The sequence below is a fragment of the Actinoplanes sp. L3-i22 genome (assembly GCF_019704555.1).
GTDB lineage: Bacteria > Actinomycetota > Actinomycetes > Mycobacteriales > Micromonosporaceae > Actinoplanes.
Map to the genome: position 1 here is coordinate 7,937,980 of NZ_AP024745.1, position 114,826 is coordinate 8,052,805.

The following is a 114,826-nucleotide window of genomic DNA, read 5'->3' on the forward strand; positions in this document are numbered from 1 at the left end:
GTTCCGCGCCGCCTACGCCGACCTGCTCGGCGTGCCCGCGGCCGGCATCGTGCACGGGCGCAGCGCGACCCAGCTCACCTACGACTTCTCCCGGCACCTCGCCAAGACGTGGCGGCCCGGGGACGAGATCATCGTCAGCCGCCTGGACCACGACAGCAACGTCCGGCCGTGGATCCAGGCCGCCGAGCGGGCCGGCGTCACGGTCCGCTGGATCGAGCTGGACCCGTCGACCGCCGATCTGGACCTGGACACCTTCCGGCCGACCGACCGGACCCGGCTGGTCGCGGTGACCGCCGCGTCGAACATCCTCGGCACCAAGCCGCCGCTGCGCCGGATCGCCGACCTGGCGCACGAGGCGGGCGCGCTGGTCTACGTCGACGGCGTGCACTACGCGGCCCATCACCTGGTGGACGTGGCGGCGCTCGGGGCGGACTTCTTCGTCTGCTCGCCGTACAAGTTCCTCGGCCCGCACTGCGGGGTCCTCGCCGCCTCCCCCGCGCTGCTGGCGACGCTCTCGCCGGACAAGCTGGTGCCGTCGTCGAACGCGGTGCCGGAGCGCTTCGAGTTCGGCACGCTCCCCTACGAGATGCTGGCCGGCGCGACCGCCGCGGTCGACTTCCTCGCGGCCGTCGCGCCGGGCTCCGCCGAGTCCCGGCGGGCGCGGCTGACCAGCTCGTTCGCCGCGATTCACGAGTACGAGCTGGTGCTGCGGGCGCGTCTCGAGGAGGGGCTGCGCGGGTTCGGCGACGCGCTCACGATCCACTCGACGGCGGCCGACCGGACGCCGACGACGTTGCTGACCATCGAGGGCCGGGACGCGCGCGAGGCCCAGATCCACCTCGCCGGGCTCGGGGTCCTGGCGCCGGCCGGCTCGTTCTACGCCTACGAGCCGTTCACCGCGCTGAAGCTGGTCGACCCCGCGCTCCGCGTCGGCCTCGCCCCCTACAACACCGCCGACGAGATCGACCGCCTGCTGGCCGGCCTCGCGGCCTTGCTCGAGCTTTAGACCATTTGCGGGTACGGCGGGTGCCCGGTCACCACGGCTCGGCGGCGGCGCGGATGATCTCGGTGGCCCGGGCGGCGATCTCGTCGTCCGAGCCGGTCCACAGCGTGTCCTGCCAGGGGCCGGCGAACAGTCCGACCAGGGTGGGGGTGCCGTCGGCGGCGGTCGCGTCGAGCCACTCGCTGATGCAGTTCTCGGCCGGCCCGTGCACGCGGTAGTAGCCGTGCTCGGGCCAGAACCGCCGGTCGAACCGGAGGATCACCTTCTCGACCCGGCCCGCGCCGAGGTGCGACAGCGCGGTCCGGTGGGACTCCGGCAGCGGCGGGTCGAACGTGATCGCGCCGGCCGCGAGGACCGGCAGCGGCACGGTCACGATCACCGCGTCGGCCGCCTCCCGGACCTCGCCGCCGGACACGACCACCGTGCCGGGCTGGACGTCGATCCGGTCGACCGGCCGGCCGAGGCGGATGTCGAGGCCGGCGGCGAGGTGGGCGGTGAGCAGGCGGTAGCCGCCGACGATCCAGCGGTCGCCCTCGCCCACGCCCGGCTCGAAGCCGTGCCGGGCGCTGAGCCAGGTCAACGGCACGCCCGCGTCCATCACGATCTCGGCGTCGGCGAGCCGGTGGATCTGATCCGGGGTCCACGGCGCCGGAGCGCGCAACCAGTCGCCGAGGACGTCGGCGACGCTCGCCTGCGGTCCGGCGGCGGCGAGGCGGTCGCGCAGGTCGTCCTCGATGCCGTGCGGGATCGGGTGGGCGTTGAGCACGAGCGGGTCGGTGAAGTCGGTGACGACCGTGGTCAGGCCCAGTCGCTCGGCGAGGCGGGCGAGCACGTTGTCGTCGTACTGCTGGAGCCAGTTGGCGCCCAGGTCGAACGCGCCGCCGGCCACGTCGACGCCGGCGGTCCGGCCGCCGATCCGGTCCCGGGCCTCCCGGATCCGCACCTGGACGCCCCGCTCGGCGAGTGCGCGGGCGGCGGCGAGCCCGGCCATCCCGGCGCCGACCACCAGGACGCCGGGGTGACCGCGTTCGATCGCCCAGGCCGCGGCGGCGAGGCCCTGCTCGTACGCGCCGTGGGTCATCCCGGCGCGGGTCGGGTGGGTGGCCTCACCGGCGATCCGCAGCCGGTCGCCGACCGGGGTGCCCAGCGCGATCCGGTCCTGCGGGGTGCCGTGCCGGCCGATCAGGCTCCACGAGCCGCGCGCCCACGGGTCCGCACCCCAGTGCGACACCGCGGAACCGAGCAGCCTGGCCTTGATCGACATGGCCCGCACGGTAACAGCCCCGCCGGGCGGGCGCGGGCTACGTCCGTACCCTCAAATCGGGTCTTGGGTCTTAGTCGATTTTGATCAAAGACCGGGCGATGTCGCGGGCGACCGTGCTGATCTCGGCCTCGGAGGCGTTCAGCCCGCGCGAGGCCATCAGCACGATGTTGACGCTGAGCAGCGCGGCGCGGACCCGCAGCGCCTCCTCGACCGGGGCGTCCGGGCCGGTCAGGTGGTCGAACAGCTCGGTCATCTTGCCGAACGCGTTCTCCCGGCCCTTGCTCTGGTGCAGCTCGCGGACCACGTGCTGGTTGGCCATCGCGAACTTCATCGCGGCGGCGCCGCTGCCGACGCTGAGGTCGATCATGCGCTCGACGGCCTGGGCGCGCAGCTCCGGGCTGGGCGGCTGCGCGACGGCCCAGGCGACCAGCTCCTCGATCGCGTCCAGGTGGGCCTGGAAGATCGACAGGACGATCTCGTCCTTGCTGTTGTAGTGGTAGTAGAGCGCGGCCTTGGTGATCCCGAGCCGCTCGGCGATCTCGCGCAGCGAGGTGCCCTCGTAGCCCCGCTCGGTGAACAGCTCGATGGCCACCCTGCGGATCTCCGCCTTCGTGTCGGCGCCTCGCCGCTGACCTGCCGTCGCCATCGCTGTCCGTCCTCCCGATGCATCACGCCGTTTGCTAACTTACCGTGCGGCAAGTAGGCTACTAACCGGCCGGTAAGTAAGAATACCGAAAGAAGTCCGCCGTGACACAACCTGAACCCATCCGCTTCACTCACCGCGAAATCATGGTGACCATGAGCGGCCTCGTGATCGCGATGCTGCTCGCCATGCTCGACAACATGATCGTGGCACCCGCGCTGCCCACGATCGTCGGCGACCTGCACGGCCTGAACCATCTGGCCTGGGTGACCACCGGCTACGTGCTCGCCTCCACGGTCGCCACCCCGATCTGGGGCAAGCTCGGCGACCTGCTCGGCCGGCGCGTCACGTTCCTCACCTCGATCGCGATCTTCCTGGTCGGCTCGGCACTCTGCGGCATGTCGCAGAACATGGGCGAGCTGATCGCGTTCCGCGCGGTCCAGGGCCTCGGCGCCGGCGGCCTGATGGTCGGCGTCATGTCCGTCCTGGCCGACATCGTGCCGCCCCGCGAGCGCGGCAAGTACCAGGGCGTGATGATGGCCGTCATGCCGGTCGCGATGATCGGCGGCCCGCTGGTCGGCGGCTTCATCACCGACAACCTGAACTGGCGCTGGGCGTTCTACGTCAACCTGCCGCTCGGCCTGGTCGCGCTCGGCGTCTGCTGGTTCGTGCTGGCCAAGCTGCCCCGCGGGGCCGGCAAGGCGCGCATCGACTGGCTCGGCGCCGCCCTGCTCAGCGTCTGGATCACCGCGTTCGTGCTGATCACCACGTGGGGCGGCAGCCAGTACGACTGGTCCTCCCCGCAGATCCTCGGCCTGCTCGCGCTGACCGTCGGCGCGTTCGTGGCGTTCATCATGGTCGAGCGCCGCTCCGCCGAGCCGATCATGCCGCTGTCGGTCTTCCGGAACCGCAACTTCGCACTGGCCGGCGCGCTCAGCCTGATCGTCGGGTTCGCGATGTTCGGCGGCATCACCCTGCTGCCCCAGTTCCAGCAGTACGTGCAGGGCGCCTCGGCCACCAACAGCGGCCTGCTGCTGATGCCGATGATGATCGCCGCGATGACGGTCTCGCTGATCGGCGGCCAGCTGATCACCCGCACCGGGCACTACCGGGCGCTGCCGATCGTCGGGACCGTCCTGATGACGGCCGGCCTGGGCCTGTTCGCCACCATGGACACCGGCACGTCGCGGTTCATGACCAGCGTGTTCATGGTCGTGCTCGGCGCCGGCATGGGCTGCCTGATGCAGACCACCATGCTGATCGCGCAGAACAGCTCGCCGATCAACGCGATCGGCGCGGCGACCGGGGCGGCCACCTTCCTGCGCAACATGGGTGGCTCGCTGGGCGTCTCGCTGCTCAGCACGATCTACACCAACCACCTGCTCGACTCGCTCGCCGACAGCGGCGGCTCGGCGGCGACCAGCACCGGCTCGGCGGCCGGGATGACGCCGGCGATGCTGCGGGCACTGCCCGAGCCGGTCCAGCACGCGTTCGCGGTGGCGGTCAGCAACGGGATCGGCGCGGCGTTCGTCTGGGGCGCGGCGGCGGCCGCGGCCGGGATCGTGGTGGCGCTGTTCATCAAGCACGTGCCGCTGCGCGGCTTCGCGGACGCGCCGAAGCCGGCGCCGGTGGTGGCTCTGCAGGACGCCTGACCGGCCACGAGTCACGGCAGGCAAGCACGGCAGCGGGCGGCGATCATCGATCGCCGCCCGTTTCCCTGCCGGCCGCGGCCCCGGCCCTGATGCCGGCCGCGTTTCATGCCCCGATGCCGGCCACGGCTCATGCCTCGATGTCGGTCACGGCTCATGCCTCGATGTCGGTCACGGTTCGCGCCTCGGTGTCGTAGCTGCGGGCCGCAACGAAAGAGCACTCTCGGGAATCGGGGCGGCCGATCTCTGCCGGGAGCCGGTCGAGCATGTCGCCCGGGGCCCTGAGGGCCAGGCTGACGTGCGGGAACCACTCCCCCGGCGGCGGCCACGCGCCGGGCAGCGCCGACCAGACCCGCGAGTGCAGATCCCGCAGCTCGGCGGTCGGCGTCACCGGCCGGACCAGCGCCCGCCCGAGCCTGCGCACCGGCCCCAGCTCGGCGACCAGCGGCAACGTCAGCTCCGGCAGCCCGTCGAGCGACGCGGCCCGGACCACGGTCAGGTGCGGGCGATTCGTCGGGTGCCCGTGATCGGCCAGGCTCGGCAGGCCGGCATCACGAAGAAGAGCCCATTCCCGCCGTACGGCGAAATCCTGCTCTTGATCTAAAAGCAGCTCGACGGTGCGCATCCGGCGATCGGTCAGCCGCAGCCGTCCGCGCCGGCGACCTTGCTCAGCAGGTGCTCGAGCTGATCGCGCTCGGCGCTGGAGAGCGCGGCGAACAGGTCGTCGTCGGCCCGCTTGAGAACCTTGTCGACCACCTCCAGCGCGGTCGCGCCCCGAGTGGTGATCCGGACGATGTGGCGGCGGCGGTCGGCCGGGTCGCGCTCGCGCGACGCGTAGCCCAGGCCTTCGAGCTCGTTGAGGACCGCGACCAGGGCGCTCGGGTCGACGCCGAGCAGGTCGATCAGGGACTGCTGGTTCACCGGGCCGCGGGCGAGATGGCTCAGCGTGAACATGGACCGCATGTTGAGGCGCTGAGTAGCCAGAGTCTGGCGGACGCGGGCGTCGGCCAGTGCGCCGCGGCCGGCGAGCAGCATGCCCAGTTGGACAGGTATCGCGGTCTCGGCCATGCCGCCATCATAGCCAGCCTCACAATTGTTGCCCTCCATAAATCGTTGTAGGCTTCCAACGATTTACACAGAGCCATGGTTTCTTTGATGCCATCGTTGGAGGCTGTCATGTTTCTCGCCTACGCCATCGTCGGCGGCCTGTTCGGGCTGGCCAACATCAACTCCGCCGTCGCGAAGATCCGCGGCGTGGAACGGGTCACCGGCGTGCTGTCGGCCGCAGGGGTGCCGAGATCCTGGTTCGTGCCACTGGCGCTGCTGAACATCGCCGGTGGGCTCGGCCTGCTGATCGGGATCCTGTGGCGGCCACTGGGTGTCGCCGCGGCGGTCGGGCTGGTTCTCTACTACGCCGGCGCGGTGATCACGCACGCGCGGGTCCGCGACGTCAAGGGCATGCCGCTGCCGGCCGTGCTGCTCGCGTTCGCGGCGGTCACGCTCGCGCTCGCCGTCGCCTCGGCCTGAGCACGCGGCTTTGCCGCGCAGCGGTCAGAAGGCGTAGCGGTCAGAAGGCGTAGCGGACGTGCAGGTAGGGCGTCCGCGCCGCGATCAGGTCCAGCAGCGCGGCGACGTACCGGCCCTTCTCGCCGGTGCGGTAGCGGACGTTCCAGGAACCGTTCTGGGAGAGTTTCGGCTGCTGGAGGGCGGGGCGCCAGATCAACTCCTCGGCCTTCGGGTGCCAGCCGAGGTTGACCTCGTGCAGCTCGCGGTTGTGGGTCAGGAAGATGACCTCGGCCGCGAGCTGCTTCTTCGCCGCCGGCCCGATTCCGGCGTCCAGCTGGTCGAGCAGCGCGGCCCAGTCGGCCAGCCAGCCGTCCCGGACGACGACCGGGCTGAAGTTGACGTGCACCTCGTACCCGGCGGCGACGAAATCGTCGATCGCGGCGATCCGCTGGTCGATCGGCGAGGTCCGGATGTCGAGGATCTTGGCGTCCGCCTGCGGCATCAACGAAAACCTGATTCGGGTACGGCCCCGCGGGTCCCAGTCCAGCAGTTCGCGGTTCACGTGCTTGGTGGCGAAGGACGCCTTCGCGCCCGGCATCCAGCGGAACAGTTCGACCAGGTCGCGGACGTTGTCGCTGATCCGGGCGTCGACGCTGCAGTCCGAGTTCTCGCCGATGTCGTAGACCCAGGCGAGCGGATCGCACTCGTTCGGGGCGGGTTTCGGGCCCTGGCGGCTGGCGTGGCCGGACACGTACGCCGCAATCTTTTCGATGTTGGCGAAGACCGTGATCGGGTTGCTGTAGCCCTTGTGGCGCGGCACGTAGCAGTAGGCGCAGGCCATCGCGCAGCCGTTGGCGGTGGACGGCGCGATGAAGTCGGCGGAGCGCCCGTTCGGCCGCGCGGTCAGTGTCTTCTTGACGCCGAGGACGAGCGCCTCGCGCTTGATCCGCACCCACCGGTTGACGTTCGTCTCGTCGCCGTGGAGTTCCGGGATCCGCTGGTGACTCGCCACCTCGACCCGTTGGGCCGCGGGGAACCGGGCCAGGATCTCCCTGCCGCGCGGGAGCTGGGCGGCGGCCGGCTCGAAGTAGATGCGGCGAACATCCAGCAGGTCACCAGTCATGACCGGGGAAGGATACGTCGCCGGCGGCGCCCGGCCGGTCCGGCCGGTTGACAGTCACCTGGACGGCGTAGTGCACTATTCGATAGAGCTCCACTCTATCGAAGAGACAGGACCGGCACACCATGACCGTTCGCCGGCGCCTCGCGGCGTTGCTCGCACTGACCGTTGCGCTGTCCGGCTGCTCGCCGGCCGGCGCCGAATCGCCATCCGCCGGATCGACGGCGACCGCCCCGACAGCGGATGACTGCGGCGACGCCGCAGCCACCGTCCAGAAGCACCTGAACAGCTCCGACGTCACCACCGTCACGGTGAACGGCCAGTGCACCAACGTCACGATCGACACCGGCCTGACCGACGCGGACACCGCCCGCGGGCGGAAGCTCTGCGAGAGCGCCGCCGAGGTCGCCTACGTCGGCGACGTCAACTCGGTCACCGTCCGGAGCAAGTCGAAGGCCGAGCTCTCGATCGGCATCCCCGGCGCGGCCTGCCTGTCCGCTGCCGGCGACGGCGCCGGCGCTCCGGCCGGCGATGCACCTCAGGCCGGCGATGAACCCGCCAGCACGCCGTCGCCGAGCCATCAGCCGACGCCGGCCGCCACGAAGAAGCGCACCCTGCCGCCCGGCTCGGTGGTGACCGTGCAGCCGATCGTGCCGACCATCGAGTACTTCCGGGTCAAGCGGAAACCGGAGTGCCGGTCCGTCAAGGACGGTGTCGTCCACGAGGGCGCGCCGGCGATCCTCGAGTGGCAGGTCACCGGCACCGGCAAGGTCCAGCTCAGCGTCGACGGGCCGGGCCTCTACGCGGAGTACGGCCCGAGCGGGTCGGACTCGCTGCCGTTCCCCTGCGATGTCGCTCCGGGCGCCACTCAGTCGCACAGCTTCACGCTGACGGCGATCGGCCTCGGCCGGAACAGGTCCCGGACCCTGGTGGTCAAGGCCCAGGCCGGATGACGCACGACGCGCCCGGCCGGCCGGCCGGGCGCGTCACCGCGATCCGCTACGAGCGGTAGACCCCGAACTCGTAGAGCGAGTAGCCGTAGGCGGTCGCTCGCCCGGTGTTGTTCACCCGGACGTATCGCCCGGATCCGCTGATCGAGAGCGTGTCGAAGCCGCCGTCACCCGCGGTTGTCGAGTAGACGTTGGTCCAGGTGTTGCCGTCGTTGGACGTCTGGATCTGGTACGAGGTGGCATACGCCGCCTCCCAGGCCAGCGCGACCTTGTCGAACGACTGCACCGAGCCCAGGTCGACCTGGAGCCACGACGTGTCCACCCATTCGCTGGCCCATCGGGTGCCGTAGTCGCCGTCGACCGCGTAGGACGGCAGCTGCGGCCCGTTCGTCCCGGTCGGCTGGTACGTGGACGCGGTCGCCGTCTTGCCCTTGGCCAGGTTGGTCCCGGCGATGACCGGCGGGACCACCTTGAACGAGCGCTGCTCGATCCCGACGTTGCCCTGGCCGTCGTAGGCGTAGACGTAGACCTTCCAGACCCCCAGGGTCTCCGGCGCGGTCACCGTGAACCGGCCGTCGGCGGTCTGGGTGTAGTTCAGGTGTCGCAGACCCTTGTTGCCGTTGATGTGCTTGTCGCTGGCCAGCAGGTTGTAGCGGATAGCGTCGCCCTGCGGGTCGGACGTGGTCGTGCTGACCGTGAACGTCCCGCCGGCCGGCACCGCGGTCGGCGTGCTGACCGTCATGGCGGAGATCTCCGGCGCGGTGTTCGGCACCGGCTGACCGGTGTACGCCTCGCGCAGCGCCGCGTAGCCGAGCCGCCGCCAGCCACCGGTCGTGGTGTTCAGCCACACCCCGCCGAAGTCGTTCTCCAGGCCGTAGTGGAACTCGGTGGCCCCGAGCGCGACCCCGGCATGCCCCTTGATCGCGTTCCAGCTGTACGCGTAGCCGGCCTTCTTCTGCAGGTCGGTGGGTTCGGTCGGCACCCCGTTGGCGTCGTTGGGCACCTCCCACTCCCCGGCCGGCCCGCCCTCGGTGAGGATGTACGGCTTGGTGTAGCCGCCGGCGATCCAGTCCCGCTTGACGGTGTCGATCGCGCCGTACGAGTTGACCGCGAGCAGATCGAGCGCCGGCGCGTACTGCTTGTAGTACGTCCAGGCGTACGTGTACGCGTCGGTCGAGGTCACCGGGTGGTTCGGGTCGGCCCCGTGGATGGTGTCGGCGAGCTCGTTGACGAACTTCGCGTACCCCACCCGCCGCGCCTCGACCTCGGCCGCGGACAGCCCGTAGTTCTGCATCTCCAGGATGACCTCGTTGCCGACGTCCCAGAGCAGCACGCCCTGCCGCCCCTTGAGCTGGTTCACCCAGTTCAGCACGTCGGCCTTGGCGGCGGTCTTGTACGCGGTGTCGTTCACGTAGTCCGCGCCGTGGTTGAGCCACAGCCCGACGATCACCTTGATGCCGAAGCGGGCCGCGGTGTCGAGCAGGAGCGGCGTGTTCGCGTCCGGTCCCCAGATCCGGATCGTGTTGACGCCCATGTTCTTCAGGTCGCGCATGTAGCCGTCCGCGGCGGCCTGCGGCGGGCCGTACGTCATGCCCTTGACCAGCCACGGCGTGCCGTTCACGGTCAGCGTCCAGTTGCCCTGGCTACCGGTGACCTTGACGACGCTGGGCCCGGCCGGAACGGCCGGATCGGTCATCGCCGCCGCGGTCGTCCCGGACGCCTTGGACACCGTCACCGAGTCGACGCTGAGCACGCCGCCGGAGGTGGTGTCCGCGGTCGGGGTGGTGAGCCCGGCGATCGCGTTCGGCAGGGAGCCGCCGACCGCGAGGTCGAGGCGCAGGTAGAAGCCGTGGTGCACGGCCGCATCCCAGGCGGCGACGCCGACCTGCGACTCCCGGACCACCCAGGACTGCCGGCCGTCGAGGTAGAACCGGATCTCCTCGTCGGTCTTGGTCCGGTCGATGACCTGCGAGTACTCGTGGTAGCCGGCTTGGCAGCCGACGCAGGACGCGAGGCCCGAGGACCGTCCGGTGTACTCCGCGCACGGCCCGTCCGGGGCGGTGCCGCAGTGCAGCGTCTGGGCGAGCTGGTCGCGGCCGTTGACGTCGGTCATGATGTCGGTCTCGCCGACCGACGGCCAGTTGGTGAAGTTTCCGCGGTAGGCGGCGCCGGTCGCCCGGAAGCCGGGCCAGTAGCCGAGGCCGTTGGCGACGCCCGGCTGCTTGAGCACCGCGCTGAACTTGAGCAGTTCGCCCGGCTGCGGGGCGAAGTCGGTGCGCTGCGTCTCGATCCGGCCCGAGGTCCACTTGCCGGCGCCGTCGCGGATCGCCTTGATGCTCAGCTTGCCGGCGCCGTCCAGCGCGAGGTTGGCGGTGGCGTTGCTGGCGGTCTCGACCGAGCCGGTGCCCCAGTTGGCGGCGCCGCCCGGGTACTGCGTGCCGGTGCGGGTCAGCCAGTTCGCGGCGGACGGCGAGGTGTTGGCCGAGCCGTCGAAGTTCTCCTGCCAGACCGTCGTGTAGGTGGTGGGATCCTGGGTCGGCGGCGGGGTGGTGGTCGTTCCGCCGCTGGTCAGGACCTTGAACTCCCAGAGGGAGTAGCCGTAGCCGTTCGCTCGCGCGGTGCCGTACATCCGGACATATCGCGCATTTGCCGAAATATTCAGGTTTTCGGTGCCGCCGGCGCCGGTGGTGGTGCCGTAGGCCTTGGTCCAGGTGGTGCCATCCGGACTTGTCTGAATTTCATAGGCTTTTCCGTACGCGCTCTCCCACTGCAGGACCACGCCGCAGATCGCCTTGGTGGCGCCCAGGTCGACGCGGATCCACTGCGGGTCGGCGAACAGGCTGGACCAGCGGGTGCCGTCGTTGCCGTCGACGGCCTTGTCCGCGCTGACGTCCGCGCCCTCCGACGACGAGGCGGTTGCGGGCTGGCCCTGGGCCGCGTTGGTCGTGCAGTCACCGGTCGGGGGCGTGGTGCCGATCGAGCCGTAGACCTTGAACTCGTAGAGCGAGTAGCCGTAGCCGGAGGCGCGGGCGGTGCCGTAGAGCCGGACGTATCGTCCGCTGCCGCTCACGGTCAGCGTCTCGGTGCCACCGGCACCGGCCGTGGTGCCATAGATCTTGGTCCAGGTGGTCCCATCCGGGCTTGTCTGGATTTCGTACGACTTTCCGAAAGCGCCCTCCCACTGCAGGACGACCTTCGTGACCGTGGCGGTGGCGCCCAGGTCGACGCGGATCCACTGCGGGTCGGCGAACACGCTGGACCAGCGCGTCCCGTCGTTCCCGTCGAAGGCGTTGGCCGGGCCGACGTCCGCGCCCTCCTGGGACGAGGCGGTGGCCGGCTTGCCCTGCGAGAGCAGGGTGTCGGCGGCGCTGGCGGCGGTGGTGACGGCGACGGCGGCGAGGCCGAGCAGCAGCACCACGAAGGCGGCGAGGACGGACGGTCTGCGGCGACGCAGATCCGGCCCGGACATCTGACTCATGATCACACCCCAACGGGGACTCTTGCGGGACGGGACCTGTTCGGAATCAACAGGGAAAGCGCTCTCCAAGCGAATGCGATTGTTTCGCTCATGTTGCCGGAGGTCAATACTTCCCATTGACATCCCCGGTTCCGGAACTGCAAGCTCCGCAACGTGAAAGCGAATCCCCGCCCCGTTGTCCTGGCCATCGCCGTGGGGTTGCTCACGGTCACCGGCTGCGGCGCCGCCTCCCCCGCCGGCCCCTCCCCCGCTCCTGGCGCCACCTCGCCCGCCGCCCCCGCCGCCGCCGGGGCCGCCGCCCGATCCGCCTCCGGGGCCGCCCTCGGCCCCGCATTCGGTGGCACCGACCTCGCCTGGATCGAGATCAACATCGCGATGGACGAGGAGCTGCTGCCACTGCTCGAGCTGACCCCCGCGAACAGCTCGTCGGCCGCGATGAAGAAGGTGTCCGCGCAGGTCAAGACGTTCACCACGGAGGAGCTGGGCACGCTGCGGCAACTTCACGACGAGGCCGGGCTGCCGGCCGAGAACCCGCACAAGGGCATGCCGATGCCCGGCATGGTCACGCCGGCCCTGCTCGCCTCGGCGGGCGCGCAACGCGGGGCGGCCTTCGACACCGTGCTGGCCAAGAGCCTGCGGGAACACCTGAACCAGAGCCACCAGCTCGCCACGAGCGAACAGTCGGCCGGCGCCGAATCACGCACGAAAGCCCTGGCCGCGCGCATTTTGGAAACGCGGGCGGCGGCGCTCGAGGCCCTCCAGAAAGATTTCTGAGATATTTCGCTGAAAAGCGTTATCGAGGGTTCCCGGCCTCGTCCCCCGCAGAAAACAGCCCCCACCCTCACCAAGGGGGGCTGCCCCGTTCCATTGTGACGCCCGGGAGCGATCTTGGTCGGGTGGCCTGTGGACAGACCCGCAGTGTGGATAACTCGCGCGGAAACTCTTGAGCGGTCGCGCCGGCGACACGATCGCGTTGCTGGACGACCGGCACGCCAGGGCTGTCGGCGGCTGGTCACGGCTGTTCGACCGAGCGGCGTCCGCCGCGGGTCTCTGCCGCGGGCGCCACCTCCGGTCCGCAGCCGGTTCCGCAGCTGGTTCCGCAGCTGGTTCCGCAGCTGGTTCCGCAGCTGGTTCCGCAGCTGGTTCCGCAGCTGGTTCCGCAGCTTGCCAGACGACATCCGCCGCTGGTCACCGCTGCGGCCGCCGCGTCCGGATTGCGGTTTCTTGCGTTTTTTGCACACCACCCGGGGGTACGGCGGCAGCCCCGTCGACCGGCCCGGCTGGCATTGACGGTCGAGATCCGGGCCGGAAGCAGCCGTGGCCGCCAGCTGAGCAGGCCCGGCTGGCGCTGGCGGCCGGGATCGAGCCGGGGAACAACCGTAGCGACCAGCCGAACCGGCCCGGCTGGTGCTGGCGATCAGGACCCGGGCCGAGACGACCGCGGCGACCGGCCGGACGCGCTTGGCCGGTGCTGGTGGTCGAGGCCGGAGCCGGGCTGCGGCTGGGCTGCGGCTGGGCTGGGCTGGGCTGCGGCTGCGGCTGCGGCTGGGCTGGGCTGGGCTGGGCTGCGGCTGGGCTGGGCTGGGCTCTGCGGGTGCGGGTGCGGGTGCGGGTGCGGCTGGGCTGGGCTCTGCGGGTGCGGGTGCGGGTGCGGGTGCGGGTGCGGGTGCGGGTGCGGGTGCGGGTGCGGGTGCGGGTGCGGGTGGGCTCTGCGGGTGTGGGTGCGGGTGCGGGTGCGGCTGGCGTGCGGGGGTGACTGGTGGAGGCACCCCGGCCGGGGGCAGTCTGTGCTGGTCCCCGGCCGGGGGCGGTCAGGCGGTGACGCTCACGGCGTACCGGGAAAGGGGTTTGGGGTTAGCAGGGGTTTTGGGGGTCAGGGGAGTTCGTAGTTCTCGTTGAGGGCGGCGCCGCGGTCCGGCTTGTACTGGTCGAAGCCGCGCGGGTTGCACTGCAGGCCGCCGTTGATGCAGTGGGTGGTCAGGGCGGCGAGCACGGCCGGGTCCCAGGCGTTGTAGACGTCGTAGTGGAACGAGTAGCCGCGGCCGCTGGCGAAGTGGACGTTGGCCATGTTGCCGCTGACCGGCCAGGCCATCTTGAACTCGATCATCGGGACGGCGACCGGGTGGGAGGCCGGGCAGACGCCGACGATCGGGTACGCCATGTGGCTCTTGTGGTCGGGGGTGTCCAGGTGCAGGCCGTCCCAGCAGCTCGGGGCCTGGAGCCGGACGTTGAGCTGGGAGCCGGCGACGCAGTTCGCCGGGATGTCCCAGTTGCGGGTGAGGTCGCCGCACTCGAAGCCCTCGACCGCGCCCGGGTGGTTGCGGAACTCGTCGAGGGTGGAGGTGGGGCTGCCGACGACGTAGCGCAGGCCCGCCGGGAACGGCCGGACGCTGGTGTAGTCGAGCACGCCGCTCTTGTAGTAGATGACCTGCGGGCCGTCCGGCTGGACCGCCGTGTCGCCGTTGAGCAGGGTCGGCATCCAGTAGCCGGTGCGGTCCCCGGGGGTGATGCAGGACGTGGTGCCGGCCTGCAGCGAGGCGAGGGTGGTGTTGGCGTTCGTGGTGCGGTTGCCCATGAACGTGTGCGAGTGCGAGGCGCCGGGCAGGCCGGGGAAGACGATCGGGTCGTCGTTCAGGTTCGTCCGGCTGACCGAGCAGTTCGCCTGGAACTCGCGGTGCGTGACCGGCGGGTTCTGGGCCGGCGGGATCTTGGTGGACGGGACGACGCCGGTGACCGGCGGGTTCGCCATCACGTAGCCCGGGCCGTCGGAGGCCGGCGGCGTGACCGACGACGTTCCGTAGACCTGGAACTCGTAGAGCGAGTAGCCGTAGCCGGTGCCGCGCTGGGTGCCGTACACCCGGACGTAACGGCCGGAGCCGTTGACCGCCAGGGTCTGGTTGCCGCCGGCCGCCGTGGTGGTGCTGTAGATCGTGGTCCAGGCGTTGCCGTCGGGCGAGGTCTGGATCTGGAAGGCCTTCGCGTACGCGGCCTCCCACTGCAGTTTGACCTGCGTGATCGTGGCGGTGGAGCCGAGATCGACGCGGAGCCACTGCGGGTCGGCCCACAGGCTGCCCCAACGGGTGTCGGAGCGGCCGTCGACCGCGGCGATCGCGGGGGACTCGCCGTTCTCGGTCGAGGAGGCGAGCGCCGGACGGCCCTGCGAGAGCAGGGTGTCGGCGGCGTAGGCCGACGGGTTGGCGGCGACCAGCATGGCGCCGGCCAGGGCGAACGCGCTCAGCGGCGCGATCAGCCATCGCAAGGTTCTTCTGTTCACGGGGGGATCTCCCAAGGCTTGGAGGACGGAACGCTTGGAGAGCGCTTTCCATACTTCGAGCTGTTCACGACGTACGTCAATGGTTTGGGGTTCCGGAACATCGCCGGCCGCCCAGCCGCCGCCCGTGCCGCGGCCTGGAGCCCAGCGGGCGGAAAGCGCTCTCCATCCCGTGCTATAAACACGGCATGCAGAGCCACCGGCTACCGACGCTCGAGGACGTAGCCCGCGTGGCCGGCGTCTCCCGGGCCACCGTCTCCCGGGTCGTCAACGGCGTCCGCAACGTCGACCCGCAGCTGCACGAGGTGGTCTGGAGCGCGGTCGAGCAGACCGGGTACGTGCCGAACCGGCTGGCCCGATCGCTGGTCACCCGCCGCACCGGCACGGTGACCCTGGTCGTCTCCGACTCGGAGCCGCACGACGACGACCCGTTCATGGGCCGGTTCTTCGCGGACCCCTACTTCGGGCGCGTGGTCGGCGGGCTGATGAGCGTGCTGCGGCCGGCCGGCGTCCGGCTGGCACTGCAGATGGTCGGCCCCGAGGGGCAGAAACGCCTGGTCGGCGACCTGCGCAACGGGCAGGCCGACGGCGCCGTGGTGCTGTCGCTGCCGGCCCGGGACCCGCTGCCCGGCCTGCTCGCCGACGCCCGGATCCCGGCCGTGCTGATCGGGCGGCCGCCCGAGCCGGTGCCGATCAGCTACGTCGACCTGGCCAACGAGACCGGCGCCTCGCTCGCCGCGGAGCGCCTGGTGGCGCGCGGCTGCCAGCGGATCGGGATGATCTCCGGGCCGGCCGACGTGCCGGCCAGTCAGGACCGGATCACCGGTTTCCAGCGGGCGCTGGCCCGGCACGGGCACGCCTGGGTGCCGACCGCGACCGGCAACTTCACCCAGGAGAGCGGCGAGCGGGCGATGCGGACGCTGATGCCCGAGCAGCTCGACGGGGTCTTCGTGGCGAACGACCTGATGGCGGTCGGCGCGCTGCTGGTGCTGCGGGACGCCGGCAAGCGGGTGCCGGAGGACGTCGCGGTGGTCGGGTTCGACGACAGCAGCGCGGCGCTGGCGGCCCGCCCGGCACTCACGACGGTGCGGCACCCACTGGAGGACATGGCCGCCGAGGCCGCCACACTGTTGCTGGCCCGGATCGAGGAGCCGGAGGGGCGGGTAAGTTCGGTGATCTACGAGCCGACGCTGGTGAGTCGCCAGTCGGCATGATCGATGCGGACTGTGACGTCTCCAATACTTCCGAAAACCTATAGGCCCGATATAGATTGGGGTCGGTCGTCGGAAAGGACACCCTCACATGACCATCTCGCAGACCCCCGCGGCCTTCGTGACCAACCAGGATCTCGACCCGGTCCGCCTCCGGAGGGCGTTCGGTGACTTCCCCAGCGGGGTCGTCGCCGTCGCGGCCGCGGTCGACGGCGTCCTCGTCGGGCTCGCCGCCAGCTCGTTCACCTCGGTCAGCCTGGAACCGCCACTGATCTCCTTCTCCATCGCCAACACCTCGAAGACGTGGCCCGACCTGCGCCGCGCCGACCACCTCGGGGTGACCGTGCTGGCCGCCCACCACAGCGCGATCTGCCGCCAGCTCGCCGGGCCGGTCGCGCACCGCTTCGAGGGCATCCAGGCGTCGGTCAGCGACGAGGGCGCGGTGACCATCGACGACGGGCTGGCCCGCTTCGACACCACCATCTACCGCGAGGTGGAGGCCGGCGATCACACCATCGTCCTGCTGAAGCTGCACGGGCTGGATCACCCGGTCGGCGAGCTGGGCCCGCTGGTGTTCCACCGGTCGGCGTTCGGGCGGCTCACCGCCGAGTGAGGCCGGGCCGGGTCCGGGCCATCGACGTCCTGGAACCGCGGCTCAGAGGGATTTCTCCGCGGCCATGATCCGGGCCGGTTTCGGGGCCGGGCGCCGCAGCAGGCCCTCGACACCCGAGGCGCCGGCGTCCTCGGTCCACGGCACCAGCGGGCGGGACCGGAACAGCGCCCGCAGATCCATCGGCACCAGGTGCGCCAGCTCGGCCGGCGACACCCCGCGCTCCCCCGCGTTCAGCTCGGACAGCACCACCCGGGCCAGGAACGCCGCGTCGCTGCCGTCGGCGAAGAGGCGCTCACCGATCCGGGCCAGGAAACGCCGGCAGTCCATGATCTCCACGATCCGGCCGGTCTCCGGCGCCGGCAGCTGCCCACGGAGCTCTTCCGGCAGGGTTGCGGTCAGGCGACGGTACGCCGAAGCCGGCAGCAGTTCGCTCAGCACGCCGAGCACCGTGGCGGTGACCCGGCGGCTCTCGTTGCGGCCGTGCAGACGGCCGTTCTTCTGAATCCGGCTCAGCAGATCGTGCTGGTCCATGGTGGCGCCTCCCTGCGCGCCCCGGTCACGGCGCACCCGTACCGGGGCGCACCGGGGTACCCGGGCATATGCCCTCCAAACCGGAGTGTCAGGTACTTCACCGAATCGGTGTTTCGGGGACAGCGCCGCAGCGTTTCGCGTTCGTCAAACAGCGCTTCCGGCCGTACCCGGGCGATCGTTCTTGATCGTCGATCTTCAACCGGGGACGCGGCGGCGATGGCGGCCTGGGACGCTCGCGTATGTAACCGGGAGTTCCGGCCATGGTTCGTCCACGCCCGAGCGGGTGGACTTGCGTCATGACACTTGCTCCTGACGTCCGGGACCCCGCGTGAAGGCCCTGTCCATCGCGGCGGTGGTGTGCCTGGGGCTGATCGCCGGGATCTTCTTCGCGTTCACCACCTCGGTGCTGCCCGGCCTGCACGCCACCGACGACGCCACCTTCGTGACCGCGATGCGGCACCTCAACGCCGCCATCGAGAACGGCCTGTTCCTGCTGGTCTTCGCCGGGGCGCTGCTGTTCCCGGCGGTCCTCGCGGGGCTGCTCGCCCGGGCCGGCCGGCCGTTCGCCTGGGTCGCCGCGGCGGCCGGCCTCTACCTGGTGGTGCTGGTCCTGACGATGGTCGTCGAGGTGCCGCTCAACGACCGGCTCGCCGACGCCGCCGTGTCCCGGGCGGACTTCGAGAGCGTGTGGGTCCCGGTCAACGACCTTCGCACGGTGCTGAGCACGCTGGCGCTGGCCTGCCTCGGCCGTGGCATGGTTGCCGGGTGGACACGCTGACCGGGCTGCTCGACGGGCCGCGCGCACGTGGCGCCTTCCTGCTGCGGTCGGTGCTGGAGCCGCCGTTCGCGCTGCGGATCCAGGACGAGGCGCCGCTGACCCTGGTCACGCTGGTGCGGGGCACCGCCCTGATCATCCAGGACACGGCGGTGGAGCTCCGGCCCGGCGACGTCGCGGTGATCCGGGGGCCGCGGCCCTACACCGTCGCCGACGACCCGGCCACGCCCTGGCAGACGATCGTCCATCCCGGGCAGCGGTGCGTCACCGTGGACGGCGTGCCCCGGGCACAGCTCGGCGTGCGCAGCTGGGGCGACACCGCCGACGGCGGCACCGAGATGATCACCGGGACGTACCGGCTGGAGAGCGAGGTCAGCCGCCGGCTCCTCGGCGCGCTGCCGGCGATGCTGGTGCAGCCGGCCGCCGCCACCGACCGCACCCTGGTCGGGCTGCTCGCCGCCGAGATGACCGGCGGCGAGCCCGGCCAGGAACTGGTCCTGGACCGGCTGCTCGACCTGCTGCTCATCTCGGTGCTGCGGGCCTGGCTGGCGGGCCCGGAAGCCGGGGTGCCGGCCTGGCACGACCCGGTCGTCGGGCCGGCGCTGCGGCTGTTGCACGACCGGCCGGCCGGGCCGTGGACGGTCGCCGGGCTGGCCGCCCGGGCCGGGGTGTCCCGGTCGCTGCTGGCGCGCCGGTTCACCGAGCTGGTCGGGGAGCCGCCGATGGCGTACCTGACCGGCTGGCGCCTGGCCCTCGCCGCCGACCTGCTCCGGACCCCGGACGCGACCCTCGATGCGGTGGCGCGGCAGGTGGGGTACGGGAGCGCTTTCGCGCTCAGCGCGGCGTTCAAGCGCGAGCGCGGCGTCAGCCCGCGGGAATTCCGCCGGCAAGACCCCGACCAGCACTTCACCGCGTACGACCCGGGGCCGTCGCCCGTGGTGGTGCTGGCGTAGATTCGCGCCGCACAAGATCTACGGGGGATCGGGAATCATGAAGGTCATCGTCGCTGTCATCGCCGCGGCCGTCCTGCTGGGCGGCTGCACCGCCGGGTCCGGGCACCCGGCGTCGGTCGCGGCCCCGGCGCCGTCCGCGTCCGTCGCGCCGGTCACCAACGGGATCGCCGACCTGCCCGCCGCGGATATCCTGAAGCGCGCCCGGGTCACGCTCACCGCCGCGAAGTCGTTCCGGATCCGTGGCGGCCTGATCGCCAGCTCCGACGGTGTCCGCCCGCTGCTGTGGATGATGGACATCCAGCTCGCCGGGGACGACGCCGCGGGGTGGACCGCCATGGGGAGCACGAAGCAGGACACGCTCACCGTGCGCGGCGGACACTATCTGCGCCCCACCGCGCCGTTCATCAGCTCGGAGCTGGGTCCGGACGACGGGCGCAAGTTCACCACGGCGCAGGCCGGCCGGTGGATCTCCATCCCGCCGCGGCATGAGATGTTCGGCGACTTCGTCACCCGGAAGTGGGCGCTGAGCCTGCTCGGCCCGACCGGCCCGGTCACCAAGGGCGCGATCAAGAACTTCAGCGGGGTGCCGGCCATCGCGGTGACCTACGGCGGCAAGGCGAAGACCGTCGTGTACGTGTCCACCACCGGGGTCCCCTGCCCGATCCACCTGGACCGCACCGACCTCGAGGGCGTGTCCTTCAGCGAGTTCGGCGCCGCCCCGGCGATCCAGCCGCCCGCGCCCGCGGATGTCGTCGACCTCGCCGCCGTGGTGAAAGGCCTCTGACCGGCCGGGCGGCTCAGCCGCGGACGGCGGTCAGGCGCTGATCGATCTCGGCCAGCGCGGCGTGGAAGTCGGCCGGTTTCAGGACCGTGGTCATGGTCCGGAAGAAGGACGGCGGGCCGGACGACTCGACCGGGGCGATCACGCGGGTGCCGTCGCGGAGCGTGAGCCGGATGGACATCCGGTCGGCGGGCCGGCCCAGGAAGTTCTCGTGGACCGGGTCGACCGAGGCGATCTCCGCCCAGGGGATCGTCCGGGTGCGGAGCAACGTGCGCAGCCGGATGCCGTCGTCCCCGAGGAACAGACCGGACCAGGCCGTGCGGCCGATGACGGTCAGCCACGCGGCCACGAAGGCGTAGGCCTTCAGCGCCTCCAGGACGGGCGGCGCGGCGAGCACCGACGTGACGACCACGACCAGGGCGAACATGGCGCCCACGATGGTCAGCGAGGTAGTGAAGTACTGCAATGATGTCCACGGATACGGGCGTCGCCACCGGCTCATATCGACGATGATCGCACCCCGCCGCTCGGGAGGGCAGCCTGATGTCACCGGCCGGATCCATTGTGGGCCTGAGCGCCGCCGAGCTGTCCGCGGCCATCGGGAAACAGCAGGTCAGCTGCGTCGAGGTGATGACCGCCCACCTGGATCACATCGACCGGGTGAACCCGGCGGTCAACGCGATCGTGGCGTTGCGGCCGCGGGACGAGCTGCTCGCCGAGGCGGCCGGGAAGGATCGGCTGCTGCGCGACGGCGGGCGCCAGGGCTGGATGCACGGGTTTCCGCACGCGGTCAAGGATCTCGCCGACGTCGCGGGCCTGACCAGCAGTTACGGTCTGATGCCGATGGTCGCCGACGCGGACTCGCTGTTCGTCGAACGGATCCGGGCGGCCGGGGCGATCTTCATCGGGAAGACGAACGTCCCGCAGCTCGGGCTCGGATCACAAACCTACAACCACGTTTACGGTACGACCGGAAACGCCTACGACCCGGCGAAGACCGCCGGTGGGAGCAGCGGCGGGGCGGCCGCGGCGGTGGCGCTGCGGATGCTCCCGGTCGCGGACGGCAGCGACTTCATGGGGTCGTTGCGGAACCCGCCCGGCTGGAACAACGTGTACGGCCTGCGCCCGTCGTTCGGCCGGGTCCCGTCGGCCGGCGGCGACCAGTTCGTCGCGCAGGGCGGGGTCGAGGGGCCGATCGCGCGCACCGCGACCGACCTGGAGCTGCTGCTGCGGACCATGGCCGGCTACGACGACCGGGCGCCGCTGTCGCTGGACGGCTTCACCGGGCGCGCCGCCGGGCCCACCGGGAAGGTCGCGTGGCTCGGCGATCTCGGCGGGTACCTGCCGATGGAGCCGGAGGTCCTCGCCGTCACCCGCGCCGCGCTCGGGCACTTCACCGCGCTCGGGATGACCGTCGACACCGTCGACGAGCTGCCCGGGCTGGGCACCGACCGGCTCTGGCCGACCTGGCTGACCTACCGGCACTGGCTGGCCGGGAACGGGGTCCGGCAGGTGCACGCCGATCCGCGGCTGCGGGCGCTGCTCAAACCCGAGGCGCTCTTCGAGTACGAGGGACTCCAGCGCCTGTCCGCGATCGACGTGTTCGAGAACGCCGAGCTCCGCAGCCGCCTCTACGAGGGCTTCCGGGAGCTGTTCGCGACGTACGACTACGCCGTCCTGCCGACCGCCCAGGTCATGCCGTTCGACGCGAGCGTGCACTGGCCGGAGTCGATCAACGGGACCGCGATGCCGACCTACCACCGGTGGATGGAGGTCACCACGATCGGGACGATGATCAACGCGCCGGTGCTGGCCGTCCCGGCCGGGTTCGGGGCGAGCGGGCTGCCGATCGGACTGCAGGTCATCGGGCGCAACCACGACGACTTCGGGCTGCTGGCGCTGGCGAAGGCGTGGGAGTCGCAGACCGGCGCGTGGCAGGCCCGGCTGCCGTCGCTGCTGGGCTAACGATCCTTGACCTGGAGGCCCAGGGTCTGGGCGAGGGCGGCGGCCGCCTCGGCCAGCTGGCCGGAGTCGATGATCGCGCCGCGCAGGAAGTCCCAGCCCTCGGCGACGTCCAGGCTGCGCGCCTTGCGGAAGTCCAGCTTCTTGACCGTGGTGCGGGTGAACCGGGCCCGGGAGATCGTCGAGCCCGGGAACGTGACGCCGGTCAGGGTGGCCGAGCCGAAGTCGACCTCGGTCAGGTCGCAGTCCCGGAACTCGACGTCGTGCAGGCGGGTGGCGCGCAGGTTGAGGCTGTCCAGCTTGCAGCCGCGCAGGACGACCCGCCGCCAGGTGCCGCCGTGCGCCTGGACGCCGGCCAGCACGCTGTCCTCGATCACGACGTCCAGCAGGTCGGTCTCCGACCAGGAGGTGCCGATCCAGCGGGTGCGGCCCATGCCGACGTCGCTGAACCGGGCGCCGCCCAGGTCGCCGCCGGTGAACGTGGTCGCGGTGAACGCGCACTCGTCGAACCGGGTGCCGCCGGCCTTCACGTCGTCGAACTCACCGCCGTCCAGGTGGCGGCCGGTGTAGTCCTCGTCCTGCGCCGGCTCGCTGTCGAACGGGCGCAGGTGCCTGGCGAACGGAAGATCCTCGGGGACACCCATGCCCGGCACGGTACCGGGCGCCGGCGGGACGTCGCGGGGCCGGGCCGATGGCCGTACCGGAAATCGGGTCTGCTCTCAATCCGGCTGATAGCCGGCCGCCTGCAGGGTGAAGAGCTGGGCGTACGTGCCGGCCGCCGCCATCAGCTCGCGGTGGGTACCGGATTCGATCAGCGCGCCGCGGTCCATCACGAAGATCCGGTTGGCGTGCGTGACGTTCGCGAGCCGGTGCGTGATCAGGATCGTGGTGTGCGTGCCCTGCCGGTCGCGCAACGCCTGGAACAGGGCGTCCTCGGCGCGCGGGTCGAGCGCCGAGGACGGCTCGTCCATGATCAGCAGGGGTGCGTCGCGGAGGAACGCGCGGGCCGCGGTGATCCGCTGCCACTGGCCGCCGCTGAGGTCCTGTCCCTCTTTGAACGTGCGGTCGAGCAGCGTGTCGTAGCCGTGCGGCAGCTCCTGGATCATCTCGTGGGCGGCGGCGCGCAGGGCGGCGGCCTCGATCCGCACCGGATCCGCGGCGGCGTCCACGTCACCCATCGCGATGTTGGTGGCCGCGCTGAACGGCCACTTGTGGTGCTCCTGCAGCGCGACGCCGATCTGGCCGCGCAGGCCGGCGACGTCCCACTCCGGGTACGGCCGGCCGTTCCAGCTGATCGTCCCGCCGGACGGCTCGCGCAGCCCGGCGATCATCGCGGCCAGGGTCGACTTGCCGGAGCCGTTCTCGCCGACCAGCGCGATCGTCTCGCCGGCCCGGATCGTCAGGGTCACCGCGTCGACGGCCGGGCGGTCGCGATCCGGATAGCGCAGCGTCACGTCGCTGACCTGCAATTCCTTCAGGATTTCCGGTACGGGGCGGTCCGCGACCGTGGCCGGCAGGTGATCCCGGGCGGCGGCGAGAAAGCGTACGTACTCGTTGAAGAACTGTCCGCTGGCGTAGACCCGGTCCACCTGGAACGTCACCAGCGACAGCGCGCGCTGGGCGGCCTGCACCGCGATCACGCAGGTCGCGGCGGCCGCCAGCGGGATCTGGCCGTCCAGCAGCAGGAGGCCGAGCAGCCCGTAGACGCCGGCCAGGGCGACCCCGCCGGCCGACGCGCCGACGCTGGTCGTGGTGGTGACCCGCCGCGCGACGCCGAGCTCGACCGTGACCTGGGCGCCCATCACCCGGTCGTAGAGGCCGAGCAGGAACCCGCGCAGGCCGTACGAGCGCAGCTCGGCCGCCGACACCCGCTCGGCCATCAACTGCTGCAGCACCCACTGCCGGCGCCGGCGCGTCGAGCTGGCCAGGTAGCTCTGGAACCGGACGTGCCCGGCGCGCAGCGCGGCGTACCCGGTCGGGACCGTCGCCACCAGCAGCGCCAGCAGCAGCAGCGGGTGCACGGCGACCACCGCGATCAGCACGGCGAGCAGGCTGACCACGCCGGCGAACAGGTTCATGGTGTTCTGCACCAGCTCGATCGCGGCCTCGGTGCCGCGGGTGGCCCGCTCCATGCCCTCGGCGAACGTGTCGTCGTCGAACGCCTTCAGGTCCACGGCGGTGGTGTGCTCGAACAGCTCCCGCTCGACGACCAGGCGCACCCGGGGCGTCAGGCCGTTGAGCGCGTAGCCGACGGCCATGCCCAGCGCGCCGCGGATCGCGGTCGCCGCGGCCAGCCAGATCAGTGCCGGCAGCGCCGCGCGGACCCGGTCCGGGGTGGGGCCGCCGGCGAACAGCTGGATCAGCACCTGCTGGGTGGCGAGCAGGCCGAACGCGGCCAGCGCGCCGCTGGTCACGGTCGAGATCGCGACCAGGACCGTGCGCATCCGGTCGGCGTGCCAGGCGACCCGGACGGCCTTCCGGATCAGGCTCGGGAGCTCGGCGAAGACGCCCAGGATGCCGGCGTCGGCGCGAGCCCGCACCCCCGTCTCCCACCAGCTCGGGCGTAGTTCCGGGAGTACGGCTTCGCTCATACCTCTAGCGGTAGCCGACCGTGGGCGGTCCGGGCCATCGGGCGGGCTCCCGGTTACCCCCATCGGGCCTCGATCGGCACATTCCGGGAGAATCCCGGGCTGCCAGCTCGCGGTTTCCGACCGGGCGACGCCGCTGGGTTCTTATAAACCGCAACCACCCGCGGACGTCGCCCTTTCGGGCCTCGCGTTTTTGGGCGCCCCGCGCCCTGCGAGGACCGGAAGGGTCCCCGCGGGAGCGACGATCAGCTATTGGCCGCAGCCGGGGCAATGCTGAAGTTGATCGTGATTTTCGGTCAGGCTTCGGCGGGCTGCTCCGCGGCGGGGAGGCTGTCCATGAAGGAGCTGACCGAGAAGACGGCGTTGCCGGCGCCGGCCGGGCCGTAGCCGGGCGGGCTGGTCAGGCCGTTGGACTCCATCGTGGCGCGGTACGCCTCGAGCAGCCGGATGTGGTACTCCAGCGGGGCGCCGTTCGGGTTGGTCTTGCCCAGCGGGGTGGTCGGTTCCGGACACCAGGTGGTGAAGCGCGGGGTGATGCCGCGGGACATGAAGTACTGCAGGCCCTCGGTGGTGGACTCGATCGCCTCGTCGACCGTGCGGAACCCGAACGGCTCGGCCATCTCGATGCCGGCCACGAAGTTCGGGATGACGTTGCGCGGGCCGAAGACCTCCGCGGACTCCAGGATGCGGCGGTGCCACTCGGCGCGGCCCACGTAGCGCTCCTTGCCCGGGCAGTGCAGCTCGAACAGGCGCTTGTCCCACACCTCGTAGTTCGGGTGGTAGATCTGGATGCCGTAGTCCTTGAAGCGCTGCACGTCGGCCCGGGGCAGCGCCTGGGCGACGACCTTGCCGATCCAGCGGCCGGGGAAACGCTCCTCGATCGCCTCCGCGTACTGCCCGTAGAAGTCGGCCTCGGCCTTGCCGCCGACCTGCGAGGTGATGCTGCCGCCGGTCAGGGTGTACGCCGTGGACGTCTTCAGCGTGTCGTACTTGTCGATGATCGCGAGCGCCTCGAGGACCTCCTCGATCGGCTTGACCCCGGTGTACGGCCGGCCGGCGGCCTTGTGCTGGCGCCAGTTGTGGTTGATGTCGCAGTACTGGCACTCCTCCTTGGCGCCGAAGTACTGACAGACGCGGAAGACCGTGAGGTAGACGAGGTAGCCCCACTGGATGGTGGGTGCGACCTCCATCACCTGCTTGCCGTTGGCCAGGGTGTGCCGGTAGTACTCCGGCATCGGCGGGAGGCCGACCTCGGCGATCGGACGGTCCTCGAGGAAGAGCGTGAGGCGGCCGTCGGCGTCCGGTTTCACCCGGTACGGCGAAGCCGGGTTGATCCGCACCGACACGACCGTGCGGCGCAGGTCGTAGGGCCCGCCGGTGAGGACGATCTCCTCCGGCGGGCGCTGCAGCGCGGCCTGGCCCAGCTCGGGGAGGGTGCGCAGGTCGAACGAGAAGATGAAGTAGGACTTGGGCTTGACGTCGCCGTTCTCGTTGTCGGTCAGCGCCGAGTCGTCGAACGCCAGACCGCCACGCAGCAGATCCTCCTTGATCACCGCTTCCCGTGGAACGTTCGGGAACCGGCTCATCAAGTCCTCGATGAGGTCGGTGCGTGACTCCATGTCGCCTCCTGTGCTTGTCTCAGCAACAGGCTATGCCGCCCTGATCAGGCTGACGAATGACCCTCAGCACGTTCGGCAGGTCGATATGTGCTTGACAAACGCTGAGCGCCCGCATTGCTGAACGGTTTCCGTCGGGATACAGTCTGCTTAACTGAACGCTGCACGTTCACTTATTGGGTGGCGGCTATGGGTAGGGACGGACCGGGCGCGATCCTGGTGGGCATCGACGGGTCGGCGTCATCGATGAACGCGGCGGCCTATGCGGCCGGCATGGCGCGCCGCCAGCACTGCCGGCTGATCGCCGTGTACGTCCGGGCCAATCCGCCGGCGCTGCTGCCGCTGGCCGACGCCGGCGGGCACGCCGCGGTCACCGCGATCGACGCGCAGAACGAGGTCGAGCGGGAGCTGCGGACCGCGTTCGAGCAGTACCTGCCGCAGCTCGGGGTCGATGCCGAGCTGGTCGTGCGCACCGGTGAGCCGTTCGCCGAGCTGACCGCCGCGGCCCGGGAGGCGCGGGCCGACGCGGTCATCGTGGGCCGTTCGGCCGGGATGCTGCACCGGATCGCCGGGTCGCTCGCCATCAAGCTGGTCCGCTGTGGGAAATGGCCGGTCACGGTCGTACCGTAGGCGGATTTTGATCTTGATCTGAGCTACTTCACCGCAACCCAGTTGCCCTCATCCAAGGCCTGCAACCCCGGTGATACCCGCCGATCGAAAGGGGCGCCCCCGAAAAGCAACCCGACGAGTGAGGCCCCCTGATGAGCAACCGGCTCCGTGCAACCCTCCTGGCGTCCGCGCTCATGGCATCCTCACTCCTGATGGCGACTCCCGCGCACGCCGCGACCACCGCCGTCGCGCCGACCCTGGCCGGCCGGCTGGCCGCGGTGAAGGTCGCGAAGACGATCAACTACTACCCGTCGAACGCCGGCTGGTCGGCGATGTGGACGAACTTCGACCCGGTCGCGATCGACGCGGACCTGGCCAAGGCCGCGGCCCTGGGCGCCAACAACGTGCGGGTGATCCTCTTCCCGGACGCGTTCGGCTACCCGACCCCGAAGGCCGAGTACGCCGAGAAGCTGCGCAAGTTCATCAGCATCGCGGACTCCTACGGGATGACCGTCAAGCTCACCCTGTTCGACTGGTGGGAGGGGTACAGCGAGGTGGCCCGGAGCGTGACCTGGGCGAAGGCGCTGATCGACCCGTACAAGGACGACCCGCGGGTGGTCACGGTCGAGCTGAAGAACGAGTTCCAGCCGGACGACGCGGCCGCGGTCACCTGGGTCAGGCAGATCATCCCGGCGGTCCGGGCGATCGCCCCGAACCTGCCGCTGACCCTCTCGGTCGACGGCGGCACCGGCGCGGCCGGCATGGCGAAGATCAAGACCGCGCTGGCCGGCACGCCGCTGGACTACTACGACTTCCACTTCTACGGCAACTCGGAGCGCTCGCTCGCCGAGATCCGCAAGGCGCAGGCCGCCGTCTCGCCGGCCCCGATCGTGATCGGCGAGACCGGGGTCAGCAGCGGCGCGACCAGCGACGGGGAGCAGGCCGCCTACCTGGCCCGGGTGTTCCGGGCGGCGGCCGAGGCCGGCGTCGGGTCGGTGGCGCCGTGGACACTGAACGACTTCTCCGCCGGGGCGATCCCGGCGCAGTCGAACGTGTCGACGATCGCCGGGCAGTACACGTTCGGCCTGTACCGCTCGGACGGCACCGCCAAGCTCGCCGCGTCCGTGGTGCGGACCGCGTGGACCGGCACGGCGATGCCGAACACCTATCTCAACCTGGGCTTCGAGGCGCCGGCGAACGAGCTGACCTGGAAGGCGAACCAGCCCGAGGCGGGGGTCGGCACGGTCGTCACCGGGATGGCGCGGACCGGCTCCTACTCGCTGCGGTTCGCCGGCACCACCCGGACCGCGTCCGGCCTGCCGTCGATGCGGACCGCGCCGATCACGCCGGTGCAGCCGAACTACAAGTGGCGGGCCGAGGCGTACGCCCGCGGCTTCAGCGCGACCGGGGTCACCGAGATCTCGCTGAGCTGGTTCGACGCGGCCGGCAAGTGGATCAGCGAGAGCACCTCGAACCGGCTGCCGACCGGCAACACCACCTGGACGAAGCTGGTGGTGGAGACGACCGCCCCGGCCGGCGCCGCCAGCGTGCAGCTGCACCTGAAGTCCGCCGACAACACCGGCACGGTCTACTTCGACGACGTCGCGATGTCCTGACCTTCAGCTCAGCTCGGGGACACCCGATAGATGGCGCCGGCCAGGTCGTCGCTCACGTAGATGGCCTGGTCGGGGCCTTGCACTGCCATGACCGGCCGGCCCCAGCGGTTGCCCTCGGCGTCCTGGAAACCGCCGAGCAGCGTGCGCTGCGGGCCGAGATCCCCCTTGCTCCAGGCGAAGAACGACACCTCGGGCGCGCGCGGCGGCTTCCGGTTCCACGAGCCGTGGATGCCGACCAGCGCGCCCGCCCCGAACGGCGCCGGCAGCGTCGCGAAGCTCAGCCCGAGCGGCGCGGAGTGCGCGCCCATCCCCTGCTCGATCTCCGGAAGCGCCGCGCAGTCCAGCTTCTGCCCGTCGCGATTGAGCTGGTCATCGCGGTCCCAGGACCGATCAAGAGCAGGATTACAGTACGGCCAGCCGAGGTCCCGCCCCTGGGTCAGCTTGGCCAGCGGCTCCAGCGGATGATCGTTCACATAGCTCTGCTTGACTTTGTGATCGGCGGGGTCGGCGATGTTGTCCCGGTTGTTGACCGCGGTCCAGACCGCGCCGTCCGGTGCGATCGCCAGGCCGGTGCCGTTGCGCACGCCGCGGGCGAAGACCGTGGGGGTCCCGCCGCCGGGCGGCGCCTTCAGGATGGTGGCCCGCTCCGGCGTGGCCGCCCGGTCCTCGGTGGAGATGTTGCCGGTGGAGCCGACCGAGACGTAGATCGTGCCGTCCCCACCGATCGCGACGCTCTTCAACGCGTGCGCGTAGGCGCCGCCCAGCTCGGGACTCTTCGCGTCGGGCAGGCCGTCGATCACCACCTTCTTCCCGGTGACCGCGCCGGCCGAGTAGGCGAAGGTGTCGACCTGATCGCTTTCGGCCACGTAGAGCGTGTCGCCCCGGAACGCCAGGCCGTGCGGCTGGTTCAGCCCACTGACCAGGGTGTGCTGTTGCGGGGCCGCGTCGGCGGCGCCGGGGATCAACTCGACGACGTCGCCGAGCTTGGGCCGGGAGACGAGCAGCCGCTGATCCGGCGTCCAGGCGAGCAGGCGGGCGCCGGGCACCCGGGCCCAGACCGTCACCGACCAGCCGGCCGGGGCCCGCATCGACCGGGCCCGGTCGAACGGCGCCGCGTCGGTGCCGGCCAGCGGGCGCACGGCGATGTCGGCCATCGCCGCCGCGGCCTCCGGGACCGGGGAGGCCGGGGTCGCGGCCATCGACTCGTCGCCCGAGGCCGTGCACCCGATCAGGGTCAGGCCGAGGCTGCCGGCCATCAGAGCTCGCATCACCGCTTTCACGCGACCGACCGTACCTGCTCGGCACGGCCGACCGCGGAACGAATTCCGGTCCTGTGGATAACTCAAGCACCGAGGTTCAGCACCCGGTTCGGTGTGCCCTCGCGCAGGTTGTGCAGGACGCCCTTGGTGGCATTGGCGATCAGCCAGGCCTTGACCGCGGCCGGCCGCGCGCCCGGATGCGACTCCAGGTAGAGCGCCGCCGCGGCGGCCACCACCGGCGGGCCGGCGAACAGGGTCACGCACGGTCCGAAGTCGCGCCACGGGTTCGCGCCGACCGTGATCACCGCCGAGGAGCGGCCCGGGGACCAGCCGCACGCGTCCCGGTCGCGGTTGCCGGCGGTCACGGCGTAGACCAGGCCCGCCGCGACCGAGCCGGCGACCGCCTCGTCGAGCGCCCGGTTCGGCTCGCCGCTCAGGCCCAGACTCACCACCGTCGGGCCGCGCCGCTCCGCGGTGACCCGGTCGATCGCGGCGATCACCGCGGACGCGGTGCCGCACGCGGTGACCGGGTGGACGCGGGCGCCCGGCGCCCAGTACCGCAGGAGGCCGGCGGCCTCGGTCCCGTGCGCGCCGCAGTCGATCGGGTACGCCGTGACCCCGGCCCCGGTCGCCGACCCGCTCGTCCCGACGTCACCGCGGTACGGGCCGCCGGCGTCCGGGGTCACCGTCCCGTCCGCCACGACGTACTCGACCGCGGGGTCGGCCCGCAACGCGGTCAGCTGGGCCGCGGACAACACCGCGGCGAAGCCGTCGAGCGCGTGGTGGTACTCCCGGTCGACGTGGACACCGATCGCGCGGGCGTGCCGGAGCGCCGCTGCCGCGGCCGGCGCCCGGCGCAGCACGACGAGGTAGTGCTCGTCGGGCCGCTGATCGGCGGGTGGGGCGCCCACGGCCCGAGCCGCTACGGCGAGTGACGAGATGGCTAGAACGGCGACGGCCGCCGCGAGGGTTCTTCTCATGGATCCACGGTGCTGACCAGGGTGGAGTCGGGGCATCGGCACCGATACCCAGGAAAACTATTGGCAGGGTGGCCGATATGGGCGTGACGGGACGTGACGTACCGGGATTCATCGTGTCGAGACCTGTCACCCGCCCGTCACAGCGCGCCCTCCAGGCAGCCAAAGCCCTGGTCAAGGTGGCTTTTGGACGCCGTACGGCCGATGCCCCGGGTTCACGGTGATCCGTTAAGCTTCCGGCCCGGTGATCCACTCCTGAGTGGATCAAACCGTCCATGTGGCTGCACCTAGGCATCAAGCGGAGGAAAAGTGGCGATCACCGCCGATCTGGAGAAGGTCCTCGACAAGGCCTGGCAGGACAAGTCCCTGGAAGAGATCCTCGACGCTCCGGTCGAGGCGCTGGCCGGCGTCAGCGCCAGTGGCGGCAAGCTGATCCGTGACGCGCTCGGCGTCAAGACCATCGGTGAGCTGGGCCGCAACAAGTACTTCCGGGCGGCTCAGGCCCTCGCCGCCCTGGCCGACGCCAGCTGATTCCGCGCGGTGGGGCATCCCTCCGGGTGCCCCACCGGGTTGTCGCCCCCGGCCTCGGGAGCCACCCCGTAATGTTGCCGGTCGCGCCCGCGGGCAGTCGTGGCGCAGGCGGCAGCGGGAGGAACAGCGATGACCATCTACGGCAGTGGCGGCACCGGCACCCAGGCCGGCCGCCGTCTTCACCCCGGCGTCCTCGCCCTGGTGATCGCCTCCGGTCTGATCGTCGCCGCCGCCGTCGGCTACCTCGTCCTGCGCTCCCCCGCCGCGCCGGTGCCGCAGGCCGCGGCCTCCCCGTCGGTCCGCCCCACGACCGCGTCGGCGGCCCCGGCGCCGACCGCCCCGGACGGGCTGGCCACCGGCTCCTGGCAGGTCTCCCCCGCCGACGACAAGTCCACCTTCCTCGCCGTCAAGGGCGAGTTCGCCACCCTCACCGACGTGGAGTCCCCGCCGGTGACCGTGGTGAAGGGCCTCGCCGACGAGGACTGCTTCACGTTCCGCGACGAGGACGGCAAGTACCTCCGGCACTTCGACTACCGCCTGCGCTTCGCCGCGAAGGAGGACTCCGACCTGTTCCGCCAGGACGCGACGTTCTGCGCCGAGGACGATCAGCCGGCCGGCTCGTTCCGGGTCCGGTCGAAGAACTACCCCGACTACTTCCTGCACCGGCGGGGCGCCGACCTCTACATCGACAAGCCCTCCGGCGACTCGTTCGAGGCGGACAGCACGTTCACGCTCCAGCCGCTCGCCTAGGGCGTGTTTCATAAGCAGGTCAGAGCCACTCGCAGATGATGGTGATGGTCAGGACTGCCTGGTAGCGGACGGCAAGTTTGTCGTAGCGGGTCGCGACGCCGCGGTGGCGTTTGAGGCGGTTGATGCCGCATTCGACGGCGTGGCGTTGCCGGTAGACGAGCCGGTCGAAAGCGGGTGGCCGGCCGCCTTTGCGGCCTTTGGCTTTGCGGTGGGCGTCCTGGTCACTCTTGCTGGGAATGCACGCCCGGATTCCGCGTTTACGCAGGTAGGAACGGTTTTCTTTCGAGGTGTAGGCCTTGTCGGCGAGGACCGTGTCGGGGCGGGTCCGGGGCCGGCCACCGCCGGGCCGGCCGACCCGGATCCTGGACAGGACCGGGATGAACTGCGGACTGTCCCCGCACTGCCCGGCGGTCACGATGAACGCCATGACCTTCTGCCCCTGCTCACAGGCCAGATGCGTCTTGGTGGTCAACCCGCCCCGCGACCGCCCCAGGCCGTGATCATCAGGTTCGGTGTGCACGCCGCCGGGCGGCTCCTTCTGCAGCTGCCCGTCGCGGCGAGCACCGGCCGCGTGCTGATGGGCGCGGCTGGTCATCGAGTCGAGGCTGATGTCCCAGCGGATCCGGCCGGCCGCATCGGCATGGGCCTGCAGAGCGGCCAGGATGCTGTCCCAGGTGCCGTCGCGTTGCCAGCGGCGAAACAGTCCATAGACGGTAGGCCAGGGCGGATAGACGGCGGCGACGTCCCGCCACGGAACCCCGTTCCGGATCCGCCAGCGGATCCCGTTGATGAGCTGCCGTTTCGTCCACTTCGGCGGCCGCCCGTTCCCCGACACAGCCGGCAGCAACGGAGCAAGCCGCTGCCACTGAGCGTCGGTGAGGTCATGCCGCGTCGTCACCGCTAAGGTGGCCACGAGGTCTCCGGTATGAAGTTCTAGCTTGGTCGCTGAACCACTTACCGGAGACCTCTTCAGTTATCGATGACCGCCACGCCGTGGCCCTCACCGGCAAAACCAACTTCTAAAACACGCCCTAGGCCCGGTCGGTCCTAGACGAGGCGGCGGACCTCGCCGTACGCCCGGTAGAAGCCGCCGCGCGCGGCCTCGCGCACCCCGGTGACGACGAAGCGGCTGCCCACCTCGCGGATCCCCTTCGGGAACTGGACCTGCCAGTCCTGGTGGTACCCGGAGGACAGCACCCGGATCCGCAGCCGGCCGCCGACCTCGATGCACTCGACCAGCACGCCGTCGGTGGCCTCGTGGATGATCTCGACCGTGGTGGACGGCACGACCGCCTGGATCCGCGGCGGGGCCTTCACGTCGACGGGCTGCGGGACGGTGCCGCTCACCGCCGCCTGGATCGCGGCCTCACTGGCGTCGATGCAGGACAGCGAGCCGTCGGTGGTGACGATGTAGAGGCGCTCGTCCCGGTACTGCATCGAGTAGGCCGAGCCGCAGCCGGTGCTGAGCTTCCACAGGCGGGTGCCGTTGGTGTCGAAGCAGTAGATCGAGGACGCGCTGTCGCCGGCGAACACGTACCGCCCGTCCTCGGCGGTGGCGCAGGAGTAGACCGCGGCGTCGCACCGGTACACCTGGCGCTCCTTGCCGTCCTTGCCCAGCTCGACGACCTGGCGGGTGGCGGTGCCCGCGTAGAGGGTCTCGCGCTCCTGCCAGCCGAACAGCACCGGGCCGGTCTTGGTGTGCCACAGCTCCCGGCCGGTGCGCCAGTCGTAGCTGGTCACGCCGCCGGAGTGGCCGTGGTGCACGGCGTCGGTGTCGCACCGGACCATCCACGCCGAGCTGCCCCGGCCGGGGCGCTGCCAGAGGAACTCGTCCTCGTGGTCGATCGCGGAGATCCCGCCGTTGGCGTCCGAGACGCCGAGCACGCCGTCGTGGATGTCCAGCCAGTAGATGTCGATCTCCGGAGCGATCCGGTACGCCAGCCGCGGGATCTTGCCGGACAGGTCGTAGACGTTGCCGTCGTCGCAGCCCGCGTAGATCCAGCCGTCGTCGGCGACGATGCACTTCACCCCGTCCGGCAGCCGGAACTGCTGCCGCACGGTGGCGTCGTGGCCGAGCGTGGTGATCAGGCCGCTCTCGTTGCCGACCATGCAGACGTCGTCGTCGACGAAGATGCCGAACGCCGGGCTGCCCGAGGCGTAGCGCCAGAGGATCGGCGCGCGGGTCGCGGTGGAGCGGGTGCTGACGATCTGCCGGCGGGAGATCGAGCGCGGCGCCCGGCCCCCGGCGACGGCCGGCGCGTACCCCTTGCGGACCTTCTCGCCGATCTTCTTCGAGGCGGCGGCCATGGCCTTCGCCGGCGTGGGGAACGAGGACTGCTGGAGCTGACCGCGGTCACCGATCCGCCCATAGCGGACGGTCAGGTCGGTGCCGTCGACGGTCACCTCGTAGAACTTGTGCGCGCTCCCGCTGTCTTCGGAGAGTTCGAGGTACGTCGTGTCGGCAGGCATCACAGCCACCCTTCGCCAAGTGGTCGTCGAGAAGATGCGCGAACCGTAGCGACCGGGTCTGACAAAAACTCAGGCCGGCGGCGTGAGCTGCGCGGATCTCTCCTCGGCGACGCCGGCGAGCCGGACCAGATCGGCCAGCCCGACGGCCGGATCGGTGCTGGACATCCAGATCACCGATCGCGCGGTCATGTAGACGATCTCGGTCGTCGCGCCCCGGCTGCGCTCCAGCGTGGCCGGATCCCCGTTCACCACGGTGAGCGTGGTGAATCCGCAGCCCTGCGCGGCCCGCACGTAGGTCTCGGCGAAAGAACTGCCAACCGCGAAAATCACGACCTGCTCCCGTACGGCGGAGCCGAGCCCCACGTCGAGCCACCCCCGCCCGCCCAGCGCGTAGAGGTTCATCTCGGTCGCCCACGGAAAGCGCTCGCACCGGTCCGGCTCCCGCGCGACCCCGCCCGCGCAGGTCGACCGGGCGAGCACCGTCCAGCGGCTGCTCGTCGCGCCGCGCACGCCCGCGAGGTCGCCGGCGGTCAGCGTCGAGCCGTCCGGGACGAGCCCCTCGACGCCGCAGGACCCGGGTGGCGGCAGGGCGGCCGTGGCGTCCGGTTGCGCCGGTTGATCCGCACAGCCGGCGAGCAGGAGAGCGACGGTCGCGATCCCGGCCGCACGGTTGCCTGACATCTGAATTCCCTGATCGCCGAGTTCTTCTGCCCATCCGCCCGATGGACGAGCAGAGCGTAGCGATGGGTGTCCCGGTTCCCGAAGACATGTCCGAAAGTCGATACCTCTACTTAAGATCGTCCTGCGCCTCCTCTAATCTGCTCGGCGATGACCTCGCTCTGGCGCAACCGCGACTTCAACCTGCTCTGGGGCGGGCAGGTGCTCTCCGAGCTGGGCGACGCGGTGGCCGGGTTCGCGGTCCCGCTGCTGGTGCTGATCCTGACCGGCTCGGTGGTGCAGGCCGGCGTCGTCGCCACGATCAGCAAGATCACCACGCTGGTCTGCCACCTGCCGGTGGGGGTGCTGGCCGACCGGGTGGACCGCCGCCGGGCGATGCTCGCCGCCGACGGCGTGCGGCTGCTCGCCGGCGGGGCGCTGGCGGTCCTGATCGTCATCGGTCAGGTGCGCCTGTGGGTGATCATCCTGGTCGCGGTGGTGAACGCGGCCGCGAGCGCGCTGTTCAGCACCACCGAGCACGCCGCCCTGCGCAGCATCGTCCCGGCCGCCGAGCTGCCGACCGCGGTGGCGCGCAACGAGGCCCGGGGCTACGGGGTCGCGCTGGCCGGGCCACCGCTCGGCGGCGTGCTGTTCGGGATCGGTCACGCGCTGCCGTTCATCGGCAACGTGGTGTCCTATCTGGCCTCGATGGCCGGCGTCCTGCTGATCCGCGGCCGGCTCCAGCAGCAGCGGGCGGCGGAGCCGGACCGCTACCGGGCGGCGCTGGCCGAGGGCGTGTCGTTCGTCGTGCGGGACCCGTTCCTGCGCGCGGTCCTGTTCATCGCGGCCCCGCTGAACTTCGCGATCACCGGCGCGGTCTTCACGATCATCGTGTCGCTGCAGCGGAACGGCACCGCGCCCGCCGTGATCGGCCTGATCGAGACCGTGCTCGGGGTCGGCGGCCTGGTCGGCGCGGTGCTGGCGCCGCTGCTGCAGCGCCGGCTCGGCCTGGCCCCGCTCGCCCGGATCCTCTGCCTGGCCGCCACCGGGTCGCTGCTGATCAGCGCGCTGCTGATGACCAGCGTCGCGGCCGTCGTCCCGGTCGCGGTGGCGCTGGTGATCGCGCCGGCCGGCAACGCCGCGCTCTTCGGCCACGTCGCCGCGATCACGCCGGACCGGATGCAGGGCCGGGTGTTCAGCGTCATCCTGCTCGGCGCCAGCTCGGGCGCGGCGGTCGCGCCGGCCCTCGCCGGAACGCTGGTGGCCATCGGGACCAGCACCGCCACGGTGCTGGTGTTCGCCGCCGCGATGGCCAGCGCGGCGATCATCGCGCTGGTCAGCCGGGGAATCCGGCGGGCGACCCCGATCACTCCGGATCGGCCAGCAGAGCCCGGATCCGGTCGAGCGAACGCTGAAAGTAGCGGTGACCCGGCGGACGCCTGAGGAAGTCGTGAGCACGCTGGTGCCACCCCGCCACGGGAGGAGGAGCGGCACGCTTCCGGGCGAGATCGGCGGGGCGGGCTGTGGCAGGATCGGGGCGAGAGGTGGGGGTATGCGAACTCGGCTACGGCATCTGCGGCACGGCTCGCGGGTCTTCACCTGGCGCGCCGAGATTCATCACGTGCGGGGTGACAAGGACTGGCACCGGTGCATCCGGGTGCGGGTCTGGGGCACCGGCAAGACCGGCCGCGCGCTGCAGGCGGATCTGCTGTCGCTGTTCGTCGGGCCGTGGGGCTGCGCGTCCGACGGGGCCTATCCGACGCCCGGCGACGTCCGCGCGGTGGTGCTGTTCGCGCTGGCCAGTGGCTGGGAGCCGGCCCAGCGCGGCGGGACGTTCGTGCTCTCCGAGATGCAGCACGGCGACCGGTTCACCCTGCCGGACTTCGTGCTCACCGATCGTTTGCGGACACCGCACGGCGCGGACCCGACGGACCGGGTGCTCGCCGCCCACGACGCGCGGCAGCGGAGCTGAGGCCGCGGTGGCGCTGACCACCGGGTTCACCCGGCTGCTCGGGGTGCGGCATCCGATCGTCCAGGCCCCGATGGGCGGCTCGGCCGGGGGCACCCTGGCCGCGGCGGTCTCGGCGGGCGGCGGCCTCGGGATGCTCGGTGTCGGCGATGACGCCTGGCTGGACCGGGAGCTGCCGATCGTCGCGGACAGCCGAATCTGGGGCGCGGGATTCCGCACCTGGGCGATCGAGCCGGGGGCGGTGGAGCGGGTTCTCGAGGCGGGGCCGCGGGCGGTGATGTTCTCGTTCGGCGACCCGTCGGCGTGGACCGGGCTGGTCCGGGACGCCGGGGTGTTGGTGATCATGCAGGTCACCGACTTCGACGAGGCGCGGCAGGCGGTTGATCTGGGCGCGGACGTGATCGTGGCGCAGGGCACCGAGGCCGGCGGGCACGGGGCGCGGCGGGGGCGGTCGGCGCTCGCGTTCGTACCGTCAGTCGTTGATCTTGCCGGGACCACGCCGGTGCTCGCCGCCGGGGGGATCGCCGATGGGCGCGGCATCGCCGCCGCCCTGGCCCTGGGCGCGGCCGGGGTGCTGCTCGGGACCAGGTTCCAGGCCACGCCGGAGGCCCTGGTCGATCCGGTGATCACGAAGGCGATCCTGGACGGGCACGGCGCCGACACCGAGCGCAGCGCCATCCTGGACGTGGCCCGCGGCTCGGCGTGGCCGTCCCGGTACACCGCCCGCACGCTGGCGCATCCGCACCTGGACCGCTGGCGCGGCCGGGAGGACGAGCTCGCCGCCGACCCGCGGGCGAAGCAGGACTATCAGGACGATGTGGACCGGGGCGTGATCCCGCCGCTGCCGGTCTGGGCCGGCGAGGCGGTCGACCTGATCACCGCGCTGATCCCGGCCGCCGAGCTGGTCACCACGCTGGCCGCGCGCGCCGAGGAGGCTCTGGCCGCCACCCGGGAGCTGCTCGGATGAGGGTGCCGCCGCTGCCGCCCGAGGTGCGGGAGCGGGTCGCGGCCGAGTTCCGGCTCGGCCGGGTGCTCGACTGCCGGGCGGTGCAGACCGGCGTGATGAACCTGAACTGGCAGTTCACCACGGACCGCGGCACCTTCGCGGTGAAGCGCCTGACCGACCGGCCACCGGAGGCGGTCCGTGCCGCTCAGGACCTGCTGCCGCGCCTGGCCGCGGCGGGCTTCCCGGTGGCGGCGCCGCGGAAGACCATCGAGGGCGATGCCCTCTTGAGGATCAACGACTTCCGGTACGCCGTGAACGACTGGATCCTCGGCACCCACCCCACCGGAGCGGATCTGGATCTCGCCGCCTGCACCGCCCTCGGTGACCTGGTCGGCCGCCTCCATCGCACGCTGGCCGAGCTGTGCCCGCCGGCGCCGGCGCACCTGCCCGACTCCCCCGCGACGGTCGCCGGCGCCCGCGCCGAGTTGGAGCGGTTCGCCCGGCTGGCCGAGGAGCCCGCCGAGATCACCCGGCGCCTCGCCTTGCTGGACGCCGTCGCCGGTGAGCGCCCGCCCGACGCCGAGGTGGGCCCGTGCGGCTGGACCCACGGCGACCTGAACCCACTGAACCTGCTGGTGACCGGCGGCCGGGTCACCGGGCTGCTCGACTGGGACCGGCTGGCCGTCCGCCCGTACGGCCTGGAGGTGGTCCGTACCGCCACGATCCTGTTCAGCGACGGCGGCCGGGCCGCGCTGGACCTGGACCGGACGGCCGCGTTCGTCCGCGGCTACCGCGCCCGGGTGCCGATCACGAACGGTCAGCTGATCGACGCCGCCGACCGTCGCCGGTGGACCCTGGCCACCGAGACGTGGCTGCTGGCGCGGCGCTACGACGCCGGTGACACCTCGCTCGACCGGCTGGTCACCGCCCGCGGCGAGTTCCTGTCCTGGTGGACCGGCCACCGCGCGCGGGTCAGCGCAGCGCTTTGCGCAGAATGTAGTTGAGCCCGAAGTCCTCCGTCTCGCTGACGCGTACGTCGGCGTAGCCGAGCCGGTGGTAGAAGCCGTGGCCGGTGATGCTCGCGCCGGTCTCCATGTGGTCGAACCCGTCCGCCGCCGCGAGCCCCTCGATGTGGCCCATCAGCAGCCGGCCCAGCCCGCGACCGTGGGCCGCCGGATCGACGAACATGGTGTAGACCTTGTTGCCGTCCCGCGACACGGTGGCCAGCACGCCGTCGTCCACGGCCACGAACATCTCCCGCTGCCCGGCGAGCTCGCGGATCCGGGGTGGATCGAAGTGCGCACACATCCGCTCGATCAGCTCGGCCGGGTAGTCCCGGCTGTTCACCTCCCGCAGGCAGCGCCCGATCAGCTCGGCGACAGTGGGAGCGTCCTCGTCCTGGAACAGCCGGATCGTCGTCACCGGCTCATGATGCCGAACTTTCGCCGCGCGACGGGATCGAAGTCCTCCGGGGTGGCGTGGTAGCGGTCCTCGAACGCGGCCGGCAGCATCAGGCCCTCCGGGTCCATGTCCTGGAACGCCAGGTCGAGGCGCCGCTCGTCGTACTCGGAGACGGCCGCCCCGGGCAGGTCCCGGAAGACGTTCGCCAGCCCGTTGAGGCCGAAGTACTCGCTGGCCTCGACCGCCGCCCGCAGGTCCTCGGGCTCGAAGCCGACCACGGCCGCGGCCGCGCCCCCGTTCAGCATCGTGCCGTGGACCAGCAGCAGCGCGCTGAGGTGCCGGTCGCCGACCCCGCCGCCCTGATGGGCACAGGCCCGCTTCCACACCGCGTCGATCACGTTCATGATCCGATCATGCGGGACGGGAAATCCGGTTGACCCGGATTCGGGCGGATCGGTAGACCGAACGGCATGGCCCTCATCACGGTTCGGGAACTGACCAAGGAATACGTCCGGACCAGACCGGTGGAGGGCCGGTTCGCCGCGGTACGCACGCTGTTCACCCGGGAGCGGGAGCGCACCCTCGCGGTCGACCGGATCAGCTTCAGCATCGACGAGGGCGAGGTGGTCGGCTATCTCGGGCCGAACGGCGCCGGCAAGTCGACCACGATCAAGCTGCTCACCGGCGTGCTCTGGCCGACCAGCGGGACCGTCGAGGTGGCCGGGCCGGACGGGCCGGTGGTGCCGTGGCGGGACCGGCAGCGGCTGGCGTACCGGATCGGCGTGGTGTTCGGGCAGCGCAGCCAGCTGTGGTGGGACCTGCCGCTGATCGAGTCGCTGAAGCTGGTGGGGGCGCTCTACGACGTACCGGACGCCCGTTATCGCAGCAATCTGGCGCGTTTGCGGAAACTGCTGGACCTCGATCCGTTCCTGAAGACCCCGGTGCGGCAGCTGAGCCTGGGTCAGCGGATGCGCGGGGACCTGGCCGCCGCGCTGCTCTACGACCCGCCGCTGCTCTACCTGGACGAGCCGACGGTCGGGCTGGACGTGCTCGCCAAGGAGACCGTGCGCGGCTTCGTCGACGAGGCGAACCGCAGCGGCCGGACGACCGTGCTGCTGACCACGCACGACCTGGCCGACGTGGAGCGGCTGTGTCGCCGGATCCTGCTGATCGATCACGGACAGGTGCTCTACGACGGGCCGGTGGACGGGCTGATCGCGCGGTACGCGCCGTACCAGGACGTGCTGGTCCGGCTGGACGGGGACCACGTCGACGGGGACCGGCTGGACCTGGGCGGGTTCGTCGGCGAGCGGGAGCACGACGGGCGCTGGCGGTTCCGGGTGGGCCGCGACGAGCCGGTGCACCGGCTGCTGACCGCGGCCGGCGACGGGCGGCAGATCCGCGACCTGTCGGTGGTCGAGTCGAACCTGGAGAGCGTCGTCCGGGAGCTGTACCGCGAGCGGCGGGACGGGTGAGGACCCGGGGCTACCTCGCGTACGTACGGACCGCGATCGCCATCCGCCTGCAGTACCGCAGCACGATCTTCGCGTCGATGACCGTCACGCTGCTCTGGATCCTGCTCGTCACCCGGGTCTGGTCGGCCGCCTACCAGGGCCGGGACACGGTCGCCGGGCTCACCCTGGAGAGCACGATCGTCTACCTGACCCTGGCCAACCTGCAGGCCGTCGTGATCAACACGCCGATCACCTGGATCATGGCGAGCCGGGTGCGGTCCGGCGAGGTGCTGTTCGACGTGAGCCGGCCGATGGGCTATCCCGGGCAGATGCTGGCCATGCAGGCCGGCCAGTCGATGCTGCAGATCGCGGTGATGCTGGTGGTCACGCCGGTCGCCGCGCTGCTCGGCGGCCTGTCCGGGCCGGCCGGGCTCGCCGCCGGCCTGCTCTACCCGGTGGCGCTGCTGCTCGGCTGGGTGCTGAACGCGCTGCTCACCCTGCTGATCGGGCTGACCGCGTTCTGGACCGTGGACAACCTCGGGATCTCGGTGCTGTACCGGTTCGTCGCGGCGTTCCTGGCCGGGGCGAGCGTGCCGCTGGTGTTCTTCCCGGGGCCGCTGCGCGCGGTCGCCGAGGCGCTGCCGTTCCGGTTCATCGTGGCCGAGCCGGCGGCGATCTACATCGGTCAGATCCACGGCACGCGGGTGCTCACCGGGTTCGCCCTCGCGCTCGTCTGGATCGGGCTCCTGTCCGGTCTGCTGGCCCTGGCCTGGCAGCGCGCCCATCGGAAGATCGTGGTGCACGGTGGTTGATCTCAAGCGCGAGCTGCGGCTCTACCTGCTGCTGCGCGGCGCCTCGCTGCGCGGCGTGCTGCAGTACCGCGGCAACCTGCTGATGATGGTGCTGGCCGGCGCCGCCTACCAGGGCAGTGGCTTCGCGTTCGTCTGGGCGCTGCTGCACACGTTCGGCACCGTCGCCGGCTGGGGCTTAGGACAAATTGCCTTTTTGTACGGCATGCGACTGCTCTCGCACGCGCTCTGGCTCGTCACGATGGACGGCATCGGCCAGTCCGACTTCCTGATCCGCGAGGGTCAGCTCGACCGGATGCTGCTGCGCCCGGCGAACGTGCTGTCCCAGATGGCCAGCCACACCCGCTCGATCCTGCCGTTCGGTGACCTGTCGATGGCGATCCTGGTCTTCGGCGTCGCGCTGGTCGTCGCCGACGTGGACTGGTCGGCCGGCTCGGTCGGGTTCCTGGTGCTCGCCGTCCTGGGCGGGGCGTTCCTGGAGGCGTCCGTGGTGGTCGCGCTGGCCGGCCTGTCGGTCCGGGTCCTGGACACCTGGGCGTACCGGATGATGACGCTGGACGCGATCGACACGCTCGGGTCGTACCCGCTGAGCGTCTTCGGGACCGGGGTGCAGCGGGTGCTGACCTACGTGCTGCCGGTCGCGTTCATCGCCTTCCTCCCGGCCAGCGTGATCCTGGGCCGCACCGGTCAGCTCGCCGTCCCGGCCTGGCTCGGCCTGCTGTCACCGCTGGTCGGCGTCGCGCTGTTCACGCTGGCCTACCGCTTCTGGCGCCATCAGCTGCGCGGTTACCAGGGCGTCGGGCACTGACCGCCGGGCGACCCCGGCGAGCAGGTCGGCGACCTGGACCCGTGGATCGGCCCGGGAGTCGGCCATCACCAGCCCGGCCAGCGGGGACGGGCCGGGCCCGGTGGCCAGCGCGCGCTGCAGGCGGGTCAGGCGGTCGGCGGTCAGGGCGCTCTGCTCGTCGTGCGTGACCAGCACCCGGCGTGTCCCGGCGGCCCAGAACAGGACCGTCTCGGCCAGCGCCGGGAGCAGCGGCTCCAGCGGGGGCGGGAGCGCGCGGTCCTCGGCGTCGAGCCGGGTCACCACGGCGCGGACGTGGGTGGGGTCGAGGGCGTCGAGGACCGGGTCGGCGGGCGTCCCCCGTACCAGCGAATCTCTGGTCTGAAAGAAATTGTCGACGCGGTGACCGATCGGACGGGCGCGCTTGGTCCGGGCCAGATCGACGAAGGCGGCCAGGAACGCGTCCCGCTCCGGCCCGGCCGGGCAGGTCGCGAGCGCCGCCGCACGCGGGTCGCGGGCCAGGCTGGTGCCGGCCGCGTAGGACGGCTCGGCGAGCAGCAGGTCGACCACCCGGCCGATCAGGAAGCGCTCCTTGTCGATCACGTGCACGTGGGCGCGTCCGCGCAGCGCGGCGAGGAAGAAGTCCAGCGCCGCGCCGGGCTTGCGCAGCAGCTGGCCGGACTTGAGCTCGCGGGGCGAGAAGCGGAACCCGTCGCGCAGCCCGGCGATCAGGGCGGTCGCCTCGGCCCGGGTCAGGTCGACCCCGGCGTGCGTGATCAGCGGGGCGCCGGAGTGCAGCAGGTTCGTCCCGGAGAACCCGGACTCGTCGCAGGCGATCTCCACCACCGCGCCGGCCACCACCCCGGCGGGCGGCAGCCCACCCTGCAACGGTGTGCGCACGCCGCCCATGCTCTCCGGTGGCCCTGATCGAGACAATCGAATTGCGCGGTGGCTATCCTGGCCCTGCCATGGGAGTCACCGACCATCAGAGCAGCCGGCGGCACGAGCAGGTGGAGCACACCCGCCTGCGGATCATCGTGGCGGCGGAACGGCTCTTCGCCGAGCACGGGGTGTTCTCCGTGTCGAACCGGCAGGTCAGCGAGGCGGCCGGGCAGGGCAACAACGCCGCGGTGAACTATCACTTCGGGACCAAGGCGGATCTGGTGCGGGCGATCATCCGCCGGCACGCCGAGCCGATGGAGCAGATCCGGGGCGAGCTGCTGGCCGCGCACCGGGACAGCACCCGGCTGCGCGACTGGGTGACCTGCGTGGTGCGGCCGTACACGGATCACCTGCGATCGCTGGGGACGCCGTGCCGCTACGCCCGGCTGGCCGCGCAGCTGATCACCGAGCCGCAGCTGCGGGAGCTGGCCGCGCTGGAGTTCGCCGGCGCCACGCACCTGATCGCGGTGACCGAGGGCCTGCACGGCTGCCTGCCCGGGCTGCCGGTGGCGGTGCGCAACGAGCGCGACGACATGGCGCACACGCTGATCACGCACCTGTGCGCGCAGCGCGAGCGGGGCCTGCCGGAGAACCCCGCCAAGGCGGCCGCGGTGTGGTCCGCGACGACAGTGGGGCTGATCGATGCGATCGAGGGGTTGTACCAGGCGCCGGCCAGCATCCGGTGATCGAAGGATCGCACTGCGTGGACGTGAGTCCACAATGATCAACATTCATTTGGCAATCACTTGACTTAAAAACCTTGCGCGGCTTAGCTGGTCCGGCCCCACCGGTTCCGCCCCAGAAGGACGCTCATGTCCCCCACCTTCCAGCCGCGCCGCTACTCCGCCGAGCTTCTCGGCAAGCTGCGCGCGAAGTACCAGGCGGAACGCGACCGCCGGATCCGCCCGGAGGGCACCGCGCAGTACCGGCGGGCGGCCGGCGATCTGAGCTCGTACGCCAAGGACCCCTACACCGCGTGGGCGGAGCGTGACACCGCGCACGACCGGGTCGACGCGGTCGTGATCGGCGGCGGTTTCGGCGGTCTGGTCACCGGCGCGCGGCTGCGGCAGGCCGGCGTCGAGCACATCCGGATGATCGACGAGGGCGGCGACTTCGGCGGCACCTGGTACTGGAACCGGTACCCCGGCGTGCACTGCGACATCGAGGCGACGGTCTACATGCCGCTGCTGGAAGAGGTCGGCTACGTCCCGAAGTGGCGCTACGCCCCGGGCGAGGAGATCCGCCAGCACGCGGTCGCGATCGCCAAGCAGTTCGACCTGTACGCCGACACCATGTTCCACACCCGGGTCGTCGAGCTGCGCTGGGACGACGAGGCCGCCGAGTGGAACGTCAAGACCGACCGCGGTGACGACTTCCGCAGCCGGTACGTGGTGATCTCCTCCGGCACGCTCTCCCAGCCGAAGCTCCCCGGCATCCCGGGCCTGGACGGGTTCACCGGGCACACGTTCCACAGCAGCCGCTGGGACCACGACTACGACCTGACCGGCAAGCGGGTCGCGGTGGTCGGCACCGGCGCCAGCGCGATCCAGATCGTCCCGTCGATCGCCCCGGACGTCGAGCACCTGTACGTCTTCCAGCGCACCCCGTCCACTGTCGACGTGCGTGGCAACCGGCCGTTCGAGCCGTCCTTCGCCGCCTCGCTGCAGCCCGGCTGGCAGCAGGAGCGGATGCAGAACTTCCTGACCCTGGTCACCGGCGGGCACGTCGACGAGGACCTGATCGACGACGGCTGGACGGCGACCGCCAAGCTGCAGCGGCAGATGCTGACCGGCACGCTCGACGACACCATCTCGGCCGAGGACCGCGCGCACTTCGACGAGCTGGCCGACGCGCGCAAGATGGACGAGATCCGGGCCCGGGTCGACGAGGTGGTCACCGACCCGGCGACCGCCGAGCTCCTCAAGCCGTGGTACCGGTACATGTGCAAGCGGCCCACGTTCAGCGACTTCTACCTGGAGACGTTCAACCGGGACAACGTGACCCTGGTGGACACCGCGGACCACGGCGGCATCACCGCGATGACCGCGACCGGCATCAAGGTCGGCGACCGGGAGTTCGAGGTCGACGTGGTGATCTTCGCGACCGGCTTCGAGGTCGGCATCTCCGGCGTCGTCTCCGGCACCCTGCCGGTCTTCGGCCGCGGCGGCCTGCCGCTGCTCGGGCACTGGTCGAAGGGCCCGCGCTCGCTGCACGGCTTCTACAGCCACGGCTTCCCGAACCTGTTCCACCTCGGCTCGCTGCAGAACGCCGCGGCGGTCAACTTCACCCACGTGCTGCAGGAGCAGGCCACCCACATCGGCGCGCTGATCGGCGCGGCCGCCGAGCGCGGCGCGCACCGGATCGAGCCGACCGCCGAGGCCGAGGAGGGCTGGATCGCGGTGATCCGGGAGACCGCCCCGGTCACCGTGAACTTCCAGGCCGAGTGCACGCCGGGGTACTACAACGGCGAGGGCAAGCCGCGGCCGGTGAACAACTCGTTCGGCCCCGGCCCGGTGGTCTTCCACGCGCTGCTGCGCGACTGGCGGGCCAACGGCGGGATGGACGAGGTGCTGCGCGAGGCCTGATCCACTCGTAGGGTCGGAGCATGAGGGCGATCGTTTTCGACAACTCCACGCTCCGGCTCACCGAACGGACCGTTCCCGAGCCGGGCGACGGCGAGATCCGGGTCCGGGTGATCCGCTCCGGCGTCAACCCGACCGACTGGAAACGCGTGGCCACCAGCGCGCCGGGCAGCATCCCGAACATGGACGGGGCCGGGATCGTGGACGCGGTCGGCCCGGGCGTGCTGTCACACCACCCCGGCGACCGGGTGTGGGTGATGCTCGCCGCGCACACCGGGCCGTTCGGCACCGCCGCCGAGTTCTGCGTCGTGCCGGCCGCGCACGCGTTCCCGCTGCCCGAGCCGTTCTCGTTCGACGAGGGCGCCGCGCTCGGCGTCCCGGCGATCACCGCGCACCGCGCGCTGACCGTCGCCGAGGCCGGGCCGGGCCGGCTCGCGCCGGGCGCGCTGACCGGCCGGACCGTGCTGGTCGCCGGCGGCGCGGGCGCGGTCGGGCACGCCGCGATCCAGCTGGCCCGCTGGGCCGGCGCCACCGTGGTGACCACGGTCAGCAGCCCGGAGAAGGCCGAGCTGGCGACCGCGGCGGGCGCGCACCACGTCGTCGACTACCGCGCCACCGACGCGGCGACGGCGATCCGCGCGGTCGCCCCGGACGGCGTCGACGTGATCGCCGAGGTCGCCGTCGCGCAGAACGCCCAGCTCAACCAGGCCGTCGCGGCGAACCACGCGACCATCGCGATCTACGCCAACAACGGCGGCGACACCGCGGCGTTCGACATCCGCCCGCACATGATGATCAACGCCCGGATCCAGTTCCTGATCCTCTACACGGTCGGCGAGCCGGCGCTGCAGGCCGCCGCGGAGGACGTCGGCGCCGCCCTGCGCGACGGCGTGCTCGGCATCGGCACGGAACACGGGCTGCCGCTGCACCACTTCCCGCTGGACCGGACCGCCGACGCGCACGCCGCGGTCGAGAAGGGCGCGATCGGCAAGGTGCTGCTCACCCTCGACTGACCGGCGCCGGCTCCGCTCGACTCGCGGTCACCCCGTTCGCGGTACGGCGGTGAGCCCGGTCCCGAGCCGATCGGGCGGGCGTGGGCTGCCGCCGTACCGGAAACGCGGTGTTGATCGTGGGGGTTGCGGGGTCCAAGGGGTGGTCGGGGTTGTGACTGAGGGGTTGATCTACGGTTATATTCCGGTTGTTCTCAGGACCGCGGGGTTCGGGCCGATGGACGCCCCAACGCGCCGGAGGGGGAATGGGTATGACCGTCGGTCAGGTCGATCTGTCGCAGGCGGAGACCGTGGCGCACCTCCTCGCCCGCGCCGAGGAGCTGCGCCGGGCCGGCGACTACCGGGCCGGGTGCGAGACCGCGCAGCGCGCCGCCGACCTGGCCGCCTCGATCGGCGACCGGCACGGGCAGGCCGAGGCGCTGCGCTCGCTCGCCAACCAGCTGCTGCGCATCGGCCGCCAGGAAGAGGCGGTCACCGCGTGCCGGCAGGCGGTCGCCGAGCTGGAGACGCTCAACGACGGCGCCGGCCTCTGCCAGGTGCTCACCCTGCAGGCCATGCCGCTGCGCGACCTCGGCATGCACGAGGAGGCGCTGGACGTGCTCGCCCGGGCCCGCGACATCGCGCAGGGGCTCGGCAACCGGGACCTGCTCTACTGGGTGCACAACCGGACCGGCGTGGTGCACGGCAGCATGGGCGACCACGAGCTGAGCAACACGTACCTGTCGCAGGCGCTGACCATGTCGGCCGACATGGACGACGAGGCCCGGTTCTGCATCCTCAACAACATCGGCGACAACGCCGTCTACGAGGTGCCCCGGCTGCGGCAGCTCGGTTCGGCCGACCGCGCCGAGCAGATGCTGGCGAACGCGCTCGGCTGGGTGGCCGAGGCGCTGCGGCTGGCGCGGGCCGCAAACAACCCGTTCCGGGAGTCGCTGAGCCTGGACAACTACGGGATGCTGCTGGCCCTGGCCGGGGATCTGGACGGCGCCGCCGGGCACATCGAGCAGTCCCGGCTGATCGCGGTGGACGCCGGGTACTGGTCGCTCGAGTCGTCCGCGCTGCAGCACCAGGCGCAGGTGCGGCTGCTGCGCGGCGAGCACGCGGCGGCGGTCGACGGGCTGCGGCTGGCGCTCGACCGGGCGCGGCGGGCCGGCGAGAAACCGATGGCGATGGAGATCCTGCGGGAGCTGTCCGACGCGCACGAGCGGGTCGGCGACTTCCAGGAGGCGCTGCGCTGCTACCGGGGCTTCCACGACCTCGAACGGGAGCTGCACAACCAGGTCGCGGCGGCCCGGGCGCGGATGGCGGCGCACCACTTCGAGCTGGACAACGCGCGGCTGGAGACCGAGAACGCCCGCCTGGAGGCGGAGCTGCACCGGGCGTACAACGCCGAGCTCACCGCCGCGAGCGCGGTCTGGCAGCGGCAGGCGACCGAGGACGCGCTGACCGGCCTGCCGAACCGCCGCTCGATCGACGAGCGGCTGCCGGTGCTCGCCGCCGGCTCCGCGCCGCTCTACGTCGGGCTCGCCGACGTCGACCTGTTCAAGCAGGTCAACGACCGGTACGGACACCCGGTCGGGGACGAGGTGCTGCGCCGGCTCGCCGGGATCTTCCTGGCCGGCGTGCGGGACACGGACCTGGTCGCGCGGCTCGGCGGCGAAGAGTTCCTGATCGCGCTGAGCGGCTCGACCCTGGAGGACGCGCGCGCGGCGTGCGACCTGCTCCGGGCGCGGGTGGCCGCCCACCCGTGGGAGCAGATCGCCGAGGGGCTGCGGGTGACGATCAGCTTCGGGGTCGCCGAGATCGCCTCGCCGGCCGCCGTCGACTCCGCGCTGGAAACGGCGGACCAACGGCTCTACGCGGCCAAGCGGGCCGGGCGCAACCGGGTGCACGCCTCGTAGTGACCGTCGGGGCGCACCACGCCCGCCGGCGTCTCCACCGGCTCGCCGGCGCGACTGCCGGCCGGCCCGCCCCGCGCGGGTGACGGGCCGGCCGGCAGTCAGCAGGAGACCTTGGTGCGCCCGGCCTGCTGCTTCCAGGTGCACGTGTCGTGCACCTGGCCGGCGGCGGTCCGCAACGTCGCGGTGTCGCCGGTGTTGTTCCAGACGTAGTTCCCGGAGTTCCAGTACCGGACGGTCGCCGTGTCCGTGCCCTTGCCGGTGTGCAGGGTGACCGTGCCGCCCCGACCGGCGATGGTGACCGCGCCGAACGTGTAGGTCCGGGACGTGTCGACGATCCGCCAACCCGTCAGGCTGACCGCCGTGCTGCCGGTGTTGACCAGCTGGATCCACTCGGCGTTCAGCGACGCGTTCGAGCGGGTGTCCGTGCCGGGAGAGTCGTACTGGGCGGCGAGGAACCGCAGGGCGGGCGTCGCGGCCGGGGCCGGGGCGGCGGCGACGAGGACGCCGCCCGCGACGGCGAGCACGCTCAGGGTGGCCAGGGAGGTGCGCATCATGCGATTCTCCCGGCCGGCCGCCGGAGCGCGGCGTTCCTCGATGCGCGCGTCCGGGTGGTTCTGTCCGAAGAGGATCAGGCGAGCAGGCGGCTCAGGAGGATCGGGCCGGCCGGTTCGGCGAGCGAGAGGATCACCCGGACCAACCCCGAACCCGATTCGACGGTACGGCCATTGCCCGCCACCCCGATCGTCAGCAGCGGAGCCTCCCCCGGCACCACGTCCCCGAGCATGATCGCGGCGGCGAGCGGGTCGTGCAGTGGAATCTCCCGCACGCCGAGCCGCCGCTCGTAACTGTCGAAGTAGACCGGCACCATGTCCGAGAGTGCCCGCTGCAGCGGGGTCCCGCCGGCGCGCAGGGCGTCGACGTCGGCGACGGTCCACCGGTGCCGCATCGTCACGTCGAGCGGCACCAGCGTGATCGGCCACGGCGCGGCCAGGACGGTCGCGGCGGCGCCCGGGTCGTGGGCGATGTTCGCCTCGGCGTCCGGCAGGCGGTTGCCGGGGACGCGGACCGCCCCGCCCATCACGGTGACCGACGCGACCAGTTCGGGCAGGCGGGGCTCGGCGGCGAGCGCGGCGGCCAGGTTGCCGCACGGGCCGGTCGCGAGGACGTGCAGCTCACCGGGGTTTTCCCGGGCCAGATCCAAGAGCAGTTCCACCGCCGTACGGGAAACCGGTTTTGCTCCTGAGGGGAGGCGGACCTCGCCGATGCCGTTGCCACCGTGCACCGAGACAGGCGAGTGCGGGTGTGCGCCGGAGCCGACCGCGACCGGAATGCCGGTGACGCCGGCCAGGGCGAGCACGCCGAGGGTGTTGGCCGCCGCCTGCGGGGCGGTGGTGTTGCCGTTGACCGTGCCGATCCCGGCGAGCGTGACGTCCGGATGGGCGAGCAGGTAGGCGATCGCGATCGCGTCGTCGATGCCGGTGTCGCAGTCGAGATAGATCAGCATGTCCCCAGTTCTACAGATGCTGCACGCCGGGGGCGAGCGTTGCCGGGGAACGAACTCGCAGGTCAGCGTGAACCGGTTAAGAGCGGGCCGGAAACAAACCGGAAATCAGTCATTGACAGACCTGGATGCCGGGCCTAGCTTCAGCCCGAGGAAAGCGCTTACCTGCACGTGGGGCCCCACACGTAACCGCACACCCCGTCCCCCAACGGAGGAAATCCCCATGTCACCGTCCCGTCGTACCGTCCTCGCCGCGGCCACCGCCGGCGTCCTGGCCTCTGCCGGCGGCCTGGTCGTGGCCCAGTCCGGCCCGGCTTTCGCCGCGGAGTCCAGCCCGGTCGGATTCGCCAGCCTCAACGGCGGCACCTCCGGCGGCTCGTCGAGCACCGTCGTCACCGTGACCTCGGCATCCGCGCTCAAGTCGGCGCTGAGCTCGAGCACGTCGCAGACCGTCCGGGTCTCCGGCCTGATCACGATCTCCGGTATGTACAGCGTCGCGTCGAACAAGACGATCATCGGGGTGGGCTCCAGCTCCGGCGTCACCGGCGGCGGCTTCAACCTGTCCAGCGTCAAGAACGTGATCATCCGGAACCTGGTGTTCAAGAACGCCGACGACGACTCGATCAACCTCCAGGAAGGCACCACCAACGTCTGGATCGACCACAACGACCTGTCGAACGGCTACGACGGGCTGATCGACATCAAGCGTGGCTCGGACTACATCACCGTGTCGTGGAACCACCTGCACAACCACGACAAGTCCATGCTGCTCGGGCACAGTGACGACAACAGCGCCCAGGACCTCGGGCACCTGCGCGTCACCTACGTCCACAACTGGTTCGACGGCACCAACCAGCGGCACCCGCGGGTCCGGTTCGCGAACCCGGTCCACGTGCTCAACAACTACTACAGCAACATCGGGTCGTACGGGGTGGCCTCGACCGAGAACGCGGGCGTCTTCGTCGAGCGCAACTACTTCGAGAACGTCGCCACCCCCACGGTCACCCAGACCGGCGACTCCGACTCCGGCAACCTCAAGGTGCTGAACAACTACAAGGTCAACTCGGGCACCGAGCAGGTTCGCAACGGCGCCAGCGTCGCGGCGATCCCGTACTCGTACACCCCCGAGGCCAACAGCACCGTCAAGGCCACCGTCACGGCCGGCGCGGGCACCGGCAAGATCTGATCGTTCTCGCACCCGACGGCGCCCGCCCCACCATCCCCAGGCGGGCGCCGTCGCCTTTTCCGGGAGTTCCCCATGAAGATTCTTCTGGTCGCCGTCGTCGCGCTCGGACTCTTCCCCACCGCCGCCGCGCAGGCCGCCACGTCGTTCACCGTCGCCACCGACGGCTCCGGCGACTACACCACCATCCAGGCCGCGGTCGCCGCCTCGTCGGCCGGCGGCGTGATCACCATCAAGGCCGGCACGTATCAGGGCCAGGTCGCGATCCCGGCCGGCAAGTCCGGGATCACCCTGCAGGGCGCCACCGGCACCTCCGGCGACGTGATCATCACCGGCAACAAGCCCCAGTCGACCGCCGGCACGGTCGGCAGCGCCACCGTCTACAACCAGGCCCCGAACAGCACGATCAAGGGCCTGACCATGCAGAATACGTACGGCGCGGGCAGCCAGGCGCTGGCCCTGTACGCCGCCGGGGACCGGCAGACCTACCGCAACGTGCAGCTCAAGGGCTACCAGGACACGTTCCTGGCCTGGGGCGGCACCGGCAGCTCGCAGATCCGGGTGTACGTCTACAAGTCGTACATCTCCGGGGTCACCGACTTCATCTACGGCAACGGCGCGGTCGTCATCGACAGCACCACCATCGAGTCGACCAACATCAACAGCTCCAACAACGGCTACATCACCGCCGCCGCCACCGACGACAGCAATCCGTACGGCTTCCTGATCACCCGCTCGACGGTGAAGAGCTCGGCCGCCGCGCAGTCCGTCGCGCTCGGCCGCTGCTGGCACGCCGGGGGCGCGGCCGACGCCATCGGCCAGGTGCTGTTCCGCGACTCCACGCTCGGCGCGCACATCCGGCAGGCCGGCGCGTGGCAGGACATGGGCGGCTTCTCCTGGAAGACGTGCCGCTTCACCGAGTACAACAACACCGGCGCCGGCAAGACGAACGGCACCTCGGACCGCCCGCAGATGAGCGCCACGACGGCGGCCAACTACACGTCCCAGAAGTACCTGGCCGGCAGCGACGGCTGGAACCCGGTCCAGTAACAACCCCACCAAAGATCAATATTGCCTCGGCTGCGGCCAATAACTGATCGTCGCTCCCGCGGGGACCCTTCCGATCCGAGCAAGGCCGCGGGGCGGCCAGAACACTCGGATCGAAAGGGCGACGTCCGAGGGTGGTCACGGTTTCCAAGAACCCACACGACCCGGCCCGCGCTCCCGGCCCAGCCCGCGTACCCGGCCGGCACCGAGGGCTGTTCCCCGGCCCGGAAAGAGCCGTGAGCACCAGCCGGAAGCGCGGGACGCCGGCCACTCCGTGGCGGATCGGAGCCGGCGCGGTGGTGCGGCGTGGGCGACCGCGAGGACGGATCGCCGCCGGGTACGACGCCGATCCGGTCGCGGTGGCCATCGCCGAGCCCGGCGGATGCCGTGGCGCGCATCCGCCGGGGTCAGGGGACTTTGTCGGTCAGTGGCCGCTCAGCGGGCAGTGCAGGTAGCGGTGGCCGGTCCGGTGCCGGTGCCCTGGAAGCCGAACTCGGTCTTCTGCCCGGCGGCGACGGAGCCGTTGTAGCTGACGTTGGTGAAGGTGACCGCGCCGGTGGTGCCGCTGCCGGTGGCGCTCCACGAGTTGGTGACGGCGGAGCCCGACGGGAGGGTGGTCCCGACGGTCCAGCCGCTGATCGCCGAGGAGCCCGCGGTGACGCTGACCGTGGCGACGTAGCCTCCGGTCCACGAGTTCAGCGAGATCGAGGCGGTGCACCCCGAGGGGAGCGGCGGCTGCGACGACGGGGGAAGAGAGGACGACGGGGACGGGGACGCCGGCGACGAGGACGGCGGGACCGAGGTGCTGTCCAGTCCGAAGAAGGTGATCGCCATCTTGGCCTGGCCGGACATCGGCAGGGAGTGTCCGACGCCGGCCAGGCTGATCGCCTGGACCGGGGGCTGGGCCGAGGTGTCGCCGTACCAGGTGCGGGTCCACCCGGACTGCGGGGTGTCGGTCTTGACCGGGGTCTGGCTGACGCCCAGCACGTTGGTCCACTGCTTGATCTCTTCGCCGAAGTTGTTGTAGTTCAGCGTGGTGTCGGCGCTGCCGTGCCACAGCTGCATGCGCGGCCGGCGGCCGGTGTAGCCGGGGTACGAGTTGCGCACCGCGTCGCCCCACTGGGCGGCGGTCTTGGTGACCTGCCCGTTCGCGCAGGCGCTGTTCCAGCCGGCTTGCTGGGTGGGGTCGGCCGGGTTGCCCGCGGTGGCCTGGAAACAGGTGTCCGGCACGCCCATGAACGCGGCGCCGGCGGCGAACACGTCCGGGTAGTCGGCGAGCAGGACGTTCGTCATCATGGCGCCGGACGAGGCGCCGGTGACGAACGTACGGGACGGGTCGGTGGCGTACCTCTGCTGGACGTATTTGACCATCGAGGTGATACCGACCGGGTCGCTGTTGCCGTTGTGGGTCAGCGCGCCCGTCGAGGAGACGTCCCAGCAGTTGCCGGTGCGGACCGTGGACGGGTAGATGACGATGAAACCGTACTGGTCGGCCAGGGACTTGAACTCGGTGCCGGAGTAGAACGCCGGGCCGGAGCCGGTGCAGTAGTGCACGGCGACCAGTACGGCCGGATTGGTGGGCAGCCGGTCGGGGACGTACAGGTACATCCGGATGCCGGTGGGGTTGGTGCCGAAGCCGGTGACCTCGGTCAATGACGCTGCGGACGCCGGGGACGCGGGGACGAGCGTGGTGGTGACCACCAAGGCGGCGAGGATCGCTGCCACCGAGGCCAGCAGCTGGCGCCAGTGTCTTCTCATGAAGGATTCCTTAGCGGGAGGGGATGGGGACGGGACCGGCGATCTGATCCTGATCGGACCGGAACGTAACAAGCAGGTTTCGGCAATTACAACACTCAATATGTGCTCGTTGTGGCAATCGATCTTCGAGGAACCGCATTGAGCAGCGACAATGTCGGAAGATTCACGAGTCCGGGTTCCGGAAGTTTCGGCGATTCGTTCGGCAGAAGTGGGCGTACTTTCGGGCCGGTGCAGTTGATCTTTTGTCGCGGCCGCGTTCCCGGAGGTTCAGGGTTGCCTTAGGAAAGGCCGGATCCGGCCGTTGATCTCCACACTCCGATTAGGCTCCGAGCCGGGTTTCCGCCGCGGGCGGGCGGAAGGCGGAGATGGGCATGATCGGCAGCGGTGGACGGGTGCGACACGTCGTGGCCGCGCTGGTCCGCATGCTCGTGGTGCCGCCCGCGCTGATCGGGATGCTGATCCTGCCGGCCTCAGCGGCCCGGGCCGCCGAGGGACCCGTGACCCCGACCGACCTCGACTTCGTCCGCCGGGTACACCTGACCGCGGCCGGGGCCGGCGCGGCCAGCGAGTTGGCCCGGGGGATGAGCGTGAGCCCCGCGGTCAAGCGGCTGACCCAACAGGTCACCACACAGTGCGAACAGCTCGACGACCTGAGCCGGAGCGTGGCCGGGACGCTGGAGGTCACGCTCGACGATCCGATGCCCGCCGAGCAACAGAGCGCGCTCGCGACCCTGCAGCAGAGCGGCGGGGGAACCTTCGACACCGGATATGTCGCCTACCTCTGGCACGCCGACAGCGAGCTGCTGCCGATCGCGACGACGGTGCTGGGCACGACGCGTAACCCGGTCGTGCGCCGGCTCGCCGAGCGGGCCGAGGCGGTCACCGCGGCACAGTTGCCGATGCTGCAGGACAGCGGCCTGCTCAAGATGACGGTCCTGCCCACCGCCACGGCGACCGGCACGGCCGGCCGGCTGCCCGGCGGGGTGCCGATGGACCGGCAGCTGATGGCCCAGGCACGCGCGGGCACCGGGTATCTCGCCCCGTCGGCTTGGAGCAGGGTTGCCGTGCTGATCGTCGCTACCGGCGTGGCGGGAATCCTGTCCTGGCACCTGTTGATCCGGTCGCGAGCCGGCCGCGTCCGCCGGATGCCCGCGAGGCGCCGATGGCACCGGAAGCCGGCCCGGCCGGACGCCGGTCGTGCCGCGGGCCCGCGGCACCGGAGAGCCACCCGGCCGGACGCCGGCCGGGTGGCAAGCCGGCGGCGTTAGCTAGGCGGGTGTGCGGGTGATGCGGGCCAGGCGGGCCGGGGTGGGCCAGTTGACCTCATGGGCCCAGCCCAGCTTCTCGAAGATCCAGATCGTCCGGGCGGTGATGTCGATCTGGCCGGGGCGGACCCCGTGCCGGGCCTGGGTCGGGTCGGCGTGGTGCAGGTTGTGCCAGGACTCGCCCATGCTCAGGATCGCCAGCGGCCAGAAGTTGGCCGACTTGTCGCGGGCGGTGAACGGGCGGTCGCCGATCATGTGGCAGACCGAGTTCACCGACCAGGTGACGTGGTGCAGGAACGCGACCCGCACCAGCCCGGCCCAGAAGAACGCGGTCAGCGCCCCGTGCCACGATCCGGTGAGCAGCCCGCCCAGCACCGCGGGACCGGCCAGCGTGACGATGGTCAGCGGGCCGAACAGCCGGTGGACCAGGCGCATGTCCCGGTCGGCGAGCAGGTCCGGGCAGAACCGCTCCTGATTGGTCAGGTCCCGGTCCAGGATCCAGCCGAGGTGCGCGTGCCAGAAGCCGCGGGCCAGGGCGGCCGGCGACGTCCCGAACAGCCAGGGCGAGTGCGGGTCGCCCGCCTTGTCGGCGAACGCGTGGTGCCGCCGGTGGTCGGCGACCCAGTGCAGGATCGGCCCCTGCACCGCCATGCTCCCGGCGACCGCCAGGGCGATCCGCAGTGGACGCCGCGCCTTGAACGACCCGTGCGTGAAGTAGCGGTGGTAGCCGGCCGTCGTGCCGAGGATGGTGACCGTGTACCACCCGGCGGCCAGCGCCAGGTCGAGCCAGGTCAGGCCCCAGCCCCAGGCGAACGGCACCGCGGTGAGCACCGCCAGGAACGGGATGACCACGAACAGGTAGACGGTCACGTGGGCCGGCAGCGGGCGCTTCCCGCCCAGCAGGGCACGCGGTCCCCGGCGGACGGCCGGGTCGTCAGCGGCGATGGACATGATGGGCAGCCCTCTCCGGAGGAGTCCGGCGAACGCTAACCGCCCCAGGCGGCGGGCGCGTGAATTCCGCCCGCACGGGGAACGAAGACGCCGGCCGCCCCGGGCGGGGCGACCGGCGTACGGGCAGATGCTCTTATGGTTTGAAAGCCGCGCCGGTCGACGAGCCGGCCTTGGGCTGGGCGATGCAGTGCAGGACCCAGCCGTTGGCGCCCTCGACCGGCCACGCGTCGCGCCGCCAGCCCTTGGTCGTCGCCGGGTCGATGCTCTGGGCCGCCATGACCGCCGCCGAGCAGGCCTTCGCCACGTCCGGCTGCTTGATCAGCGGGGCCGCCGAGTCGAGCACCGGCGCGCCGGCCGGCAGCTTGATCGCCGCGAACGTCTCCCACACGTGGCTGCCGGGGCAGTACCGGGACACCGGCGGCGACGCCTGGGTGCCGATCCGGACCAGGCCGCCCCAGCACATCGGCTGGGCCGGGCACAACCCGTCGCCGCAGGCGGCGAAGCCCTCCGGAAGGGCGCCGGCGGCCGCGGTCGCGCTGGGCTTGCCGGCCGCCGAGGCGCCGTCCGGCTGGTCGCCGTTGCCGCGCAGCACGATCCCGGCCACGATCAACGCGATCACCAGGACCGCCGCGACGGCGCCGACCATCAGGGCCGGCGACTTCTTCCTTCCTTCGGTACGACCGTCGCCGGCCACCGGGGCCTGGGCCGCCTGCCGGGCCATCTCGGCCATCGCCAGCGCGGACGGGAACCGCTTCTCCGGGTCGCTCTGCAGGGCCCGTTCGACCAGCGCGAGCACCGCCGGCGGCAGGTTCGCGCCGAGCGTCTTCGGCTGTTCCTGGATCCGCTGCAGCGCCACCGCGTACGGGTTGTCGCCGACGAACGGCTTCTCCCCGGCCAGGCACTCGTAGGCCACCAGGCCCAGCGAGTACACGTCGCTGCGCCGGTCGGCGGGCTGTCCCAGCACCTGCTCCGGCGCCAGGTAGCTGGGCGTGCCGAGGACCGCGCCGGTGGCGGTCACGCCGGTCGAGTCCTCGTGCCGGGCGATGCCGAAGTCGGTGAGCAGCACGCCGCCGTCGGTGCGCAGCATGATGTTCGCCGGCTTGATGTCGCGGTGCAGGATCCCCTGGTCGTGCACGGCCTGCAGGCCCTCGGCGGCGGCCTTGACGATGCGCATCGTCTCGGCCGGCGCGATCCGGCCCTCGCGGGCCAGGCGCTGCGCGAGGGACTCGCCGTCGACGAACTCCATCACCAGGAAGGTGTAGCCGCCGGCCTGCCCGACGTCGTGGATCGACGCGACGGACGGGTGGTTGACCCGGGCCATCGCGTGCGCCTCGGCCGCGAAACGCCGGATGAACTCGGGGTCCTGCGCTGCCGCGGGCAGCATGGTTTTGATGGCGACGACCCGGTTCAACGACTCGTCGAGGGCCCGCCAGACCTCGCCCATCCCACCGGCGCCGAGCCGGTTCTCCAGGCGGTAGCGGTCGCCCAGTCGCATGCCGGCCCCAAGGCCGAAATTCGGTTGCACGCGCGCATCGTAGGGGTCAGCCGTTAAATCCAGTAAATCTTTCGGGCGTGTCATTTTTGGAATGCGCGCGCGAGCCTCCGGACGGCCTCGTCCATCAGGTCCGCCGGCGCCGCCGCGTAGGTCAGGCGCAGGTGCGGCGCGGGTGGCTCGGCGGCGTACCAGGGGCGCCCCGGGAACACGACGACGCCCTGCTCAGCGGCCTTGCCGGCGAGTGCCGTGTCGTCCGTGCCCTCGGCCAGCCGGACCCAGAGATGCAGGCCGCCGCGCGGAATCACCGCCGGCACCAATGCGGGTAAATGCCGCTCCAGTGCGGAAAGGAGTGCTTCACGCCGATTTCGCAATTCCTTTCCGAGGGTACGGAGATGCCGCCCCCACGCCGGCCCGGAGACGAACTCGAGAGCCGCCTGCTGTAACGGTCCCGCAACGAAGAAGTCGTCGAGCAGGCGGGCCGCCCGCAGCCGCGCCCCGGCCGGCCCGCGCGCCCCGATCGCCGCGATCCGCAGCCCGGGCGCCGCCGACTTGGTCAGCGACCGGAGGTAGACGACGTGCCCACCCGGGTCGTCCGCGGCGAGCGGCGCCGGCGCCGCCCCGTCGATCACCAGGTCCCGCGCGTAGTCGTCCTCGATCAGGAACGCCCCGTGGTCCCGGACCGCGGCCAGCACCGCGGCCCGCCGGTCCGCGGCCAGTGTCGCGCCGCTCGGGTTGGCGTAGAGCGGCTGGCAGTAGAAGAGCCGCGCCCCGGTCCGCGCGAACGCCGCCGCGAGCTGGTCGGGCCGCACCCCGTCGGCGTCGGCCGGCACCGGCACCACCCGCAGCCCGCCGGCGTGCGCGGCGGCGAGCGCCCCCAGATAGGTCGGCGACTCGACGAGCAGCGTGTCGCCGGGCGTGGCCAGCGCCCGGAACGCGGACGACAGCGCGGCCTGCCCACCCGGGCAGATCACCAGGTCCCGGGCCCGCAACCCGGTGCCCAGCGAGCGGGCGAACCAGTCGCGCAGGTCCTCGCGCCCCTCGGCCGGGCCGCGCTGCCAGGCGGCCGGCTGGCGGGCGACCCGGGCCAGCGCCGTCCCGAGGGCGGCGGCCGGCTGCAGGTCGGCGTGCAGGTACCCACCGGACAGCGGGATGGCGCCCTCCGGCGGCAGCGCCAGTAACGCCTGCATCTCGCTCTCGCCGAACCGGCCCGGCCCGAGCGCGACCGTCTGCCAGGACAGGTCGGGGCCGCGGACCGGCTCGGGGCGCGCCGCCACGAACGTGCCCCGGCCCGGGCGGGCCTCCACCAGACCCTGCGCGACCAGGGCACGGATCGCCTCGGCGACGGTGACCGGCGACGCGCCGTGGTGGGCGGTCAGCTCGCGGACCGACGGCAGCCGCGATCCCGGGGCGGCGCCGGTGATCCGGCCCCGAAGATCTTGGATAACACGGGCCGCTGCGTTACCGTCATTCATGAGAGAACAGAGTAGCGCTACTGACCGCAGCACGGTAACGGCCGGCCTGGTCCTCGGCGCGGTGGGTGTGCTGGCGTTCAGCATGTCGCTGCCGGCCACCCGGGTCGCCGTGCACGACCTGGACCCGTGGTTCGTGGCCTTCGGCCGGGCAGTCGGCGCGGCCGTCCTGGCGGTCGTCTATCTGGCCTGGACCCGGGCGCCCCGGCCGACCCGCACGCAGTGGCTGCGGCTGCCGATCGTCGCGCTCGGCGTGGTCGTCGGGTTCCCGCTGTTCACCTCGCTCGCGCTGACCAGCCAGACCTCGTCGCACGGCGCGGTGGTCGTCACCGTGCTCCCGGCGATGACCGCGGTGTTCGCCGCACTGCGCGCGCACGAGCGGCCGCCGCTCGCGTTCTGGCTGGCCAGCGGCGGCGGCCTGGTGGCCGTGCTGACGTTCCTGATCACCTCCGGGGCGGTCCGGGGCGGGCTGACCCCGGCCGACCTGTACCTGCTGACCGCCGTGGTGCTGTGCGGGCTGGGCTACGCCGAGGGCGGCGCGCTGGCCCGGGAGCTGGGCGGGGCGCGGACGATCTGCTGGGCGCTGCTGATCGCGCTGCCGGTGACCCTGCCGATCACGCTGGTGACCCTGCCGGCGCGGGCCGGCGCGCACAGCTGGGCCGCGTTCGGCTACCTCACCGTGATCTCGATGTTCCTCGGCTTCTTCGCCTGGTACGCCGGGCTGGCCAAGGGCGGGATCGCCAAGGTCGGCCAGATCCAGCTCGCCCAGCCGGTGCTGACCCTGATCTGGTCGGCGCTGCTGCTGGGCGAGCCGGTCAGCCCCGCGTCGATCGGGGCGGCCGTGGTGGTGCTGGGCTGCGTGGTGCTGACCCAGCGCACTCGTCAGGGCTCGCGGGTCAGCTTCCACCACAGGGAGGGCGCACTGGTCGCGGCGTCGGCGAGCAGCGGAACCCGTACCCCCGAAGCCTGAACCTCGCCCACCGACTGCCCGGCGGTGACCAGCGGCCCCGGTTTTGTCGTCGTGGTGGTGACCTTGACCGCGAGGCCGGGCCAGCCGACCACCTTCAGCGCGCTCGCCGGCGACACCGGGGTCCGCGCGCCCCAGGCGGTCTCGACCGCGCCGACCGGCGTGACGGCGAGCAGGTCGTACTCCTTCACGGCCTTGCGAACCACCGAGAGCAGCGAGCGGACCACCTTGTTGACCGCGGCGAGCTGCTCCGGGGTGTGCGCGCCGGGCTGGTTGAAGACCGCGCCGACCAGCACCAGCGTCTTCGAGCCGACCTTGAGCCGGGACGCGAAGAGCAGGTTGCCACCGGCCTGGGTGGTCGAGCCGGTCTTGATCCCGAAGACCCCGTCGACGCCGAGCAGGTCGTTGTAGTTCTTGATCGTCCCGACCACCGGGATCTCCGCGCTGCGCAGCTCGACGATGTCCGCGAAGACGTCGAACTTCAGCACCGCCCGGCCCAGCTTCACCTGGTCCGCGGCGGTGCTGGTGGTCGACGGCAGGAAGCCGCTCGGGTCGGTGTACTCGGTGTCGGTCATGCCGAGCTCGTCCGCGGCCGCGTTCATCTTCGCCAGGAAGTCGTCGACGCCGCCGGCGTCCCAGACCGCGAGCTGGTGCGCGATGTTGTTCGCGGACGGGAGCATCAGCGCCTCGATCGCGTCCCGCTCGGTCAGCTTCTCCCCCGCGACCACCTGGACCAGGGACTGGCCGCTCGGGATCCGCGAGGTGTAGTCGGCCACGTCGGCGGCGGTGACGGTCAGCTCCGGGCCCTCGTCGGTGCCCTCGAGCGGATGGTTCTTCAGGATGACGTAGGCGGTCATCACCTTGGCCACGCTGCCGATCGGCTCGGTCTGCGCGCTGCCCGAGCCGCCGATCCGGCCCAGGCCCTCGATCATCAGCTCCGCGGAGCCCTTCGACGGCCAGGGGATCTTGGGCAGCGTGCCCGGGATCTTCAGGGTGGCGGCGATCGAGGTGGTCAGGGTCGCGTTCGGCAGATCGCGGGTGAGCTGCACCGCGGCGCCCGAGCCGAGCAGCGCGACCAGCAGGAACACCGCGACCAGGATCGCCGCCAGGCGCCGGGACCTGCGCTTCGCCTTCGGTACGGCGGTCTGCCCGCCCTGATAGGTGCCGCCGGGGACGGGAACCGACGCCCGCCCCGGCGTCTGCGACGGCACGGGCGGTTGCTGCGGAGGAGGCGGCTGATTCGTCACAGGCGGGCTGAACGCGGGCTGGCGCGTCGCCGCATCGTATGCCGGCGCGGGCGCCGGGGGCACCGGAACAGCGGCCCGCCCGGCGGACTGGGGCGGCTGAGGCGCCAATGGCGGCGGCTGAGGCGCGAGTGGCGGCGGCTGCTGAAACGCGATCGGCTGCTGCGGAACCACCGGATGCTGCGGCGCGACCATCGGCGCCTGCTGTGCCTGCTGGAAGACGACCGGTTGCTGAGGAACCGGCACCGAGGCGCGTCCGGGTAGCGCGGGCGTCGGCGGCGGGCTGTGCTGCACCGCGTGATCGCCGGGTCTCGGCCCGGGGACCCGCGCCGACCCGGCAGCCGGGTGGCCCTCGCCCTCCGGCGACACCGGCGTCTCCCGTCCGGCCCCGTCGATCGGCTCCGCCCCCTGCGTCATGAAACCCGCCCCTCCTCGCCGCCCGGACCCCCCGGACGCCGGACCCAGTATTCCTGAGCTGCTCAAATTCAGCCGAACCCGATCACCACCAGGGCAGATATCGGACAGCACTTCCAGCATCGGGGCATTTTCCCCCGGGCTCCATCCCCCGTCCGATCGCCCGCAGGTGGTTTGTCACGCCCAGGCGTGGACACGATGTATTTGCATGCGTTCCACTACGGTTGGTAGTTCGCCACAGCGTCAGGGGGACCGGATGAGTACCGCCGATGTCGTGATCACCGGAATGGGCGTCACCACCCCGCTGGGTGGGGACGTGGAGTCCCTCTGGACCAACATGCTCGCCGGCCGGTCGGGCGTGCGCCGGATCGACGACCTGGTCAAGGGCTACCCGCACTGGGAGGACCTGCCGACCCTGATCGCCGCGCCGATGGCCGTCGACCCGGCCACCGTGCTGCCCCGGGTGCAGGCCCGCCGCCTGGACCGTTGCGAGCAGGCCGCTCTGGTCGCGGCCCGGCAGGCGTGGACGGACGCGGGCGCGCCGGAGGTGGCCGGCGAGCGCCTCGCCGCGGTGATCGGCTCCGGGATCGGCGGCATCACCACGATCCTCGACCAGGACGACCTGATCGAGGAGAAGGGCCCGTCCAAGGTCTCCCCGCTGGTCGTCCCGATGATGATGCCGAACGGCCCGGCCGGCTGGGTCAGCATCGAGTTCGGCGCGAAGGCCGGGGCCTACGCGACGGTGTCGGCGTGCGCGTCCGGCGCCGAGGCGCTGGCGCTGGCCGCCCGGCTGATCCGGGCCGGCGAGGTCGACGTGGTGATCGCCGGTGGCGCCGAGGCCTGCATCGCCCCGCTGCCGATCGCCGGGTTCGCCCAGGCCCGCACGCTGTCCAAGCGCAACGACGACCCGGAGCGCGCCTCCCGCCCGTTCGACACCGACCGCGACGGCTTCGTCCTGGGCGAGGGCGCCGGCGTGCTGATCCTGGAGCGCGCCGACTTCGCCGAGGCCCGCGGCGCGCGGATCCTGGGCCGGCTCGCCGGCTACGGCGTCACCTCCGACGCGCATCACATCACCGGCCCGGACCCGACCGGCGCCGGCCAGATCCGCGCCATCCAGGCCGCGCTGCGCCTCGCGGACCTGACGCCGACCGATATCGATCACGTCAACTGCCACGCCACCTCGACCGTGGTCGGCGATCTCGGGGAGGCCGCCGCGGTGCAGGCCGCGCTCGGCGACCACGTCGTGCTCACCGCCCCGAAGTCCAGCTTCGGCCACCTGGTCGGCGCGGCCGGCGCGGTGGAGAGCATCGTCACGCTGCTCTCCCTCCGCGACGGCGTCATCCCACAGACGCTCAACCTGGAGCACAAGGCCCCCGAGGTGCACCTCGACGTCGTCGCCGGCGAGCCCCGCCACCAGCGGATCCGCGCGGCCATCTGCAACTCGTTCGGCTTCGGCGGCCAGAACGTGTCGCTGCTCTTCACCCCCTAGATCAACCCCAAGATCAAATTCAGGATTTCCGACGCTGCGGCCAATAACTGATCGTCGCTCCCGCGGGGACCCTTCCGGGCCTCGCAGGGCGCGGGGCGCCCAGAACGCGAGGCCCTACAGGGCGACGTCCGAGGGTGGTCGCGGTTTCAAAGGACCCGAGAACCAGGACCCGGTCACGGAGAAGTCGATCGGCTCCTCGGACGTCGCCGAGCGGATCCCCCAGCGCCCGTCCGCACGCAGCGCCGCGTAGTTGAGGGTCACCCCGCCCGTGCTCCAGGAGACCAGCGTCAGGCGGGTCGACGCGCGATCCGCCCGCAGGACCTCAGCCGGATCGCGCAGCCCCGGAACGAGGTGCACGGTCTTCGCCTCGGCCGACGCCACCGCGGCCTGCAACCGCTCGCCGAGCGGGTACCCCTCCCGGGACCACCGCGCCGCCAGCGTCGGGCTGCCCGCCAGCCAGTCCGCCGCGAGCCGCTCGAACTCCCGATCCCGGTGACGCGAGGCCGACGCCGCCACGATCCGCGACCCGGCGCCGGACAGCGCCTCGCACATGATCGCCAGCGGCACCTTCCCGACCAGCCTGGAGTACCGGACCGACCGGATCTCCAGCATCATCCGGTGCAGCACCACCCCCGCGATCGGCATGCCGGGCAGCTTCTTGGGCGGCTCCCGGCGCGGCGGCCGCTCCACCGGCGTGACCAGGTCAGCCGCCTGCCCCGCCCGGGACAGACACCACTCCTGATCGTCGTAGAACCTGACCTCCGCCGAGCGGGCCACCAGCCGGCCCCCGCCCCCGAACGCGATCTCGACCTGGCCGCCGTCATCACCGCCCAACCGGAGTCCCCGCACGTCAACACTGTCGAACTCGAACCCGGTGACATCGGTGAACTCGAACCACAGCGTCGCGGCCTCCGCCGAACCGAACCGCCGGGGCACCGACACCCCGACAGACCCGTCGAGCCGCTCCCCGGCCCGCTCCACCCGGAACGTGGTGACCGCACCCCGCGCCAGGTCGTAGTCGACGGCCAGCGCCGCCGGGTCGAGCGGCAACCCGAACGCCCAGACGTGCCCCAGGTAGTCGCGGGAGTAGGGACCACTCGGTGACTCCGGACCGAGCAGGTCCGCGAGCCCGGGGCCGGCCTGCGCGATCATCCAGGCCCGCCGGGACGAGCCGGCATCCGCCATCCACGCCAGCCCGGCCCGGGCCCGGCGCTCCCGGCTCCACCGCGTCCGGCCACCGGCCGCCGCGAACAGCGCAGTGGTGTTGTTGTCCCAGATGTCGGAGATCTCGATGATCTCGCCGCGGTCGAAACGCAGCGGATCCGCCGCGATCTGCCCGATCCGTTCCACCGACCGGTCCAGCAGACCGGCGAAGATCGTCAACGCCGTACTACGCATCACGACCGGAACGGTAACCATCCGGCGCCCGGCGGGCCGTAAACTCTGCGGCGCACCCGGGTTTAACCTACAAAACCCGTGGGTTTTGTGGTTTGCTGTGCCAAGCGTCGACCTGCGGGAGAGTAAGATGTCGAGCCTCGTCGAAGTGTTGGAGCCCGCCAGCCGGGACGCCGTCGACAGCCGGACGGTGGCGATCGTCGGCGGGGGTGCCACGGGCGCGCTGCTGGCCCGGGCGCTGATCCACCGTACGGATCGAGATGTGGTCCTGATCTCTCCGGACGAGTCGCCGGGGCGCGGCGTCGCCTACGGCGCGGCCCGGCCGTGGCACATCCTGAACGCGCGCGCCGGCGCGATGAGCATCTGCCCGGACGACCCGATGCACCTGGTCCGCTGGGCGCGGGCGCACGGGCACGCGATCGAGGGCACCGACTTCCTGCCCCGGGCGCTGTACGGCGACTATCTGGCCGCCCAGTTCGCCGAGATCGTCGCCACGTCCGGCGGCCGGCTGCGGCACCACGTCGCGACGGCCACCGCGCTGCACCGGGACCAGCACGGATACGCGGTGCTCACCGACGCCGGCCCGGTCCGCGCGGCCCAGGTGATCCTCGCCGTCGGCAACCCGGAGCAGCAGCGGCTGCCCGGGATCAGCGACGCGGCGTACGCGAGCCCGCACCTCGTCGTCGACCCCTGGTCGGCCTGTCCGGAGCCGCCCGCCGACGAGCCGGTGCTGCTGCTCGGCACCGGCCTGACCGCGGTCGACGTCGCCCTGACCCTGACCGAGAACGGTCACCGCGGCCCGATCGAGGCGATCTCCCGGCGCGGTCTGCTGCCGCTGGCGCACCCCCAGCTGCCGCCGTCGTCCGCGCACCCCGACCTGATCCTCGACCGCCCGCTGACCGTGCGGCAGTTGCTGCGCCGGGTCCGGGTCGCGATCGCCGCCGGCGCCGACTGGGTCGCGGTGATCGACACGCTGCGGCACCAGGCCGACCGGCTGTGGGACGAGTTCGACGACGGCAACCGGCAGCGGTTCCTCCGGCACGTGGCCCGGTTCTGGGACGTGCACCGGCACCGGATGGCCCCGCCGGTCGCCGCCCGCATCGCGGAGCTCCAGGAGCAGGGCACGCTGCGCTTCACCGCCGGCCGCCTGCAGTCGATCGAGCCCGATCCGCGCGGCGGCCTGCTCGTGACGGTGGCCGGCGCGGCGCCGCGCCGGTACGCCGCGGTGATCAGCTGTACCGGCCCGGGCGCGCTGCCCGGCTCCGCGAACCCGTTCCTCGCGTCGCTGTTCCGCGACGACGTCGTGCACCCGGGCCCCTACGGTCTCGGCATCGACACCGACCCGGACGGCCGGGTCACCGGCGCGGACGGCGCCGGCCGGCCCGGTCTGTGGCTGGCCGGGCCGCTGCGCCGCGGCCACTCCTGGGAGACCACCGCCGTCCCGGAGATCCGCGCCCAGGTCGACCGCCTGGTCAGCGCGCTCGCCGATCAGAGCGCCCAGGTCCAGCTCTCCAGGTAGCCGTACTCCGAGCCGCCGAACATGTAACCCCAGGCGTGGTTCGGCGTCACGTACGGCCCCAGCTCGTCGAAGACGGCCCGGGCCGCCGCGCGCCGGCCGTTCAGCGTGTGGAACAGCGCGATCCACTGCCAGCACGTCCGCGCGCCGGCCGGGTTCGGCGTCCCGGCCAGCCACTTGGCGACCAGGCCGTCCACCTCGTCACGCACCTCGGGCCGCCGGAAGTACTTCCGGCACGCCTTCGTCGTCTGCTTCGAGCGGGTCTCCCAGGCGAACTCGCGCATCGCGTACTCGTAGTGCGCGAACAGCGGCAGCATCACCGCGTTCGCCCCGGCCGGCGCCGCCGCGGCCACCTCCCGCGCGGTCGCGAACATCTCCTCGTGCGAGCCGAACCACTTCTCGCAGCGCAGGCTCAGCGCGGTCAGATGCAGATCGAAATGGTACGGATCGCGCCGCCGCCCCTCCTCGAACACCTCGTCGATCGAGCCGCCCGCGGCGTACTGCGTGCCGAGCAGCTGCACCCACGGCACCGGGTCGGCCGGGTCGGCCAGCGCGATCGCCCGCCGACCGGCCTCCGCCGACTGTGCCGAGAGCCGGTGGAAGGCGGCGGCCTGCTCGGCGCTGGTGTTCGGGGCCGAGGCGGCGCCGCGCGCGTTCCCGGCCTCGTGCCCGAGCCGCGCCGACTGCAGCAGCACCGCGGCCGCGTCGTCCGGGTCGGCCCGCAGCCACTCGTCGAGCCACCCGCCGTCGGTGGCGGCCAGGTCCCCGAGCGAGCCGATCCGGCGGCCGCGCAGCTCCCAGTCCCGGCCGGCCGCGGCGATCACCTCGCGCGCCGACTCCCAGTCACCGAGCCGGACGTCGCGCCGGGCGTCCCGCAGCGGCGCGTCCCGGATGGCGCGTTCGTCGCCGAACTCCGGGACCTCGGGCAGCGAGCCCTCCCGGACCAGCCGGGCAATCGTTCGGACGTAGCGGATCATCGAGGGATCGTAGACGGACGATGCACCGGCCGGTCACCCCGCGCGCAGGCCGCCCAGCGTGGTCACCAGCACCAGGCGCAGCTCGCCGATGTGCAGCAGGCGCGCCGCGCCGAGGTAGGCGAGCGCGCCCACACCGGCCGCCGCGACGATCGTGAGCAACGGCATCGCACCACCGAGCAGGACGGTCATGCCGAACGCGCCGATCCCGCCGGCGGTGGTCGCGGACAGGACGCGGACGTGCGTACGCAGCAATCTTCTTCCATCGATCCACCCGAAGCGGCGCCGCAGCACCGCGACCGTCGCCGCCAGGCCGAAGGTGTAGGCGATCGCGTAAGCGATCGGCACGCCGACCACGATCGACGCCGCCGGCAGCACCAGCCCGGCCACCGCGCAGCCGGCGATCCCGGTCACCGCGACCCCGGCGGTGATCAGCGCGGGCGTCCGGGTGTCCTGCATCGCGTAGAAGCCGCGCTGCAGGATCGAGTACGCGCTGAACGGCACCAGCGCCAGCCCGAACGCGGCCAGCACCGTCCCGAGCGACCGCACCGTCGCCGGCGCGCTGCTCCCGTGATCGAACAGCACCTCGGCGATCGGCCGTCCGAGCAGCACCAGCGCCACCGCGATCGGCGCCATCACGGCCACCGCGACACGCACCGCGAGCGACAGATCGCGGACGATCCGGTCGTGGTCCCGCCGCGCCGCGCTCCGGCTCAGCCGCGGCAGCATGGTGGTCATCACCGACAGCGCGATCACCGCGAACGGCACCTGAAAAACCGCAAGAGCATTCTGGTACGCCGTGACCCCGCCCGGCCCGCTCAGCGACGCCACCCGGGTCGCCGCGACCAGGAACGCCTGCGCGCCGAGCACGGACAGCAGCACCCAGCCGGCCAGCCCGCCGATCCGCCGGATCGCGATGCCCCGCGGGTCGAGGTGCAGCCGCAGCGGGAACCCGGACCGGCCCAGCGCCCAGACCACCAGCGCCATCTGCGCGAACACGCCCACGCTGGTCCCGATCGCGAGCAGGGTGAAACTGCCCGACACCACGTAGAGCAGCCCGACCGCGATCACCACCAGGCTGTTGCCGAGCGGCGCCCAGGCCGCCACGGCGAACCGCCCGCGGATGTTGAGCACCGCGCCGGCGGTCGCGCTCACCCCGTAGAACAGGATCTGCGGCAGGAAGTACCGGCTGAAGACCACCGCCATGTCGTGCTGGTCCGGAGTGAAGCCGGGCGCCACGAGATCGACCAGCCACGGCGCCAGCACCAGGGCGAGCAGGGTGATCGCACTGAGCCCGTAGACCATCAGCGACAGCAGCCGCTGGGTGTACCGCACCCCCTGATCCGGATCGGTCAGCGCGGCCCGGGTCAGCAGCGGCACGATCACGCTCGCCATCGCCCCGCCGATCAGCAGCTCGTAGACCGCGTTGGGCAGCGTGTTCGCCACGTTGTAGGCATCCAGCAGCCTGGTCCCGAGCCCGAGCGCCGCGGTCAGCACCAGCACCCGCACGAACCCGGCCGCCCGCGACGCCAGCGTCGCGACCGCCATCTTCCGCCCGGCCGCCCCGATCGTCGCCATGCGGTCATCCTCTCCCGGCCGCGCAACGACGCACCCGCCCGGCCGGCGCGGGATCGGGGCCGGGGGGCGTCCGTCAGGCGATCGCGGGCGGGTCGGCGGCCAGATCGGACAGGCCCGGGTCTTTGTAGGCTCGGGCGGTGACCATCGACGTGACGCGCAGCGCACTGATCGTGATCGACCTGATGCCCCGGATCGTCTCGCAGAACCTGGGCCCGCACCTCGGCGCCGACGTGGTGGCCCGCTCGCTGGAGCTGGCCACGGCATTCCGCGCGGCCGGCGGTGTCGTGGTGCCGGTGCGGGTGGAGCGCCCCGGCGTCGCCGAGCAGCCGCCGGGCAGCGGCTTCGTCCCGGAGTTCACGCCGTTGCCGGGCGACATCGAGATCGTCAAAAGGACCATCGGAGCCTTCTACGGTACGGATCTGGACTCGCACCTGCGGGCCTCCGGCGTCGAGACGGTCGTGATGACCGGCATCGCGACCACCATGGGCGTGGAGTCGACCGCCCGCGCGGCCGCCGATCTGGGCTACCGGGTGATCTTCGTGTCCGACGCGATGAGCGGGATGACCGCCGCCGAGCACACCCACGCGCTGTCGGTGGTCCTCCCCCGGTTCGGCGAGGTCGTCACGACCGCCGAGGCGCTGTCCCGGCTCGGCTGATTTTGTCGTACCCCCGGTGCAGGATGACGGGGTCGACGAGGACCGGGAGGTGCGGCGTGGCGCTGCGGGTGGATCTGACGTTCGACTCCGTGCGGGCCGAGGAGCTGGCGGAGTTCTGGAAGGTCGCGCTGGGCTATGTGGACGAGCCGCCCCCGGCGCCGTTCACCACCCGGGCGGAGTGGGTGGCGTCGTTCGGCGAGCCGGCCGAGGACGAGGGCGGCGGCGCCTGGCTGCACGATCCGGACGGGGTCGGCCCGCGCCTGGTCTTCCTCGACGTGCCGGAGCCGAAGGTGGCGAAGAATCGGCTGCACATCGACGTCCGGGTGGGGAAACACGGCGAACCTTGGCCGCGGATCGTGGCGAAGGTCGGGGAACTGCGGGCGATCGGCGGCCGGGTGCTGGTCACGGTCGACGGGCACCACGTGGTGATGGCCGATCCGGAGGGGAACGAGTTCTGCGTGGCCGCCTGAAAAACAATCAGCAGAATTGTTGACAATCGACGCCACAGGTCTTTCATAGGCTCCAATGTTTGTATTGCGGCCGAGCGCGGAGGAATCCGGCGGGATTCCGTTCGCGCACCCCGGTGGACCTGGAACAACGCCATCGGGATCGGCACCGCGAAATGGCTCGGAGGATCAGTGAATCAATCGTCGTATCAGGGACGTCGCCTTCCCCATCCGGAGGAGGAGGTGTTCGACCAGGGGCTGGGATTCGATCTCGGCACATTGATGGGGCGCCGCCAGATGCTGCGCGCGTTCGGTATCGGCGCCACCGTCCTGGGGCTCGCGGCGTGCAGCGACGAGAAGACGCCGTCCGCGTCGGCCACGTCGTCGACGTCCTCGACCTCGTCGGGCGAGATCCCGGACGAGACCGCCGGGCCGTACCCGGGTGACGGCTCGAACGGGCCGGACGTGCTCGAGAAGAGCGGGATCGTCCGCAGCGACATCCGGTCCAGCTTCGGCGACTCGACGACCACCGCCGAGGGCGTCCCGATGACGCTGGAGCTGACGATCAAGGACCTGGCGAACGGCGGGAAGGCGTTCGCCGGCGTCGCGGTCTACGTCTGGCACTGCGACCGGGCCGGTGGCTACTCGTTGTACTCCGACGGGCTGACCAAGGAGAACTACCTGCGCGGCGTGCAGGTCGCCGATGCCGCGGGCACGGTGAAGTTCACCAGCATCTTCCCGGCCTGCTACACCGGGCGGTGGCCGCACATCCACTTCGAGGTCTACCCGGCTCAGGCCGACATCACCGACAACACCAAGGCGATCGCGACCTCGCAGGTGGCGCTCCCCAAGGACGTCTGCGACACGGTCTACAAGGAGACGGGCTACGAGGCCTCGGTCGGCAACCTGGCCCAGGTCACCCTGCAGAACGACAACGTCTTCGGGGACGACGGCGGCGTCTCCCAGCTGGGCACGGTGACCGGCGACGTGGCGTCCGGCTACGCGGTCGCGCTGTCGGTCGGCGTGGACACGAACACCAAGCCGTCCGGCGGCGCGGCTCCGGCCGGCGGCGGCGCCCCGCCGTCGGGCGCGCCCGGTGGCGGCGGCCCCGGCGGCGCCCCGCCGTCCGGCGCGCCCGGCGGTGGCGGCCCGGGTGGCGCCCCGCCGTCCGGCGCACCTGGCGGGGCCCCGCCGAGCGCCGCCTCCTGAGCCCGGGTGGGGAGCGGCGCGGCCCCTCGGTCGTTCCCCACCCGCAGCCCCCCACCGCGCGAGGTCGGGGGCGTGCGACCTAGCCGCGGGCGGGCGGTCGCGTGCGGGCGGGCGCGTGCGACCTAGCCGTGGGTGGCCGGTCGCGGGCGGCCGGTCGCGGGCGAGCGCGGGCGGGCGCATTCATCTGCGCGCGGTCAGCGCAGGCCCCGGCCACGCGAGGTAGGGCACAGCTCCCGGCCGCGCGACGGCGGGCGCACAACGTCGCGTCGCCGGAGCGACGGCGGGCGTGCCAAGAGGCGCCACCCGCGCGGTCAAATCAGCGCCACCCGCGCGGTCAAATCAGCGCCACCCGCGCGGGGAAAGCGGCGCGCGCGAGGAAAACGCCAGCCGGGCCGCTGGGCCGGCAGCGGGCGCGCGGGAGAAGCTGCGGCGGGGCCGTGGGGTCGGCAGCGGCACGTGGTCGGGTCAGCGGCGGGCGTGCAGGGCGGGGCGGCGGCGGGTGCGGCGAGGTAGGTGGCGGGAGACGAGCAGGAGGCCGCCGCCGGTGATGAGCAGGGCCATGCCCAGGAGGATCACGAGGGCCGTGGACTGTCCGGTGATCGGCGACGTGCCGCCGGGACGGCCCGGCGAACCCGGCCGCGCCGGTGGCCGGGCGGGGCGGCGGGCCGGCACGGCGACCGTCGACGGCGCCTCCGCGGTGACGTCGTCCGCGGCCGGGTCGAGCAGGTCCCCGGCGATGTGCGCCTCGAACGTGTGCTGGCCGACCGCGATCTGCCGGCTGGTCAGGTGATACGTCCCGGACCGGCAGATGACCTGCGCGCCCGGGGCGATCTGCCGGACCGCGCACGTCACGCCCGCCGGCAGGCCGGTGACCCGCAGGTTGACCAGCGTGACGTTGCCGGTGTTGGTGATCACGATGGTGGAGACCACGTCGTCGCCCGGCCCGAGGCGGCCGTCGCCGTCGGTGTCGGTCCACACCGCCGTCTGGGCGCCGTTCAGCTCGGGGCTCGGCGGGGCGAGCGGCACCGACGTGCCGGCCGTGTTCGAGGTGACCTTGCGGTTGGCGCCGGGGACGAGGCCCCGCGCGACGGCTCGGTCGACGATCGGGGTGGCCGCGTCGACGTCGGCCTGGGTCACGCGGTAGGGGTCGGCGGCCGCGCAGTCGGTGCCCGCGCCCGGGGCGAGCCGGGTCGCGTCGCAGGTCACCCGTGGTGCCCGGGCGTGCGAGACGGTCAGCTCGGCGACCGTGACGTTGCCCCGATTGGTGACTTTGTATCCGTACCTCAATAAATCGCCCACCTCGACCCCGGCGGCCGTGAGTGACGCCGCAGCCGTCTCCGAGATCCGGGTGGTCAGCGCGATCTCCAGGACGGGCGCGGCCGCGAGCACCGGGACACTCCCGTCGAACGGCCCGAACGTGTGCGGCCCGTCCGGCGCGCTCCCGGTCACCGCGATCTCGGTGCCGATCGGCGCGCCCAGGTCCACCTCGTCCTGGGTCACCGTGTGCACGTCGGCGTCGGTGCAGGTCATCGCCTCGCGGACGCCGAGCCGGGTCTGCGGGCAGGTGATCGTGCCCGGCCCGGCGCTGATCCCGGTCATCGTCTGGTTGCCGTTGTTGACCACCAGGAACGTCCAGGTGACGGTGTCCCCGGCGCCGGCCCCGGACTGGTGTGCGGCCGGCGTGACGGTGCCGATCGCCTGGGTGCCGAGCGACGGCGCCCCGACCACGACCGGCACCCAGGTGCTGACCGTGCCGAACGTGGTGAGCGGCCCGCCGCCGGTCCCGGACCGGCCGCGCAGCGTCGCCACCCCGGTCAGCGGGACCGCGGCGTCGATGTCCGACTGGGCCACGGAGAAGTCGTCGGTGGCGCAGGTCATCGTCGCGCCGGGCAGCAGCACGGTGGCCGGGCAGGTGACCGCCCCGGTCCGGCTGTCGGTGACGCTGATGCCGCGGACGCTGAGCGTGCCCGGGTTGGTGATCGTGAAGTCGAAGCCGACCCGGTCGCCGGCCTCGACCGCGGTCCGGTGACCGGCCGGGCTGACCCGGACCGCGGCGGTGGCGATGGTGAGCAGTGCGCTGCCGGAGCCGATCGGCACGGTCACCGTGCTGGTGCCGTAGCCGATGGCGCTCGCGGCGAGCGGCGCGCGCCCGGCGACCCGGGCGGTGGCGGTGAGCGCGGCTCCGGCGTCGAAGTCGTCCTGGCTGACGGGGTACGACGGGCCGCCCGTGCAGCTCATCGTGGCGCTCGGCGCGAGCGGGACGTTCGGGCAGGTGGCCGGGCCGGTCAAGGTGTCGGTGACGGCGATCGCGCGCATCGTCACGTTGCCGGTGTTGCGGACCACGTACCCGAGGTAGACCTGGTCGCCGGGCCGGACTCCGGCGGCGGGCCCGGCCGGGCTGACGTGCGGGGTGCTGACGACGGTGAGCGCGGTGACGGTAGGCACCACCGGGACGCCCTCGGAGACCTCCGCGCCGACCGGCAGGTGACCGGGCGCCACGCTGCGGGCGTCCACGATCGCGTCGTTGTAGACCGGGGTCCCGGCGTCGACGTCGGTCTGACCGACCGCGTAGGGCGTCCCGGTCGAGGCGCAGGTCATCGCCGGGTCGGTGGGCGCGAGCACGGTGTGCGGGCAGCTCACCCCGGCGGCGTTGGAGTCGGTGACGACGATCGTGTCGACGGTGACGTTGCCGGTGTTCCGGACCGTGTACGTGTACGTGATCGTCGCCCCCGCCCCGACCGGCCCGGCCGTGCTGGGGGTGGTGGTGAACGTCAGCCCGGGCGCGGCCGCCGCCACCGGGATCCCGCTCGACGGCGAGGCGAAGCTGAACCCGGTGGTGGTGCCGCTCTCGATCGCGGTGACCGTGGCCACGTTCGTGACCGGGACGCCGTTGTCGAGGTCCGCCTGGACCAGGGTGTATCCGGGGTTGCCGTGGGTGCAGGTGATCGACTGACCGGTGGCCAGCGGGCCGGGTGGGCAGGTGATGGTGTCGCCCCGGGTGTCGGTCAGCGCGATGTTGTCCATCGGCACGTTGCCGTTGTTGGTGACCGCGTAGCTGTAGGCGATCGTGTCGCCGACCGCGGCGGCGTTCTGCCGGCTCGGCGCGCTGACCGTCGGGGTGAGCACCACCGACAGCGACGGGACCGGGACGGCGACCGAGACACTCGAGCTGAACTGGGCGTACGTGGCCGGCAGCACGGTCGCGGTGTTCAGCGCCTGCGCGGTCACGGTGTCGGTGAGCGGCCGGTTCGCGCCCACCTCGGCCGGGCTGACGGTGTGCGTGCCGGCCGTGCAGGTGGCCGTCGCGCCCACCGCGAGGGTGGCCGGCACGCAGGTGGCCGGGCCGCTGAGGTCGCCGGCCAGGGTGATCGTGGTCATCGGCAGGTTGCCGGTGTTGGTCACCTCGTACGTGTAGGAGATCGTCGCGCCGACGCCGAGCGGGGGCGGCGTGGAGTAGGTGCTGGTGGTCCGGACGCTCAGGCCGGGCGCGGCGGCCACCGCGGTGATCGTCGCGGACGCGCTGTTGTTCCCGCCGACCGGGTCGGTGCCGTCGGCCGAGACGATCTGGCTGTCGTTGTGCAGCGTGCCGGTGCCGAGCACGGTGCCGACCAGGTCGAGCGTGACGCCCGGGCCGGCGCTCGGGGTGAGCCGCTGGATGGTCCAGCTGAGCATGTTCCCGTCGTACGTGCCGTCCGCGGTGGTCCCGGAGGCGAGGCTCAGACCGGCGTCCGGGATCTCGCGCAGCACCACGTCGGTGGCGTCCGACGGCCCGTGGTTGATCACCGTGACCCGGTAGCGGACCTCCTCGGTCTGCACCAGCGACGACGAGCCGATCACCGCCTTGGCCACCTCGACGTCGGCGCGCTGCTGGACCGCGGCGGTGGTGGTCACGCTGTCGTTCGAGGAGTCCGGGTCGGGGGTGCTCGCCGAGACGGTCGCGGTCCGTGCGTAGGCCGCGCTGCCGTACCCGGGGGCCAGTTGCACCGCGCCGAACGTGACCTGCCAGGTCGCCGCGGTGGCCAGGGTCGGCCGGTTGCAGACGAACGTGCCGCCGTCCGGGGTCACCCCGGCCGTCACCGTGCCCTGGAACGTGCAGGTCGCGCCGCTGGTGGTGACCGACGGCACCGGCCAGCCGGCGGCAATCGACTGCCGCATCACGACGCCCTCGGCGCGGGTCGGCCCGCTGTTGGTGACGGTGACGACGCCGGTGACGGTCTGCCCGGCGACCAGGTTGCCCGGGTCGGCCGGGTTGTCCAGGGTCTGGCCGACCGCCAGGTCGCCCTTCAGCAGCACGGTGAAGTTGATCGTGTCGGTGTCGTTGGCCGCGTTGTTGTCGGTGGTCGGCGAGATGACCGTGGTGCTGGCGAAGCCGGGCCCGGCGACCGCGGTCGGCTGCAGCGTGGCGTTGCCGCTCAGCTTCAGCGTGGCCCCGGCCGGCAGCGTGCCGACTGTGCAGGCGTTCGGGGTGCAGTACGGCGGGTTGCGCACGATGGTCACGCCGGGCGGGACGATCGTGTTGAAGGTGACGTTCGTGGCGTCCGACGGCCCGTTGTTGGTGACCGTCAGGGTGTAGACGACGGTGTCCCCGGCGTACGCGCTGAGCTGGCTGAGCCCGAGCTTGACGCCCACGTCGGCGACCGCCGTCCCGGCCGACTGCACGGAGAAGTTGTTGTTCGCCGCGTTCGGGTCGGGCGTGCTGGAGGTGACCGAGACCGCGTTGTTCACCGCGCCGGCGGCGTTCGACTTCAGCGTCATGTCGATGGTCACCACGGTCGTGGCGCCGGGTGCCATGTCGGCCAGCTGGCATTCCAGGGTGCCGATCGCGGTCGGCGCGCAGGTGCCACCGGTAGCGCTGTTGTAGGTGGCGGTGGGCGGGATGACGTCGCCGAGCACCAGGGTACGGGCCACCGACGGGCCGGCGTTGGTGACCGTGACGGTGTAGGTGATCGGGGCGCCCGCGACGCCGGCCGTGTTGGTCATGGTCACGCCGACGTCGGCGAGGGTGGCGACCGCGCCGCTGACCGAGGCGGCGTTGTCGGCCTGGTTCACCTCGTACGTCGTGCTGGTCACCGAGGACGTCAGCGTCGCCTGCGCCCCGGGGGTCGCCGCGGGCAGGACGTCCCCGCTGACCACCATCAGCCCGGTCGCCCCGGACCCCATCGACGGCAGGTCGCACCGCGCGTTCTGGCCGGTCACCGAGCAGCTCGCGCCGGTCATCGACGCGGTCACGTTGACGATGCCGAGCGGCACCGTGGCGCTGACCGACACCGCGCTCGCCGTGCTCGGGCCGGCGTTGGTGACCGTCAGGTTGGTCGTGGCGCTGCGCCCGGCGACCACCCCGCCGGCCGCGATCGCCGCGCTGATCTGCAGGTCCGCGGCCCGGTTGACGGTGGTGCCGACGGTGTTGCCGGTCGACGTCACGGTGCTGTTCGCGATCGGCTCGGTGAACGTCGCGGCGCCGTCGGTGCTCAGAGTGGCCTCGGCGGCGGCGGTGTTCACCCGTACCTGATAAGTAATTGATCTTGATTCTCCCACCGGAATGGTGCCACCGGCGGCGGAACCGGCACCCGTCCCGGCCCGGACCCGGACGGTCCGCGTCGCCGCGTCGTATTCGCCGGTGTCGCTGTCCGCGGAGTCGCTGACCGCGGTGCTGCTGGAGCCGGTGATCGACCGGATCGAGCCGGGGACGAACGTGGTGCCGGCCGGCAGCGTGTCGCTGAGCACGGCCGCCTTGGCCGGATTGCCGCCCTTGTTCTCCGCGTTGACGGTGTAGGTCAGCAGGTCCCCGACGTTCGCCGTCGCCGCGCTGACCGAGGTGGTGGTGAACAGGCACGCGGCGGTGCCGAACGAGATGCCGTCCAGGAAGTTGCCGTACGTCGGCTTGTTCTGCGCCGCCGAGATCGACTCGAACGCGAACCGCGTGCTGGTCTGCCCGCCCGGCACGGTGTAGACGCCGGACGTGGTGCCCCAGGCCGCGCTGCCGTCCGAGATCTGCGCGCCCTGTTGCACCAGCGTGCCGCCGGCCGGTCCGATCTTGACGGCCATCACGTCGGTGCCGAGCCGGCCGCGGTGCTTGAGCTCCCAGCGCAGCACCTGCCCGGCGGCCGGGGTCGGCACGTCCTGGTAGAGCGTGGAGACGTAGTTCGCGTTCAGCTCGACGAACTGCACCCCGGACCCGGCGTTGAAGCCCTGCCGCACCTCGTGCCACAGCTCGAAGACGTGGTCCGGCGCGGTCGTCCGCCACCCGGGCATGTCCGCGCCCTCGTTGATCAGCGACATCGAGTTCGCCGCGATCACCGGCAGCTCGTAGTCGCCGTTGATCAGCGTCACCGGCGTCGTGCACGTCGTCGGCGCGGCCCGCGCCGGCCGCTCGCGCAGGGCCGGGGCGACCAGGAAGCACACTGCCAGCAGGAACAGGGCGATCAGGTGAGGCGCGCAGCGACGACGAGTCACGGTTCGCTAACCTAATAGCTAAATGTGCGTAATGTTCGCGTTCAGCCGATCCGCACTGTCCGCGCCCAGTCCGGCGGCATGCGGAAGCCACCGTCGTCCTCGACGTCACGGCGGAAAAGGCCCACCACGGTCCGGCACGGCGGCGACGACTCCGGCCACGGTGTCCAGCCGTCGGTCAGCGCCACGATCACGTCCGGCCGCACCCGCAGCGCCTGCCGGAACCCGGCCCGAAGATCGGTGCCACCACCGCCGACCAGTGCGATCCCCTCCGCCCGGCAGAGCGGGTGGGCCACCCGGGCCGCCGCGTCACACGAGACCACGCTGACCCGGGACCGGCCGCCGACCGCCCGGCCGATCGCGGCCACCTCCAGCAGCGCCGTGCCCAGCTCCGCGTCGCTGACCGATCCTGACGTGTCGATCACGACACAGACCCGGGGCGGATTGCGGCGCAGGGCCGGCAGGATCACTCGCGGTAGCGCCGCGGCCCTCCGGGCCGGTCTGCCGTACGTGTAGTCGCCGCCCGTCCCGGCCGAACCCGCCGCCGCCCGCACCGCCGCCCCCAGCACGTCCCGCCACGGCTGCGGCGGGTGGAACGCCTCCTCGGCCCAGCGCTGCCAGCCCTGCGGCACGCTCCCCGGATGACCGTTGATCGCCTGCGCCACCCGGAACCGGACCGCGTCCCGCTCCTGCTCGGTCAGCCCGTGCGCGCCGTCCGCCCCGAGATCCCACTCGCGGGCGGCGCCGTCCGCGCCGCTGCCGCAGTCCAGCCACGCGAACCCGTCGGTCCACGGGCCCAGCCGGAACAGCGCCAGATAGTCCTCCATCAGCTAATCCGGGTTCATCCGCAGCCGGGCCGGGGTCACCGCGCCGCGCGGGACCGGCAGGTCGTCGCCGAACGCGTCGTCGTTGATCTCGCAGTCCGCGGCGATGTTCATCCGCAGGCGCTCGCCCGGGCCGCTCAGGTCGTGCCGCTTCGCGTACCGGTCGCCGCGCCCGTGGTGGTCGCGCAGCAGGTGCGCGACCTCGTGCACCCAGACCGAGGCCAGCTCGTCGACCGGCAGTTGCGCGACGAACGCCGGGGAGACGTAGCAGCGCCAGTGCCGGTCGACGGCCATCGTCGGGGTTCCCGGGGACTCGACCACGTGCAGGGCGAACAGGGCGGCGGCCAGGTAGGGGCGGGCCCGGGTGGCGTGCAGGCGGGCCGCGTACAGCTTCTCGGTGTCGAGTTCCTGGATTTTCCTCATGCCGCTTGCCGCACAACATTTACCGCGCCGGCCAGTCGTTCGATCCCGGCCGGCAATGGCCAGTCGTCGCGTCGCAGGTCGGCCAGGTTCCCGGCGGGCACCACGACCAGGTCCGGCGCGCCGCCGTCCAACGCCTTGACCAGCAGGGTCCAGGCCGCTTCCCATCGCTTGCGGTCCGCGTTCCGCCGGACCGCTTCGACAATTGCCTCCAGTACGGCCTGACGAAGGTCCCCGCGCTCCGGCAGCACCGCGGCGCCCGGATCGGCGAGCAGCGCCTCCGGATCGGGCAGATCCACCCGGTCCAGCACGGCCAGCAGCTCCAGCCCCGGGCCGTCCCCGACCACGCCCCGGACCAGCATCGACAGCACCTCGCGCGAGGTCCCGGCCGCGTTACCGAAAGCGATCAGCCGGACCGCCATCTCCCAGGTGCGCGGGGACGGCCACGGCCCGCCCCGCTTGGTCTCCGACTGCGGCAGCTGATGCACCAGCTTCGGGCGCCCGGTGAGCAGCTCGGTGACCCCGCGCCGGGCGTACGCCACCGCCTCCGCCAGCTTTTCGCGGTCCAGCGTGGGCAGCGCGGCCCGCGGCCACGTCCCGCCGAGCCCCCGCAGCACCACCTCGTGGTCGTAGGTCCACTGCAAGTGGACGAACCGGTTCGCCAGCGGCGCGCTCAACTCCCAGCCGTCCGCGGCCGAACCGCGCGGATTCGCGGCCGCGACGATCCGCACCCCCGGCGGCAGGGTGAGCGCGCCGACCCGGCGCTCCAGCACCAGCCGCAGCAGCGCGGCCTGGACGGCCGGCGGCGCGGTCGACAACTCGTCGAGGAAGAGCAGGCCACGGCCGCTGTTCGCGAGCCGCACCGCCCAGTCCGGCGGGGCCATCGGCACGCCGTGCACGGCCGGGTCCGCGCCGATCACCGGCAGGCCGGAGAAGTCGGTCGGCTCGTGGACACTCGCGATGACGGTCGTCAGCGGCAGGTCGAGGGTGGCGGCCAGCTGGTTGAGGGCGGCGGTCTTGCCGATCCCCGGTTCGCCCCAGAGCAGGACGGGCAGGTCGGCGGCGACGGCCAGGGTGAGCGCTTCCAGCTGGGTGTCCGGGCGGGGCTCGGTGGTCGTGTCGGCGAGCAGTCCGAGCAGGTCAGCAGCAATATCAAGAGTCATGTATGCACCTTTGGTGGCAGGTAGGCCGAGCATGGGGCAGGTCGGTTCGGCGGCTCTCGTCCGCGTCATCTCGTGAACCGTCGGCGGCGTCGGGGCACGGGCTTGAGCCGGGGCGGGCCGAAGCCAGCCAGTCCGGCGCGGTACAGCCCGTAGGTGAGGTGCCGTTCCTCGACCCGGGCCAGTTCGTCCCGGAGCGGGCCGTCGCGGAGCGAGGCGTGCGGGCCGAGCAGCGCCTCCACGGCACGGATCGCACCGGGAAGATCGCCGTGATCGAGGCGGGCCCGGATGTCGGCAAGCGTCTCCGGGCTGCGCATGGCGTTGTCGATCACTCGGAGGCAGGGCAGCGGCGCCCCGCCGAACGCGACCAGGATCGCCTCCCGGCCCAGCTCGTCAGCGTCGTGATCCAGCGCGGAGAGCACGCCGTCGACGAGCCCGATCCGGTGCTGCCGTCCCCGGCACTCGACGACGCGCACCCCAGTCGCATCAACGTCTCGCCCGCCCGGGCCTCGCTCCGGCACGCCCAGCCAAGACACTCCCCGCGAAATCGAGATCTGCTCCGGCACGGCCGGCCCAGGCACTCCCCGCGAGCCCGAGATCCGCTCCGGCACGGCCGGCCCCGGGATGTCCCCCGCGGCCCCGGCTCTGGGCGGCACGAGAGCGTCGGCGACCAGGGGATGCAGTTGACCGGCTTCGATCAGCCCGGCCCGGAGCAACTCGAGGTCGGGCAGGACCCAGGTGGCCGCGTCGGGAAGCACCAGCGAACCCCGCGGCACCCCGCGGACATTCCCCCGTTCGCCGGTGCTCCCCGCGCGGCCGCCCGGCCACCCGCGGCCGTCTTCACGCCCGCGGAAACTCTCACCGCCGTCGCCCTCCCCGCCACGGAAACTCGTGCCCGGGACGCCCTCTACTACGCGGAAACTCCCGGTCAGGCCGCCTTCCCCGCCGCGGAAAGTTCCGTCCTGGGCTCCGGGCCGGCCGTCATGCCCGGCCGGCGACGACGGGCGCAGCTCGCGGTAGGCATGGGTATTCATCCGTACGAAAACGGGCTCGTCGTTTTTGTTCTCCGCCTGCCGCAAGATGTCCGCCTCGGCCGGCCACCGGTGTTCGGCCGCGGCCGAATCGCCCGCCCAGGTCGCTACACCCGCGCGTTCCCGCAGGTCAGCGACGCAACGGACGTCCCACAGATGGCGGTGCAGATCGAATCGGAACCGGCGATTCGGGCGCGGATGCGGATGCACCCCGTCCGAGCCGCCGCCCCACAGCGCGAGGCTGATCCGCTGATCAGCATCGGCCCAGGCCGGAGCGGTACGCGCGACGAGATGCAGCCGCGGCCCGTAGCGGGCCAGCGACACCGTGACGCCCGGCCGCAACCGCCCGGACTCGACCCGGGGCAGATGCCAGCGCAGCAGCTCAGGAACAAAATGGCGCAGATCGTCGCGAACCGCAGCAGCCACCGCATGGCCGTGCAGGAAGGCGATGGCGCGCGGATCCAGATCCGGATCCACCCGGGCCGCGGCGCACGCGCCGGCCCAATCCCCGGCGAGCCGCCGGGCGGTAGCAGTTTCGATCATGGCGGGCGGCACGGCGAACTCGCGCACGCGCTGCCAGGCGGTGAGACGGGGGTCGCCGTCCACAGAGGAGCGCATCAGCACTCACTTCTTGTGGACATGGCCCCCTCTCCGTGGTTCAAGGTAAGCATCGCGGAGGAGCATAGCGGCTCCGCACGGACCCGGCATCCCCCATTTTTGGGCTACCGTCGCCGTTGTGCTTCCCGATGGGCCCTCCCCCTCCCACCGCCACACATCGTCGCCGGCCGACCGGCTGCCCAGCGCCGCGCCGCTGACCCCGCGCACCACAAAGGCAGCCGCCGCCCACAGCAGCCCCGGTGCCGAAGACACCCCCGCACGAATCCCCGACGTGGCCGGCCATCGGGTTCCGGCGAGCGACCGCCTGCGCATCCCGCTCGGTCTGTCCCCCGACGCTACGCCGATTCACCTGGACCTGAAGGAGGCTGTGGACAGCGGAATGGGCCCGCACGGCCTGATCGCCGGCACCGCCGCCCCCGCCGTTCTGCGGACAATCACATCCGGCCTGGCCGCGACCCATCTACCCGACGAGGCGTCCTTCGTCCTGCTCGACGCCACCCCCGGATCCCTCGTCACCCTGGGGCGATTCCCGCACACAGAAGTGCTCGTCGACGCGACCCGGATGGACCTCCTGCCCCGCCTGATCGAGGTCCTCGAGGGCGAACTGGCCCGCCGCAAACGCCTGCTGGTCGCCGCCGGCTGCGCCAGTCACAGCGAGTATCTCCGCGGCGCCGCCACCCGTCCGCCGATGCCGGCCCTGATCCTGATCTGTCACGAGTTCTCCGCGCTCTTCGACGCCCACCCCGAGCTGCTCGACCTGGTCCGCCGGATCGGCTGGCTGGGTCGCGCGCGCGGCATCCACCTGATCCTCGCGGCCGCCGACGTCCCCGAGCCCGGCGTGCACGGCCTGGCCGGCTACCTCTCGTACCGGATCGCGCTCCCCGGCGCGCCGGCCTTCGTCCTCGGCCCGCACCCCACCGGCACGCCGCCCGCCGGCCACGGCCTGCTCCGCGCGCATACCGAGGAACCGATCCCGTTCGCCCTCAACCCCACCGCGGAAACAAACGGCACCTCCCCCGGCACCACTGCGGAAAGATTCGCCACCAGCGCCGAAGCGACCGCGGAAAGAATCGGCACCAGCATCGGGGCGACCGCGGAAAGAAACCCCACCGGCGCGGAAGATCGCGACGCCGTCGAGCGCCTCAGCACGACACCACCACCCACGCACCGGATCTGGCTGCCGCCACTCGACGAGCCACCCACCCTCGACGACCTTGCCGGCCCCATCGTGACCGATCCCGATCACCTCCCCCGATTCGCCGACCAGACCTTGCACGACACCCTCCAGATCCCGATCGCCGTCCTCGACAAGCCCCGCGACCACCGCCGCGACACCATCTGGCTCCCGGTCGCCGGCAACGTCGCGGTGGTCGGTGGTCCAGGCAGCGGAAAAACCGACCTCCTACGTACGGCCACAGCCGCGCTCGCCCTCGCCCACACCGCCCCGGACCTGCGCGTCATCGCCCCCGCCTCGATCGCCCCCGACCACCAGCGCATCCCCCTGGTCCACGGCGTCCTGGACCCGTCCCGCCCGGCCGACGACGAGCGGCGCGACCTGCACGCCCTCCTCGACACCCCGACCGGCGACACGATCCTGATGATCGACGGCTGGGCGGAGTTCTGGACCACCCACCCGGACTGGCACGACCTGCTCCTGGAGATCGCCCGCCGCGGCTCGTCCCGGGGCGTGCACCTGATCGCGACCGCCACCCACTGGTCCGATTTCGATCCCCGGTTCACGGACCACTTCGGGTCCCGTCTGGAGCTGCGCCTCACCGATCCGGCCGAGTCCACGATCGATCCGGTCGCCGCCGCCACCGTCCCGGCGGACCGCCCCGGTCGCGGCATCGTCGCCGCCCCCACCGGCGCCCTGCACTTCCTGACCGCCCGCGCCCCGGACGACGCCCTGGTCCGGTCGCTGTCCACCGATCACTGCGCGGAGTGCGGCTTCACCTACGTCGCGGTCTCCCCGGCCGACCTGCCCGCCCGGTTCCGCGCCACCGGCAACCTGTACGCCGCGGCCCTGCTCGCCGCCACGGATCTGCGCCGACGTCCGTACCCCGAAGTCTGGTCGCCTCTGGAATACACCTGCCACCTCCGCGACATGCTCCGGGTCCAGCGCGAACGGCTCGCCCTGGCGCTCGCCACCGACAACCCGGCGTTCACCCCGATGGGCCGTGCCGAACGGCCGCTCCGGGACGGCTACAACGCGCAGGATCCCCACACCGTCCTGACCGAGTTGGATCAGGCCGGCGAGTCCCTGGCGGCAGCCTTCGAGGCGCTGACGCCCGGCGACCTGCGGCGCACCGGCACCTACAACTGGCCGGTCACCGCCGTCCGCGATCTACTGTGGATCGGCCGCCACACCGTCCACGAGATCGTCCACCACCTGCTCGACATCACCCGCCAGCGCTGACCCCGACCGGCGGCGCCGAGACGACGGCGCTGGGGCAGGGGCGCTGCGGCAAGAGATCAGCGACCGAAAAGGAGCACCATGCGGATCATCTTCGTCGCCGCGCCGCTGCAGGGCCATCTGATGCCCCTCGTCCCGCTCGCCGCGGCGTGCCGCGACGCCGGGCACGACGTGATCCTGGCCGGCGGCGGTTTCCCGCCCGACCTGCTCGGCCTGCGCACCGCGGACATCGGATCCGGTTTCAGCCTGCCACGGAGCGCGATCCGGGTGGCTCTGCGGCGTCCGGGCCTGGCGCGCGCCGAGATGCGGGGCACCGCCGGCCTCGGCATGGTCGGCGAGCTGTTCGGCCGCGCCAATCTGGCCCTGGTCGGTCCGCTGCTGGCGCTGGCCGAGCGGGAACGACCGGATCTGATCATCCACGAGCCACTGGCCGAGGCCGGCGCGATCGTCGCCGGGCGCCTGTCGGTGCCGTCGGTGCTGCAGGAGAACACGCTGTGGCCGGCGACCGAGATCTTCCGGGCGGTCGCCACCAGCTCGGCCCTGCGAAGGACGGCAGTTCAACCCCCGAACCTGACAATTACCGTACGGCCGCGGAGCCTGCGCGACGATGCCACCGTGGACGGGGTGATCATGCGGCCGGTCCCGTTCTCCGGTGGCGGATCCGTCCCGGACTGGCTGCTCAGCCCCGGTGACCGCCCCCGCGTCCTGGTCAGCCGCAGCACCCTGGACGGCCCGAACGACGGCGACCCCGGGCCGGCCGTCGTCGCCGCGGCCGCGCGGGTGGACGCCGAGTTCGTCCTGTTCCGCCCGGCCTCGACCGGCAACCTGCCGCCGAACGTACGGGTGGTCGACCGGGTCCCCCTCGACCGGGCCCTTCCGCACGCCGCCGCGTTCGTCCACCATTCCGGCGCGGGCAGTGTGCTGGGCGGCCTGGCCGCGGGCATTCCGCAGCTGACCACGCCGGGAGCCGGCGACCGCCGCCACAACGCGGCGCTGCTCGCCCGGCGGGGCGCCGGCCTGGCCGTCGAGGCCGCGGCCATCACCCCGGACGACCTGAACCGCCTGCTGACCGACGACGCGCTGCGCACCGCGGCCGGGGAGGTCGCGGCGGAGATCGCGGCCATGCCGGCGCCGGCGGCCGTGGTCCCGGTACTCGAAGGCCTCGTCTGATTTCCGCCAGACCCCGGGCCGGGCCCGGTCGCAGGATTGCGGCATGGATTTCCGAGTACATGCCATGCCCACCGAAGTGCTCGAGCGCGTGCGGAAGGAGAGCGCCGGCCCGCCGCGACCGGACGTGGTGCGGCTGACCGCCGAGGGCGGCGAGCAGATCCGCTGCTGCCTGCGGAACGCCCGCGCCGGCGAGGAACTGCTGCTCTTCAACTACGAGCCGCCGATCCCACCCAGTCCGTACCAGGAGGCCGGTGCCGTCTTCGCGCACGCCGAGCCGTGTGCCGGCGCCGAGGACGACGGCTATCCCGCGGACTGGCGGGGCGGTCCGCGGGTGCTGCGCGCCTATGACGAGCGCGGCTGGATCCACCCGAACAGCCGGGCCCACGACGGCACCGACCCGGAGGGCGCGCTCGCCGAGGTCTTCGCCGACCCGGCGGTCGTCCAGGTGCACGTCCGCAACATCGCCTACGGCTGCTTCATGTTCGTCGCCACCCGCAAATAAGGAGTCGCCACCCGAGCACAGGAAAGCACCCCGCAAAGTCACCACCCGCTCATGACGATCCGATACCGAACGCATGACTAGCCATCGTGCGACAAGATGACGCATGACTATAGTCTTGGTGTGCCACGAATTCTCATGGGAGCAGGCGAGATCGCCAAACGGCTCGGGCTCAGCCGTCAGCGCGTGCAGCAACTCGCCGAGCGCGACGACTGGCCCACGCCGTTCGACGAGCTGGCCATGGGCCGGGTCTGGTTGATCACCGACATCGAGGACTGGATCCGCCGCCAGCGGGCCGATCTGAATCCCGACCCACCACCCGACTGACCGACAGCGATCACCTCCAGGCCCGCCGAGCGGGCCGAACCCCCGGCGGCCGGCCCGGAACAACCGGGCCGCCCGCCCTGACCGGCAGCGGCCGGGCGCCGGTTGATTAACTGTCGCCATGGGGCTGTTCACGCGGGAAGAGGCACGGGCCGAGCTCGATCGGCTGCGACCCGTCCTGGAGGAGATCGTCGTCGTCCGGGCGGACATGATGGAGCTGTCCGCCGCGCTGGTCCCGGGCGGAGCGCCCACCCCGCTCGGCGGCCTGCCGGAGCGGAAGGCCGCGGAGGCCCGGCTCAACGAGCTGATGACGGTCGTCCAGGAGTCGGGCGCGGAGCTGAAGGGCGTCGCCCCGCTCCTGGTCGACTTCCCCGCGGATCTCGACGGCGTGCCGGTGCTGCTCTGCTGGCTGGAGGGCGAGTCCGAGCTCGGCTGGTATCACCGGGCCGACCTGGGCATCGCCGGCCGCCGCCGGCTGTAGGGCGACGCCGGCTGTAGGGCAATGGTTCAGGAGGCGACCGCGACGGCGGCGGCGCTGCGGATCGTGTCCCGCCCGGCCGCCTTCGCCTCGTAAAGCGCGGTGTCCGCCCGCTCCAGCAAACGCTCCGCCGACTCCGACCCGTTCCACACCGCGTACCCGATGCTGCACGTCTCCGCCCCGGGCGTCGAGGCCCGCAGCCGGTCCAGGATCTCGGCGGCCTCCGCGTCCACGCAGTCCGGCAGCGCGACCACGAACTCCTCACCACCCCACCGGGCGATCAGGTCGCCCTCGCGGAGCTGCCCGCGGAACGCGCTCGCCGTCGCGGTAAGCAGATCGTCGCCGGCCAGGTGCCCGTGGGTGTCGTTGTACCGCTTGAACCGGTCCAGGTCGGCAATCGCCACGGTCAGCGGCCGCCCCTCGACCCGCGAGCCGAGCAGCAGCTCCGCGAAGCGGGACTGCCAGGCGCGCCGGTTGGACAGCCCGGTCAGCGTGTCGGTGTAGGCCATCTGCTCCAGCCGGGACAGCAGCCGCTCGTGTTCCAGGGCGAGCGCGGTCTCGTCGGCGAGCAGCGCCACCGCGCGGGCGCGCAGGTCGCTGACCGAGCTGACCCGCTGCTTCCAGCCGACCGCGAGCAGCGCGACGACCTTGCCGCCGGCGATCACCGGCTGCCACATCATCGAGCGGGCGCCGACGAGTTTGAGCAGGGCCGCGGAGACGCGCGGGTCCTCGCTCGGGTCGGCGAGGAAGACCGGCTGGCCGTCCCGGTAGACGTTGGCGATCATCGAGGTGCCGTTCTTCGCGACCCGGGTGCCCATCACCTCGGCGCCGACCCAGCCGGTGACGACCAGGGCGTCGTCGCCGGATTCGAGCAGGCTGACCGAGTCGGCCTCGGCCAGTTCCCGGACGGCCTGGATGATCGTGTCGCGGGCGTCCTCGCCGGTGCGGATCCGCCGGGCGGCGACCGAGACCGCGGCGAGGAGCCGGTCCGACTCGCGGACGGCGCGTTCGGCGAGGTGCCGGTCGGTGACGTCGTGCAGGTGGACCAGCATCCAGTGCTGGGTGTCGGTGCGCCCGACGGTCAGCCACACCCAGCGCACCGAGCCGTCCGGCCGCACGTAGCGCATCTGCTGCCCGGCCGGGTCGAGCTCGGCGGTCAGGTCGACGTAGGCCTGGCTGCTGGTGCCGATCAGCTCCTCGGCCGGTCGGCCGACCAGCTCGGTGAAGGACGGGTTGACCGCGACGAACACGCCGTGCTCGTCGGTGATCCCGACGCCGGCCGGCGAGGCCTGGAACAGGCTCTGGAACCGGCCGAGCACCATGGTGACCTGGTCCCGGGCGTCTTTCAGGTCCCGTTGCCGGCGCCGCATCGCCTCGTGCAGGATCGCGCCGAGCAGTGCGGCCATGCCGAGCTGCACCGAGTAGTAGCCGAGCTCGCCGGTCCGCAGGCCGGGCTGGGCGAGCACCGCGCCGATCCAGCCGGCGATCCCGGCCAGGCCGGCGAGCATCGCGGTGCGCCGGGCCGGCACCGCGCCGCCCACGCCGACCAGGGTCAGCATCAGCGCGGTGGTGTAGTGCAGCTGCCCGGTGACCGCGACCTGCGCGACGCTGTCGAGAACCGGCAGGTAGGCCAGTCGTTCCCAGCCCCGGCCGCTGCGCGTGCCCCGCATCGCGGCGATCGCCAGCAGCAGCACGGTCGTGCCGGTGAGCAGGGTCAGGATGATCCGCGGCGACCCGTTCAGCATGATCACGTCCGCGACGAGGAACGTCAGGTAGTAGGCCGCGAGCGCGCCCCGGCGCCATCGCGCGGCCGGTGCGTCGTCCGGCCGCGGCGCCGGGGCGCCCGCCGACCACGAAGCGGAGGCGGCCGCCGCGTTCGCGGGGCCGAGGTTTCCGCTCGGGTCATCGTGCCGGTCAGCGTTCAAGGCTTCCTCCCTCGCCGCCCAGGCTTGTCGGTCGCCGGACGACCGAGTTGAGGGAACGCCCTGGTCACCGGGCCCCGTGACACTTCGCACACACGGGGCCCGGGAGCGGCCCGGGAGCGAAGCACACGGGGCCCGGGAGCGGATCGGAAGCCGCTCAGGGAGCCGTTCCGGTGCCGACCAGCGACGCGACGGCCGCAGCGGTCTCCGGAAAACCCATCAACAACGGCAAAGGCCCAGAAAACCCGCTTTCCGGTACGGCGGTGGCCGCCACCCACTCCCCCGGACAACCCAGCAGCCCGGCCACCGCATCGGCGCTCGCCGGATGCGCCGCCAGGAACGCCCCGACCGGCCCCGCCGCCGGCCCCCGAGCGACGGTCGCCGCCACCGGGGCGCGGCGGGCGAGCCACGGCGGCGTCCACCCGTCGATCCCGGCGAGCGTCCCCGGGAAGGTCCGCCCGGCCTCCCGGGTCAGCACCGGCACCAGCTCCGCCGCCTGCTGTTTCAGCGTGGTGATCAGCGTCGGCAGCCAGGGCAGCAGCACCGGGTCGGGCAGCCGCCCGAACGCCTTGGAGAGCGTCTCCACGACGAACGGGGCCAGCCGCGGGACCGGTTCGAGCGCCTGCACGAACCCGCTCACGTACTGCGGGAACGCCGGCACCACCAGCGGGTTGCCGAGCAGGTCGTCGACGAGCGCCCGCAGCTCGGCCAAAGACAGGTCGCCGAGCTGGTTGCGGGCCGCCCAGAGCAGGGCGAGCTTGGCCGGGGTCTCCGGGTGTGACTGCCGGACGGCCAGCTCGAGCTGGGTCCGGTCGCAGCCCAGGGACAGGGCCAGGCTCTCCATGCTGAACAGGAAGCCGAGCATCGCCCCGACCTGCCGGACGCCGGTCTCCTCCTCCACGAAGGCGGTCGGCAGCAGGGTGCAGTAGTGCGCGTAGCCCCCGGTCACGAACCGTTCGCACCAGGACGGCAGCACCGGCGTGGTGGCCCGGTAGTGCCCGAGCAGCCGCCGGATGCGCCGCAGCACGTCCGGCGCGCCGTCGACGGTGCGCTCGGCGGCGAGCAGCTCGACCGCGCGGGCGCCGAGCTCGTCGGTGAGGCGCGGGCTCTCCAGGAACAGCAGCGAGCTCTCCACCGCCTTGAGCGCGGTGGCCGCGGTCGCCTTCGGGTCCCAGGCGTCCCGGCGCAGCCGCTGCTCCAGGACCTGCTCGACGGTGACGCCCTCGTAGCCGAGCTCGATGACGGTCCGCTGATGGCGGCCGAGGTCGAGGTCCCAGCTCTCCTGGATGTGCTTCTCGCCGAGCTTGCGACTGCCCATGATCGGCCGGACCGCCTGGTCGGGCAGCAGGTAACGCAGCATCCAGAGCAGCTGGGAGCAGGGCGCCAGCTCCGGGTGGGCGGCCAGGTCGAGCAGCGCGCGCTGGATGCTGCGCTGCTCCAGGTTCAGCCCGAGCGGTTCGAGCCGGTCGTAGACGTCGCGGGCCAGGGGCGGCAGCGCGTCGTAGCCGACCTGGCCGATCCGGTCGCCGCCGAGCAGGATCTCGCAGAGCCGCCGCACGTCGCGCCGGCCGGGGACGCTGTCCTTCTCGATGCAGGTGACGGCGGCGTCCTGGAAGTCGTACGGCGTCGGCCGCGCCCGCCCCCGCATCCCGGCGAGCAGGATCGACGTCTCGAAGACCGCGATCGCGTCGGCGGTGCTCGCGAGGTATCCGTTGCGGCGGGCCAGCCGGACGATGTCGACGCACCAGCCGCGCAGCTCCTCCTCGTCGAGCCCGTCGAGCGCGGGCGGCCCGGCGAGGTATCCGGTGAGGTGGTCGGTGACCGGCTCACCGGTGGCCACCGGCAGCGGCAGCGCCTTCGTGGCCTTCTTCTTGCCGCCCTTCTGCCCGTCCAGCCGGAACGGGGTGAGCCGGCGTTTCGTCAGCTGCTTCTGCCAGGTGCTCGCGGCGATCGACACCGAGCCCGGCGCGAGGCCGAACTGGGCCTCGATCGCCGAGTGGCTGGACGGGATCAGTCCGTACAGCCAGGTGGTGCCGGTCCGCGGGGTGATCGTGAAGTCCGGGGTGCCCGGGGCGGAGCCGGCCTCGGGGACCCGGCTCGCGGCGTGGAAGGCGCCGCAGATGTAGAGGCAGTCGGCCGGGTCGGTGCCGGTCGCGGCGAGGTGCTCGCGGATCCGGGTCCACATGTAGCGTTCCCGGTCCTCGTCGCTCGCGTACCGCTTGGTGTCGTGCGGGGCGAGCCGCCGGAACAGGCTGCCGACCATGGTCATGACCTGCCGGTACGTCTCGTGGTCGGCCCCGGCCAGGGGCTGCTCGACATACTGGTCCCACCACTCGGACCAGTGCCGGACCCGCCCGTGGTGCAGCAGGTGCTCCTCCAGCTCGGCGAAGCGCGGCCGCAGGTCGCCGATCTCCACGCCGACCGCGTCGCCGTGCAGGTCCTCCTCCGGCTCGCCGGTCCCGTCGTGCGCCTCGAGGTCGGGCTGCCACTGGAAGACGTGGTCGGTGGACCGGTCGACCAGGACCAGCTCGACGCCGGGGGTGTCCAGCGCGTACGAGATCGCCTGGTACTCCGCGGACGCCTCGGTGATCGGCGCGATCACCGAGAGCGGCGCCGACTCCTTCGGGAACCCGTCCAGCTGGGAGGCGAACGCCTGCAGCGCCACCGGCAGCCGGCAGTTGCGCAGCTCGGTCAGCAGCGGCCCCAGGTCCTCGCAGAGCTCCAGGTAGACGACCTTGGGCTGCTTGTCGCGCAGCCGCCGCAGCATGGCGAGCGCGGAGGCCGGCGAGTGGTGGCAGACCGGGAAGATCTCCAGCGGCTCGGCCAGGGCGTGGCCGACGTCGTCGACGATCCCGGCGAGGATCTCGGGCAGCGCCGCCGGCCCGCCGCCGAGCTCCTCGGCGGCGCTGAGCAGCTGCTCACGTAGCGAGTCGAAGGTCATGACAGGGTCGCGATCGCCTGGCGCCCGCCCTCCAGGAACCCGGTCCACTCGCCGCTGTGCTCCTTGCTGCGCGGCTCGACCACGCCGTGCCAGTACTTGTTCAGGATGGCCAGGTCCTCCGGGCTGCGGCGGGCGAGCGAGCCGACCAGCGACCCGGCGAGCGCCTCCGCGGTCAGCTTGCTGGCGCCGAAGAAGTTGCTGTGCAGGATCGCGTCCTCCAGCACGCCGATCTGCTCGGCGGTGGACAGGGCCGACTCCAGGCGCTCGTCGTCGCTGGTCGCGGACGTGGCGGCGGCGCGCAGGTCGGCGAAGCTCTGCAGCAGCACGTCGAGCAGGGTCGGCGGGACCTCCAGCTCGATGTTGTGCCGGCGCAGCAGCTCCTCGGTGCGGAAGCGGACGATCTCGGCCTCGCTCTTCTTGTTCGTCACGACCGGGATCCGGACGAAGTTGAAGCGCCGTTTGAGCGCCGAGGAGAGGTCGTTGACGCCCCGGTCGCGGCTGTTGGCGGTGGCGATGATGCTGAAGCCGGGCTTGGCGAAGACGATGTTGTCGTCGTCCAGCTCGGGGATCGACACGTACTTCTCGGAGAGGATCGAGATCAGCGCGTCCTGGACGTCGCTGGTGGAGCGGGTGAGCTCCTCGAAACGGCCGATCACGCCGTTCTCCATCGCGGTCATGATCGGCGACGGGATCATCGAGGCGCGGGACTGGCCCTTGGCGATCACCATCGAGACGTTCCACGAGTACTTGATGTGGTCCTCGGTGGTGCCGGCGGTGCCCTGCACGACCAGCGTGGAGTTGCGGCTGATCGCGGCGGAGAGCAGCTCGGCGAGCCAGCTCTTGCCGGTGCCCGGGTCACCGATCAGCAGCAGGCCGCGGTCGGAGGCGAGGGTGACGATGGAGCGCTCGACGAAGCTGCGGTCGCCGTACCACTTCTGCTCGATGTCCCGGTCGAGGCCGTCGGCGCGCTCGGAGCCGAGGATGAACAGGCGCACCATCTTGGGGCTCAGTCGCCAGGAGAACGGCTTCGGGCCGTCGTCGACCGACTCCAGCCAGTCCAGCTCCTCCGCGTACTTGGCCTCGGCCGGGGCGCGCAGCATGTCACTCATCAGAAGTCTCCTATTTCTCAGACGAGGAAGTTCTTGAGCTCGGTGACGAGCTTCTTGATGTGTCCGGAGAGGACCGGGGTGCCCTGGTCCTTGAAGCGCTGGCGGAACCACGGGTTGACGCTCTGGTGGCCGCCGCTGCTGACCGAGCCGACCGGGATGAACTTGACGCCGGTGCGGTGGATGGCCTGCATGCCGTCCCAGACCCCCTGCTCGTTCCACTCGTAGAAGTCGGAGATCCAGACCACCACGGTGTTGCGCGGGTCGGTGATCTTCGGCCGGGTCAGGTCGAGCGCGACCGTGCCGTCGGTGCCGCCGCCGAGCTGGGTGTGCAGCAGCACCTCGAACGGGTCGTGCACCCAGGGCGTCAGATCCAGCGCGCGGGTGTCGTAGGCGACCAGGTGCACGTCGACCTTGGGCAGCCCGGCGAAGATCGAGGCGAGAATGGTGCAGTTGACCATCGCGTCGACCATCGACCCGGACTGGTCGACGACCACGATCAGCCGGGCCGGCTCGATCCGCTTGGCGGTCTGCTTGTAGTAGAGCCGGTCGACGTAGAGGCGCTCGTCCTCCGGGCTCCAGTTCGGCAGGTTCTTCCAGATGGTCCGGTCCAGATCGAGGTTCCGGTAGACCCGCTTGGGCGGCACCGACCGGTCGATCGTCCCGGCGCTGGCCTGGGCCACCTGGGTACGCAGCACCTCCGCGACCTCGTCGACGAAGCGCCGGATCAGCGCCTTGGCGTTGGCCAGCGCGACGCCGTCCAGGTTGTCCTTGTCCCGCAGGAGCTGCTCGATCAGCGACATGCTCGGGGTGAGCTGCTTGGCGAGCCGGTTGTCGGCGAGCACCTCGCGCAGCCGCATCCGGCTGACCAGGTCGCCCTCGATCCCGGCCAGGGTGGCGCCGAGACCCGCGCCGCGGCCCGCCGCGGGTCCGTTGCCGGCACCGGCGCCGGCGGCCCGGCCGCGCAGGCCGCCCGGATCGCAGCCCATCGCCCGCTCGAACCAGCCGGCGTCGGCCTGCCAGCGCTGCAGCTGCTCGGCGGTGACGTTGCCGGAGCCGGTGGCGAACACGTTGAGCAGCAGCTTCGACGCGAGCGCGGCGCGGCGCACCGCGCCGTCCGGATCGTCGCCGGGGTCGCTCATCAGGCCGTCGAACTCGGCCGCCAGCTGGGGGAACCGCTGCACGACGGTGTCCACCGAGACGGCCGGGTCGAGCAGCGCGGCGGGCAGCCCGAGGTCGCCGACGATCGCCATGCTCCCGGACTCCAGCGCCGCCTGCTCCTCCGGGTCGAACAGTCGCGCGAGCAGCCGCCAGTAGAGGATCTGCCGCTGGGTCTCGGCCGCGCCGCCAGAAGTCGATGCGCCGCTCATTTGCGCAGCAGCCTTCCCGCGCGCTCGCGCAGCACGTCGACGGCGGTGCCCGCGGCCGTCTCCGCCTTCGCGGCCTTCGCCTCGGTCGGGCCGAGCGCCCAGTCCCCGCCGTACACCGTGACCGGCTTCTTCTTCACCAGCGCCTGCACGGCGAGCGGCTGCAACAGCCACTGCCCGTCCCACCGCAGCAGCCCGAGGCACGCGGTGGAGGAGGCGACCAGGGCGGGCGTGAGCGGGCCGGCGGCCGGCAGCCGGGCCAGGTCGAGCGCCACGGTCACCCCGCCGCCCAGGTCGAACGTGTCACCGGCCGCGGCGTAGCCCTCCAGCAGCACCGGCTCGGCGAGCCCGGCCGGGTGCCGGTCGAGCGGCGCGGCCGGCAGCGCGGTCGCCGCCCCGAGCCGGACCCGGGCGGCGGCGAACGGGTCGGCCGGCTCACCGGCGGTGACCTTCGCCTCGTCCCAGATCAGGTCGCCGCCCGGGGTGAGGGACAGGCCGGCCACCTCGACCGTGCGGTGCTCGGCCAGCACGCCGCGGAACAGCGGGAACGCGCTGAGCATCCGCCACGCGGACGGGCCGCTGATGGTGTCCACCTTGGCGGCGGCGACGCCGGTGCGGACCAGCCGGACCGCGCCGTCGGCCGTCTCCAGCAGACCGTGCGCCTGGGCCTGGAAGACCGTCGGGTGCTCGTGCAGGTCGACGCCGAGGATCACCAGCCGGCCGTCGACCGGGGTGGCCGCGAACGCCGGGTAGCCCTCCTGCGAGAGCAGCAGCGCCCGGCTCCACAGGTCGGCCCAGCGGCGCACCGGCACCGCCGGCAGGGTGGCGACCGGCGCGGCGGCGCGCAGCTCGGCGGCGAACCCGTCCAGCAGCACGGCGAGGCGGCGGGTGGCCGGGTCGGCGAGCAGCGACTGCACCGCCTGCGCGGCGCCGCCGGCCAGCTCGTGATCGACCCCGCGCCAGCCGGCGATGGCGAGCTCGCGCAGCCACGATCGACCACCGGCGAGCAGGTGGGCGGAATCGGTCACGGGCGCGGCGGCGGGCCACGGCTCACGGGACCGGCCGAGCGCGGTGTCCAGGCTCGCGCGCAGGGCGTCGTGGGCGGCGCCGAGCAGTGCGGCGCGGGCGCCGGCCAGGGTGGCGAGGTGCTCGTCGGTCACCGTCCCGGCGATGATCTTGCCGATCGCGTCGGTGACCCGGTCCCCCAGCGGCGAGCCGGTGAACGCGGCGGCCAGCGACTCCAGCGCGGCGGCGCGCTCCTCGTCGATCCGGGCGAGGCCCTGGACCAGGGCGTCGTCCAGGCCGTCGACCAGGGCGAGCGCGTCGGGCAGGCCGTCCGGGGTGGCGCGCAGGGCGTCGGCGAGCATCAGCGCACCGCCCCGGCGGCCGGGAACCACTGCAGCTCGGGCAGCGGATCGGTGCTCGGCTCGACCTCGAGGTAGGCGAGGTGGCGCAGGAAGCTGGCGAACACCTCGGCGGCCCGGTTCGGCGCGGTGGTGGTGTGCAGGCCGGACCAGAGGTCGTCGGCGCCGTCGGCGAGGTCGGCCTTCAGGTACCGCGCGACGCGGGCCAGACCGTACTGCGCGACCGCCGCGTCGGCCAGCGCGCGGATGTGGTTGCAGGCCCGGGAGCCGCCGGCGAGGCCGCCGCACGGACGGTTGTTGTTGGTGTTGCAGCTCAGCCCGTGGTCACCCGCCGTGATCGAGGAGACGTAGACCCGCTCGACGTCGGAGCCGCTGGAGACCACCCCCTGCAGGCGCCCGTCGGCCAGCTCCACGAACGGCACCTTGGCCAGTTTCCGTGGCTCCACCGGCGTGCTCACGGACGCCGAGCTACGCCGTTCGTACCCGGCGTGATCAGTTGTCACAACAGTCCCTCCCTCGTCCTTCGAGTGGAGGTAGTTCTATCGGAGGCGTACGACAAAAACCTCGGCGGATCCCCCGGCGGGTTCGCCCGCGAGCGGGTATAAGCAGGTCAGAGCCCGGAAAATGGAATTCCCGCAGCGGCCAGCATCGCCGGGTCGGCCCGCCGGCCGGCCGCCGCCACGATCCGGTCCGGCCGGATCAGCAGGGCCTCGCGCGTGCCGGGAGCGACCAGCGCGAAGCCGGCGCCGAGCGACGGGTCCAGCTCCGCCGGGCACAGCCGGCCACCGCCGCGGCCGACCAGCGGGCCGCGCCCGAGGGCCGGCCAGACGATCGTCGTCGCCCGGCGCTCCGCGCCCGGCAGCCTGGTCACGGTGCGTAGCAGCGCGCGACGCAGCGGTGCGGTGCGCCGGCTGCCGCCGGTCATCACCCAGCCGATCAGCGTCGCCATCCGGATCATGGTCCGCGCGTACGGCCGCCGCTCACTCTCGTACGTCCCCAGCAGCCGCTCGTCCGCCGCCCCCGCCAGCACCATCGCGAGCTTCCAGGTCAGGTTCGCCGCGTCCCGGATCCCGGCGCACATCCCCTGCCCGATGAACGGCGGCGTCAGGTGCGCCGCGTCCCCGAGCAGGAAGACCCGCCGGTCGCGCCACCGGTCGGCGACCGCCCCGCGGAACGTGTACGCCGCCTCCCGGATGATCGTCACCTCGGCCCCGCCGAGCCACGGCCGCATCCGGGCGCGCGCGTCCACCGGCCCGTCCAGCAGGAACTCCCAGCGGTACCGCCCGGGCGTGACCATCATGAACGTGGCCGCCGCGCCCGGGTCGCAGACCTGCTGCACGCCGTCGTAGACGTCCAGCGGCTCGGCCGCGACCGCGTCCACCACCAGCCAGTCCTGGGCGAATCCGAGGTCCTCCCAGCCGGCCCCGATCGACGAGCGGACCAGGCTGTTCGCCCCGTCGCAGCCGAGCACCGCGTCGGCGGTCAGCTCGGCGTCGCCGTCGGGCGATCGATAACGGACACGGACCGGGCCCGATGGGGGCTGGACCACGTCGTACACCTCAATCTGACCGCGCAGCTCGGCGCGCGGCAATTGCCGCAGCCGATCGCGGAGCAGGCGTTCCAGTTCGGGTTGGTCGAACATGTTGGCCTGCGGAAAGCCGTGCGGGCCGACCGGGTCGCGGGTGAACGTGGCGAGCGGCCGCAGCGCCGGGTCGACCAGTTGCATGCCGGGCGCCGGGCGGGAGATCCCGCGCAGCCCGTCGGCGAGGCCGAGCCCGGCGAAGATCCGGAAGACCTCGTCGTCGAAGTGGACCGCGCGGGGCAGCGGGTACGGCCCGGCGAACCGGTCCAGCACCAGGCACGCGATGCCGCGCCCGGCCAGCATGATCGCGGCGGTGATCCCGGTCGGCCCGGCCCCGACGATCACCACCGGCACATGTTCCACCGGACCAGGGTGCGCAGAAGCCGGCCCGATCCGCCACCCGGAAGCCGGATCGGGCTACGCCGTGGTGAGCAGAACCAGCATCGATCCGCCGGACAGCGCCAGCCCGATCAGCGCGAACCAGACGATCATGCCGCGCCCCAGGCCGATGTCATCGATCCGGACGGCCAGCGCCTGGTCCCGGGTGCGCGTCGTGAAAAAGCTCGGGACCAGGCCTTTCCCGGTCGCCCGGCCCAGCGCGAAGACCGGGACGCCGCGCGACATCCGGACCTCGGTCAGCTCCAGGCTCTCGTGCTTCTTCAGCCCGGCGACGATGTCCGGCGGCACGATCGCGGGCAGCGGCACCGGCGCCGCGCTGCGGAAATAGATCCGGATCGCCTCGACCGCGGACGGATCGGTGCGCAGCGAGCCACCCAGTTTCCGCGGGTCGACCGAAACCCGGCCGCTCGGGTCGGCGATCGCCGGCCAGCCCGGTGAGGCGACGTCGAGCAGCAGGTCATGGCTGTCGTCGGAGCTGCGCCGGCTCGGCTCGCGGGTCAGCCGCACGTGGTACCACACGCAGTCCTCGCCGCTGACCGGGCCGATCTGCGGGCCGGCCGGGCCGTACTCGGTGCGGGCCTCGGCGGCGACCCGGCCGCGGTCCCACGAGGCGATCGGCGCCGGCCGGACCTGACGCAGCGTGCGGACCTCGAGGTGCGTTCCGATGTGCAGGAGGAGGAAGATGGCGGCGCCGGCGAGCAGAAACCCACCGAGGCAGAAGGCGATCGTCGCGATCGTGACCACGTGGCCAACCTAGAGTGCCCGGGCAACCACCACAAAGCACATCAACCCCAAAAATCCGCTTTGGTACGGGCGGAGCACCGCCCCGGAAAACGTCAACTCCCCGGCGGCTCCGGAACCCGGTCCAGCTCGATGCCGAAGTGCGTCCGGTACGCGGCGAGCACCGCCTCGTCCGAGTCCAGCACCGTCTCCGTGCTCGCGCCGCCGGAGCCGCGGATCAGCCGCCGCCCGCTGAGCGTGATCCGGTCGTCGCCGTCGAGGCGGCTGCAGACCGGGCCGGTCCGGAAGTGCGACCCCGGCCAGGTCTGCTGCCACCAGCAGGCCGGCTCGAAGTCGAGCAGGTCCCGGGGCCGGCGCTCGATCCGGTACTGCGGCTCCCCGTCCCGGTAGATGTCCAGGTCACCGCCGTCCGCCTCGATCACCCGGAACCGCCCGCCCGGGTCGACCTGCTCGTCGCGCGAGTCGAGGCGCAACGGATACGACGAGTGCCGCCCGAAGCCGACGTCGACCACCCACCGCCCGTCCACGATCAGTGCCAGGTGGTCGAAGAGCGGCCCGAACCGGCCCTCGCCGCGGTGCACCCGCGACGCGACCCGGTCGACGGCGTGCCCGAGGTCCGCCAGGAGCAGCGCGAACAGCCCGTTCAGCTCGTAACAGAAGCCGCCCCGGCGCCGCCGCACCACCTTGTCGAACAGGTCCGCCGGGTCGAGCGAGATCGGCTCCCCGAGGTGGATACTGAGGTTCTCGAAGGGTACGGCGGCCTGGTGCGCCCAGCTCAGCGCACGGAGCGAGTCGTCGTCGGGGGTGGCCGGGCGGGGCAGGCCGATCCGGTCCAGATATGCGGTCACGTCCACCCGGAGAGCTTGCGACATGAAGCCGGGTCGAGGTCAACCGGGCCGGGAACGGCGGTTGTTGACAATGATGTCCATCACTGCCAGGGTCGGGACGAGCACCCGCCGCCGTACGGGAGATGACGCATGAGCGCTGATCATCCGATCCCTTCCGACCGGGCCCGCGACCTCGTCACCGGCGCATACGACACCCACGTGCACGTCGCGCCGGACGTGATGGAACGCCGGATCGACGACGTCACGCTGGCCCGCCGGTTCGCCGCGGTGGGGCTGGCGGGGTTCGTACTCAAATCGCATTATGTGCCGACCGCGGAACGTGCCGAGGTGGTGCGCGGCGTGGTTCCCGGCGTCGAGGCGCTCGGCGCGCTGACCCTCAACGGCTCGGTCGGCGGGCTCAACCCGGTGGCCGTGGAGATCGCCGGCCGGCAGGGCGCCCGGGTGGTCTGGCTGCCCACCGTGGACTGCGCGAACGAGCGGGCCAGCGTCTCCGCGCTGCCGCCGGGCGCGACCCTGCCGATGTGGGCGGCGCTCCAGGCGGAGCTCGCCGAGCAGGGCATCGTCGCGCCGGCGATCGAGGTGGTCGACGCCGCCGGGAAGATCGTGCCGGCGCTGCACGAGGTGTTCGCGGTGCTCGCCAAGCACGGGATGGTCCTGGCGACCGGGCACCTGAGCGGGCCGGAGATCGTCGCGGCGGTCGACGCGGCCGCCGACGCCGGGGTGCGGCGGATCATCGTGACCCACCCCGAGTTCACCTCCCAGCAGCTGGACGTGGACACCCAGCGGCACCTGGCCGGGCGGGGCGCACTGCTGGAACGGTGCTTCACCACGGCGTACACCAAGAAAGTCGCTTGGGAATTGCTCTTCGACCACATCCGTGCGGTGGGGCCGGAGCATTCCCTGCTCTCCAGCGACCTCGGGCAGCCGTTCAATCCGCCGGTGGAGGACGGCCTGGCCCTGCTCGCCGATCGGCTGCTCGACGCGGGGTTCACCGCCGACGAGGTCCGGACGATGGCCGTCACCAATTCCCGGCGGGTCCTCGGACGTTAGGTCGTGGCGGAGCCGCAGCCGGTGCAGAACATCCCGTTCGGCGACACCTTGGTGCCGCACTGGCCGCAGAACCGGCTCGCCTCGGTCGCGGCGGCCAGCGGGGTGCCGCAGTGCTGGCAGTACTTGCCGCCGCCGGTGTCGTTCGCACACGACGGGCAGCGCCCGACCGCCGTCTGGCCGTAGACCGTGCCCTGCGTCCAGTCGACCTGGCGGATCTTCTCGTCGAGCTGCTGGACCTGGGCCCGGGCCTGCATGCCGACGATCTCCTGGTCGAGCTTGGGCGCGCAGTTGACGCAGACCCCGCGCTCGTCGTTCCAGCAGACCGGGCCGCAGACCCACTCGCCGCAGCGGTGGCACTGGTGGAAGTGCGGGCGGATCTCCTCGACCGCGCCCTGCAGCGCCTTGTCCCAGGCCGGGCCGCGGGTGCCGTCGCGCATCCAGCTCGCGTCCCAGCCCAGCTCGGAGGCCCGCCGGCCCCACTCGCCGCCGACCAGGTCGCCGCCCATCCGCAGCAGCTTGCCGCCGAAGTTCGTCACCGACCGCTTGAACGACGAGGTGTAGCCGTTCCCGCAGCGCTCGCAGTAGAACTCGAACTGATAGCCCTCCTGCGTCGAACGGTCCTGATAGTTGTCGGTGAAGCCGAACATGCCCATCCCGCGTCCCCTTCTGGCACCTGGCAGGGACGCTACGCCGATCGGTCTGACTTATCGACGCCCGGCCGCGCATCCACCGTTTCCGCCAGGCGAAATCGAGACGAACGGCGACCGCAATCGGAACTCGAAGGCGATGACGGCAACAAATCCGAATAATCGCCCGCATGACGAGCAGTGATCTGTGGAGCGAGGACGAGGCGCAACGCTACGACGCCGAGGAGTCGGCGATGGCCGCGCCGGAGGTGCTCGGCCCGGCGGTGGACTTCCTGGCCGGGCTGGCCGGGGACGGCCCGGTCCTGGAGTTCGCGATCGGCACCGGCCGGGTGGCGATCCCGCTGGCCGAGCGGGGTCTCGCGGTCAGCGGAATCGAGTTCTCCCCGCCGATGGCCGCCCAGCTGCGACGCAAGTCGGCGGATCTACCGGTGGTGATCGGGGACATGGCGACGACCCGCGTCCCGGGCGAGTTCGCGCTGGTCTACGTCGTGTGGAACAGCATCGGCAACCTGCGGCTGCAGGACGAGCAGGTCGAGTGCTTCCGCAACGCGGCCCGGCATCTCGCGCCCGGCGGCCGGTTCGTCGTCGAGCTGTGGGTGCCGGAGATCCGCCGGCTCCCGCCCGGCCAGACCGCCGTCCCGTTCGTGGTGAGCGCGGAGCACACCGGCTTCGACACCTTCGACCTGGTCACCCAGCAGGGCACGTCGCATCACTACCGGCGGTCGTTGGACGGAAGTGTTCGCTACGGATACAGCAACTTCCGCTTCATCTGGCCGGCCGAGTGCGACCTGATGGCCCGGCTGGCGGGACTGGAGTTGGAGGACCGCTTCGCCGACTTCCGGCGGGCGCCCTTCACGGCGGACAGTGAAAGTCATGTCTCCGTCTGGCGGAAGCCCCTAGTGCGATGAATCACAACAGCACGTAGCCGACCAGTCGCTCTGAGAATTCTCTCAGAACCCATCCATAGCGTCGGATGCCTGATTAGCCCCAATCAGGCAGAGGAGCGTCGATTGTCTTCCCCCCGTTTCACCAACGTCGTGTGGCCGCTGTTCCGGGTGGTCATCGGTCTGCTGTTCACCTGCCACGGACTCGCCAGTCTGTTCGGCGTGCTCGGCGGCAAGGGCGGCACCGGCGAGTCGATCCCGGTCGGCACCTGGCCCGGCTGGTACGCGGCCCTGATCCAGCTGGTCTGCGGCCTGCTCGTGATGATCGGCCTGGTCACCCGCCCGGCCGCGATCCTGGCCTCGGGCTCGATGGCCTACGCGTACTTCGTCGTGCACCAGCAGAACGGCCTCATGCCGATCGAGAACGGCGGGGTCACCCCGGCCCTGTACGCGTGGACGTTCCTGCTCATCGCGACGGTCGGCGCCGGGGCCTGGTCCCTGGACGGCCTGATCAGCAGCCGGCGCGGCCCGGCGGCCACGCCCGCCCGGACCCCGGAGAAGGTGGCCGAACCCGCCTGACCGGCCGGGTCACGGCGCCACCGGGCCGGTCAGCGGGTGGACCCGGTAGACGGTGGCGCCGTGGGCCGGAACGGTCACGGTGATCGACGTGGTGGCGGCGGTGGAGTCGGCGCCGGACCAGACGTCGTGCAGCCGGTAGGCCGGCGCCGCGGGCAGGGTGATCGAGGCGGTCAGCACGGTCGCGGCGTCGCCGGGGTTGTAGAGGGCGATCGCCTGGTCACCCCCGGACAGCGGCCGGACCAGGACGTTCCCGGTCACGGTGGCCGGGGCGCCGAGCGGGTCCTGGTCGATGGCGATCAGGTCGCGGTCGGTGAGGATCGCCAGGGCGGACGGGGTCAGCGTGCGCAGGTCGGTGCCGGCGATCAGCGGGGCGGCCATCATCGCCCACATGCTCAGGTGCGTGCGATATTCGGTCTCGGTCATCCCGCCGTTGCCGACCTCCAGCATGTCCGGGTCGTTCCAGTGGCCCGGGCCGGCGGACGCGAGCACCGGCAGCGTCCCCGCGATGATCGACTTCACCGAGGCCCAGGTGTCGGTGATGTCGCCGGTGGTGCGCCAGAGCTGCCCGACGCCGGGCGCCCAGCTCCACGGCGCGGACTCGCCCCACTCGCAGATCGAGTAGACGATCGGCCGGCCGGTGGCGCGCAGGGCCGAGGCCATCGTGGTGTAGCGGCGCACGTAGTCGGCGCGGGAGCCGTCCGAGCCGTTGAAGCAGTTGTCGTACTTCAGGTAGTCGACGCCCCACTGGGCCCAGGTCCGCGCGTCGATCCGCTCGTGGCCGAGACTGCCCGGGTAACCGGCGCAGGTCCGGGTGCCGGCGTCACCGTAGATCCCCAGCCGCAGGCCGCGGGCGTGGACGTAGTCGGCGACGGCCTTCATGCCGTACGGAAACTTCTTCGGGTCTGCCTGGAGGCGGCCCGCAGCGTCCCGGCCGGGCAGTGACCAGCAGTCGTCGATGTTGACGAAGCGGTAGCCGGCGGCGGCCATGCCGTTCGCCACCATCGCGTCCGCGGTCTCGCGGATGAGCTGGTCGTCGACGTCGCAGCCGAACGCGTTCCAGTCGTTGAAACCCATCGGCGGCGTCGGCGCGGTGGCCCGGACCGGGGTTGTCCCGGGCCAGGCCACCGACGCCAGCGCCAGCGTCAGCGCGAACAGGGAGCGCAGGGTTGCCCGAAGCATCCGGGCAAACTACCCACGGAACCTGTCATCACCCTATGCGCGGGTGATCCAGAAGGTCAGGTCGATCGACTCGTCGGTGAACTCGCGGGCGTCCGCCCAGTCCGGCTCGCCGGCGGCGAAGTCGGTCGCCAGCACCTCGTCGGCGACCAGGTCACCGTGCTCGGTCAGGGCCCGGACGGTGTCCTCGCCGGCCCGGAACCGCAGCCGGATCCGGTCGGAGACCTCCAGGCCACTGGCCTTGCGGGCCTCCTGGATCTGCCGGATCGCGTCCCGGGCCAGGCCGGCCCGGAGGAGATCCGGCGTCAGGTGCAGGTCCAGCGCCAGGGTGGCGCCGGAGTCCGAGGCGACCGCCCAGCCCTCCTGCGGCGTCTCGGTGATGAACACCTCGTCCGGGGTGAGGACGATCTGCTCGTCCCCGACCGTCAGGGTGGCGGTCCCGGTCGTACGCAAACTGGTCTTCAATGCGGTGGCGTCAGCCGCCTGGACCGCCGCCGCGACCTGCTGGACGGCCTTGCCGAAGCGCTTGCCCAGCGCGCGGAAGTTCGCCTTCGCGGTGGTGTCCACGAACGAGCCGGCCAGGCCCTCGACCGCGTTGACGTTGAGCTCGGCGGCGATCTCGGCGAGCAGCTCGGCCGGCAGGTCGGCGCCGGCCGAGACCAGCGCCCGGGACAGCGGCTGGCGGATCTTCAGACCGGACTCGGCGCGCGCGGTGCGGCCCAGCTCGACCAGCCGCCGGGTGGTCGCCATCTGCGCGGAGAGCGCGTGGTCGATCAGCGACTCGTCGGCCTCCGGGTACGCGGCCAGGTGCACCGACTGCGGAGCCTGCGGGTCGACCGGGACGATCAGGTCCTGCCAGACCTGCTCGGCGACGAACGGGGTCATCGGCGCCATCAGCAGCGTCACCGTGCGTAGCGCCTCGTGCAGCGTGGACAGGGCCGCCGGGTCGCCACGCCAGAACCGGCGACGGCTGCGGCGCACGTACCAGTTGGAGAGGTCGTCGATGAACGCGGCGATCAGCTTGCCGGTCTCGTGCGGGTCGAAGGCCGCCATGGCCGCGTCGACCTTCACGACGAGCTGCTGCAACTCGGAGATCACCCAGCGGTCGAGCGCGGTCCGCTCGACCTTGTCGTCGGACGGCGTCCAGTTCGCGGTACGGCCGTAGAGGGCCTGGAACGCGACCGTGTTCCAGTAGGTCAGCAGGATCTTGCGGACGACCTCCTGCAACGCGTTGTGACCGACCCGGCGGGCCGACCACGGCGAGCCGACGGCGGCCATGAACCAGCGGACCGCGTCCGCGCCGTGCTGGTCCATCAGCGGGATCGGCTCCAGGATGTTGCCGAAGTGCTTGGACATCTTGCGGCCGTCCTCGGCCAGGATGTGACCGAGACAGACCACGTTCTCGTACGAGTTGCGGTCGAAGACCAGCGTGCTGATCGCCATCAGGGTGTAGAACCAGCCGCGGGTCTGGTCGATCGCCTCGGAGATGAACTGCGCGGGGAAGCGCTGCTCGAACAGCTCCTTGTTCTGGTACGGGTACCCGAACTGGGCGAACGGCATGGAGCCGGAGTCGTACCAGGCGTCGATCACCTCGGGGACGCGGGTGGATTTATCGCCACATTCCGGGCACGGGAAGGTTACCGCGTCAATGAACGGCCGGTGCGGGTCCAAATCCGACAAATCCTGCTTTGCCAGGACGGCTAGCTCTTCGCGGGAGCCGATACATACCAAATGTCCGGCTTCGCAGCGCCAGATCGGCAGCGGCGTCCCCCAGTACCGGTTCCGGGACAGCGCCCAGTCGACGTTGTTGTTCAGCCAGTCGCCGTACCGCCCGTGCTTGATGCTCTCCGGCTGCCAGTTGGTCTTCTCGTTCTCCCGCAGCAGCGCGTCCCGCACCGCGGTGGTCCGCACGTACCACGACGGCTGCGCGTAGTAGATCAGCGCGGTGTGGCAGCGCCAGCAGTGCGGGTACTTGTGCTCGTAGGGCTCGTGCTTGAAGAGCAGCCCGCTCTCCCGCAGCTCCTCGACCAGCGGCCCGTTCGCCTCGCGGAAGAACATCCCGCCGATCAGCTCGATCTCCGGCTCGAACGTGCCGTCGCGGCGCACCGGGTTGACCATCGGCAGCCCGTACACCCGGCAGCTGGCCAGGTCGTCCGCGCCGAACGCGGGCGACTGGTGGACCAGGCCGGTGCCGCTGTCGGTGGTCACGTAGCTCGCCAGGATCACGATGTGCGCGTCCGGCACCTCGACCAGCTCGAACGGCGGCTTGTAGGTCCACCGCTCCAGGTCCTTGCCGAGGAACGACTCGCCGGTCGGGGTCCAGCCCTCGGGGATCAGCGGCTCGGCGACGATCAGGCGCTCGTGACCGTTCGTGATCACCACGTAGGTGACCGACGGGTGCACCGCGACCGCGGTGTTCGAGACGAGCGTCCACGGCGTGGTCGTCCAGACCAGCAGCGACGTGGTGCCGGCCAGCGGGCCCGAGGTCAGCGGGAAGCGCACGTAGACCGACGGGTCGACGTCGATCTCGTAGCCCTGGTCCAGCTCGTGGTCGGAGAGCGTGGTCTGGTCCCGCGGGCACCAGGGGGCGACCCGGAAGTCCTCGACCAGCAGGCCCTTGTCGAAGATCTGCTTGAGCGACCACCAGACCGAGTCGATGTACTCCGGGTCCATCGTCCGGTAGGCGTCGTCCATGTCGACCCAGTAGCCCATCCGCTCGGTGAGCTGGGCGAACGCGTCGGTGTGCCGGGTCACGGAGTCGCGGCACTTGGCGTTGAACTCGGCGATGCCGTACGCCTCGATGTCCTTCTTCCCGGTGAAGCCCAGCTCCTTCTCCACGGCCAACTCGACCGGCAGGCCATGGCAGTCCCAGCCGGCCTTGCGGGCCACGTGGAAGCCCTTCATGGTCCGGTAGCGCGGGAACACGTCCTTGAAGACGCGGGCCTCGATGTGGTGCGCGCCGGGCATGCCGTTCGCGGTCGGCGGACCCTCGTAGAAGACCCACTCCGGACGACCCGCGGACTGCCGCAGGGTCTGTCCGAAGACGTCGTGTTCCTGCCAGAAACGCAGGATATCGTGGTCAAGAGCGGGAAGGTCGACCTGAGCCGGAACCGGGCGATACATGTGGCAGAACTTTACTCAGCCCGGCCGAGCGACATGTACGCAACCTTGCCCGCGTCCATCTCCAGCAGCAACGTCCAGCCGTCCTGGCCCGCGACCGGCACGCTGAAGGCGCTCTTCCCCTCGGATTTCAAACCCTTGCTTTGGTACGCGGTGAGCACCTCCGCCTCGGTCGAACCACGCTTCACGCCGGCGTCCGTGACCGCGCCGGCCGGGGCGGCGATCGAGGTCAGCTTGCCGTCCTGGAACGTGGCGCCGCCGTTGGTCAGGTAGGCGATCAACCGGTCGGTGAGGCGCTGGGTGGAGTCCGCGTACGCCTTCGCGGCCTTGGCCGATCCCTCGGCCGAGTCGCCGAAGCCGCCGCTGTCCGCCTTGGCCACGTCCTTCTCGATCTTCTCGTCCGCCGCCATCCGCTTCGGGTCGGGCTTCGGGCCGTCCGGGTACGAGTACACGTTCTTGCCGAGCACGGTGGCGACCGGCGCGGTCTGCAGGTCACCGGTGGCCAGCGCCGCCGGCTCGGTCATGCCGAGGGTGAGCTTGCCGTACCGATCGGGGCCGAAGTAGTTCACGGCCGGCGCCTTGCTCGTCCCCGGCGCGGCGGTCTCAGCCTCCTTCTTGCACGCCGTCAGGGCGAGCACCAGGGCGAGTGCGGTGATACCGAGCTTCGCGATACGCATGCCCGGAACCCTAGGAAGATCGACGGTCGTGCCGCGCGCCCATTCACGGGTTTCTTGATGCCGCTGTTACCCGACGTCATCAATCTTGATCGGCGCGTTACTGCGCCGAGTCCTTCTTGACCGGAGCGTTACTCGACCACGTCGGCGGCCGACGCGGCCAGGATCGCCCGCACCGCGGCCAGCACCTCGTCGTCGGCGCCCAGGCCGGCCAGGACGCCGAGCAGGTATGCCCCGACCAGGCCGTAGTGCTCCGGGACGATGCCCAGGCCGAAATGGGCGTCGCGCAGGTCGCGGCCGGAGTACTCGGCGGGGCCGCCGAGGACCTGGCTCAGCAGGGCGACCATGTGACCCTTGAGATGGTCCAGGTCGAGCTCGTCGAAGTAGTCGGCGAGACGGTCGTCACCCAGGACGACCCGGTAGAGCGCGTCGACCGCGGCGGTCACCGCGGGTTGCCCGCCTACGCGGGCGTAGAACGATGCATCCACGAGAGAGAAAATAGAGCTTCGGCTATGCGTTTGTCTTGCGGAGTTTTGTCGGGGGGTGCGGCTAGTTTGCCGGGCATGACCGCCGATCTGACGTTCGAGCAGCTCGCATCGTGGATCCGCGACGGCGAGGTGGAGTCGATCACGGCCGCCCTGGTCGCGGCCGACGAGCCGGCCCGGCGCGCGCTGGCCACGCCGTTGCGCGGGCTGACCGCCGTGCGGCAGCCCTACGTCGAGGGGCTGTCCCATCAGGGCTGGCTGCGGCTGATGGAGCGGCGGCGGGCGGCCCTGCAGCTGGCCGGGGCGGGCTGCCTGACCAGCGCGTCCACGGTGGTCACCTGGCTGCGGAACCTCGGGGGTGCCGATGATCCGGCGCTGGTCCGGGTGTTGAGCGCGCCCGGGCGGCCCTCGCTGGCCGCGGTCGCCCGGGGGATGGCGACGCGGCTGCGGCCCGACCTGGTGGACTTTCAGTGGCGGCTGATCAGCCGGCTGCTCGACGCGGCCGGGGAGCCGGTGCCGCCGACCGAGGCGACGGTGCGGGGCTGGCTGCGGGAGACCGGGTGCAGTGCGGAGAGCCTGCGGGGCGATCCGCGGACGGGTCATCTGCTGCCGCACGTCTTCGCGATCCCGCGGGTCGGTGGGGACGTGAGCCCGGGTGGTCTGGCCAACCTCACCGAGCTGCGGGACGTGATCCTGCCCGGCTGTGTGGCGCGGCTCGCCGACGGGGATCGGCCGGGGGCGATCAGGTCGTTCGTGCAGTTGCACGGGCTGCTCCAGCCGACGGCTGAGGAGCTGTCCGAGCATCGGCAGGCGTATCTGGCGATGTTGGACAGCCCGCACAGCACCGTGGTCGACCTGGGGTTGCGGGCGTTGCGGGCGGTCGATGATCCGGAGCTGGTGGCGGATGCGGCGCTGTCGGTGTTGCCGCGGCCGGAGAAGAAGCTGGTTCGTGCGCAGTTGGACTGGATCGATGCGGTGCTGGCCCGGGGGCCGGATCCGGTGCTGTTCGAGGCGCTGCTGACCGGGCTGGGCAACGAGTCGGTCGACCTGGCCGAGCGGACCGTCCGGGTGATCGCCAAGCACCTGCCCTCTTTCCCCTCCCCTGCCGCGCCCTCCACCGCCTCCCCCGCCGCGCCCTCCACCGCCTCCCCCGCCGCGGCCTCCGCATCCACTGCGGCCTTCGGTCAGGTCGGCGGCCTTGGGATCGTTGGAGACTTCGGTGCCTCGGGATCTCCCGGTGGGGCTGGGCTCCTCGGGGAGACCGCGGTCGAGCGGCTGGCGCGGGCCGCCGAGGGATTGAGTGGCGATCTGCGCCGCCAGGTCATCGCGTTACTGCCGGCCGGGGTGGCTGAGAGCGCCCCCTCGGCTCCGGATCCGCTGCCGGTCGCCGCCGGGTCGGCCGTGGCCGGGCTGGAGCCGATCCGGTCGCTGCCCGAGGTGGCGGCGGCGGCCATCGCGCTGGTGGGGTTCGTCGATCGGGATCCGATTCAGTTGGAGCAGGTGCTCGACGGGCTGGTCCGGTACGCGCACACCGACCGGGCCGCGCTGGCCGCCGCCCTGGGGCCGAAACTGCCGAACTGGTCGGATCCCTACATCAACATGCTGCGGGCGGTGGTCGACGGGACGTGGACGCCGTGGACGCCGAATCAGTGGGAGCGGCACGCCGCGGCGCCGTTCTGGATGCTGACGGCCCGGTTGGAGGAGATCGCGCGGCGGATGACCACGGCCGCCGGCGCCGAACGGCAGCGGGTGCCCCGGCTCGGGCCGCCGGCGTTACTCGCCACCCCAGCCACAGTCGACGGCCACCTCGATCCGGCGCGGGTGCCGGCCTTGCTCGCGACCCCGGCCACTGTCGACGGCCACGTCGATCCGGTCCGGGTGCTGACGCTGCTGGCCGCCGCCGAGCGGGACGGGTGGGAACCGGGTGTGGTTGATCTGGCCCAGGCGGTGTTGCGCCTTCCGCGCGAACTGGACCCGGGCGTGCTTGCCGCCGCCGAGCGGCTGACCGGGCCGGCGGGTCGGTTCTTCGCCGCGTGGGTGCGGGGCGGCGGGCTGCCGGATCCGGTGGTGGTCACCGGCGAGGCCATCTGGCACGGCTGCCCTGACCCGGGTAGGTGCACCTGCCAGTGGCCGTTCCGCCAACGGTGGACGAGCTCGTTCTCGGCGATCCCGCTGCCGGTCCCCCGGCTCGCCACGCAGGACCTCGTCGCGCTGGGCCTTCCCGCACTGGTCCCCGCCACACCAGGTCGCACCGCGCCGGACCTCCCTGCGCCCGGCCCATTCTCGCCGAGCCTCCCCGTGCCAGGGACCGCCGCCGCGCCGGGGCTCGCCGCCCTGGGGATGACCGTGCCGGAGGCTGCTGTGCCGGAGGCTGCTGTGCCGGGGGCGACCGGGGCGCGGGCCGCTGTGCTGGGGCTTGCGGTGCCGGAGGGGCTGCTTGCGGCGTCGGCTGATCCGGATCGGACTCGGGGGCGGCGGTCCATGCAGGCGGCGAGTGCCTGGCCGATGATGTTTCCGTCGCATCCGGAGATCGTGGCCACCCACGCGCTGCCCGAGTTCCTCGGTGCGGTCGAGGACGGTTACCGCTACTACCTGGGGCTTCTGCCCGTGCTGGCCGCGTCGGCCGGACCGTTCGGCCCGGCGCTGGCGCTCGGCATCGGTCTCGGGTTCAGCGCGGATCGGCCCGCAGGCAGGGTGCTGGCGACCGACGCGTTCGTGGAAGTTGCCGCCCGCGGCAAGCTCGACGCCGCCCTGCTCGGTCGCGAGCTGGCAAACCTGCAGCGCGACGGCCGGGTAACCGCCAAGCGGGTGGCCGGCTGCCTGACCGAGGCCATCCGGGCCGGACTGGCCACCGAGGTGTGGGCCGTGCTCCGCGAGCTGCTGCCGGCCGCCCTGACCGCGCCCGGTCCCGGTACTCCCGACCTGCTGGCCACCGCCGAGTCCGCCGCCGCGGCCGTCCACGCGAGCGACGACATCCCCGAGGTGACCGAACTGGCGGCCCGCACCGGCCGGACCCGCCTGATCACCGAGGCCGCCCGCCTGGCCCGAACTCTGACCGGCAACCGCCAGGCCGGAGGTGCATGAGGTCAGTCGCTCGGCCGGAGCTGCACTGAGGTCAGCCCCCAGGCCGGAGCTGCGTGAGGTCAACCGCTGGGCCGGAGGCACGTGAGGTCAACCGCTGGGCCGGACGTGCGTCAGGGCCTACAGGAGGGTGGCTCGGCCCCAGCCTCGGGCCAGGCGGTGACACGCGAACGTCCCGGTGGCTGCGGCGACGATCAAGAGGAGAGCGGCCACGGTCAAAGTCCTGGCCGTGTCGCCGTGCACGGCGGCCTGGAGCATGGTCAGGCCCCAGTAGCCGGGCGAGAACGGCGCTGCCAGCCGCAGCCAGTGCGGAAACAGGGTGACCGGGACCAGCGCGCCGCCGATCGTGGTGACCACCAGGGCGCCGATGTCGCAGATCGCGTGCAGCTCGCCGTGACTGCGGACGATCGCGGCCAGCGCCGAGCCGATCGCCAGCAGGAGCGCGCCCCACGCCAGGATCGCGACGCCGAGCAGCCAGAGTGCGCCGGCCGGGCGCATGCCGATCACCGCGATCCCGAACACGGTGAGGACGACTTGTTGCAGGAGCAGGACGGCGTACACCGGGAGGGCCTTGCCCAGCAGCAACTCGGCGGCGGAGGCTCGGGTGGCGCGGAGCCGGTCCCAGGTGTGCCAGCCGCGTTCGGTGAGGGTGGCGGCGCCGACGATGTGCAGGGCCAGTACCGAGAACATGATCAGCAGGCCGGTCGCGACCTGGGTGGTTCCGCCGGGGATCGCGCGTTGGTAGAGCGGTTTGAGCGCGAGCATGCCCAGCATCGGCATCAGCAGGTAGCTGAGGAACTGGCCCGGGTCACGCAGCCGCAACAGAGCGTTGTGCCTGGCCAGCGCAGTGATCCGCGACAACGACTCGATCATGGGAACCCTTTCGGACGGTGTGCGCGCGGAAATTCAGGTCTGCCGCGAGGGCGGCGGGGCGGAGAGAGGCGGTCAGGCGGCCAGGGAACGGTAGAGGTCGTCGAGGGTGGGGCGGTGGACGTCGATCTCGTGGACCGGGCCGGTGGCCGCGCCGAGCAGGCCGACCAGGGCCGCGGCGGGATCCGTGGTCCGGACCCGGACCTCGGGACCGTCGCCGGAACGGACCCGCACCTCGCTGGGCAGGCCGTTGAGCAGGTCAGACGTCGTACCCCGGGCAATGACACGGCCCGCACGAGCGACCGCGACCGTAGCGCCCAGATCAGCCAATTCCGGTAGATAGTGGGTGGTGTAGAGGACGGCGCAGCCGTCCGCGGCCCGGCGGCGCAGCGCCGCCAGCAACGACTGCCGGGTCTGCGGGTCGGCGCCGGCGGTCGGTTCGTCCATGACCAGCAACCCGGGCCGGTGCAGCAGCGCGAGCGCCGCCTGTACCCGTCGCTGCTGGCCGCCGGAGAGCAGCCCAGTGCGCCGGTCGAGGAAGTCCTCGAGCATCAGGTCGGCGATGACCTCGGCGGATGCCGTGGCCAGCGCGCGGCGGCGCAGGCCGGCCAGCGCGCCGAAGAGCCGCAGATGCTCGCGCGCCGTCGCGCTCGGATACAGCGCGATCCGCTGCGGCGCGACACCGATGTTTCCACGATCCACACCGGGCGAGCGGCCAGAGTTTCCACGATCCGCACCGAGCAAGCGGCCGACCTTTCCACGATCCAAGCCGGGCGGGCGACTGAGGTTTCCGCAATCCGCACCCGGCGGGCAGGCGGGGTTTCCGCAATCCACGGCCGGCGGGCGGGCGAGGTTTCCGCGGGCTGCGGCGGGTGGGCGGCCGCCGATGGTGACCGAGCCGGCGTCCGGCCGGATCAGGCCGGCGAGAATCTCCGCGAACGTCGACTTTCCGGCGCCGTTGTGCCCGACCAGGCCGACGATCTCGCCGGCCGCGACGTCGAGGGTGAAGCCGTCCAGGGCGCGAACCGCGCCGTACCTCTTGATCAGGTTCTCCGCGTGCAACATTCGGGCCTCCGGTCTACGCCGTAGACTGACGGTCTACACCGTAGACTGCACGGGTGCGGAAACTCAAGGACGCCCGGCGGCCGGAAATTCTCGACGCGACCCTGGAGATCGTCACGGAGCGCGGCCTCGACGCGCTCTCGATGCGCTCGGTGGCGCAGCGGCTCGGCCTCACCCCGATGGCGCTGTACGGCTATTTCCGCAGCAAGGAGGAGCTTCTCGACGCGCTCCTCGGCCGCCTGCTGGAGGAGGTCACCCCGCCGCCGGAGGGTTCCGACTGGCGGGCGGCGATGCTGCACCTGAGCTACGAGATGCGGGCCGTCGCCCGGCGCCACCCCACCGTGCTGCCGCTGGTCCTGACCCGCCCCGGCGTCAGCCCGGGCACCCTGCGCCTGATCGACCAGGTCTACCGGGCACTACTTTCCGCGGGGGTCCCCCGGGCGGAGATCCCCCGCCTCGAACGGACGCTCAGCACCTTCGTGATCGGTCACGTGTTGTCCGAGGTCAGCGGCCGCTTCAGCGTCGGCAGTCTGGACCCGGCGGCCCGGCGGGCACAGCTGCCCCCCGCGGAACTTCCCGGCCACCAGGCACTCGCCGCCGAACTGGACGCGCCGGTCGACTGGGAGGCCGAGTTCCGCGCCAACGCGGAAGATCTGCTCTCGCTGGTGGAACGTAGGATCACGGGTTGAGAGGAGCGCCGATGGACCGTTCCTTCATTCTTCTCAAACCCGATTGCCTGCGTACGAATCGGACCCCGGCCGTGGAAGCCGCCGCCACCGCCGAGGGCCTCCGGATCGCCTGTCGCCATCCGGTGTCACTGACCGAAAATGACGTCCGCTTCCTGTGGTCGGAGTACACCGACGGGTCCCACGTGCTGATGCGCGCGCTGCTGGACCGCTACCTGTGCGCCGGCCCGTCCGAGGCGCTGCTGCTCACCGGCCCCGGCGCGTTCGAGGCCGCCCGCCGGGTCAAGCGCACGATCCGCTCCCGCTACGCGAACGGCCCGTTCGCGAACCTCGTCCACACCGCCGAGCGCCGCGGCGAACTGGCCCGCCAGGCGAACCACCTGTTCGGCCGCTGCCCGATCTGCGCGGACCCGTTCGTGTCGGACGAGCCGCTGGTCAACGCCCCGCGCCCGGCCGGCCGCGACTTCCGCCGGGACGTCGACCTGCCCCGCCTGGTCGACTCCCTCTGGCCGGCCCTGCAGGCCCCCGACCCGCCGCCGCCCGCGCCGCACCGCCTGGACGGCCGCTCCCCCACCGCCGCGATCTACCTCGGCGACGACCGCGCCCACTCGCTGGACTCGGCGGTGACCGCGATCTGGTCCGCGCTCCCCGGCGTCGCCGTGGGCCACGCCCTGCAGCTGATGCTCTACGCCGGCCGGGTGGGCAGCTACCCGATCGCGGTGGGCGGCCCGGACGCGATCGCCGAAAGCCACCGCACGCTGCTCGCCCACAACTTCACCGCCTGCGGCATCGGCCCCGCCCCCACCCAGCACTGAGGGCAAAGCGGAACCGGCCACCGTCAGCGGCGGCGACCGACCGCGAGGGCAAAGAGGAACCGGCCACCGTCAGCGGCGGCGACCGACCGCCAGCGCGACGAGGAACTGGCCGCCGCCGGGCTCGACGGTCGCGGTCACCGGCAGCCCGGGAGCCAGCCGGGAGAACCGGTCGACCAGCCAGACGGCCGCCTCCTCGGCGTCCTTCTTGCTCGGACAGCGCGCCACCAGCTCCCGCCCACCCTTGCGCTCGAGCCGCTCGGCCACGGTGATCAGCGGCGCGGGCTCCACCACGTGCAGCCGGTCCGGCCAGGCGATGACCACCTTGACCGCCCCCTTGCGGGTGTTGCAGGCCCGATGCGCCAGCCGCTCGGCAATCTTCGCCTTCTTGTCCGCGGTCCGGCTGTCCACGCTGGGCCCACGCGGATCGTTCACCGACATGTCGGCGTCGACCGGCTCGTCGCACACCCAGCAGCGCCAGCCGTCCCGCTTCGCCACGTCATCAAGAAGACTCATCCGAGCAAACTAACGTGCCGCCGCCGGCTCCCACGACAACCCCGCCGACCGGGAACCACCCGGCCCGAGCAGCCGAGCAGCCGACCGTTACTAAGCGGCCAGGACGGCGGGCAACGACCGCTGCTAAACGGCCAGGGCGGCGGGCAACGGCGGTTACTGAGTGGCGAGGGCCGGGGCCAGGGGGCGCCGGGCGAATTCGCCGCCGGGTAGGCGGGTGGCCAGGGTGTAGACGAGCAGGGCGGCGAGGGTGACCGCCGCGCCGGCCCACAGCGGCGAGGTGTAGCCGAGGCCCGCGGTGATGGTCAGGCCGCCCAGCCAGGCGCCGAACGCGTTGCCCACGTTGAACGCGGCGATGTTCGCCCCGGACGCCAGGGTCGGCGCCTTGCCGGC

The 114,826-nt window shown here is 72.0% G+C and carries 98 protein-coding genes and 1 pseudogene (2 of these 99 running past the window's edge); 47 read left to right on the forward strand and 52 right to left on the reverse strand.

Annotation, left to right across the window (positions count from 1 at the left end):
* On the forward strand, positions 1-1,006 hold the 3' portion of the coding sequence (locus L3i22_RS35725; protein ID WP_221321891.1) for a cysteine desulfurase-like protein. It extends 194 nt beyond the left edge of the window; only the last 1,006 of its 1,200 coding nucleotides appear in the window; its start codon lies off the left edge, out of view; its stop codon occupies positions 1,004-1,006.
* A gap of 28 nt (positions 1,007-1,034) precedes the next feature.
* Here the strand turns inward: L3i22_RS35725 and L3i22_RS35730 are convergent, their stop codons facing one another.
* Positions 1,035-2,267, reverse strand: a complete 1,233-nt coding sequence (locus tag L3i22_RS35730; RefSeq protein ID WP_221321892.1) for an NAD(P)/FAD-dependent oxidoreductase — start codon at positions 2,265-2,267, stop codon at positions 1,035-1,037.
* 70 nt (positions 2,268-2,337) lie between these two features.
* A complete protein-coding gene (locus L3i22_RS35735) occupies positions 2,338-2,913 on the reverse strand; it encodes a TetR/AcrR family transcriptional regulator (protein ID WP_221321893.1) in 576 nt (191 codons plus the stop codon).
* 143 nt (positions 2,914-3,056) lie between these two features.
* Here L3i22_RS35735 and L3i22_RS35740 point away from each other — a divergent pair, with 143 nt between their 5' ends.
* Positions 3,057-4,562, forward strand: a complete 1,506-nt coding sequence (locus L3i22_RS35740; RefSeq protein ID WP_221321894.1) for an MDR family MFS transporter — start codon at positions 3,057-3,059, stop codon at positions 4,560-4,562.
* A 151-nt stretch (positions 4,563-4,713) separates the two neighbouring features.
* On the opposite strand, the gene L3i22_RS35745 is transcribed toward L3i22_RS35740, so the two are convergent.
* Positions 4,714-5,184 carry a 2'-5' RNA ligase family protein gene (locus L3i22_RS35745; protein WP_221321895.1) on the reverse strand — a complete coding sequence of 157 codons (471 nt, stop codon included), beginning with the start codon at positions 5,182-5,184 and terminating at the stop codon, positions 4,714-4,716.
* Between the two features lie 11 nt (positions 5,185-5,195).
* On the reverse strand, positions 5,196-5,627 hold the full coding sequence (locus L3i22_RS35750) for a MarR family winged helix-turn-helix transcriptional regulator (protein ID WP_221321896.1): 432 nt from the start codon (positions 5,625-5,627) through the stop codon (positions 5,196-5,198).
* 87 nt (positions 5,628-5,714) lie between these two features.
* On the opposite strand from L3i22_RS35750, the gene L3i22_RS35755 reads away from it, so the two are divergent.
* On the forward strand, positions 5,715-6,086 hold the full coding sequence (locus L3i22_RS35755) for a DoxX family protein (protein WP_255657412.1): 372 nt from the start codon (positions 5,715-5,717) through the stop codon (positions 6,084-6,086).
* A 40-nt stretch (positions 6,087-6,126) separates the two neighbouring features.
* Here the strand turns inward: L3i22_RS35755 and L3i22_RS35760 are convergent, their stop codons facing one another.
* The gene (locus L3i22_RS35760; protein WP_221321897.1) at positions 6,127-7,188 is read right to left on the reverse strand and encodes a spore photoproduct lyase family protein; all 1,062 of its coding nucleotides are present in this window, start codon (positions 7,186-7,188) and stop codon (positions 6,127-6,129) included.
* Positions 7,189-7,310: 122 nt separating this feature from the next.
* Here L3i22_RS35760 and L3i22_RS35765 point away from each other — a divergent pair, with 122 nt between their 5' ends.
* A complete protein-coding gene (locus L3i22_RS35765; RefSeq protein WP_221321898.1) occupies positions 7,311-8,138 on the forward strand; it encodes a hypothetical protein in 828 nt (275 codons plus the stop codon).
* 46 nt (positions 8,139-8,184) lie between these two features.
* On the opposite strand, the gene L3i22_RS35770 is transcribed toward L3i22_RS35765, so the two are convergent.
* Complete coding sequence (locus L3i22_RS35770; RefSeq protein ID WP_221321899.1) at positions 8,185-11,613, reverse strand: discoidin domain-containing protein; 3,429 nt, start codon at positions 11,611-11,613, stop codon at positions 8,185-8,187.
* A gap of 153 nt (positions 11,614-11,766) precedes the next feature.
* On the opposite strand from L3i22_RS35770, the gene L3i22_RS35775 reads away from it, so the two are divergent.
* Together L3i22_RS35775 and L3i22_RS35780 are read left to right on the forward strand one after the other, a co-directional pair.
* Complete coding sequence (locus tag L3i22_RS35775) at positions 11,767-12,387, forward strand: DUF305 domain-containing protein (RefSeq protein ID WP_221321900.1); 621 nt, start codon at positions 11,767-11,769, stop codon at positions 12,385-12,387.
* Positions 12,388-13,087: 700 nt separating this feature from the next.
* Complete coding sequence (locus L3i22_RS35780; RefSeq protein ID WP_221321901.1) at positions 13,088-13,369, forward strand: hypothetical protein; 282 nt, start codon at positions 13,088-13,090, stop codon at positions 13,367-13,369.
* Positions 13,370-13,486: 117 nt separating this feature from the next.
* Here the strand turns inward: L3i22_RS35780 and L3i22_RS35785 are convergent, their stop codons facing one another.
* Positions 13,487-14,887, reverse strand: a complete 1,401-nt coding sequence (locus L3i22_RS35785) for a DUF1996 domain-containing protein (protein WP_255657414.1) — start codon at positions 14,885-14,887, stop codon at positions 13,487-13,489.
* Positions 14,888-15,072: 185 nt separating this feature from the next.
* Here L3i22_RS35785 and L3i22_RS35790 point away from each other — a divergent pair, with 185 nt between their 5' ends.
* Both L3i22_RS35790 and L3i22_RS35795 read left to right on the forward strand, forming a co-directional pair.
* Positions 15,073-16,098 carry a LacI family DNA-binding transcriptional regulator gene (locus L3i22_RS35790; protein WP_221321902.1) on the forward strand — a complete coding sequence of 342 codons (1,026 nt, stop codon included), beginning with the start codon at positions 15,073-15,075 and terminating at the stop codon, positions 16,096-16,098.
* An 88-nt stretch (positions 16,099-16,186) separates the two neighbouring features.
* Positions 16,187-16,708, forward strand: a complete 522-nt coding sequence (locus L3i22_RS35795) for a flavin reductase family protein (RefSeq protein ID WP_221321903.1) — start codon at positions 16,187-16,189, stop codon at positions 16,706-16,708.
* 42 nt (positions 16,709-16,750) lie between these two features.
* On the opposite strand, the gene L3i22_RS35800 is transcribed toward L3i22_RS35795, so the two are convergent.
* Entirely contained in the window at positions 16,751-17,239 is a 489-nt protein-coding gene (locus L3i22_RS35800) for a DUF2267 domain-containing protein (RefSeq protein WP_221321904.1), read from the reverse strand.
* A gap of 328 nt (positions 17,240-17,567) precedes the next feature.
* On the opposite strand from L3i22_RS35800, the gene L3i22_RS35805 reads away from it, so the two are divergent.
* Genes L3i22_RS35805 through L3i22_RS35815 form a run of 3 tightly spaced genes read left to right on the forward strand, consistent with a single transcriptional unit; the run spans position 17,568 to position 19,751 of the window.
* Entirely contained in the window at positions 17,568-18,017 is a 450-nt protein-coding gene (locus L3i22_RS35805) for an anthrone oxygenase family protein (RefSeq protein WP_221321905.1), read from the forward strand.
* Positions 18,005-18,967 carry an AraC family transcriptional regulator gene (locus tag L3i22_RS35810; protein ID WP_221321906.1) on the forward strand — a complete coding sequence of 321 codons (963 nt, stop codon included), beginning with the start codon at positions 18,005-18,007 and terminating at the stop codon, positions 18,965-18,967. The genes L3i22_RS35805 and L3i22_RS35810 overlap by 13 nt, the downstream gene beginning before the upstream one ends.
* Before the next feature lie 37 nt (positions 18,968-19,004).
* The gene (locus tag L3i22_RS35815; RefSeq protein ID WP_221321907.1) at positions 19,005-19,751 is read left to right on the forward strand and encodes a hypothetical protein; all 747 of its coding nucleotides are present in this window, start codon (positions 19,005-19,007) and stop codon (positions 19,749-19,751) included.
* A 13-nt stretch (positions 19,752-19,764) separates the two neighbouring features.
* Here L3i22_RS35815 and L3i22_RS35820 read toward each other — a convergent pair whose 3' ends face one another.
* A complete protein-coding gene (locus L3i22_RS35820; protein ID WP_221321908.1) occupies positions 19,765-20,250 on the reverse strand; it encodes a PH domain-containing protein in 486 nt (161 codons plus the stop codon).
* A 41-nt stretch (positions 20,251-20,291) separates the two neighbouring features.
* On the opposite strand from L3i22_RS35820, the gene L3i22_RS35825 reads away from it, so the two are divergent.
* Positions 20,292-21,713 (forward strand): amidase, encoded by a 1,422-nt coding sequence (locus tag L3i22_RS35825; protein WP_221321909.1) that lies wholly within the window; start codon positions 20,292-20,294, stop codon positions 21,711-21,713.
* On the opposite strand, the gene L3i22_RS35830 is transcribed toward L3i22_RS35825, so the two are convergent.
* The 3 genes from L3i22_RS35830 to L3i22_RS35840 form a co-directional block, all read right to left on the reverse strand.
* Positions 21,710-22,354 (reverse strand): pentapeptide repeat-containing protein, encoded by a 645-nt coding sequence (locus L3i22_RS35830; RefSeq protein ID WP_221321910.1) that lies wholly within the window; start codon positions 22,352-22,354, stop codon positions 21,710-21,712. The two genes, L3i22_RS35825 and L3i22_RS35830, sit on opposite strands and share 4 nt — an antisense overlap.
* 75 nt (positions 22,355-22,429) lie before the next feature.
* Positions 22,430-24,364 (reverse strand): ABC transporter ATP-binding protein, encoded by a 1,935-nt coding sequence (locus L3i22_RS35835; protein ID WP_221321911.1) that lies wholly within the window; start codon positions 24,362-24,364, stop codon positions 22,430-22,432.
* 230 nt (positions 24,365-24,594) lie between these two features.
* The gene (locus L3i22_RS35840; protein ID WP_221321912.1) at positions 24,595-25,917 is read right to left on the reverse strand and encodes a radical SAM protein; all 1,323 of its coding nucleotides are present in this window, start codon (positions 25,915-25,917) and stop codon (positions 24,595-24,597) included.
* A gap of 186 nt (positions 25,918-26,103) precedes the next feature.
* On the opposite strand from L3i22_RS35840, the gene L3i22_RS35845 reads away from it, so the two are divergent.
* On the forward strand, positions 26,104-26,544 hold the full coding sequence (locus tag L3i22_RS35845; RefSeq protein ID WP_221321913.1) for a universal stress protein: 441 nt from the start codon (positions 26,104-26,106) through the stop codon (positions 26,542-26,544).
* Between the two features lie 191 nt (positions 26,545-26,735).
* Entirely contained in the window at positions 26,736-28,139 is a 1,404-nt protein-coding gene (locus L3i22_RS35850) for a cellulase family glycosylhydrolase (RefSeq protein ID WP_255657417.1), read from the forward strand.
* A gap of 8 nt (positions 28,140-28,147) precedes the next feature.
* Here the strand turns inward: L3i22_RS35850 and L3i22_RS35855 are convergent, their stop codons facing one another.
* Complete coding sequence (locus L3i22_RS35855; RefSeq protein WP_221321915.1) at positions 28,148-29,419, reverse strand: sorbosone dehydrogenase family protein; 1,272 nt, start codon at positions 29,417-29,419, stop codon at positions 28,148-28,150.
* Between the two features lie 62 nt (positions 29,420-29,481).
* Positions 29,482-30,378, reverse strand: coding sequence for a S8 family serine peptidase (locus L3i22_RS35860; RefSeq protein WP_221321916.1), 897 nt, complete (start codon positions 30,376-30,378; stop codon positions 29,482-29,484).
* A gap of 306 nt (positions 30,379-30,684) precedes the next feature.
* Between L3i22_RS35860 and L3i22_RS35865 the strand changes: the two genes are divergently transcribed.
* Positions 30,685-30,906, forward strand: coding sequence for a hypothetical protein (locus L3i22_RS35865; RefSeq protein WP_221321917.1), 222 nt, complete (start codon positions 30,685-30,687; stop codon positions 30,904-30,906).
* 129 nt (positions 30,907-31,035) lie between these two features.
* Positions 31,036-31,656 (forward strand): AbfB domain-containing protein, encoded by a 621-nt coding sequence (locus L3i22_RS35870; protein WP_221321918.1) that lies wholly within the window; start codon positions 31,036-31,038, stop codon positions 31,654-31,656.
* Between the two features lie 19 nt (positions 31,657-31,675).
* On the opposite strand, the gene L3i22_RS35875 is transcribed toward L3i22_RS35870, so the two are convergent.
* The 3 genes from L3i22_RS35875 to L3i22_RS35885 all read right to left on the reverse strand — a co-directional run bounded on the left by L3i22_RS35875 (position 31,676) and on the right by L3i22_RS35885 (position 34,806).
* Complete coding sequence (locus L3i22_RS35875) at positions 31,676-32,569, reverse strand: IS5 family transposase (protein WP_221321871.1); 894 nt, start codon at positions 32,567-32,569, stop codon at positions 31,676-31,678.
* Positions 32,570-32,703: 134 nt separating this feature from the next.
* Positions 32,704-34,125, reverse strand: a complete 1,422-nt coding sequence (locus L3i22_RS35880; RefSeq protein ID WP_221321919.1) for a WGR domain-containing protein — start codon at positions 34,123-34,125, stop codon at positions 32,704-32,706.
* A gap of 69 nt (positions 34,126-34,194) precedes the next feature.
* The gene (locus L3i22_RS35885) at positions 34,195-34,806 is read right to left on the reverse strand and encodes a hypothetical protein (protein ID WP_221321920.1); all 612 of its coding nucleotides are present in this window, start codon (positions 34,804-34,806) and stop codon (positions 34,195-34,197) included.
* A 147-nt stretch (positions 34,807-34,953) separates the two neighbouring features.
* Between L3i22_RS35885 and L3i22_RS35890 the strand changes: the two genes are divergently transcribed.
* The 4 genes from L3i22_RS35890 (at position 34,954) to L3i22_RS35905 (ending at position 38,701) form a co-directional block, all read left to right on the forward strand.
* Positions 34,954-36,225, forward strand: coding sequence for an MFS transporter (locus L3i22_RS35890; RefSeq protein WP_221321921.1), 1,272 nt, complete (start codon positions 34,954-34,956; stop codon positions 36,223-36,225).
* A 109-nt stretch (positions 36,226-36,334) separates the two neighbouring features.
* Entirely contained in the window at positions 36,335-36,754 is a 420-nt protein-coding gene (locus L3i22_RS35895; protein WP_221321922.1) for an integrase, read from the forward strand.
* Positions 36,755-36,761: 7 nt separating this feature from the next.
* Entirely contained in the window at positions 36,762-37,718 is a 957-nt protein-coding gene (locus L3i22_RS35900) for a nitronate monooxygenase family protein (protein ID WP_221321923.1), read from the forward strand.
* A complete protein-coding gene (locus L3i22_RS35905) occupies positions 37,715-38,701 on the forward strand; it encodes a phosphotransferase (protein WP_221321924.1) in 987 nt (328 codons plus the stop codon). Before L3i22_RS35900 ends, L3i22_RS35905 begins: the two co-directional genes overlap by 4 nt.
* On the opposite strand, the gene L3i22_RS35910 is transcribed toward L3i22_RS35905, so the two are convergent.
* Positions 38,670-39,119, reverse strand: a complete 450-nt coding sequence (locus L3i22_RS35910) for a GNAT family N-acetyltransferase (RefSeq protein ID WP_221321925.1) — start codon at positions 39,117-39,119, stop codon at positions 38,670-38,672. The two genes, L3i22_RS35905 and L3i22_RS35910, sit on opposite strands and share 32 nt — an antisense overlap.
* Complete coding sequence (locus L3i22_RS35915; RefSeq protein WP_221321926.1) at positions 39,116-39,502, reverse strand: hypothetical protein; 387 nt, start codon at positions 39,500-39,502, stop codon at positions 39,116-39,118. The genes L3i22_RS35910 and L3i22_RS35915 overlap by 4 nt, the downstream gene beginning before the upstream one ends.
* Before the next feature lie 66 nt (positions 39,503-39,568).
* Here L3i22_RS35915 and L3i22_RS35920 point away from each other — a divergent pair, with 66 nt between their 5' ends.
* From L3i22_RS35920 to L3i22_RS35930, 3 genes are read left to right on the forward strand one after another with little or no spacing between them, the layout of a single operon-like run.
* A complete protein-coding gene (locus L3i22_RS35920; RefSeq protein WP_221321927.1) occupies positions 39,569-40,573 on the forward strand; it encodes an ATP-binding cassette domain-containing protein in 1,005 nt (334 codons plus the stop codon).
* On the forward strand, positions 40,570-41,364 hold the full coding sequence (locus tag L3i22_RS35925) for an ABC-2 family transporter protein (RefSeq protein WP_221321928.1): 795 nt from the start codon (positions 40,570-40,572) through the stop codon (positions 41,362-41,364). Before L3i22_RS35920 ends, L3i22_RS35925 begins: the two co-directional genes overlap by 4 nt.
* Entirely contained in the window at positions 41,357-42,169 is an 813-nt protein-coding gene (locus L3i22_RS35930; RefSeq protein ID WP_221321929.1) for an ABC transporter permease, read from the forward strand. Before L3i22_RS35925 ends, L3i22_RS35930 begins: the two co-directional genes overlap by 8 nt.
* Here L3i22_RS35930 and L3i22_RS35935 read toward each other — a convergent pair.
* A complete protein-coding gene (locus tag L3i22_RS35935) occupies positions 42,083-43,054 on the reverse strand; it encodes a hypothetical protein (RefSeq protein WP_255657418.1) in 972 nt (323 codons plus the stop codon). The genes L3i22_RS35930 and L3i22_RS35935 overlap by 87 nt on opposite strands.
* A gap of 59 nt (positions 43,055-43,113) precedes the next feature.
* Here L3i22_RS35935 and L3i22_RS35940 point away from each other — a divergent pair, with 59 nt between their 5' ends.
* From L3i22_RS35940 to L3i22_RS35955, 4 genes are all read left to right on the forward strand, one after another.
* The gene (locus tag L3i22_RS35940; protein WP_221321931.1) at positions 43,114-43,773 is read left to right on the forward strand and encodes a TetR/AcrR family transcriptional regulator; all 660 of its coding nucleotides are present in this window, start codon (positions 43,114-43,116) and stop codon (positions 43,771-43,773) included.
* 126 nt (positions 43,774-43,899) lie between these two features.
* Positions 43,900-45,672 (forward strand): NAD(P)/FAD-dependent oxidoreductase, encoded by a 1,773-nt coding sequence (locus L3i22_RS35945; protein ID WP_221321932.1) that lies wholly within the window; start codon positions 43,900-43,902, stop codon positions 45,670-45,672.
* A gap of 20 nt (positions 45,673-45,692) precedes the next feature.
* Entirely contained in the window at positions 45,693-46,682 is a 990-nt protein-coding gene (locus tag L3i22_RS35950) for an NADPH:quinone reductase (RefSeq protein ID WP_221321933.1), read from the forward strand.
* 248 nt (positions 46,683-46,930) lie between these two features.
* Entirely contained in the window at positions 46,931-48,580 is a 1,650-nt protein-coding gene (locus L3i22_RS35955) for a GGDEF domain-containing protein (protein WP_221321934.1), read from the forward strand.
* A gap of 98 nt (positions 48,581-48,678) precedes the next feature.
* On the opposite strand, the gene L3i22_RS35960 is transcribed toward L3i22_RS35955, so the two are convergent.
* Positions 48,679-49,131 carry a lamin tail domain-containing protein gene (locus L3i22_RS35960; protein ID WP_221321935.1) on the reverse strand — a complete coding sequence of 151 codons (453 nt, stop codon included), beginning with the start codon at positions 49,129-49,131 and terminating at the stop codon, positions 48,679-48,681.
* A gap of 77 nt (positions 49,132-49,208) precedes the next feature.
* Complete coding sequence (locus tag L3i22_RS35965) at positions 49,209-50,084, reverse strand: nucleoside hydrolase (protein WP_221321936.1); 876 nt, start codon at positions 50,082-50,084, stop codon at positions 49,209-49,211.
* A gap of 220 nt (positions 50,085-50,304) precedes the next feature.
* Here L3i22_RS35965 and L3i22_RS35970 point away from each other — a divergent pair, with 220 nt between their 5' ends.
* Together L3i22_RS35970 and L3i22_RS35975 are read left to right on the forward strand one after the other, a co-directional pair.
* A complete protein-coding gene (locus tag L3i22_RS35970) occupies positions 50,305-51,267 on the forward strand; it encodes a polysaccharide lyase family 1 protein (RefSeq protein WP_221321937.1) in 963 nt (320 codons plus the stop codon).
* Positions 51,268-51,339: 72 nt separating this feature from the next.
* A complete protein-coding gene (locus tag L3i22_RS35975) occupies positions 51,340-52,314 on the forward strand; it encodes a pectinesterase family protein (protein WP_221321938.1) in 975 nt (324 codons plus the stop codon).
* A 432-nt stretch (positions 52,315-52,746) separates the two neighbouring features.
* On the opposite strand, the gene L3i22_RS35980 is transcribed toward L3i22_RS35975, so the two are convergent.
* Positions 52,747-54,069, reverse strand: a complete 1,323-nt coding sequence (locus tag L3i22_RS35980; protein WP_221321939.1) for a PHB depolymerase family esterase — start codon at positions 54,067-54,069, stop codon at positions 52,747-52,749.
* A 392-nt stretch (positions 54,070-54,461) separates the two neighbouring features.
* Here L3i22_RS35980 and L3i22_RS35985 point away from each other — a divergent pair, with 392 nt between their 5' ends.
* The gene (locus tag L3i22_RS35985; RefSeq protein WP_221321940.1) at positions 54,462-55,337 is read left to right on the forward strand and encodes a DUF4142 domain-containing protein; all 876 of its coding nucleotides are present in this window, start codon (positions 54,462-54,464) and stop codon (positions 55,335-55,337) included.
* On the opposite strand, the gene L3i22_RS35990 is transcribed toward L3i22_RS35985, so the two are convergent.
* The 3 genes from L3i22_RS35990 to L3i22_RS36000 all read right to left on the reverse strand — a co-directional run bounded on the left by L3i22_RS35990 (position 55,338) and on the right by L3i22_RS36000 (position 59,252).
* Entirely contained in the window at positions 55,338-56,285 is a 948-nt protein-coding gene (locus L3i22_RS35990) for an acyl-CoA desaturase (protein WP_221321941.1), read from the reverse strand. It lies immediately after the preceding gene.
* A 133-nt stretch (positions 56,286-56,418) separates the two neighbouring features.
* Positions 56,419-57,810, reverse strand: a complete 1,392-nt coding sequence (locus L3i22_RS35995) for a serine/threonine-protein kinase (protein WP_221321942.1) — start codon at positions 57,808-57,810, stop codon at positions 56,419-56,421.
* A 50-nt stretch (positions 57,811-57,860) separates the two neighbouring features.
* The gene (locus L3i22_RS36000; RefSeq protein ID WP_221321943.1) at positions 57,861-59,252 is read right to left on the reverse strand and encodes a PLP-dependent aminotransferase family protein; all 1,392 of its coding nucleotides are present in this window, start codon (positions 59,250-59,252) and stop codon (positions 57,861-57,863) included.
* On the opposite strand from L3i22_RS36000, the gene L3i22_RS36005 reads away from it, so the two are divergent.
* A complete protein-coding gene (locus L3i22_RS36005; protein ID WP_221321944.1) occupies positions 59,251-60,219 on the forward strand; it encodes a DMT family transporter in 969 nt (322 codons plus the stop codon). The genes L3i22_RS36000 and L3i22_RS36005 overlap by 2 nt on opposite strands.
* Here L3i22_RS36005 and L3i22_RS36010 read toward each other — a convergent pair.
* The gene (locus L3i22_RS36010) at positions 60,132-61,427 is read right to left on the reverse strand and encodes a D-alanyl-D-alanine carboxypeptidase family protein (RefSeq protein ID WP_255657419.1); all 1,296 of its coding nucleotides are present in this window, start codon (positions 61,425-61,427) and stop codon (positions 60,132-60,134) included. The genes L3i22_RS36005 and L3i22_RS36010 overlap by 88 nt on opposite strands.
* A gap of 703 nt (positions 61,428-62,130) precedes the next feature.
* Between L3i22_RS36010 and L3i22_RS36015 the strand changes: the two genes are divergently transcribed.
* On the forward strand, positions 62,131-63,363 hold the full coding sequence (locus L3i22_RS36015) for a beta-ketoacyl synthase (RefSeq protein ID WP_221321945.1): 1,233 nt from the start codon (positions 62,131-62,133) through the stop codon (positions 63,361-63,363).
* Between the two features lie 114 nt (positions 63,364-63,477).
* On the opposite strand, the gene L3i22_RS36020 is transcribed toward L3i22_RS36015, so the two are convergent.
* Positions 63,478-64,764: a hypothetical protein gene (locus L3i22_RS36020; RefSeq protein WP_221321946.1), complete on the reverse strand. Its 1,287-nt coding sequence runs from the start codon at positions 64,762-64,764 to the stop codon at positions 63,478-63,480.
* Between the two features lie 124 nt (positions 64,765-64,888).
* Here L3i22_RS36020 and L3i22_RS36025 point away from each other — a divergent pair, with 124 nt between their 5' ends.
* The gene (locus L3i22_RS36025) at positions 64,889-66,277 is read left to right on the forward strand and encodes an FAD/NAD(P)-binding protein (protein ID WP_221321947.1); all 1,389 of its coding nucleotides are present in this window, start codon (positions 64,889-64,891) and stop codon (positions 66,275-66,277) included.
* Here L3i22_RS36025 and L3i22_RS36030 read toward each other — a convergent pair.
* Together L3i22_RS36030 and murJ are read right to left on the reverse strand one after the other, a co-directional pair.
* Positions 66,247-67,251 (reverse strand): hypothetical protein, encoded by a 1,005-nt coding sequence (locus tag L3i22_RS36030; protein ID WP_221321948.1) that lies wholly within the window; start codon positions 67,249-67,251, stop codon positions 66,247-66,249. The two genes, L3i22_RS36025 and L3i22_RS36030, sit on opposite strands and share 31 nt — an antisense overlap.
* A gap of 33 nt (positions 67,252-67,284) precedes the next feature.
* Positions 67,285-68,796: a murein biosynthesis integral membrane protein MurJ gene (gene murJ / locus L3i22_RS36035; protein ID WP_221330323.1), complete on the reverse strand. Its 1,512-nt coding sequence runs from the start codon at positions 68,794-68,796 to the stop codon at positions 67,285-67,287.
* Positions 68,797-68,963: 167 nt separating this feature from the next.
* Here murJ and L3i22_RS36040 point away from each other — a divergent pair, with 167 nt between their 5' ends.
* The 3 genes from L3i22_RS36040 (at position 68,964) to L3i22_RS36050 (ending at position 71,137) form a co-directional block, all read left to right on the forward strand.
* Entirely contained in the window at positions 68,964-69,482 is a 519-nt protein-coding gene (locus tag L3i22_RS36040) for an isochorismatase family protein (RefSeq protein WP_255657421.1), read from the forward strand.
* Between the two features lie 56 nt (positions 69,483-69,538).
* Positions 69,539-69,952: a VOC family protein gene (locus L3i22_RS36045; protein WP_255657422.1), complete on the forward strand. Its 414-nt coding sequence runs from the start codon at positions 69,539-69,541 to the stop codon at positions 69,950-69,952.
* A 168-nt stretch (positions 69,953-70,120) separates the two neighbouring features.
* Complete coding sequence (locus L3i22_RS36050) at positions 70,121-71,137, forward strand: intradiol ring-cleavage dioxygenase (protein ID WP_221321950.1); 1,017 nt, start codon at positions 70,121-70,123, stop codon at positions 71,135-71,137.
* 465 nt (positions 71,138-71,602) lie between these two features.
* Here the strand turns inward: L3i22_RS36050 and L3i22_RS36055 are convergent, their stop codons facing one another.
* From L3i22_RS36055 to L3i22_RS53940, 4 genes and pseudogenes are all read right to left on the reverse strand, one after another.
* The gene (locus tag L3i22_RS36055; RefSeq protein WP_221321951.1) at positions 71,603-77,590 is read right to left on the reverse strand and encodes a DUF11 domain-containing protein; all 5,988 of its coding nucleotides are present in this window, start codon (positions 77,588-77,590) and stop codon (positions 71,603-71,605) included.
* Positions 77,591-77,631: 41 nt separating this feature from the next.
* Positions 77,632-78,834: pseudogene (locus tag L3i22_RS36060) on the reverse strand (VWA-like domain-containing protein).
* Positions 78,831-79,994: a MoxR family ATPase gene (locus tag L3i22_RS36065; protein WP_221321952.1), complete on the reverse strand. Its 1,164-nt coding sequence runs from the start codon at positions 79,992-79,994 to the stop codon at positions 78,831-78,833. Before L3i22_RS36065 ends, L3i22_RS36060 begins: the two are co-directional and overlap by 4 nt.
* 65 nt (positions 79,995-80,059) lie before the next feature.
* Complete coding sequence (locus L3i22_RS53940) at positions 80,060-81,640, reverse strand: hypothetical protein (protein WP_255658740.1); 1,581 nt, start codon at positions 81,638-81,640, stop codon at positions 80,060-80,062.
* A gap of 271 nt (positions 81,641-81,911) precedes the next feature.
* Between L3i22_RS53940 and L3i22_RS36075 the strand changes: the two genes are divergently transcribed.
* The 5 genes from L3i22_RS36075 (at position 81,912) to L3i22_RS36095 (ending at position 86,527) form a co-directional block, all read left to right on the forward strand.
* Complete coding sequence (locus L3i22_RS36075) at positions 81,912-84,056, forward strand: FtsK/SpoIIIE domain-containing protein (RefSeq protein ID WP_221321953.1); 2,145 nt, start codon at positions 81,912-81,914, stop codon at positions 84,054-84,056.
* A 78-nt stretch (positions 84,057-84,134) separates the two neighbouring features.
* A complete protein-coding gene (locus tag L3i22_RS36080) occupies positions 84,135-85,223 on the forward strand; it encodes a glycosyltransferase (protein ID WP_221321954.1) in 1,089 nt (362 codons plus the stop codon).
* 43 nt (positions 85,224-85,266) lie between these two features.
* Positions 85,267-85,725, forward strand: coding sequence for a DUF1203 domain-containing protein (locus L3i22_RS36085; protein WP_221321955.1), 459 nt, complete (start codon positions 85,267-85,269; stop codon positions 85,723-85,725).
* A gap of 120 nt (positions 85,726-85,845) precedes the next feature.
* Entirely contained in the window at positions 85,846-86,049 is a 204-nt protein-coding gene (locus tag L3i22_RS36090) for a helix-turn-helix transcriptional regulator (RefSeq protein ID WP_370644267.1), read from the forward strand.
* 118 nt (positions 86,050-86,167) lie between these two features.
* Positions 86,168-86,527, forward strand: a complete 360-nt coding sequence (locus L3i22_RS36095) for a DUF2203 domain-containing protein (RefSeq protein WP_221321956.1) — start codon at positions 86,168-86,170, stop codon at positions 86,525-86,527.
* Between the two features lie 26 nt (positions 86,528-86,553).
* Here L3i22_RS36095 and L3i22_RS36100 read toward each other — a convergent pair whose 3' ends face one another.
* The 9 genes from L3i22_RS36100 to L3i22_RS36140 all read right to left on the reverse strand — a co-directional run bounded on the left by L3i22_RS36100 (position 86,554) and on the right by L3i22_RS36140 (position 98,800).
* Positions 86,554-88,449: a diguanylate cyclase domain-containing protein gene (locus L3i22_RS36100; protein WP_255657423.1), complete on the reverse strand. Its 1,896-nt coding sequence runs from the start codon at positions 88,447-88,449 to the stop codon at positions 86,554-86,556.
* Positions 88,450-88,603: 154 nt separating this feature from the next.
* Entirely contained in the window at positions 88,604-91,387 is a 2,784-nt protein-coding gene (locus tag L3i22_RS36105; protein ID WP_221321957.1) for a DUF5682 family protein, read from the reverse strand.
* The gene (locus L3i22_RS36110; RefSeq protein ID WP_221321958.1) at positions 91,384-92,496 is read right to left on the reverse strand and encodes an AAA family ATPase; all 1,113 of its coding nucleotides are present in this window, start codon (positions 92,494-92,496) and stop codon (positions 91,384-91,386) included. The genes L3i22_RS36105 and L3i22_RS36110 overlap by 4 nt, the downstream gene beginning before the upstream one ends.
* A gap of 17 nt (positions 92,497-92,513) precedes the next feature.
* Complete coding sequence (locus L3i22_RS36115) at positions 92,514-93,863, reverse strand: VWA domain-containing protein (RefSeq protein WP_221321959.1); 1,350 nt, start codon at positions 93,861-93,863, stop codon at positions 92,514-92,516.
* A complete protein-coding gene (locus L3i22_RS36120) occupies positions 93,860-95,227 on the reverse strand; it encodes a hypothetical protein (protein WP_221321960.1) in 1,368 nt (455 codons plus the stop codon). Before L3i22_RS36120 ends, L3i22_RS36115 begins: the two co-directional genes overlap by 4 nt.
* Positions 95,227-95,682 carry a hypothetical protein gene (locus L3i22_RS36125; RefSeq protein ID WP_255657424.1) on the reverse strand — a complete coding sequence of 152 codons (456 nt, stop codon included), beginning with the start codon at positions 95,680-95,682 and terminating at the stop codon, positions 95,227-95,229. Before L3i22_RS36125 ends, L3i22_RS36120 begins: the two co-directional genes overlap by 1 nt.
* A gap of 152 nt (positions 95,683-95,834) precedes the next feature.
* Positions 95,835-97,169 carry a bifunctional 3-(3-hydroxy-phenyl)propionate/3-hydroxycinnamic acid hydroxylase gene (locus L3i22_RS36130; RefSeq protein ID WP_221321962.1) on the reverse strand — a complete coding sequence of 445 codons (1,335 nt, stop codon included), beginning with the start codon at positions 97,167-97,169 and terminating at the stop codon, positions 95,835-95,837.
* 54 nt (positions 97,170-97,223) lie between these two features.
* Positions 97,224-97,949, reverse strand: a complete 726-nt coding sequence (locus tag L3i22_RS36135) for a hypothetical protein (protein ID WP_221321963.1) — start codon at positions 97,947-97,949, stop codon at positions 97,224-97,226.
* A 92-nt stretch (positions 97,950-98,041) separates the two neighbouring features.
* Positions 98,042-98,800: an arylamine N-acetyltransferase gene (locus L3i22_RS36140; RefSeq protein ID WP_255657425.1), complete on the reverse strand. Its 759-nt coding sequence runs from the start codon at positions 98,798-98,800 to the stop codon at positions 98,042-98,044.
* Between the two features lie 123 nt (positions 98,801-98,923).
* On the opposite strand from L3i22_RS36140, the gene L3i22_RS36145 reads away from it, so the two are divergent.
* Positions 98,924-99,844: a DUF6282 family protein gene (locus L3i22_RS36145; RefSeq protein ID WP_221321965.1), complete on the forward strand. Its 921-nt coding sequence runs from the start codon at positions 98,924-98,926 to the stop codon at positions 99,842-99,844.
* Here the strand turns inward: L3i22_RS36145 and L3i22_RS36150 are convergent.
* Complete coding sequence (locus L3i22_RS36150; protein WP_221321966.1) at positions 99,841-100,497, reverse strand: zinc ribbon domain-containing protein; 657 nt, start codon at positions 100,495-100,497, stop codon at positions 99,841-99,843. The two genes, L3i22_RS36145 and L3i22_RS36150, sit on opposite strands and share 4 nt — an antisense overlap.
* Positions 100,498-100,661: 164 nt before the next feature.
* Here L3i22_RS36150 and L3i22_RS36155 point away from each other — a divergent pair, with 164 nt between their 5' ends.
* Positions 100,662-101,399 (forward strand): class I SAM-dependent methyltransferase, encoded by a 738-nt coding sequence (locus L3i22_RS36155; protein ID WP_221321967.1) that lies wholly within the window; start codon positions 100,662-100,664, stop codon positions 101,397-101,399.
* A 102-nt stretch (positions 101,400-101,501) separates the two neighbouring features.
* Positions 101,502-101,954 carry a DoxX family protein gene (locus tag L3i22_RS36160; protein WP_221321968.1) on the forward strand — a complete coding sequence of 151 codons (453 nt, stop codon included), beginning with the start codon at positions 101,502-101,504 and terminating at the stop codon, positions 101,952-101,954.
* Positions 101,955-101,963: 9 nt separating this feature from the next.
* Here the strand turns inward: L3i22_RS36160 and L3i22_RS36165 are convergent, their stop codons facing one another.
* The 4 genes from L3i22_RS36165 to L3i22_RS53945 all read right to left on the reverse strand — a co-directional run bounded on the left by L3i22_RS36165 (position 101,964) and on the right by L3i22_RS53945 (position 107,412).
* Entirely contained in the window at positions 101,964-103,133 is a 1,170-nt protein-coding gene (locus tag L3i22_RS36165) for a glycoside hydrolase family 27 protein (RefSeq protein WP_221321969.1), read from the reverse strand.
* A gap of 33 nt (positions 103,134-103,166) precedes the next feature.
* A complete protein-coding gene (gene ileS / locus L3i22_RS36170) occupies positions 103,167-106,253 on the reverse strand; it encodes an isoleucine--tRNA ligase (RefSeq protein WP_221321970.1) in 3,087 nt (1,028 codons plus the stop codon).
* Between the two features lie 11 nt (positions 106,254-106,264).
* Complete coding sequence (locus L3i22_RS36175) at positions 106,265-106,927, reverse strand: hypothetical protein (protein WP_221321971.1); 663 nt, start codon at positions 106,925-106,927, stop codon at positions 106,265-106,267.
* Positions 106,928-107,055: 128 nt separating this feature from the next.
* A complete protein-coding gene (locus L3i22_RS53945) occupies positions 107,056-107,412 on the reverse strand; it encodes a group 1 truncated hemoglobin (protein WP_255657426.1) in 357 nt (118 codons plus the stop codon).
* 75 nt (positions 107,413-107,487) lie between these two features.
* Here L3i22_RS53945 and L3i22_RS54450 point away from each other — a divergent pair, with 75 nt between their 5' ends.
* Complete coding sequence (locus L3i22_RS54450) at positions 107,488-110,493, forward strand: hypothetical protein (protein WP_304523437.1); 3,006 nt, start codon at positions 107,488-107,490, stop codon at positions 110,491-110,493.
* Positions 110,494-110,610: 117 nt separating this feature from the next.
* Here the strand turns inward: L3i22_RS54450 and L3i22_RS36190 are convergent, their stop codons facing one another.
* Positions 110,611-111,363 (reverse strand): ABC transporter permease, encoded by a 753-nt coding sequence (locus L3i22_RS36190; RefSeq protein ID WP_221321973.1) that lies wholly within the window; start codon positions 111,361-111,363, stop codon positions 110,611-110,613.
* A 72-nt stretch (positions 111,364-111,435) separates the two neighbouring features.
* Entirely contained in the window at positions 111,436-112,425 is a 990-nt protein-coding gene (locus L3i22_RS36195) for an ABC transporter ATP-binding protein (protein ID WP_221321974.1), read from the reverse strand.
* Between the two features lie 53 nt (positions 112,426-112,478).
* Between L3i22_RS36195 and L3i22_RS36200 the strand changes: the two genes are divergently transcribed.
* Positions 112,479-113,111, forward strand: a complete 633-nt coding sequence (locus tag L3i22_RS36200; protein ID WP_221321975.1) for a TetR/AcrR family transcriptional regulator — start codon at positions 112,479-112,481, stop codon at positions 113,109-113,111.
* An 11-nt stretch (positions 113,112-113,122) separates the two neighbouring features.
* Positions 113,123-113,923, forward strand: coding sequence for a nucleoside-diphosphate kinase (locus L3i22_RS36205; protein ID WP_221321976.1), 801 nt, complete (start codon positions 113,123-113,125; stop codon positions 113,921-113,923).
* A gap of 69 nt (positions 113,924-113,992) precedes the next feature.
* Here the strand turns inward: L3i22_RS36205 and L3i22_RS36210 are convergent, their stop codons facing one another.
* A complete protein-coding gene (locus L3i22_RS36210) occupies positions 113,993-114,436 on the reverse strand; it encodes a hypothetical protein (RefSeq protein ID WP_221321977.1) in 444 nt (147 codons plus the stop codon).
* Positions 114,437-114,589: 153 nt separating this feature from the next.
* Positions 114,590-114,826: the 3' end of an MFS transporter gene (locus L3i22_RS36215; protein WP_255657427.1), read on the reverse strand. The gene runs 954 nt beyond the window's last position; only the last 237 of its 1,191 coding nucleotides appear in the window; its start codon lies off the right edge, out of view; the stop codon is at positions 114,590-114,592.

Bases quoted from the DNA above. Each gene is read 5' to 3' on its own strand.
- L3i22_RS35820 (WP_221321908.1), bottom strand. From the start codon at position 20,250: ATGAGCCGGTGGCGACGCCCGTATCCGTGGACATCATTGCAGTACTTC.
- L3i22_RS36085 (WP_221321955.1), top strand. From the start codon at position 85,267: ATGGATTTCCGAGTACATGCCATGCCCACCGAAGTGCTCGAGCGCGTG.
- L3i22_RS35955 (WP_221321934.1), top strand. From the start codon at position 46,931: ATGACCGTCGGTCAGGTCGATCTGTCGCAGGCGGAGACCGTGGCGCAC.
- L3i22_RS36030 (WP_221321948.1), bottom strand. From the start codon at position 67,251: ATGATCCGCTACGTCCGAACGATTGCCCGGCTGGTCCGGGAGGGCTCG.
- L3i22_RS53940 (WP_255658740.1), bottom strand. From the start codon at position 81,640: ATGCGCTCCTCTGTGGACGGCGACCCCCGTCTCACCGCCTGGCAGCGC.
- L3i22_RS35990 (WP_221321941.1), bottom strand. From the start codon at position 56,285: ATGTCCATCGCCGCTGACGACCCGGCCGTCCGCCGGGGACCGCGTGCC.
- L3i22_RS35790 (WP_221321902.1), top strand. From the start codon at position 15,073: ATGCAGAGCCACCGGCTACCGACGCTCGAGGACGTAGCCCGCGTGGCC.
- L3i22_RS35950 (WP_221321933.1), top strand. From the start codon at position 45,693: ATGAGGGCGATCGTTTTCGACAACTCCACGCTCCGGCTCACCGAACGG.
- L3i22_RS35975 (WP_221321938.1), top strand. From the start codon at position 51,340: ATGAAGATTCTTCTGGTCGCCGTCGTCGCGCTCGGACTCTTCCCCACC.
- L3i22_RS36205 (WP_221321976.1), top strand. From the start codon at position 113,123: ATGGACCGTTCCTTCATTCTTCTCAAACCCGATTGCCTGCGTACGAAT.
- L3i22_RS35745 (WP_221321895.1), bottom strand. From the start codon at position 5,184: ATGCGCACCGTCGAGCTGCTTTTAGATCAAGAGCAGGATTTCGCCGTA.
- L3i22_RS35980 (WP_221321939.1), bottom strand. From the start codon at position 54,069: ATGAGAAGACACTGGCGCCAGCTGCTGGCCTCGGTGGCAGCGATCCTC.
- L3i22_RS35880 (WP_221321919.1), bottom strand. From the start codon at position 34,125: ATGCCTGCCGACACGACGTACCTCGAACTCTCCGAAGACAGCGGGAGC.
- L3i22_RS35965 (WP_221321936.1), bottom strand. From the start codon at position 50,084: ATGCTGATCTATCTCGACTGCGACACCGGCATCGACGACGCGATCGCG.
- L3i22_RS35935 (WP_255657418.1), bottom strand. From the start codon at position 43,054: ATGGGCGGCGTGCGCACACCGTTGCAGGGTGGGCTGCCGCCCGCCGGG.
- ileS (WP_221321970.1), bottom strand. From the start codon at position 106,253: ATGTATCGCCCGGTTCCGGCTCAGGTCGACCTTCCCGCTCTTGACCAC.
- L3i22_RS35800 (WP_221321904.1), bottom strand. From the start codon at position 17,239: ATGGACCAGCACGATCTGCTGAGCCGGATTCAGAAGAACGGCCGTCTG.
- L3i22_RS35815 (WP_221321907.1), top strand. From the start codon at position 19,005: ATGAAGGTCATCGTCGCTGTCATCGCCGCGGCCGTCCTGCTGGGCGGC.
- L3i22_RS35850 (WP_255657417.1), top strand. From the start codon at position 26,736: ATGGCGACTCCCGCGCACGCCGCGACCACCGCCGTCGCGCCGACCCTG.
- L3i22_RS35825 (WP_221321909.1), top strand. From the start codon at position 20,292: ATGTCACCGGCCGGATCCATTGTGGGCCTGAGCGCCGCCGAGCTGTCC.
- L3i22_RS35760 (WP_221321897.1), bottom strand. From the start codon at position 7,188: ATGACTGGTGACCTGCTGGATGTTCGCCGCATCTACTTCGAGCCGGCC.
- L3i22_RS35920 (WP_221321927.1), top strand. From the start codon at position 39,569: ATGGCCCTCATCACGGTTCGGGAACTGACCAAGGAATACGTCCGGACC.
- L3i22_RS36120 (WP_221321960.1), bottom strand. From the start codon at position 95,227: ATGCTCGCCGACGCCCTGCGCGCCACCCCGGACGGCCTGCCCGACGCG.
- L3i22_RS35890 (WP_221321921.1), top strand. From the start codon at position 34,954: ATGACCTCGCTCTGGCGCAACCGCGACTTCAACCTGCTCTGGGGCGGG.
- L3i22_RS36080 (WP_221321954.1), top strand. From the start codon at position 84,135: ATGCGGATCATCTTCGTCGCCGCGCCGCTGCAGGGCCATCTGATGCCC.
- L3i22_RS35970 (WP_221321937.1), top strand. From the start codon at position 50,305: ATGTCACCGTCCCGTCGTACCGTCCTCGCCGCGGCCACCGCCGGCGTC.
- L3i22_RS35765 (WP_221321898.1), top strand. From the start codon at position 7,311: ATGACCGTTCGCCGGCGCCTCGCGGCGTTGCTCGCACTGACCGTTGCG.
- L3i22_RS36145 (WP_221321965.1), top strand. From the start codon at position 98,924: ATGAGCGCTGATCATCCGATCCCTTCCGACCGGGCCCGCGACCTCGTC.
- L3i22_RS36105 (WP_221321957.1), bottom strand. From the start codon at position 91,387: ATGACCTTCGACTCGCTACGTGAGCAGCTGCTCAGCGCCGCCGAGGAG.
- L3i22_RS54450 (WP_304523437.1), top strand. From the start codon at position 107,488: ATGACCGCCGATCTGACGTTCGAGCAGCTCGCATCGTGGATCCGCGAC.
- L3i22_RS36195 (WP_221321974.1), bottom strand. From the start codon at position 112,425: ATGTTGCACGCGGAGAACCTGATCAAGAGGTACGGCGCGGTTCGCGCC.
- L3i22_RS35860 (WP_221321916.1), bottom strand. From the start codon at position 30,378: ATGAGAAGAACCCTCGCGGCGGCCGTCGCCGTTCTAGCCATCTCGTCA.
- L3i22_RS35750 (WP_221321896.1), bottom strand. From the start codon at position 5,627: ATGGCCGAGACCGCGATACCTGTCCAACTGGGCATGCTGCTCGCCGGC.
- L3i22_RS35730 (WP_221321892.1), bottom strand. From the start codon at position 2,267: ATGTCGATCAAGGCCAGGCTGCTCGGTTCCGCGGTGTCGCACTGGGGT.
- murJ (WP_221330323.1), bottom strand. From the start codon at position 68,796: ATGGCGGTCGCGACGCTGGCGTCGCGGGCGGCCGGGTTCGTGCGGGTG.
- L3i22_RS35755 (WP_255657412.1), top strand. From the start codon at position 5,715: ATGCCATCGTTGGAGGCTGTCATGTTTCTCGCCTACGCCATCGTCGGC.
- L3i22_RS35830 (WP_221321910.1), bottom strand. From the start codon at position 22,354: ATGGGTGTCCCCGAGGATCTTCCGTTCGCCAGGCACCTGCGCCCGTTC.
- L3i22_RS36000 (WP_221321943.1), bottom strand. From the start codon at position 59,252: ATGAATGACGGTAACGCAGCGGCCCGTGTTATCCAAGATCTTCGGGGC.
- L3i22_RS36095 (WP_221321956.1), top strand. From the start codon at position 86,168: ATGGGGCTGTTCACGCGGGAAGAGGCACGGGCCGAGCTCGATCGGCTG.
- L3i22_RS36175 (WP_221321971.1), bottom strand. From the start codon at position 106,927: ATGCGTATCGCGAAGCTCGGTATCACCGCACTCGCCCTGGTGCTCGCC.
- L3i22_RS35870 (WP_221321918.1), top strand. From the start codon at position 31,036: ATGACCATCTACGGCAGTGGCGGCACCGGCACCCAGGCCGGCCGCCGT.
- L3i22_RS35885 (WP_221321920.1), bottom strand. From the start codon at position 34,806: ATGTCAGGCAACCGTGCGGCCGGGATCGCGACCGTCGCTCTCCTGCTC.
- L3i22_RS35840 (WP_221321912.1), bottom strand. From the start codon at position 25,917: ATGGAGTCACGCACCGACCTCATCGAGGACTTGATGAGCCGGTTCCCG.
- L3i22_RS35945 (WP_221321932.1), top strand. From the start codon at position 43,900: ATGTCCCCCACCTTCCAGCCGCGCCGCTACTCCGCCGAGCTTCTCGGC.
- L3i22_RS36115 (WP_221321959.1), bottom strand. From the start codon at position 93,863: ATGAGCGGCGCATCGACTTCTGGCGGCGCGGCCGAGACCCAGCGGCAG.
- L3i22_RS35960 (WP_221321935.1), bottom strand. From the start codon at position 49,131: ATGCGCACCTCCCTGGCCACCCTGAGCGTGCTCGCCGTCGCGGGCGGC.
- L3i22_RS35915 (WP_221321926.1), bottom strand. From the start codon at position 39,502: ATGAACGTGATCGACGCGGTGTGGAAGCGGGCCTGTGCCCATCAGGGC.
- L3i22_RS35740 (WP_221321894.1), top strand. From the start codon at position 3,057: ATGGTGACCATGAGCGGCCTCGTGATCGCGATGCTGCTCGCCATGCTC.
- L3i22_RS36015 (WP_221321945.1), top strand. From the start codon at position 62,131: ATGAGTACCGCCGATGTCGTGATCACCGGAATGGGCGTCACCACCCCG.
- L3i22_RS36190 (WP_221321973.1), bottom strand. From the start codon at position 111,363: ATGATCGAGTCGTTGTCGCGGATCACTGCGCTGGCCAGGCACAACGCT.
- L3i22_RS35940 (WP_221321931.1), top strand. From the start codon at position 43,114: ATGGGAGTCACCGACCATCAGAGCAGCCGGCGGCACGAGCAGGTGGAG.
- L3i22_RS36210 (WP_221321977.1), bottom strand. From the start codon at position 114,436: ATGAGTCTTCTTGATGACGTGGCGAAGCGGGACGGCTGGCGCTGCTGG.
- L3i22_RS36005 (WP_221321944.1), top strand. From the start codon at position 59,251: ATGAGAGAACAGAGTAGCGCTACTGACCGCAGCACGGTAACGGCCGGC.
- L3i22_RS36065 (WP_221321952.1), bottom strand. From the start codon at position 79,994: ATGACTCTTGATATTGCTGCTGACCTGCTCGGACTGCTCGCCGACACG.
- L3i22_RS35835 (WP_221321911.1), bottom strand. From the start codon at position 24,364: ATGGGGGTAACCGGGAGCCCGCCCGATGGCCCGGACCGCCCACGGTCG.
- L3i22_RS36025 (WP_221321947.1), top strand. From the start codon at position 64,889: ATGTCGAGCCTCGTCGAAGTGTTGGAGCCCGCCAGCCGGGACGCCGTC.
- L3i22_RS35895 (WP_221321922.1), top strand. From the start codon at position 36,335: ATGCGAACTCGGCTACGGCATCTGCGGCACGGCTCGCGGGTCTTCACC.
- L3i22_RS35770 (WP_221321899.1), bottom strand. From the start codon at position 11,613: ATGAGTCAGATGTCCGGGCCGGATCTGCGTCGCCGCAGACCGTCCGTC.
- L3i22_RS36155 (WP_221321967.1), top strand. From the start codon at position 100,662: ATGACGAGCAGTGATCTGTGGAGCGAGGACGAGGCGCAACGCTACGAC.
- L3i22_RS36165 (WP_221321969.1), bottom strand. From the start codon at position 103,133: ATGCTTCGGGCAACCCTGCGCTCCCTGTTCGCGCTGACGCTGGCGCTG.
- L3i22_RS35795 (WP_221321903.1), top strand. From the start codon at position 16,187: ATGACCATCTCGCAGACCCCCGCGGCCTTCGTGACCAACCAGGATCTC.
- L3i22_RS36150 (WP_221321966.1), bottom strand. From the start codon at position 100,497: ATGGGCATGTTCGGCTTCACCGACAACTATCAGGACCGTTCGACGCAG.
- L3i22_RS36110 (WP_221321958.1), bottom strand. From the start codon at position 92,496: ATGAGTGACATGCTGCGCGCCCCGGCCGAGGCCAAGTACGCGGAGGAG.
- L3i22_RS35735 (WP_221321893.1), bottom strand. From the start codon at position 2,913: ATGGCGACGGCAGGTCAGCGGCGAGGCGCCGACACGAAGGCGGAGATC.
- L3i22_RS35845 (WP_221321913.1), top strand. From the start codon at position 26,104: ATGGGTAGGGACGGACCGGGCGCGATCCTGGTGGGCATCGACGGGTCG.
- L3i22_RS35905 (WP_221321924.1), top strand. From the start codon at position 37,715: ATGAGGGTGCCGCCGCTGCCGCCCGAGGTGCGGGAGCGGGTCGCGGCC.